The following is a 115,343-nucleotide window of genomic DNA, read 5'->3' as shown; positions in this document are numbered from 1 at the left end:
ACTTAAGCAACTCGGTATAGAGGTGTTTGATTCTAATGAAGTGGATGGATTAGATGTCTATGTCGATGGAGCCGATGAAATTAATGCTCAAGGGTCAATGATTAAAGGTGGTGGCGCAGCATTAACACGTGAAAAAATTGTCGCAGCAATGTCTAAAACCTTCGTGTGTATCGTTGATGGCACTAAAGCTGTGGATGTTCTTGGCAAGTTTCCATTGCCCGTTGAAGTCATTCCAATGGCTCGTTCTTACGTTGCTCGTGAGTTAGTAAAACTGGGTGGTATGCCTGAATATCGACAAGGTGTAGTGACCGATAACGGAAATTTAATTTTAGATGTTCATAATCTATCTATTGTCGATCCTAAAGCTTTAGAAGATAAAATTAATGGCCTTGCAGGGGTTGTGACCGTCGGTCTATTTGCTCACCGTGGGGCTGACGTGGTGATCACAGGAACGCCTGAAGGTGCCAAAATAGAAGAATAATATGCTAATAAACACCAATATATGTATTTTTGCTGGTGTATAAGAAAACGGTGCTGAGATGTGCCGTTTTTTTATACTTTATGCTCTAAAAATCTTACCCAAGGTCACATTTTTTTGATATTTTAATGACAGTGTCGCACAAGGAATTACTCACGATCCAAATAATGATCAGCCAGTCATTGATGTGTGCAAGAATCAATATTCTCTATTAAGGACGATGTTACATGCCAAAAGTATCTCTCGGTAAAGACAAAATTAAAATCCTTCTACTTGAAGGGCTTCATCCTTCATCGGTAGAAGTTCTGCAATCTGCTGGCTACACCAATATTGAATATCACAAAGGTTCACTTTCTGAAACTGAATTACTTGAAGCGGTAAAAGATGCCCATTTCATTGGCCTTCGCTCTCGTACCAACTTAACTCAAGAAGTGTTTGATGCCGCTGAAAAATTAGTTGCAGTGGGTTGCTTTTGTATCGGCACCAATCAGGTAAATCTTAGTGCTGCAGCTGCTCGTGGTATTCCAGTATTCAATGCCCCATTCTCAAATACACGTAGTGTTGCTGAGTTGGTCTTAGGTCAAATTTTACTGCTGGTTCGCGGCATCCCTGAAAAAAATGCTCTTGCTCATCGTGGTATTTGGAAAAAAAGTGCCGATGCTTCTTATGAAGCGAGAGGGAAACGTCTCGGGATTATCGGTTATGGCCATATAGGAACTCAACTCAGTATTTTGGCTGAAAACTTAGGGATGCAAGTTTATTACTATGACATTGAAAATAAACTTTCTCTCGGTAATTCTACTCAAGTTGCGACAATGAGTGAATTACTGAATAAGTCAGATGTTATCTCTCTGCATGTCCCAGAAACAAATAGTACAAAAGAAATGATGGGGGCAGCTGAATTTGCTCAAATGAAACCAGGTGCCATTTTTATCAATGCCGCTCGAGGAACTGTAGTCGATATTCCTGCATTATGTGATGCTTTAGAATCCGGTCATTTAGGGGGCGCCGCTATTGACGTGTTCCCAGTAGAACCTAAAACCAATAATGACCCATTTGAATCACCTCTCATGAAGTTCGATAATGTAATTCTTACTCCACACATTGGTGGCTCAACTCAAGAAGCACAAGAAAACATTGGGATCGAAGTGGCGGGTAAGCTTGCTAAATACTCAGATAATGGTTCTACATTATCATGTGTTAACTTCCCCGAGGTTTCACTTCCAGAGCATACTGGGACGTCGCGTCTTTTGCATATCCATGAAAACCGTCCTGGAATATTAACTCAAATTAACAGTATATTTGCGGATGCTGGTATTAATATTGCAGCCCAATATCTACAGACCAATGCTGAAATGGGATATGTGGTGATTGATATTGAAGCGGATCGTTCTGAAGAAGCGCTGGAAAAAATGAAATCCGTTCAAGGTACAATTCGAGCACGTATTCTTCACTAAGATAATAGATATGCAATTAGCAAGCTTAAGGTAACAGTATTCGATTCAAAAATCGGCAACTTATAAAAAACAGCGACTATTCTAGCCGCTGTTTTTTTTATTCTTTCCTAGCAATTAATGCTTGGACCTTAAAAAATTAAGGATTTAAAATCAAAAATACAACATTAACTTGATCACTGATCGTTATCGTTTGATCTTGATAACCTTGATCAGCTGAGCGACCTTCCATCGCCATTGATTTCGCCATAACAAAAGGACGTGATGTGTTACTTCGATATTCAATGGCTGACACTCCATTTAAGCTAACACCAAAACCTTTCGCCAATGACTTAGCTTTATTTTGAGCATCGCTAATCGCTAATTGACGCGCTTTCTCTTTATAGTTAGCTTCATCTTTTACTTTCAGCTGAATACTATCCACACGATTAATACCTGATTGTAAAGCAAGATCAAGGTATTCATTGAGTTTATCTAATTGCTGTACTGTAATCGTAATACTACGTGAAGCTTGATACCCAGACAATTGCGCCTTTCCATCTTTCGGATAAATATATTGCGGCATAATCTGTAAATTACTGCTCTGAATATCTTTTCTATCAATGCTGACTGAACCTAATGACTTCATTAACTTTTCGACCACTCTATCAACCGCTATTTTTGCTTGTTTTGCTTGACTACGATCAGCTTGAATAGCAACTGAAAACTCCGCCATATCAGGCTTAGCCACCACTTCACCATAACCTGTGGTAGATAATGTTGATGCATTAGCGCCCTCGGCGGCATAGGTATTAAAACTTAAAATAAATACCGCGGTACATAAAACATGTTTAAAAAACACCTTCATAATAACCTCTTTTAAAAAGATAAATACTGGCTGATTATAGCAATAAAAAAGGCGCACTCGGCGCCTTTTAGAAATTTGTAACACAAAGCTGACGAAGTAAAATTATCCTTCGAGCTTGTTTAAATGTACATCCATTTGTGGGAATGGAATTTCAATGCCTTCTTTATCAAGCTCTTCTTTAATAGCTTGTAGCAAATCAAAGTATACCGCCCAGTAATCAGCTGTTTTCACCCATGGGCGAACAACAAAATTCACTGAAGAGTCCGCTAACGCCACAACACCAACCGTAGGTGCTGGTGTTTTTAATAAACGCTCTTCTGACTCTAAAACACGCATAATGACTTCTTTAGTTTTCTTTAAGTCCGCTTTATAAGAAACACCAATCACATAATCCATACGACGCGTTGCATGGCGAGAGTAGTTAACAATAGGGCTACCTATAACACTACCATTTGGAACAACAATCATTTTATTATCAGGTGTCGTCAATACTGTTTGAAATATTTGGATAGATTCGACGCTACCAGCAACACCAGAAACTTCAACATAATCGCCGGCTTTAAATGGACGGAAAGCGACAATTAAAACACCCGCAGCAAAGTTTGCTAATGAGCCTTGAAGCGCTAAACCAATAGCTAAGCCTGCCGCACCAATAACGGCAACAACAGAAGCTGTCTGTACGCCGACTTTACCTAACGCTGCAATTAAAACAATAACAAATAATACATAACGAACTAATGAGCTAATAAAATGGACAACTGCTTGATCCATTTGTTTCTTTTCAAGAAGTTTAGCTACACTATTACTGATCGTTTTTACAATAATGTTACCAATAAAAAGAATGATCAATGCTGATATGATGTTCACACCATATTGAATTAGCAAATCTGAATTATCATTCAACCAGTGCTCCATTTTAGGAACAACCGATGCGACTTGTCCTACTTTTTCTTGTACTACGTCTTCTGCAGCCATCGTTACTTCCTTTACTAATCATTAAATATTGATAGTTAAATAAATCAATAGGTATTGCTAATGCAACTAAAATCCACCTAAAAAAAACAAGCTATTATAAAAAAGTGATTTTTAGGCAACACCTTGGGACAATATATATTTTTTTAATGCGACTGGAAACTATTTGTAATCAACAAACACAACAATTTACCAACAACAAGGTAATCAGCCTCCATTACAGTAGTATAAATTATAACTGCACTCCTTTATTGATACCAATAATAAGAGTAGACAATAAAATACTTATTTACCGATAAAAAAAGCCTCGCATATATGCGAGGCTTTTTTAAAGCACAATTAACGAGTAATTAAAGTACGTCGATTGCGTTAAGGTCTGCAAATGCTTTTTCAAGACGTGCAACCATAGATGCTTGACCGGCACGTAACCATACACGTGGATCATAATATTTTTTATTTGGTGCAGATTCACCCGTTGGGTTACCGATTTGACCTTGTAGATAATCGTGGTTCTCAGCTTCGTATTGACGAACGCCATCCCATGTTGCCCACTGTGTATCAGTATCAATGTTCATTTTAATAACACCGTAACCGATAGACTCTTGGATTTCTGCTTCAGAAGAACCAGAACCACCGTGGAATACGAAGTTTAGAGAGTTAGCTGGAAGGCCAAATTTCTCAGAAACGTACGCTTGAGAATCACGTAGGATAGTTGGAGTAAGAACAACGTTACCCGCTTGGTAAACACCGTGTACGTTACCAAAAGATGCTGCAATCGTGAAACGAGGGCTTATCGCGATTAGTTTTTCGTAAGCGTAAGCAACATCTTCAGGTGAAGTGTAAAGCTCAGACTCATCCATACCAGAGTTATCAACGCCATCTTCTTCGCCACCAGTACAACCTAGTTCGATTTCGATAGTCATGTTCATTTTAGCCATGCGCTCAAGGTACTTCGCACAAGTTTCAACGTTCTCTTCTAAAGATTCTTCAGAAAGATCTAGCATGTGAGAAGAAAATAGAGGCTTACCAGTTTCAGCGAAATGAGCTTCACCCGCATCTAGTAATCCGTCAATCCAAGGAAGTAATTTTTTCGCAGCATGGTCAGTGTGAAGAATAACTGGAACACCGTAAGCTTCAGCAACAGCATGTACGTATTTAGCACCAGCAACAGCACCAAGGATTTGTGCACCTTGGCCTTCAAGCTTAACACCTTTACCAGCAAAGAAAGCGGCACCGCCGTTAGAAAACTGAACGATAACAGGCGCTTTTACTTTAGCGGCTGCTTCTAATACACCATTAACTGTATCTGTATTAACAACGTTAACAGCAGGTAGTGCAAATTTGTTTTCTTTCGCTACAGCGAAAACTTTCTGTACGTCATCACCAGAGATAACACCAGGTTTTACAAAATCGAAGATCTTAGACATGATTTGAGTCCTATTTTACTGTCGTTTAAATTACAGCTGTTTAAGTTTTCGTTCGTTAAGAACAATGTTAATCATTTAGTAAACGTTTGCTTGATTGACGCGGCACATTGTAGCAATAAAAAGCCATGATTCACATAGTGTGATCTATGCACGTTGCATCAATCGTTGTATTTAAATTTTACTAATGCAAAAAAGGCGAGAGTATTCTCGCCTTTTTACTTATTACGCTTTAGCACGCTCTTCTAGCATTGCTACTGCTGGTAACACTTTACCTTCAACAAACTCAAGGAAAGCACCGCCACCAGTTGAGATGTAAGAAACATCCGCTTTAATACCGAACTTATCGATAGCCGCTAATGTGTCACCACCACCTGCAACAGAGAAGCCAGCTGATTCTGCGATGGCTTTAGAAATTCCAGCGGTACCTGCTTCAAAGTTTTTGAATTCAAATACGCCTACTGGACCGTTCCAAAGAATTGTTTTTGCACCCATAATGATGTCAGCAAGAACTTTCGTTGAGTCAGGACCAAGGTCGAAGATCATGTCGTCGTCTTGAACGTCGGCAACGTTTTTGATTTCCGCTTCTGCGTTCTCATCAAAGGCTTTTGCACAGGCAACATCTGTTGCCACTGGAATAGCACAATCTTTCATTAATTTCTTAGCCGTTTCGACTAAATCAGCTTCATATAAAGATTTACCAACATTGTGGCCTTCGGCAGCAATGAAAGTATTAGCAATACCACCGCCAACAACTAGCTGATCTGCAATTTTAGATAGAGACTCTAAAACCGTTAGTTTGGTTGATACCTTTGAACCACCCACGATAGCCACTAATGGTCGCTCTGGGTTATCCATTGCTTTGCCAAGCGCTTCAAGTTCAGCGGCAAGAAGTGGTCCTGCACACGCGATTGGCGCGTTCATGCCAACACCATGCGTTGATGCTTGAGCACGGTGAGCCGTACCAAATGCATCCATTACGAAGATGTCACATAATGCTGCGTATTTTTTAGAAAGCTCTTCTTCGTTTTTCTTCTCGCCTTTATTAAAGCGAACATTTTCAAGAACAACCAATTCACCAGCGTTTAATTCAAGACCGTTCAGGTAGTCTTTTGCTAGTTTAACGTCACAATCTAATGCGTCATTTAGGTAATTAACAACAGGCTGTAGAGAGAACTCTTCGTTGTATTCACCTTCTGTTGGACGACCTAAGTGAGAAGTTACCATCACCTTAGCGCCCGCTTCTAGGCAAGTTTTAATCGTAGGTAAAGACGCTAAGATACGAGCATCTGAAGTTACTTTACCGTCTTTTACTGGCACGTTTAGGTCAGCACGAATGAATACACGTTTACCTGCAAGATCCAGGTCAGTCATCTTGATTACAGACATTATTTGTCCTCTCAATGTTAGTGAAATTAAAAATATTTAAACCATTATCATCCGGCATACAGCCCAATGATTAAATCTTTTTGTCTAGCTTAACCCGCTAGAACACTTCTTGTTAACCAAACAAGGGAAATCACTTATTCTACTCAGTATACTGGGGGCGGCAATTTATTATTTCAAGGTGAAAAATAATAAAACGACTATTTATTCACCGCGATTTTTTAGTTATTCAATCTTATTTCGATTGAATCATTGAACCCATCACGCTCGTGGTATCGAGCATTCGGTTAGCAAATCCCCATTCGTTATCACACCATATCAGCATTTTCACCAAACGATGGTTACTCACGCGAGTCTGAGAACCATCGACAATTGCACTATGTGGGTCATGATTAAAGTCAATCGACACTAACGGAGCTTCGGTGTAATCCAATATACCATCCAATGTACAACGAGATGCTTCAACGATTGATTGATTTACGTCATCAACTTTCACATTTTTGTGAACTGTGACACTTAAATCCATCGCGGTGACATTAATTGTAGGCACTCGAACTGAAATTGCTTCAAATTTATCCGCAAATTTTGGATAAATTCTTGCTATGCCGAGATGAAGCTTAGTATCAACGGGAATGATAGATTGACTAGCGGCACGAGAACGGCGTAAATCTGAGTGATAAGCATCGATAACTTGTTGATCGTTCATGGATGAGTGAATGGTTGTAATCGTTCCCGATTCAATCCCAAAACTATCATCAAGCGCTTTAATAACGGGAATAATACAGTTAGTCGTACAAGAGCCATTCGAGACCACATGATGCTCAGCGGTAAGCGTTTCATGATTCACACCGTAGATAACCGTATTATCAACATCATTCGCACCAGGATGGGAAAACAGTACACGTTTTGCTCCAGCTTGAATATGCAGTTGACCATCGGCCTGAGAACCAAACTTACCAGTACAATCTAAAACGATATCGACATTTAAGTCTTTCCAAGGCAAAAGTTTGACATCGGTTAAGTGTAAAATACGGATGGAATCAAAACCCGGCTCGACCTTATCTGCATGATGTATAAAGAGGTGCTCTTGATCGTGGGAGATTTTTTTAAAGAAACGACCATGGCTGGAGTCGTATTGGAGTAGATGTGCGACCCCTTCTGGCTCAGCCAATTCATTAATTGCCACCACTTGAATCGACTGATTTTTGCCACTTTCATATAAAGCGCGCAGTACGCTGCGTCCAATTCGACCAAATCCATTAATAGCAATTCTGAGCATAATCATTCCGTGGCATCCATTAAAGTGTCTGTATGTTACCTCATCGCCTTTTAACGCGCATTAAAAAAGCCGAGCATAATGCCCGGCTTTCATCTTTCAACTACTTAAACAGTAAAGAATTAAGCGATTAATTCTTTTGCAGTCTCAAGTACGTTTTCAACGGTAAAACCGAACATTTTAAATAGCTCACCTGCAGGTGCAGACTCACCAAATGTGGTCATACCAATGATGCGACCGTCTAGGCCAACGTACTTGAACCAGTAATCAGCAATACCCGCTTCAATCGCAATACGAGCCGTTACGTCAGATGGAAGTACAGACTCACGGTAAGCTGCGTCTTGCTTGTCGAATGCATCGGTCGATGGCATTGAAACCACACGTACTTGTTTGCCTTCCGCGATAAGTTGCGCAGCCGCTTCAACCGCTAGCTCAACTTCAGAACCAGTAGCAATTAAGATTAGCTCAGGCTTACCTGCGCAATCTTTAAGAATGTAAGCACCTTTAGCAATATTTGATACTTGCTCAGCGTTACGCTCTTGTTGTGCTAGGTTTTGACGTGAGAAGATAAGCGCAGATGGCGCATCTTTACGTTCAATCGCCAGTTTCCAAGCTACCGCAGATTCAACTTGATCACATGGACGCCATGTGCTCATGTTTGGTGTCATGCGAAGTGATGCCATTTGCTCAACCGGTTGGTGAGTTGGGCCATCTTCGCCAAGACCAATTGAATCATGCGTATACACTTGGATGTTTTGAATTTTCATCAACGCAGCCATACGCATTGCGTTACGAGCGTATTCCATAAACATTAGGAAGGTTGCGCCGTAAGGAATGAAACCGCCATGTAGTGCGATACCATTGATGATAGCTGTCATTGCAAACTCACGTACACCGTAGTGAATGTAGTTGCCAGAAGCATCATCAGCAGTTAGCGCTTTAGAACCAGACCACATAGTCAAGTTAGAAGGCGCAAGATCAGCTGAGCCGCCCATGAATTCAGGTAGCATTTGACCAAACGCTTCTAGAGCATTTTGTGATGCTTTACGTGAAGCGATATTCGCTGGGTTTGCTTGAAGATCGGCAATGATTGCACTTGCTTTTGCTTCCCAATCACTTGGTAAGTCACCCGCGGTACGACGTTTAAATTCAGCTGCTAGTTCAGGATAAGCAGTTGCGTATGCTGCAAACTTCTCATTCCATGCTGCTTCTTTTGCTGCGCCTGCTTCTTTTGCATCCCACTGAGCATAAATGTCAGAAGGGATTTCGAAAGGACCGTGTGCCCAACCAAGTTGCGCTTTAGTTGCAACAATTTCATCAGCGCCAAGTGGTGCGCCGTGACAATCGTGTGTACCTGCTTTATTTGGAGAACCAAAACCAATAACCGTTTTAGTACAAATTAGCGTTGGACGAGGATCCGCTTTTGCTGCTTGAATGGCAGCTTCAATCGCATCTGAATCGTGGCCATCAACACCAGGAATAACATGCCAACCATAAGCTTCAAAACGCTTAGGCGTATCGTCTGCAAACCAACCTTCTACGTGACCATCGATAGAAATACCGTTGTCATCCCAGAACGCAACCAATTTACCTAGACCTAGCACACCCGCTAAAGAAGCCGCTTCGTGTGAAATACCTTCCATCAAACAACCATCGCCTAGGAATGTATAAGTAAAGTGATCAACGATGTCGTGACCTTCTTTATTAAACTGTGCTGCAAGAGACTTTTCAGCCAACGCCATACCAACGGCATTCGTAATACCTTGGCCCAGTGGGCCTGTTGTGGTCTCTATCCCCGGAGCATAACCGTATTCAGGGTGGCCTGGTGTTTTTGAATGCAATTGACGGAAATTTTTCAATTCCTCAATTGGCAACGCGTAACCAGAAAGATGAAGAAGAGAATAAATCAGCATAGAGCCATGACCATTTGAAAGAATAAAACGGTCACGATCCGCCCACTCAGGGTTCTGTGGGTTGTGGTTTAAATGGTTACGCCAAAGAACTTCAGCGATATCGGCCATCCCCATTGGGGCGCCCGGGTGACCCGAATTGGCTTGTTGAACACCATCCATGCTTAAAGCGCGGATTGCATTTGCTAAATCTTTACGAGACGTCATGTCTGCTCCTGAGTGCATAAGCGGTTTTATTTAAGGTTGGATAAAGTGTACTAAATTCATTTAACCCACTTTGTGGACGGTATTGTCGCAAAGCACCGTAATGACTGCAAACATTAAGGCACGTATATTTTCGTTTTTGTGATTCTTTGTCGCCTTTTTTTACCTCGCCCACACTTCCCTACATTTAACTGGAATCTAAAGAAAATATAGGGTTAGCAACGCAAACGATACCGTACAAAGGATCACTTACGCTTCAAAAATTAAAATAAAAAAATTATCTCTTTTTATCGGTAAGCAATCGTTTTCCTGTGAACCAACTAAAAAAAGGCTTGTAATTCGACCAATGAAAACTAAAATAGACGTCTAGATGTAGAAACACCTACAATATGAACTGTTTTTAAAGAAGGCGCGATTCATAGCAAAAGCTATATAAGAACGCGTCTTTTCTAACTCAATTTAATTCATTATCAAACAATGAATTTGCGTGATTCAAAGTGGAGCACTCACACATGGCTAAGCATTTATTTACTTCAGAATCTGTATCTGAAGGTCATCCAGACAAAATTGCCGATCAAATTTCAGATGCCGTCTTGGATGCCATCCTAGAGCAAGATCCAAAAGCACGTGTGGCGTGTGAAACTTACGTTAAAACCGGCATGGTAATGGTTGGTGGTGAAGTCACCACTTCAGCATGGGTTGATATCGAAGAAATCACACGTGAAACCGTTCGTGAAATCGGTTATGTCCATTCAGATATGGGTTTTGATGCAAATTCTTGTGCTGTATTAAACACTATTGGTAAGCAATCCCCAGACATTAATCAAGGCGTTGATAAAGCCGATCCTAAAGATCAAGGCGCTGGTGACCAAGGTATCATGTTTGGTTATGCTTGCAATGAAACCGAAGTGTTAATGCCTGCACCTATTACTTACTCTCATTTACTTGTGCAAAAACAAGCAGAAGTACGTAAAAGTGGCAAACTGGATTTCTTACGTCCAGATGCAAAATCTCAAGTAACCTTCCAATACGATCAAGGAAAAATTGTCGGTATTGATGCTGTGGTTCTTTCGACTCAACATTGTGATTCAATCTCAACACCTGAACTACGTGAAGCGGTAATGGAAGAGATCATCAAACCAGTTCTTCCTTCTGAGTGGTTAAATAAAGAAACCAAATTCTTCATTAACCCAACCGGTCGTTTTGTTATCGGTGGTCCAATGGGTGACTGTGGTCTTACTGGTCGTAAAATCATCGTTGATACTTACGGTGGCGCAGCTCGTCATGGTGGCGGTGCATTCTCAGGTAAAGATCCATCAAAAGTTGACCGTTCAGCGGCTTACGCTGCGCGTTATGTAGCGAAAAACATTGTAGCAGCAGGTCTTGCCGATCGTTGTGAGATTCAACTTTCTTACGCTATCGGTGTAGCCGATCCAACATCTATCATGGTGGAAACCTTTGGTACTGAAAAAGTGCCTTCAGACATCATCGTAGAAGCGGTACGTCAACACTTTGATCTGCGCCCATATGGGTTACAAGAAATGCTGAATTTACTTCAACCTATCTACAAGAAAACAGCCGCTTATGGTCACTTTGGTCGTGAAGAGTTCCCTTGGGAAGCCACAGACAAAGCTGAATCCCTACGTGCTTTTGCTAATCTATAATTCTATATTCTTGCTTTAACTTGTTAATCGCATAAAACACTGAACAGTAAAGCTCTTTCCTTTTGGTCAGAGCTTTTCTTTTATCCTACCTCGCACTATCCCCCTTTTTATTTACCTTTTATAGCGCCCATTTTTTTATCATAAAATTTGTATTTATCGATATCTAAGATAATAGTTATAAATAACTAGGCAGGAAAATCGGATCTTAATATCAAGTAACGTTTATTTTTCTGCTTAGACATAAGTAGGTCAGCAAAGCAAAAGGATTTGCAACCTACGGCGTTGTTCTTTCATGAACCACAAGGGGGATTTATGCCTCGCACCGCGAAAAGCTCAGATTTTAAAACACCCGATCACGAGTACGCACGAACAATACCCTGTGAAACACTTTCGATCCTTGCTCCATTTCAATGGGTAAAAATGGGGTTTCGAGATCTCTTTAAAGCCCCATTTATCAGTTTATTTTATGGGTTATGTTTTGCTGTCGCCTCTGCAGCCATTGAATGGCTTGTTTATATGCAAGGCTCACATCTTATCATCTTTCCTAGTTTGATCGTTTATATGCTGATAGGGCCATTTTTAGCCTTAGGGTTATATGACGCCAGTTGGCAAATAGAAAAAAATCACAAACCGAAACTTCTTCACTCCATTAAAGCAATTCGTCGTAATGGGGTATCGCAATGGAGCTTTGCTTTATTACTTTGTGTTGCAATGATCTTTTGGATGAGAATTGCCGCTTTATTACATGCTCTTTACCCCGAAATGCAAGGCGCATCACTAGAAGCATTCCTTCCATTTTTAGTGACAGGTTCAGTGGTTGGTATCCTATTTTCTTGTATTATTTTTGCTATATCGGCCTTTTCCATCCCACTAATGATGGAAAGAAAAGTCGATATGATGACTGCAGTATTCACAAGCTACAATGCCGTAAAGACCAATCTTGGTGCGATGGCGGTTTGGGCTACAATCATTATATTCGGTATCACTCTTGGTTTTTTAACTGCAGGAATAGGAATGTTAATTACCATGCCCATTTTAGGCTATGCAACTTGGCACGGTTATCGCAGCACTATCCGACGCAAGCATTAACGTATTTATCTTTAGAATAAAAGATAGATTCCCCGTCACCTCTTCGTTACCATACTAACGTTACTTACGGGAAGTAACGTTAGTATGGTAACGAAGAGACGAACGCGTGCAATTACCCTCAATTTCATCGGCCCTTCAAGAAGCTATCCAAAACAGCATTCAATATTATCTGAATAAGGCAATAAGTGCTTTTAATTACGAATACACTTCCCCTGATTACAATTTCAACGTAAGAGGAAAGGTAGCAGGGAAAGCCTATTTAACATTATGGCAGATTCGCTTAAATCCTATTTTATTTCTTGAAAATCAAGATGAATTTTTACAACACGTTATCCCTCATGAATTGGCACACTTAATCGCTTACCATCAATTTGGTCGAGTTAAACCTCATGGTAAAGAATGGCAATATATTATGATCGAAGTTTTTGGTATCTCAGCCCAAACTCGTCACAGCTTTGATATTTCATCAGTACAAGGAAAAACCTTTTTATATCAATGCCAATGCCGAGAACATGAATTGACTATTCGTCGTCATAATAAGATACAACGTCATCAGAGCTACTATCACTGTACCGTATGTGAATCACAACTCATTAAAAAATAAGAGATAAACATCATAAAAACCTGATTCGTTGGTAACTTTCACTATCATTGTCCATGAATCCACACTATGATTCTGCCTTAACAAAAGGACAGTTAATCTCGCTATGAATGAATTTAAAAACATTCTGGATATGCATCCCAACCCATGTGTTGTGCACGTTCACTTTAAACCTCTTTATGCTAATGATGCATTCGCTAGTTTCAGCGGTTTAGGATGTGTAGAAGAAATTCTGAAAATGAAATCTCTGATGGTGTTAATCAACCCTGAAGAGCGAGAAGATGCCATTGCCCGTTATCAACAAGCCTTAGTTGATGATAAAACCCCAGCAAAAGTCATTGCTCACACTGATTTAACCGGTAATCCTGTATTGGTCGAAATAACCGACAAACCGGTTATCTGGCAAGGCCAGCAAGCCCTCTGTACTTTTATCAGTATCGTAACGGACACCATTAAAAAACAACAAGATTTAAAGCAACTCTCAGAGCAGGATCCTCTTACGCTTATCCATAATCGTCGATATATACATAATGTTTTAAACGATCTGCGTAAAAATAAAAACACAGAAAGTTACCTTCAAGCGATTATAGATATTGATTACTTTAAGCAAATCAATGATCAATACGGTCATCTTGCTGGGGATAAAGTTTTACAACAATTGACGCAGATATTAAAACATTTCACTCAACCAGGAGACCACTTAGCCAGACTTGGCGGTGAAGAGTTCATTCTACTGATCCAATCAAATTCTCAAGATCTGGTTATGGCGCGTTTAGAGGACATTCGATCGACCATAGAAAAAAATAACTTTACCATTATCTGTAATGATACTGGCGATAATACTCCGGTTCATTGCACTGTATCTATTGGTGTAAGTGCTATTAATTTAGATAAAAATGTCGATTTAAGTTATGGGCAGTCCGATAAGGCATTATATATAGCGAAACAGCAAGGTCGTAATAGAATTATCTCTCTCAACTCCGTATGACTGAAAAACACACCAACGAAAAAACAACCAATCTTCACTTCATAGAAGAATTGGAACCATCACATTCAATTTAAATCTTGAGTTCCCTAATCAACCCCTTGTTTTTTACCTTAAAAACATCCATGTTATGAAAAGTGCTTTTGCTTACACAGGTTACATAATGAGAATTCCAAGAATCTATCACCCTGAAGCCATTTCTACTTTAGGGAATATTCCGTTATCTGAAGATGCCGCAGGCCATATAGGACGAGTGCTCCGAATGACCGAGGGGCAAGAAGTTTTACTATTTGATGGCTCTGGCGCTGAGTTTCCAGCGACTATTTCAGCTGTCTCGAAAAAGAACGTCAGCGTCACATTACAAGAACGCATTGAACACAGTGTTGAATCACCTTTAAACTTACATCTAGGCCAAGTCATTTCTCGTGGTGACAAAATGGAATTCACCATTCAAAAAGCAGTAGAGCTTGGTGTAAATACCATTACCCCGCTAATTTCTGAACGCTGTGGTGTAAAACTCAATACCGAACGTTTTGATAAAAAATTGCAGCAATGGCAAAAGATTGCGATTGCTGCTTGTGAGCAATGCGGGCGCAATACCATTCCTCAAATTCGCCCATTGATGCAATTAGAACAATGGTGTGCAGAAGACTATGATGGCTTAAAGCTCAACTTACACCCTAGAGCTAAATATTCGATCAATACATTACCGAAGCCAGTAAGCAAAGTACGTTTATTAATAGGCCCAGAAGGCGGCTTATCCGATGAAGAGATCAAAATGACCGAACAATACCAGTTCGAAGAAACCTTATTAGGGCCACGAGTTCTGCGAACCGAAACCGCAGGTCTTTCCGCCATTACCGCGCTACAAGTTCGTTTCGGCGATCTTGGATAAAGTCAGCGGCTATTTTATATCAGCAGGAGAAACACATGAAAATCGGCATCGTAATGGATCCAATCTCATCCATTAATATCAAAAAAGATTCAAGTTTTGCCATGATGTTAGAAGCTCAGCGTCGCGGCTGGGAGATCCATTACATGGAAATGGCTGATCTACACCTAGAGCAAGGTGTTGCCATTGCAGATACAAAAACACTGACCCTTATCGAAGATCCCGCCAAATGGTATGAATTTAATTCAGAGCAAACCATCGAGTTGTCTGATCTTGATGCCGTATTGATGCGTAAAGATCCTCCATTTGATACTGAGTTTATTTATGCGACTTATATTCTTGAACGCGCAGAAGAACAAGGCACTTTGATCGTCAACAAGCCGCAAAGCTTGCGTGATTGCAATGAGAAACTGTTTACCGCTTGGTTCCCAGAATTAACGCCAACGACTCTAGTCACACGTAAAGCAGAAAAAATTAAAGCTTTCCGTGAGCAACATGGCGATGTCATTTTAAAACCGCTCGATGGCATGGGCGGAGCCTCTATTTTCCGCGTCAAACAAGACGATCCAAACGTTTCCGTGATCATCGAAACATTAACCAACCACGGTCAAAATTACGCGATGGCGCAAACCTTTGTACCTGACATCAGCAATGGTGATAAACGTATTTTAGTCGTCGATGGTGAACCGATGCCTTACTGCTTAGCTCGCATCCCAGCAAAAGGGGAAACACGAGGTAACTTGGCGGCAGGAGGTCGTGGTGAAGCGCGTCCATTAAGTGAAACCGATCTTAAAATTGCTCAAGCGGTGGCACCAACACTGAAAGAAAAAGGCCTGATTTTTGTCGGTCTTGATGTTATCGGTGATAAGCTAACCGAAATAAACGTGACTAGCCCAACCTGTATCAAAGAAATTGAGGCAGCTTTTGATATTTCGATTACAGGAAAGCTAATGGATGCTATTGAGCGTCGAGTAAACGCGGCTAAGTAATCAAATCCCAAAGTTGGATATACTAGGGTTAAATATACTCATCAAAGGTTCAGTTTTGACTTCATATCCTCGTCATGCTGAATCCTTCTTAATGGAGAACAGGATGAATCTAACTAATCACTTTTTGATTGCCATGCCAAGCATGACTGATTCGAGTTTTGCCCGCAGTGTTATTTATATCTGTGAACACAATGACGATGGTGCTATGGGCTTAGTAATCAATGATGCGGTTGGGATCGATGTCGGTAATATGCTCAAAAAAATCGATGTTCAACCTGTTCATCCTCAAGTATGCACTCAAAGCTTATCAACCCCAGTTATGAATGGCGGCCCTGTCGCTAATGACAGGGGATTTATTTTGCATACACCAAAAGATACCTATCAATCTAGCATTGAAGTGACCTCCGATCTTAATGTCACGACGTCAAAAGATATTTTAACAGTCTTAGGTACCGAAGCTGAACCTAAACATTATTTGGTTACGTTGGGCTATTCGGGTTGGGATGCCGGTCAACTAGAACAAGAACTATTAAACAACTCTTGGCTAACTACCCCCGCGGATCTGGATATCATCTTCCATACCCCAGTTCACGCTCGTTGGAAAAAAGCCGTGCAATCTCTTGGGATCAGTGTCGCGCAATTATCCGGTCAATCTGGTCACGCTTAATTTTTTCCTTTTAATCCAAAAATCCTACTCTAACTTGAGAAATACGATGTCAAACCAAACCATCATGGCTTTCGATTACGGTACAAAAAGCATTGGCAGTGCTATAGGTCAAACCATTACAGGCACCGCCTCTCCTCTTAAAGCTTTTAAGGCTATAGATGGCATACCTATATGGGAAGAAATCGAAAAACAACTCAAGGAATGGCAACCAGATCTTGTGGTCGTGGGACTTCCAACGGATATGCAAGGTAAAGATCTTACCGACATTACCTCTCGTGCAAAGAAATTTGCTAACCGTCTCTATGGACGTTTTGGGGTAAAAGTTGAACTGCATGATGAGCGTTTGTCGACTCAAGAAGCACGATCCGAATTATTCTCAATGGGCGGTTACAAAGCGCTAAGCAAAGGCAATGTAGATTGCCAATCTGCAGTCATCATTCTTGAAAGTTGGTTTGAAAATCAGCACTAACTAACAGATTTATGACGAAAGTTATCGCGAAATTTTGCGGGCGATACACCTTTATACTTTTTAAATAGCCGATTAAAGTTAGATTGATTGTGGAAACCACTTTCTTCTGCGATAAAAGTAATCGGCTTTTGACTCCGAATTAATCGTTGGCAAGCATGCCCTAGCCTAATCTGAGTTAAATACTGATTAAAACTCTGCTTCATATGTCTTTTAAAAAACCGCACAAACGTACTCACACTCATATTGGCACGTTTTGCCATCGCCTCTAGTGTTAATGACTGGCTGAAATTCTGATGCACGTGAAATAAAATAAGATTCAGCACATCTTGATGATCATTTTCGACAACGTCAGTTTGAAAGTGATTCGAAGCAAGTTGATGCATAGGCTGCCCTAGCAACCCACCTAAAATAGACAATAAAAGGATTAAACGATCACGCGTGTTAGCTTTAGAAAGAGATTGAAAGTGCTCTATCAAACTTATCGCCAGTTCCTGGCTGAACTTAACCCCACGATGAGACTTTTGAAGCAATTCAGGTAATTCAACATATTCAGGAAACTGCATGACTAATTGATCAGCCCACTGCTGACTAAACCATAAAACAAATACCACGAGTTTTTGTTCTGGCTGGTCAAGTAAAGCTGAATACCTTGGCAGAGAATGATCAATACCGGATGGCGAAGATTGCCATGTATGAGGTAGGTTAGGCCCAACTAACACTAAATCAGCTTGAGTATAGCGTTCAATTGAATCCCCAACATAACGTTCTCCTGTATCATTCAGTGTAAGAGTGAGTTCATATTCAGGATGAAAATGCCATTCAAATGGAATCGCATCAATATCCCTTAATAAGAAGCACCATGATCCCCCTTCAGGTAAGACTATTTTTTCCAATTGCGCTTTCACACATCCCCTTTATCACTAGACACACAAGTTTAATTTAATACATAAATACACTAATTATGAGCAAATAGTATTATTTATTGCTCATATTTCATCACATGACAGCCAAATTCCCTTTCATAATACAGCGACCTTAACGTGCTACATAAACTCCACACCACAATAAAAAGGAGATAATCATGAAGAATCGCTATGGATTTGGTGACAATGCACCGGGAAATAATAGTGTTTCCAACTTGCATGATGTGCAATTAAAAGACATCGTAAAAACATTGTCTTTTAAAGAGTTAACTCAAGAACAATTTTCCAGTTGGCAGCATAATGGGTACATCGTGATCAAAAATGCGGTTGACACTCACGCCGTCAAAGCGACACAAAACCTGTTGTGGGAATTTCAAGAAATGGACGCAAACGATCCAGACTCTTGGTACAAACCTCAGCTCAAAGACCATGCAATGACCGAGCTAAACAACTCTGGCATGGTTGAATGTTATAATCATCAAGTACTTTGGAATAATCGACAATCAACAAAAATATATAACGCTTTTGTCGATATATGGGATCGTGAAGATTTATGGGTCACTATTGATCGCGCTAATTTAAACCCACCAAATCGGAATGGGCGTCAATTTGATGGCTTTATTCATTGGGATGCCAATACGTCGTTATCACCACTGCCAGTTAATGTTCAAGGGGTACTTGCACTGTCAAATACCACACCAGAGACAGGTGGTTTCCAATGCGTTCCTGCGTTATATCGTGATTTGGAAACATGGCGTGAAACCCAACCAAATGACCGAGACCCTTACGTCCCAAATTTGAATGGCTATGCTCCCGAATTCATTACAATGGAAGAAGGCGATTTGCTCATTTTTAACAGTTTACTGCCGCACGGTATTCGCGCAAACCGTTCAGAGCAAGTTCGTATGGCACAATACATATCAATGGTACCTGCCGAACCGGAAAATCAATCAATTAAAGATTGGCGAGTACAATCTTGGGATAAACGATTACCACCAGAAGGTTTTGCTTTCCCAGGTGATCCGAGAAATTGGGAACAGACTCGTTATTCACGAGCGCAATTAACGCAACTGGGTGAAAAACTGCTTGGTAAATCTGATTGGTAATCCCAAAACAAAATAGCGGTATATAAAAAGTGGAATAAATATTAAATTATTCCACTTTATCATTTCTATGGTTGTTATCTACCCCTAATATTAACCATTACATATCAATCTTAATACCTTTTAGCTTGTTGCTTTCAAAGGATGAATCCCCCGTCGACTTAAGCATTAAACGTAAATCATTAGCAGAATCAGCACTGTGCATCGCATCATCCAATGAAATTTTATCAGCTTTGAGTAAATCAAATAATGCTTGATCAAAGGTTTGCATACCCGACTCTTTTGAACGCATCATTGTTGGTTTTAACTCATGTAAATCACCTCGACGAATCAAATCTGAAACGCGAGGAGTATTAAGCAAAACTTCAAACACACCATGGCGACCATGACCATTTTTGTCACGAACCAATTGTTGGGCTACGACCCCTTTTAGGTTCATAGATAAATCAAATAAAAACTGCTCTTTTTGATCTTTCGGAACCAAGTGCAATATGCGCTCTAATGCTTGGTTGGCATTATTGGCATGCAGAGTAGCCATGCACAAATGCCCAGTTTCGGCAAAGGTCATGGCATATTCCATGGTATCGCGGCTACGAATTTCACCAATCAAAATCATATCCGGTGCTTGGCGAAGCGAGTTCTTTAATGCCACTTCATAACTTTCTGTATCTAAACCCACTTCACGTTGAGTAACAATGCACTTTTTATGCTCATGCACAAATTCAATCGGGTCTTCTACGGTAAGAATATGCCCAGTTTGGTTCAGATTTCGATATCCAGTCATGGCTGCCATTGATGTCGATTTACCCGAACCTGTCGCCCCAACCACCAGCACCAAACCGCGCTTTGAGGTCGCTAACTCTTTTAACACTTCAGGTAAGTGCAATTCATCCATACTTGGAATACGGGTTTCGATACGTCGAATCACCGCACCTGGAAGCTCCCGTTGGAAAAAAGCGCTCACCCTAAACCGCCCACTTGGGCGCATAATTGCAAAGTTAGCTTCATGTTGGTTTTGAAATTCAGTGAGACGGTCGGCGTCCATCATTTCAAACAACAGGGCTTCGACTCCACCTTTATCGAGTTTTTCACCATGTGCTTTCAGTTCACCGTTAATACGAAATAAACAAGGCGCATCCACGGTAAGATAAATATCCGACGCTTTTGATGACACCATGATTTCTAAAACTTGAGAGAGTTGCATTCACGCATTTCCTTTTGTCTTATCTCAATTAATATGGCGATGCCAACGTTTCAATTTTTTGCTGCACTTCTTCTTGATCAACCAAACCTTGCATCAATAACTGGCGAGCCGCTTGCTCCATCGTTTGCATTCCGGTCGCTGAGCCGGTTTGGATCATAGATAACATTTGCGCGACTTTATCTTCACGAATCAAGTTACGGATAGCTGGTGTCGCAATCATCACTTCATGACAAGCGACTCGACCGCCACCATTACGCTTCAACAATTTTTGTGCAATAACAGCCCGTAGAGACTCAGACATCATTGAACGCACCATATCTTTATCTGCGCCAGGAAAAACATCAATAATACGATCGATGGTTTTTGCTGCTGAACTGGTGTGCAAAGTGCCAAATACCAAGTGCCCAGTCTCGGCTGCAGTCAATGCAAGACTAATGGTTTCTTTATCACGCAGTTCTCCAACCAGAATTACATCAGGATCTTCACGTAAAGCCGAACGTAATGATGCTTCAAAACTATGCGTATCACGATGTACTTCACGTTGGTTGACCAAACACTTTTTATTTGGGTGGGTAAACTCTATTGGATCTTCAATGGTGAGAATGTGCTTTTTATGGTTACGATTTATGTAGTCAACCATAGCAGCCAAAGTCGTCGATTTCCCTGAACCGGTCGGCCCTGTTACTAATACTAACCCTTTTTCATAGTTAGAAATTTTTTCAAATATTTCAGGCGCTGAAATGTCCTCAAATGACGGGATGGTCATCGGGATGGTTCGAAACACCGCTGCGCACCCGCGAGACTGGTTAAATGCATTAACACGAAATCGCCCAACATTCGGTAATTCAAAGGAAAAATCGATTTCTAGCTTTTCTTCATATTCACTGCGCTGAGCATCGTTCATAATATCAAAAATCAATGCATGCACCTCAGCATGATTAAATGCATCCATTTCTAACTTTCTCATATCTCCATCAATGCGTAACATTGGTGGAACGCCAGCAGAAAGATGTAGATCTGAGGCATTATGCTTTACACTAAAATCTAATAATTCAGCGATATCCATTTAAATTCCTTACTGAAGAAAAACTATGACTTGTTCTCATCAAACAATTATTCAAAAAAACATTGAGCAAATCAGCCAGCAAATTCATGAGGCTGAATTGCGTTATTCTCGTGAGCCACATTCGGTACAACTGCTTGCCGTCAGTAAAACCAAACCCATTGAAGCTCTACAAGCCGCGATCGATGCTGGCCAAAGACGCTTTGGTGAAAACTATGTGCAAGAAGGCGTCGATAAAATACAACACTTTGAGCAACACTATAGCCAGTGTAAGCTCGAATGGCACTTCATTGGTCCAATTCAATCGAATAAAACTCGACTGATCGCAGAAAACTTTGATTGGGTACACTCGGTTGATCGTGAAAAAATCGCCCAACGCCTCAATGATCAACGAGGAGAACGTAACCAAAATGGTGAAAAAAATCCCTTACAAGTACTCATTCAAGTGAACACCAGTGGTGAAACATCGAAATCAGGCACCAATCACGATCAAGTATTTGCCCTTGCTGAGTTGATAAATGCCCTTCCAAACCTCACATTAAGAGGATTGATGTCGATCCCTGAACATGTGCCCGATTACGCTTCACAACTAGCCGCTTTTGAAAAATTAGCGCAATTGAAGACTCAGTTACAAGCACGGTACCCTCAAGTGGATACCTTATCGATGGGCATGAGTGGCGATATACAAGCCGCTATTGAGGCGGGCAGTACAATGGTTCGAATTGGAACGGCCATTTTCGGACAACGCGATTATCAGAATAAGTAACGTTAATCGCTGATAAAAGTAGTAAATAGACAATCACGCTGCATCAAATAAATTATAGGTCATAATGGTTCAGCAGATTAGATATCCCCTTCTTAATTGAAGTTTCAGCTTAAAGTAAGAAGAGTATAAACATCAATAATGCTCGTTATGGACAACACCTAACCACATAGGATGGCTTAATATGGAACAACGTAAAATCAGTTTTATTGGCTCTGGTAACATGGCTCGTTCAATTTTTGCAGGTATGTTATCTAGTGGCTATAAGGCCAATAACATTACAGCAACGGGACGTGATGAAGCAAAACTTAAAAATTTAACTGATTGCTACGGTATTCACACCACCACCGATAACGTTGCGGCGGTGAAACAAGCGGATGTGGTTATTTTATCCGTCAAGCCTCAAATGATGGAAGCTGTGTGCGCTGATTTTCAATCAATTGATCTTAGTAATAAACTGATTGTTTCAATTGCCGCTGGTGTATCGGCGAAGCGATTAAATGAAATGTTGAACCAAGAAGTGAATTTGATTCGAGTCATGCCAAACACCCCATCTTTGGTTGGTAAAGGAATGAGTGGCTTATTTGCTACCGTGAATGTGTCTGAAAAGGATAAACACTTTTCTGGTGATCTCATGTCGGCGGTCGGTGAAATCTGTTGGGTAAAAAACGAAGCAGGCATCAACAATATTATTGCAGCGGCAGGTAGCGCTCCGGCTTACTTCTTCTTATTTATGGAGGCAATGCAAAAAGAAGCCATCGCACAAGGTTTTGACCAAGACACCGCTCGTCTTCTGGTTCAACAAGCGGCATTAGGTGCAGCAGAAATGGTTGTTGCTAATCCAGAGCTTGAACTTTCGACACTGCGCGAGCAAGTCACCTCTAAAGGTGGAACAACGGCAGAAGCATTACGTACTTTTAATGAACACCATCTTTCGGACATTGTCTCAAAAGCAATGCAAGCAGCAGTACAGCGTGCGGAAGAAATGGAAAAACTAATTTAACGGGGAACTTCCCCATCACCTAACATTAATCAACAACAAGGCTTTCGTGAATGAACTCTTTGAATTTTTTAGTCTCAACGGTATTCGACCTATACATCATGGTCGTGATTTTGCGCGTTTGGCTACAAATCGCTCGCGCTGATTTTTATAATCCATTTTCACAATTTGTAGTAAAAGCAACTCAACCTATTGTGGGGCCATTGCGCCGTATTATTCCATCTGTGGGTAATGTTGATCTAGCCACGATACTTTTTGCCTATGTGCTAAGCGTACTAAAATTCATCGCCCTCATTCTTATTTCAAATGGTCAGCTTGTATTTGATATGACCTTTTTAGTTTGGGGAGGATTATCACTCTTAAAAGCCATTGGTGGACTTCTATTCTGGGTATTATTACTTCGCGCCATTTTAAGCTGGGTCAGCCAAGGCCGTAGCCCTGTCGAATATGTCATGGTGCAGTTAACTGAACCTATGCTCGCGCCAATTCGCAATATATTACCGGCAATGGGCGGTTTTGATTTAAGTGTGCTGGTTTTATTCTTAATTTTGCAATTTGCGAATTACTTAATTGGCGATTTAGTTGGGCCTATCTGGTTCCAATTATAATCATGGACACTTATGTAACCGTGATGCTTCGTCGATAATGGCACAAGCGGTGCAACTCGTCGGAGACGATATTGTTCTACGAGTCTATATTCAACCAAAAGCAAGCCGAGATAACCTCATCGGCTTGCATGGTGACGAACTGAAGATAGCCATCACTGCACCACCAGTTGATGGCAAAGCAAATGCTCATCTTGCCAAATATTTAGCCAAACAATTCAAAGTAGCCAAAAGCGGTGTTTGCATAGAAAAAGGCGAATTGGGTCGTCATAAAACAATTCGAATTACCTCACCTGCGCAAATACCCAGTGAAATACAAACGCTACTTTCCAACTAACTTCATCAAATCCAATTAACATCTAAGGAGATGATAATGAAAAAAGCACTCATCGCATTATTATCCATCATGGTAACGATGCCGACTTACGCTGAACAATTTAAAACAATAAAAAACAGTGAAATCCATTATTCTGCGTTCAACTCAACCATGATTACCCCTGAAGTTGCAACACAATATAAGTTAAAACGCAATGGCTATTCCGCCATTCTAAACATTAGCGTTCTGGATAAAAGCCAACTAGGTAAACCGGCAATTAATGCTAACATTACTGGCACCACTAGGAACTTAATAGGCCAAACTCGTCAACTTAAATTCAAACCAATTAAAGAAGGCAATGCGATTTATTACCTTACTGAATTTCCAGTTAGTAATGAAGAAAGTCTAACCTTTAATATTAATGTGGATGCGGGCAATACTGGCAGTGGCCCAATTAGCTTTACTCAAAAATTTTATACCGAAGAATAACGCCTTTTTAGGTCATAGGATAAATAATGAAAAAACTCGTTCTTGCTACTGGCAACCAAGGCAAAGTAAAAGAAATGGCAGACTTACTGTCTGACTTTGGCTTTGATGTCGAAGCGCAAAGCCAATATAACGTTTCAGAAGTAGCTGAAACGGGTACGACTTTTATTGAAAATGCCATCATCAAAGCCCGTCATGCCGCCAAAGAAACGGGTTTACCAGCCATTGCTGACGATTCCGGTTTAGAAGTTGATTACCTTAAAGGCGCTCCGGGAGTTTATTCTGCTCGTTATGCTGGAGAAAAAGCGAGCGACCAACAAAACCTAGATAAACTATTAGAAACCATGAAAGGCGTTCCAGCAGCCAAACGAAGCGCAAGATTTCATTGCGTATTGGTTTTAATGAAACATGAAAATGATCCAACACCTATCGTTTGTCATGGGCAGTGGGAAGGTAAGATATTAAATGAGGCGTTAGGCGACAATGGCTTTGGCTACGATCCTATATTTTGGGTACCGGAAAATGAATGCTCATCGGCTCAATTGGATCCCATTCGTAAAAAAGAATTATCACACCGTGGTAAAGCACTAAAAAAATTGTTTGCCACCTTGGCTGATTCACCACAATTTATCCAATAAGGCCATCGCTTGATTATCCCACCACCACTTAGCTTGTACGTACACATCCCTTGGTGCGTACAAAAATGTCCTTATTGTGACTTCAATTCTCACGCTCAAAAAGGCACCATTCCAGAAATAGAATATATTGATGCCTTACTGGAAGATTTATCGACTGATATCTCAAAGTATCAATTACAAAATACCCCACGAAAACTGCATTCTATTTTTATTGGTGGTGGTACGCCGAGCCTTATTTCACCAGAACAAATTGGCCGCTTGCTACGAGGTATTGAAGCGAAACTTCCTTTTGAAGATAACATTGAAATTACCATGGAAGCGAACCCTGGTACCATTGAAGCAGAACGTTTTGCCGAGTTCCAACGACAAGGTGTCAATCGTATCTCCATCGGGGTGCAAAGTTTTGAAGATGAGAAACTAGCGGCTTTAGGTCGAATCCATGGTAAAGAAGAAGCGATAAATGCCGCTCATCTTGCCCATAAAATAGGTTTGAACAGCTTTAATTTGGATTTGATGCACGGTTTACCCAATCAAAGCCAAGAACAAGCACTGGCGGATTTAGACAAAGCAATTGAACTCAATCCTTACCACTTATCTTGGTATCAGCTCACGATTGAACCTAATACCTTATTTTACTCAAAACCTCCCGTTTTACCTGACGATGATGATTTGTGGGATATTTTCGAACAAGGCCACCAGCGATTAACCGATGCAGGTTACGTACAATATGAAATATCAGGCTACAGCAAGCCTGGTTATCAATGTCGACATAATCTTAACTATTGGCATTTTGGTGACTACCTAGGAATAGGCTGTGGCTCACATGGAAAACTAAGCTTTCATGATGGGCGAATCATTCGCACCACAAAAGTTAAGCACCCAAAAGGGTATTTAGCCGCCTATCAAAACTTAGTGAAACTGTATTTAGACGCCGAAACATTGGTGGAAGCCGAAGAGCGCCCATTTGAATATTTCATGAATCGATTTCGCTTAATTGAAGATTGCCCAAAAGTAGAATTCACTGAACGTACTGGTTTAATGTTAACCGATATTCAGAACGAAATAGACTGGGCATTAGATCAAGGCTACCTAACGGATAGAGTATCGCATTGGAAAATCACTGAAAAAGGGAAGCTTTTCTTCAATGATTTGATTGCAGGATTTATGTTAGATACAGAATAACGCATCTGAACATTAGTTGATAAAAAATGCCCAAGTACCTTTCGGCGCTTGGGCATTTGCATAACTTATGAACAATACAATTCGGATTAAAACATCACAGTATTAAGGCATAACCCTAGAAAAAAAGTTAATGTCGATCAATAAAGCTCTACCGAATAATTATTAATTGAGATAGCGCTTTATCGTTTAGGTTTTAATTTTCTAAAAAATAGAACGCCCTAATTCGGTCGACAACAATTCAAGCGCCGCCGTCCCGGCCAATGAGTTGCCCGTTTGATCCAACTCTGGCGACCATACAGTAATGCTCATTTCCCCCGGTATCACTGCCACAATCCCCCCACCAACGCCCGATTTACCTGGCATGCCGACTTTAAATGCAAACTCGCCCGCCCCATTGTATAAACCACACGTAGCCATTAATGCATTTAAACGTTTGGTTTGATTAGGTGTGACGATTTGTTTTTTCGTTTGTACTGATTGGCCTTGATTAGCGAGATAACTAAACGTTTTCGCTAAATCCACACAGCTCATTTTTAATGCGCAAGCATGGAAGTAATTATTCAGCACAGGAATCACTTCATTATCAAAGTTTCCAAAAGATCGCATTAAGTAAGCAATCGCGGCATTTCTATCACTGTGTTGCATTTCAGAAGCGGCCACTATCTTGTCATAAACTATATGAGTATCACCAGATAATTGACGAGCAAATTCCAATAAACGGTGCCTAGGCGCCGACAAGCGTGTTTGTAGCATATCGGCTACCACTATCGCCCCGGCATTGATGAATGGATTACGTGGTATGCCTTGTTCAACCTCAAGCTGAATTAAAGAGTTAAATGCCTGTCCTGAAGGTTCCTTTCCTACTCGAGACCAAATTTCTTCTGGGTCATAAATTTGCATTGCTAAGGTTAAGCTTAATACTTTGGAAATCGATTGAACTGAAAAAGCTTCATCAGCATCGCCAGCTTTAATCACTTCTCCATCATTGGTATAAATAGCAATCGCCAGCTTATCATTAGGAATGCACGCTAACGCAGGAATGTAATTAGCAACCTTACCTTTACCAATTAAAGGTCGAACTTGTTCCAGTATATCGGCTAATAACTCTTTCGTGGCTTGTGGCATACCATCTCCTTTAGGGAAAAAAAGCCAGCGGCATCAGCGACTGGCTTTTGGTGTTAGTTCAAAAGCGGGGGAATAAAACCTCTCGCTTACATCATCCTACTGAATATTAATAACTACACAGTACGGCGGTATTTTATATCCCACACACCATGACCTAAACGATGACCACGCGCTTCAAATTTAGTTAGCGGACGCTCATCTGGACGGGGAATAAAGTCACCATCAGTAGCAATATTTTCAAAGCCCGGCGCTTCATTCATCACTTCAACCATATGCTCAGCATAATTTTCCCAATCCGTCGCCATATGGAAAAGGCCTTCATTCAAAATAAGCTTGTTGCGGATCATCTCAGCAAAACCTAACTGTACAATACGTCGCTTATGGTGGCGTTTTTTATGCCAAGGGTCAGGGAAGAACAGTTGTAATGTTACTAGACTGTTATCTGGGATCATATGCTCAAAGACTTCAACTGCATCATGACACATTACTCGTAAGTTGGTCACACCCGCTTCTTGTGCTGAGGCTAAACAAGCACCCACACCAGGACTATGAACTTCAATACCTAGAAAGTTTTTTTCTGGTGCATTTTGAGCCATTTCGACTAAAGACGCGCCCATGCCAAAACCAATCTCGAGCACAACAGGGTTGTCATTACCAAACACGTCATTCCAATCAAGCCGTTGCTCAATGAAATCAATCCCCATACTCGGCCAACAATCATTGATCGCGTTTTCTTGACCTTTGGTTAAGCGTCCTTCACGGCGAACAAAACTGCGAATTCGTCTTACAATTTTACCATCTTCGGTTAATTGTGGTTTGGTTACTTCTGTCATGATTTTGCCTGAAGGTTTAAATTTAAAAGAAAATATAAGCGGGAATTATCCAAAGATACGCCCAAGGTGCAAGCTTTTATCGTTAATATTACCACTTTATTCCAGACCAATAACTTCAATAAACCAAAGAAAGAACAGACTGACATGGTTTACTTCACGTGACAGCTATGATGCAATCTGATCTAACTAAAATTACAATAAAGAGCAATCCGTGACCGCATTTTCTGATGCCATTTTAAAATGGTATGAAAACTTTGGCCGTAAAACCCTGCCGTGGCAACAAAACAAAACCGCTTATACCGTTTGGTTATCTGAAATTATGTTGCAACAAACACAGGTAACAACGGTTATTCCTTATTTTCATCGCTTTTTAGAACGTTTTCCAACCGTAACCGAGCTGGCGAATGCACATCAAGATGAAGTACTCCATTTATGGACAGGCCTTGGTTATTACGCTCGCGCGAGAAATTTACATAAAACCGCACAAATTGTAGCTCAAGAGTATCACGGTAAATTTCCGACCAATATTGAACAAATGAATGCGTTACCCGGAATAGGGCGATCTACGGCAGCGGCAATATTATCTTCCGTGTATAAGCAACCTCATGCCATTTTAGATGGCAATGTAAAACGCACACTAGCCCGCAGCTTTGCAATTGAAGGCTGGCCAGGACAAAAAACGGTCGAAAATACCCTATGGGAAATCGCTGAAAAAAACACGCCTAAAAACGATGTTGATAAGTACAACCAAGCCATGATGGACATGGGCGCAATAGTTTGTACTCGCAGTAAACCTAAATGTGACTTATGCCCCGTCAGTGAGTATTGCCAAGCAAAAGCGCAACAACGGCAATTAGAATTTCCCGGCAAAAAAACGAAAAAAGAAAAACCGGTCAAAGAAACCTGGTTTGTCATGCTCCATCACGATAATCAAATCTGGTTAGAACAACGTCCACAAAGTGGTATTTGGGGCGGATTATTCTGTTTTCCTCAACACGAAAACGATGCAATAGAATATCAGCTCAATCTTCGTGTCATCCATGAGGACACAATAAAAAGAAAACAAACGTTAAACACATTTCGACACACGTTCAGCCATTATCATTTAGATATCACCCCAATTTTAATCGAGTTAACCAAAAAGCCCAACGTAATCATGGAAGATAACATTGGGCTTTGGTATGACTTATCCGATCCAAAAAAAATCGGTTTAGCGGCGCCAGTAAAACAATTATTACAAAGCTTGCCTTATGAACTTAAATATATTCAAGGGAACCATTACTGAAGAATAACTATTTAATATGCTAATTCATTAAATAAGTCATCTAACACAAAGTGATGATGGAAGCTAAGCGCTTACTTTGATATAACTTGTCCCAACCTAAAAAGTCAGCTCAACTGCTTTATCTTGTAATAATGAAGAACCTGACTTTTTGTACTCAAAGATTAATTAAAAACTCGCAAGGAGCTCCTATGAGCCGCACCGTTTATTGTTCTTTCTTAAAAAAAGACGCTGAAGGTTTAGACTTTCAACTTTACCCTGGCGATTTAGGTAAACGTATTTTTAATAACATTAGCAAAGAAGCGTGGGGACAATGGCAACACAAACAAACCATGCTGATTAATGAAAAAAAACTCAACATGATGGATCCTGAACACCGTAAACTTTTGGAAACAGAGATGGTCAATTACCTTTTTGAAGGTAAAGATGTGATCATTGATGGTTATACCCCTCCAAGTGAATAATCAGGTATAGTTACCCACATAAATTTTATGGCAGGCATTGCAAGGTAAACATGGCAATGCCTGTTTTATTTTGTGGCTAATTTATTGTGAAAGATTCCTAACAGTAAACACGCTTGCAACCGTCCTATAGCTTGTTGTATTGAATTCAAATAAAATGAACAGAAAAAAATACCTCTTTATTCTTACCGTGTTACTTTTATCTGGCTGTAGCCGTGAATTTATTGAAAGCGTTTATGACGTGAATTACACACCGTCTAATCGCTTTGCAAAAAACCTCGCCCCACTTCCCGGACAATTTGCTAAAGATATCGATGCGCTTGATAGCTTAATGAATCAATTTTCAGGGCAAGTGGCTAATAAATGGGGTAAAGGTAATATTAAAATGGCAGGGGCAAAAACCTACGTAAAATACACTGATGGTTATCTAAACCGAGCTGATGTGGATTTTGATAATGGCACCGTGACGATCGAAACTATCGCTTCAACAGAGCCTAAAGCCCACTTAAAACACGCCATCGTTACCACTTTATTGACCCCTAATAACCCAGCAAATGTTGATCTGTTTTCTTCCAAAGAAATTGCGATGGGCGGTAAACCTTTTTTATCCGATCAAGTCGTGGATCAAAATGGTCAATCAGTCCAATGGTCTTGGCGAGCCAATCAGTTTGCCGATTATTTAATCGAAAACAAATTGAAAACTCGTGAAATAGACTTTAAAAAATCTTACTACGTTACTATTCCCATGGTAAAAAATCACGTGAAACTTCGCAGCTACCAATATGCGGAGATTGTGCGTAATGCTTCAAAAAAATATGGAATTCCTGAAGATTTGATTTACGCAATCATCAAGACAGAAAGTAGTTTTAATCCTTATGCAGTCAGTTGGGCAAATGCTTATGGCCTGATGCAAATTGTGCCAAAAACCGCAGGACATGATGTATTTAATTTAGTAAAAGGGCGATCCGGTATCCCAACACCAGAGTACCTGTATAACCCCACCAATAACATTGATACCGGAACGGCATATTTCTACATATTAAAGACGCGTTATTTAAAAGCGGTGAAAAACCCCACATCTAAAGAATACAGTATGATTTCAGCGTATAACGGAGGCACTGGAGGGGTATTAAATACGTTCGATTCGAACCGTAATCAAGCCATGCGTGAATTGAATAATTTATCACCAAATCAAGTTTATTGGGCGCTAACCAAAAAACACCCTAATGCAGAATCCAGACGATACTTAGAAAAAGTCACCGCTTATCAAAAGGAGTTTAACTCACAAAAATAAGTTGAAATTTATTTAGTGAAAAATAGAAATATTCTAACAAAAATCAGAGAAATTATTTTTTTTGCTCAAATTCACAGCAAACAAACGTTTTTTTCGCTTTTTTTACAAAAACCTGTTGACGGTTAGGCATAAAATCCGTTTAATAGCGCTCCGTTGCCCGGATAGCTCAGTCGGTAGAGCAGAGGATTGAAAATCCTCGTGTCGGTGGTTCGATTCCGCCTCCGGGCACCACAATTTTATATTGTTGGTGTTCTATTTTCATTTAATGAAATAACAAACAGCAGCAAAAGTAAAAAGTAAAAGATATAGTGTGCCGACTTAGCTCAGTAGGTAGAGCAACTGACTTGTAATCAGTAGGTCACCAGTTCGATTCCGGTAGTCGGCACCATCTTTTGCCTCGATAGCTCAGTCGGTAGAGCAGAGGATTGAAAATCCTCGTGTCGGTGGTTCGATTCCGCCTCGAGGCACCATATTTTGAATACTCACATTGGTGAGTATTGTAAAAGAGCAATTCCCCTTTAGTTCAGTTGGTAGAACGGCGGACTGTTAATCCGTATGTCGCAAGTTCAAGTCTTGCAAGGGGAGCCACTTTAAAAGCCTCATCACTTGATGAGGCTTTTTTCATATCTACCTTTCCCAACCGTCCTTTACGTCATTGCTTCCTAATTTATAGAAACAACCTTCACAAAACCTCATAGATCCAAATATTTCAATATTGTGTTATTTTTCTGTCAATCCAGACATATTTAGAATTCACTCCTCAATTTATTCCCCAAATATGAAACATGCCTAATAAAAATTGGAATGACCATTCAAACTAACAAATCTTAATTCTGCATTTTCTCAATCCCCGACCACACTCGCTTCCGTTTATCATTTTTAAATGGAGATGAATATGAAACGTTCCCCTTTTTCCTTAAGTGTTACACCAAGTTTAATTGGTCTTGCTTTACTTGCTAGCGAAGTACAAGCCCATGGTTATATGGATTACCCTGCTGCTAGACAACAACTATGCGATATTGATGGTGGCTATTGGGATTCAGTCGATGGAAGCACCATACCTAATGCAGCCTGTCGCACTGCATTTTTAGCATCTAGCTGGACACCTTTTGTTCAAAAGCCTGAATTTTCAACCTTGGTATCAAACTATAATAGCCAAGCCGCTGTCGAAGTCGCCATTCCCGATGGCCAGTTATGTTCAGCTGGAGATCAAGCCAAGCAAGGAATAAACATCCCTTCTCCGGATTGGAAAAAAACAAACATCGATTTAAGTAATCAAGGAAAAATAACACTTCAATATAGAGCTAATACGCCTCATAACCCTAGCTTTTGGAAGATCTATCTAAGCAAAGCAAATTACGATTCATCGACGATGCCACTTGCTTGGTCTGATTTAGATCTGATTGCAGAATTTGGGAATATCCCAACGGTTGAATTAAATGGTCATAAATATTACCAAATGGAAGTAATGCTACCCACAGATCGAACTGGCAATGCAGTTATTTATAGCCGTTGGCAGCGTCAAGATCCGGCTGGTGAAGGTTTTTATAACTGCAGTGATATCCGTTTTAACAACCCAGATGATAGTGGCAATCCTGATAACTATCTTGAACAATGGATAAGTAGCGGTAACTATCTTGCATCAACAGCCAATGCAATAGTCGGTGATACGGTGTGGTTTAGGGTGTTTGATGAAAATGGTAACGAGATCGTTTTCGAAAAATTCCCCATTACGAACGAAACTGAAAGCATTTGGGCTGAAGACTTGGCCAAACTTGTTAATCAAGAGTACCCACAACAAGTTCAAATTGGATTGAAGAATTCAGCCTCAGAATCCATCGATTACCAAGTTCAAGACCTCTATAGTAATTTGGTTTACTTAACCAATACCCATTACACCCATAGGCTTGAAGTAAAAAGCGGCAATAATGCTCCGGTGATCACGGCACCTTCAACATTAAACGTAAGCGGCGGTGAAAGTATAACCTTTGATGTGTCAGCAAATGATGTTGATGGTGATCCACTCATCTTTAGTATCGATAAAGGCGATATTATTGCGAAAACCGACAGCAGTATTACCATTAACTACCAAGCAGCAGAAACCACATCCGACTTAAGTGACGTTCTCACTGTCTCTGTTGGCGATCCAATATCAACAAGCAAAGCATCCATCACTATAGCTATTACAGCCACCAGCGATAATACAGCTGAAACAACATGGAAAAGTGATGTCGCGTATAACCTCGGTGACACAGTTGTGTTTTCAGGGATAGCTTATACTGCAAAATGGTGGACAAAAGGAGATGAACCAGGTGTATCAAGTGCATGGGAAGGTTCACAAGCCTCTACCAATACAGAATGGAAAGATAATACTATTTACACATCAGGCGATATCGTTCTCTTCCAAGAATCGAGTTATAAAGCGCAATGGTGGAATCAAGGTGAGCAACCTGATAGCAGCGCCGCTTGGGTCATTCAATTAGCGGATCAACGCCCTTTATAAACGCTTCCTAGAGACAACGTTTTTCGTTGTCTCTTTTTTCCTATTAACCAACCCCATTTGGAGTATTCTCCCCCAGTTTAGCCTTTCTTTTTTGCTTACAAACAAAGAAATCACCACCAAAGCCTTTATTCATGATCACTTCCCCTGTATTTAATTCACTTTATCAGTCGAATACTCGCGGTATAACTTGAATAAAAATAAGACTTTTCATCCTCAAAGTGCGAATAAATACACAATAGCGACTATAAAGTGTTCAAACGAACGTTTTTTTATATTTTAGTATTGACCTTACCCTCGAAAAACCGTTTAATACCCCCCGTTGCCCGGATAGCTCAGTCGGTAGAGCAGAGGATTGAAAATCCTCGTGTCGGTGGTTCGATTCCGCCTCCGGGCACCACTATTTATAGTTTGGTGTCTTGATTAAAAGACATCAGATATTTAAAAAATACAGTGTGCCGACTTAGCTCAGTAGGTAGAGCAACTGACTTGTAATCAGTAGGTCACCAGTTCGATTCCGGTAGTCGGCACCATTCTTTTAATTATTATTGATTAAAAGAAATAAAAGAATAATTCCCCTTTAGTTCAGTTGGTAGAACGGCGGACTGTTAATCCGTATGTCGCAAGTTCAAGTCTTGCAAGGGGAGCCAAATTACAGTTATTTGAATAAAATATTTAAATAATCATTGGGCCGACTTAGCTCAGTAGGTAGAGCAACTGACTTGTAATCAGTAGGTCACCAGTTCGATTCCGGTAGTCGGCACCATTCTTTTAACTACTATTGATTAAAAGAAATAAAAAATAATTCCCCTTTAGTTCAGTTGGTAGAACGGCGGACTGTTAATCCGTATGTCGCAAGTTCAAGTCTTGCAAGGGGAGCCATTTTGAAAGCCTCATCATTCGATGAGGCTTTTTTATGCTCTGCGTATTGTAAATTTCGGAATTATGAACAACATTCTTTAACTCCACTCACACTAGCAAGAGAATCGAATTACAAACGATCCTCTTATTCATCGAGTGACACCTTTAAGCATTGAGTGGTTTACAAGTTATCTTTCCAACCCACCAATACACACATATTTTGTTTCTAGGTATTCTTCTAGGCCTTCTTTCGCACCTTCACGACCATTCCCCGATTGTTTCACTCCACCAAATGGCGCCACTTCAGTTGAGATAACCCCCTCATTGACACCTACCATGCCGTATTCAAGACGATGAGCAACACGCCAAATTCGATTCATATCTTGGCTATAGAAATAGGACGCTAGTCCATAGATGGTATCATTTGCCATATCAATCATGGTTTCTTCATCATGAAAGCGAATGATAGGGAGAACTGGACCAAATATTTCACCTTGAACAAGCGGTCTATCATGCTCGACATCAACCAAAACAGTTGGAGCAACAAACTGACCACCTAACTTTTGCTCTCGGTTAACTTGCTTCGCACCTCTTCCTTTTGCCTCTTCAATCAAATCTAAAACGCGTTGTTTCGCCTCCATACTAATTAGAGGGCCAATATTGGTGTCTTCATCCAAACCATTTCCGACCTTAAGCTTATCAACGGCAATCACCAGCTTTTCAACAAATTCATCGTACACCGCATCTTGAACATAAAAACGATTGGCACACACACAAGTTTGCCCGGCATTACGAAACTTACTGGCCATCGCTCCTTCTATTGCGCTATCAATATCAGCATCATCAAAAACAATAAAAGGAGCATTTCCGCCTAACTCCATTGAAGTACGCTTAATAGTTGAAGCACATTGCATTTGTAATTTTCTGCCAACCAACGTTGAACCAGTAAAAGAAAACTTACGAACAGAAGAATGATAAGTAAATACTTCTCCGACATCATGTGCATTTTCGCCCATTACCATGCGTAGAACATCTTTAGGAATACCAGCTTGATAGGCGAGTTCTGTAACAGCAAAAGCGGTCAAAGGCGTTGATTCCGAAGGTTTACAGATAAAGCTACAACCAGCAGCCAAAGCAGGTGCCGCTTTACGCGTGATCATCGCCAGTGGAAAATTCCATGGAGTAATCGCCGCCGCGACTCCAATCGCTTGTTTAACGGTTAATAACGTTCTGTCATTACTCGGTGAGGGTATGGTTGAACCATAAGCTCTGCGCCCCTCTTCAGCAAACCACTCAATAAACGAAGCGCCATACCTAACTTCACCTAATGCTTCTTTTAAAGGCTTTCCACCTTCAAGAGTAATCAAACGGGCTAAATCATCTTCATTTTCTAAAATTAATTGGTTCCATTTTTTTAATAAATGGCAACGTTCAGCTGCAGGCATTTTCTGCCATACTTTTTGCCCAATGTCTAAATCAAGAACATCTTGTTCAACCCTTGACTGACAAGAAACGGGAATGGTTGCAATTAAGCTATTATCAAATGGGTTGAATACTTGCAGCCCTTTTCCATCGGTTAAGACTGAGGCCAGTAATGTTTTATTTTTTATTTGCTTCATACTCATCCCTTTTTTTGCTCTCGTTAAATAACACGTTATAGATTTAACATCATGCGCTCTATAACTCAAATAATCTAGGTTTCGGCATAGGCAAAATAACAAAAGCCCCCACAGATTCAGGTGGAGGCTTTAGTGAAATGAAAAATGCTTAATCAATATAAATAAACAGTACATCCTCTTCTTTTTTAATAGTAGCTACACCACGAATCGTATCATGAGAGGCTTTCACCATTTCAATTTTAGATCTCGGCCAACCTTGCTTATAAAGATATGGTTGAATAAAGTGATACCGTAAATTAGATAAGGTCTTAAATGCATTCGAACCTGTTACTTGATGCATATAATCACTGGTTTTAACCTGATCAACACTGACGACTACTTTCTTAAACTGATTAGGCTGCTTTAAATAGCCTTGGGAATCATTTTTTTCTAAGATAGAAGCCATCGTCGTTCTACTGCTAGTGTAACCAGAGTTATAATCATGCATCTGATAAGCAAATGAAATAAACAATAAAAGTAAAGTAACAATTCGCCAAACCTTATTACTCACAAGTAAAAGCATCATACTTAAACCAATCGGTAAAGTAATGCCGGAGCGCAATGGAACCGTTACGCCCATTGCAATCACACTTGCGTAAATTGAAATAACCACTAGAAACACAATAATTGTATATTTTACATGATTCTTTAATGCCCAAAGTGATGTCAATAAAATCGGGAAATAAAGCCATGGACTTAAATTTGAAATATACAGAGCATTACGCTCAAAATTTCCTGAGCTTTTTTTTACATTCTCGGCCAACCCGGCGAGACTATTTAAAGGTTCAGCGCGACGCCAAGAGGCGAACTCAATGAAGCTACCATGATCTAAAAAGAAATAAGTGTAGGAGTACACAAGCCCATTTGCGACGATATAACCAAAAATGTACCCAAGAGCCCATACACATAAGAACTTGAATATATCAAAATACGATGAACGGCTTAAACTTGAAAGAAACAACAAAGGCATTAAAAAATAGAATGCAGGATATGTTGCGAACAACAAGATACCAGAAACAATTAATAAGGTGTATGAATTAACCTTATCTTTAATATTAGCGAATAAAGCAAGCATCAAGCAACCTGGGATTAAGGTCATTGGCCACTTAAACAACATGGTAAAATAAGGTACGTTAACGATCAATAAACCAAAACACAGTGCCAACCAAGTATCTTTTCTAACACCTAATGCCAATCGATAGCCAAAATAAAAGATAAAAGAATCACATAAAATAACAGCAATAGGCGAAGGTACCGCTCGTAACGTATAAAACAAGGCAAAATTTATCCAACGCCCTTCCGACACAAACTTATCGCTGTAACCTTCCATATAAGGTAAAGCATCATGAGCAATATTAGAAACCACTGACATTTGAACATTAAATAATGTCACAGCAGCCAAGACAATAAATAAGCCCCACTTGGCTACTTTCTGCCAATCTATTCGATTATTGTCACAGTATAAAAAGGGAGCAATTAATTGCATAGAAACACCATTGGTAAATACTTTTTGGTAACCAAGGTAATTAATCACCATGGACGAACACACAGCTAATGCTTGCGCGAGATAAACCATGACCCCGCCATAATGCACGATCAAATACAAAACAGCCGTTGAGCAACCAAGTGAAGTAAGATTCACAATACAAAAAGGTAAAAACTGCCCTTTTTTAACGTCACTATTAAACACAAAGCGGCGATTCAAAGTATAACTGACCAACATACCAACAAAGTATGAAAGTACTGAAGATAGAATATATTGGCCGGAAACCTGATATAAAACCACAAACGCCATATAAGCAGCCACGGTATTAATCGCACCAACCAAGCCAAAGCGAACCTTTTGTTTAAAGTCAGTATAAATTAGATTATTCAATCGTTTCATCGACTTTTGCCGCATCAAGCACTCTGTTCTTCTTAATAATGTATAACGGACGATCTTTAGATTCGTTGTAAATACGTGCAATGTATTCACCCAAAATTCCAATAGAGATCAGTTGTACTCCTCCCATAAAAAATATAGAGACGAGAATCGAAGTCCAACCGGATTCCCAATGTTCCGTCATCAAACGAACATAAACAGAATACAGTAACATCAGCAATGCAATGCCTGAACAAGCAAAGCCCATCATTATCGAAAGCTTAAGTGGTTTAACCGAGAAAGATAAAATACCATCAATGCCAAACTTCAGCATTTTAACGAGTGGGTATTTAGATTCACCCGCGAAACGAGCAGAACGCTCATAATGAATCGAGGTTTGATTAAAACCAATCCAACTTACCATTCCACGGATAAAACGAGATTTCTCAGGCATAGCCACAAGATGATCAACAACTTGACGATCCATTAAACGAAAATCCCCCGTATCTAATGGGATCGGTACTTCTGATAAATAATTCAACGTACGGTAAAAGCATTTCGCCGAAGCTAACTTGAATTTTGACTCACCTTGACGGGTTGAACGAGTACCATAAACCACATCAAAACCATCTTCCCACTTTACGATCATATCCGCTATCAACTTAGGCGGATCTTGCAGATCAGCATCAATCAACACCACGGCATCACCCGAACTGACGTCCAGTCCAGCACTTACTGCTTGTTGATGCCCAAAGTTACGAGAAAAAGAGATAATACGAATATTGTCATATTGCTGACTATAGGACAGTAATTTCGTTTCAGTATTATCAGAGCTTCCATCATTCACAAAAATTATCTCAAATTGATAATTCTCAATACTCCTTGTCACTGATAGCAACTCAGCAACCGTTGTATCAATAACTTCACTTTCATTAAAACAAGGTACGACTATTGAAACTGTTTTCATAATTTCCCCGAGTTATTTACAAGCATCAAAACTGACTGAAAGCCAATTTATAAGGTCGTATTACGCTTTCAAAAGCAGTATAAAAGGAGATAACAGAGTAAACGACAGGCTGGAATTCATTACCATAAATGTAACAATCTGTATCTAAGATAGTTGAATTTAAAAATAATTCATTCATTAAGAACGGTTTTGTCAAAGTCCTCACAAAACAGCTTACAACTTGACCTTAGCCTGACTATCGTAAGAAAGGCATGAAAATATTTTTATATCAAATCATTCACACAACCTTCTGATCGTGCAAAGAAAAGATCACCTATATAGACAGAATTCGATAGTTTTAATCTTTCACGTCATTAAATGAAGAAAAATAATGAATCCCAACTATTTAGTCAAAATCGAAGTCGTGAGGTAATCACAAATGAAAGGCAATAAACTTAGTTTACGAAGGCATAAAAGGAATTAAAAGTTTCCAATAAAGCGGAAGATATCAGTTTACTAAGTTTCTGGGAGGGAACAAAAACGGTAATAATAGACAGAAAAACACAGGCATAAAAAAAGACGCCCTAGGACGTCTTAATTCTTAAATCTGGTAGCGGTAGGCGGACTTGAACCGCCACGCCCGAAGGCAACGGATTTTGAATCCGTCGTGTATACCAATTTCACCATACCGCCATTTTATGTTCCCAAGCAATATGAAAAACAACCTTCATGATTATTGCTCAGGAATGTGTGGAATTATACGTATGGAACATGACTGTGCAAGTGTTAAATTTTGAATTTGATTCAATCGCTGATAATTTCACCATAAATCCTTATTAGATACACTTTAGTCCTTTAAATACCGAAAACAAATAGCTATTCTGCTTACAAATTTGTTAACTAAAAGTATTATGAATCCAACTCATTCAATAAAACCTGCTGGTTTATTTCGCCGTTTTGCCGCCATTCTCTATGATGCATTAATTATCATTGCTGTAGAAATGATTGCGGTTGGTATTGTTATTGCGACGATGGAAGCACTGCTCTCTCTGGGCGTAATTAGCTACGGCTCTTATGCTGATGCTAGCGATGTTCTTAATCACCACCCTATTTGGAGTTGGTTTTTTCATGCTTACGTCGCATTTGTATGGGCTGGTTTTTTAAGTTTCTTTTGGATGAAAGGTCAAACTTTGGGAATGCGGGCGTGGAAATTAAGAATTCAAAATGAAGATGGAAGCACTATTTCGTTTATTCAATCTATTATCCGCATAGCAACATCTCTATTTGGATTAGGCAACCTCACGGTTATTTTTGATTCAAGAAAGCGCGCGCTTCAAGATATGTGGGCAAAGTGTGAGGTCATTCATTTGCCGCATGTTCAATAATGTTATCATAACCACTCTCTGAACAATCAGCATAAAAAGGATGCCTAGCCATCCTTTTTATGGCGCTATTTTAGGCCTTTCGCCGCATTAACATAATCGCAATAGCTAAGAAAATGAGACTCGGTGTCAGGGCTCCAATGACAGGCGGTATATTATAAACCAAGCTCATAGGGCCAAAGACTTCACTGGAAATATAGAACGTAAAGCCTGCGATCACACCAGATAATATCCTCGCTCCCATGGTGACACTTCTCAAGGGGCCAAAGACAAACGACAACGCCATTAACATCATGACGGCAATAGATAAAGGCTGAAATACCTTACGCCAAAAAGCCAAATCATAACGTGAAGGATCTTGATCTGAGTCTTTTAAATATTTGACATAACTATATAAACCGGTAAGCGGAAGCTCTTCAGGTTTCACCGTCACAACCGCTAATTTATCTGGAGTGAGTGTAGTTTTCCATTCGTAGTTATCGATTTTGTTTTTTGAAATTTGAATATCATCATTCATTTTAGTTATCTGTACATTTTTCATCATCCAACGATTATCATCTTCATAACGTACGGTTCTTGAAACTAAAATATCATTTAAATTTTTATTTTCATCAAACTGCCAAATGCTGACACCTTGAAGCTCATTATCACCACTGACACGGCCAATATAAATAAAATTATTGCCGTCTCTTGCCCACACGCCATCTCGAACTGACACAATGCTACCACCAGCAATCGCTAATGCACGAGAGTCACGCGCTAGTTTCTGAGCTTGAGGTGATCCCCACTCCCCTAAGATCATCACCATTAACATCAAAGGAATCGCGGTTTTTAATACCGAGACACCAATATTTAACTTAGAGAAGCCTGAAGCTTGCATCACCACTAGCTCAGAACTGGCCGCCAACATACCAAGACCGATCAACGCACCAAGTAACGCAGCCATAGGGAAAAACATCTCGATGTCACGAGGAATGCTCAAGACAACGAAATATAACGCTTCCATCAAATCATAGGTGCCTTTACCTACTTTACGCAGTTGCTCAACATACTTGATGATGGCAGACAAACCGACTAACGTCGCAAGACAAAGAGAAGTGGTCGCAATAATGGTGCGACCAATATACCAATCAAGAATTTTAAACACGGCTTAACTTCCTTTTTCTTAATTTGTCTTTGAAACGACGAACGAACAAACTATCTAAGCTGTTTAAAAGAATACCGGCTAACAAAAGCCCACCATTGATTGACCACATGCCAAAGGCGGCGGGAACGGTGCCATCTTCGACGGCTGATTTCATAGCACTGATTGATAAGAAATAAGCCAAATAAATTAACACTGCCGGCCCTAATTTAGCAAAACGTCCCTGCCTTGGGTTGACGGCCGATAACGGCACAACAACTAAAGTAAGTAGTGGAATACAAACAATAAGTGTAAGGCGCCACTGCAGTTCGGCTTTCGCCTCTAAATTACTTTTACCAATAAGATCTTTCGTCGGCAGCGCTTCCCATTTACGCTGTTTTTTTTGTACTTCGCGCTGTCCAATTAACGCTGAGTATTCATCGTAATCGGTATTCATATAATCAAGCGAATTAGGAATACCCTCATAGCGAACCCCATTATTCAGCGTCAGAATTTGTCGTCCATCAGAAAGCTCTTTAACAACCCCCGAATTGGCATACATGACACTCGGACGGATAGAATCTCTTGGCTCTGCCTGAGCAACAAAAACATTAGTCAGTTTTTTATCTTTTATATCATCAACAAAAACGACAGCACTGCCGTCTGGGGACGATTGAAATTGGCCTTTTTTCAATAAATCAATACTGCTAGTAGTCGACACTTGTTCCATTAATTGAGCGACCTTTTCTTGGCTCCACGGAGATAACCACAATGAGTTAAATCCAGCAATGACGCCTGTTATCAATGCTAAATACAAAGCAGCATGCACTAAAAATTTATTTCCAATCCCAGTGGCATTCATCACCGTGATTTCACTTTCAGCGTACAAACGGCCAAAGGTCAATAGAATCCCAATGTAAAGACTTAAAGGCAATATCAATAAGCCCATTGTCGGCATGTTTAAGCCAACAATAGACAAAATCATACTCGCAGGAATATCACCATCAGAGGCTTCCGCAAGGACACTAATAAATTTTTGGCTCAAAAACACGAGAAAAAGCACAAAGAAAACGGCGAACTGGCTTTTGAGTGTCTCGCGGATCAAATATCTAACAATAATCACGCAGCATTACCTATACAAAACTTGTTTTTTTGACGGAATCACTATAGTTTTCCGATGAGTCTATTATTTTTGATAATTTTTAACTATATTATTTTGTAAGTATCGAGTGAAATAACATCAAAACTCGATTTTTTCTTTTTATCAATTATTTCGTTTTCACCCGATTAAATGTTGTTTGATTAAATTCTAGAACAGTTTTCAAACTGACTAATCGAGAATTTACATTATCCAACATTTAGTCCTATTTGTCTTTAGGATGTAGGAGTACTCATGGAGTTCAGTGTAAAAAGTGGCAGCCCAGAAAAGCAACGCAGCGCCTGTATTGTTGTTGGTGTTTTTGAGCCACGTCGACTCTCTCCAGTCGCCGAGCAGCTAGATAAAATCAGCGACGGCTATATTAGTTCATTATTACGCCGAGGTGACCTAGAAGGTAAACCGGGCCAAATGCTACTGTTACACCAAGTTCCTGGCATTTTATCAGAGCGTGTTTTGCTTGTTGGTTGTGGTAAAGAACGCGAACTGGGCGAACGTCAATACAAAGATATTATCCAAAGAACCATTGGCACATTGAACGATACTGGTTCAATGGAAGCAGTATGCTTCTTAACAGAGCTTCATGTCAAAGGTCGCGATACGTATTGGAAAGTTCGCCAAGCGATCGAGTCGACCAAAGATAGCCTATATACCTTCGATCAATTCAAAAGCAACAAGCCTGAAACTCGCCGTCCATTACGTAAATTGGTGTTTAACGTCCCGACTCGTCGTGAATTAAACCTTGGCGAAAGAGCGATTGCTCATGGCTTAGCCGTTGCTTCTGGCGTAAAAGCATCTAAAGATTTAGGCAACATGCCACCCAATGTAGCCAATCCTGCTTATCTTGCATCTCAAGCTCGCCGTCTCGCAGACGACTTTGACACCATTACGACCAAAATCATTGGTGAAGAAGAAATGGATAAGCTAGGTATGCATTCATACCTAGCGGTTGGTCGAGGATCTCGTAATGAATCGATGATGTCGGTCATTAATTATAAAGGTAACCCCGATCCTGAAGCGAAACCGATTGTTCTCGTGGGTAAAGGCTTAACATTTGATTCAGGCGGTATTTCATTAAAACCTGGCGAAGCTATGGACGAAATGAAGTATGACATGTGTGGTGCTGCATCTGTATTTGGCACCATGAAAGCGCTGGCAAAACTGAATTTACCGATTAACGTCGTCGGTATTTTAGCTGGTTGTGAGAACATGCCAGGCAGTAATGCTTATCGCCCAGGAGATATTCTCACCACAATGTCAGGTCAAACAGTTGAAGTATTAAATACTGATGCTGAAGGCCGTTTAGTACTTTGTGATGCATTAACTTATGTAGAACGTTTCGATCCTGATTGTGTGGTTGATGTGGCTACGTTAACGGGTGCTTGTGTTATTGCATTAGGTCACCACATTAGTGGAGTGATTGCTAACCATAACCCTCTTGCTCATGAAATTGTCAATGCTTCAGAACAAGCAGGTGATCGCGCTTGGCGCTTACCAATGGCCGATGAATACCAAGAACAACTCAGTAGCCCATTTGCCGATATGGCCAATATTGGCGGTCGCCCTGGTGGCACTATCACTGCTGGCTGTTTCTTATCTCGCTTTACTAAAAAATATAATTGGGCGCATCTTGATATTGCAGGCACAGCTTGGAAATCAGGGGCACAAAAAGGCTCAACAGGCCGCCCTGTTTCTTTATTAGTACAATTTTTGATAAATCGTTCATCTGGTTCTCAAATTATTGAAGAGTAGCGATACCATACAATATTTAGCTACAATACTAGGGGCCAATTCGGCCCCTTTTAATTTATATATTGCAAAGAGAGTTTATGGCGATAGCAACTTTCTATCTTATTGAACCCAGTGGCGCACAAGATAGTGTGCAAGGACATATTGATTATGTAATCTACCTTGCTCACTATTTTTCTTCACAAGGTGCCAAGGTATACATTAACGCTCAAGATAGAAGTCAAGCCGAGGCGATAGATGAAGCATTGTGGCAAAAAAATCCAGAACAGTTTCAAGCGCATAACTTAATCGGCGAAGGGCCTCAATATGGCACACCAATTGAAATTGGTTTTAGTAAACTCACGCCTCATCGTAATAGGCAATTAGTCATCAATATGGCGAATGATGATACAAATTTTGCCGAGAGCTTTGCACAAGTGGTAGACTTCGTGCCTTGCGAAGAAAAAGCAAAGCAACAAGCCCGAGAAAGGTATAAAATTTACCGACAAAAAGGGTTTGAGATGCAAACGATTAAAATCGAAAACATCACTAGCTATATCAAAGAACAAAGCACGTAATTCAAAATTAAGAATCAAAACGGGTAAGACTTTATAGGTAAAACAACACGCTGCTTATTTGTTGCTTTACCTATAACGTTTTACGTTTAAAAACTATTATTTTTCACGCTCAAAGTATCGATAAAAGAAGACTATGGAAAAGACATATAACCCAACATCAATCGAACAAGCTCTGTATAAGACTTGGGAAGAGAAAGGCTACTTTAAGCCACACGGTGACACATCAAAAGAAGCATACAGCATCATGATCCCGCCACCGAACGTCACTGGTAGCCTTCACATGGGACATGCCTTCCAAGATACCATCATGGATACCTTGATTCGTTGTGAGCGTATGAAAGGTAAAAATACACTTTGGCAAGTCGGTACCGACCACGCCGGCATCGCAACTCAAATGGTCGTTGAGCGTAAAATCGCAGCAGAAGAGAACAAAACAAAACACGATTACGGTCGTGAAGCGTTCATCGACAAAATTTGGGAATGGAAAGCAGAATCTGGCGGTAACATTACCCAACAACTACGTCGTCTTGGTGCATCCGTAGACTGGGATCGTGAACGCTTTACAATGGATGACGGCTTATCTGCTGCCACTCAAGAAGTATTTGTACGTTTGTATGAAGAAGACTTAATTTACCGTGGAAAACGTCTAGTAAACTGGGATCCAAAACTGCACACGGCCATTTCTGATCTTGAAGTTGAAAACAAAGATAAAAAAGGCCACATGTGGCACTTCCGCTATCCATTAGCCGATGGTGCAATGACCGCAGATGGTAAAGACTACATCGTGGTTGCCACTACTCGTCCAGAAACCGTATTAGGCGATACAGGCGTGGCAGTAAACCCTGAAGATCCTCGTTACAAAGATCTGATTGGTAAAAATATTCTTCTTCCTATCGTTAATCGTTTAATTCCTATTGTGGGCGATGAACACGCTGATATGGAAAAAGGAACAGGTTGTGTAAAAATCACCCCTGCGCACGACTTCAATGACTATGAAGTCGGTAAACGTCATAGCCTACCAATGATTAACATCTTTACGTTCAACGGAGATATTCGTGACGCTGCAGAAGTCTTCACCACTAATGGTGAATCAAGTAATATCTATAGCAGTGATGTTCCAACTCAATACCAAGGTTTAGAACGCTTTGCAGCACGTAAAGCGTTAGTCACTGAAATGGAAACGCTTGGCCTGCTTGAAGAAGTCAAAGATCACGATTTAACTGTGCCTTATGGCGACCGTGGCGGCGTAGTAATTGAACCTATGCTGACTGACCAATGGTATGTGCGTACAGCCCCTCTTGCAGAACCTGCAGTAAAAGCAGTGGAAGATGGACAAATTCAATTCGTTCCGAAGCAGTATGAAAATATGTACTTTGCTTGGATGCGTGACGTTCAAGATTGGTGTATCTCGCGTCAACTATGGTGGGGACATCGTATCCCTGCATGGTATGACAATGAAGGTAACGTTTATGTTGGTCGCACTGAGGAAGAAGTTCGCGCTAAACATAACCTAGCGCCAGTTGTAGTGCTTCGCCAAGACGACGATGTACTGGATACTTGGTTCTCATCAGCGCTTTGGACATTCGGTACACAGGGTTGGCCAGAAAATACAGACGCACTGAAAACCTTCCATCCATCAGAAGTATTGGTATCAGGCTTTGATATCATTTTCTTCTGGGTTGCCCGTATGATCATGATGACCATGCACTTTGTAAAAGACGAAAGTGGCAAACCACAAGTTCCATTTAAAACCGTTTACATGACTGGTCTTATCCGTGATGAAAATGGCGACAAAATGTCAAAGTCTAAAGGAAATGTGCTAGATCCTATTGATATGATTGATGGTATTGATCTTGAATCTTTGGTTGAAAAACGTTGTGGTAACATGATGCAGCCTCAGCTAGCTAAGAAGATCGAAAAAAATACCCGTAAAACATTCGAAAATGGTATCGAACCTTACGGAACCGATGCTCTGCGTTTCACTCTAGCTGCGATGGCTTCAACTGGCCGTGACATCAACTGGGACATGAAGCGTCTTGAAGGTTACCGTAACTTCTGTAACAAACTATGGAATGCTAGCCGCTACGTATTAATGAATACCGAAGATCAAGATTGCGGCTTCACTGCTGGCGCTGATTTAGAATATTCATTAGCAGATAAATGGATTGAATCTCAATTCGAAATTGCCGCGAAAGAATTCAATACTCATATTGAAAACTATCGTCTAGATATGGCATCAAACACCTTATATGAATTCATTTGGAACCAATTCTGTGACTGGTACTTAGAGCTAACTAAACCTGTATTATGGAAAGGTAATGAAGCACAACAACGTGCGACTCGTCGTACGCTTATCACTGTGCTTGAGAAAACACTGCGTTTAGCTCACCCAGTAATCCCATATATCACCGAATCTATCTGGCAAAGTGTTAAGCCTTTGGTTGATGGGGTGGAAGGTGAAACCATCATGACTCAATCTCTACCTCAATTTAATGCAGAGAATTTTGATGAAAAAGCACTAGCCGATATTGAATGGGTAAAAGCCTTTATCACAAGTATCCGTAATTTACGTGCAGAATACGACATCGCACCAAGCCAAGGCTTAGATGTCATGTTTAAAGCGGCAGACGAAACTGATGCTGAACGACTTAAAGCAAACCTAAACGTACTTCAATCACTTGCGAAATTAGATAGTGTTCAAGTACTCAGCCAGGGACAAACGACAGTTGATGGCAAAGAGATCCCAGCTTGTGCAACATCACTGGTTCAAAAGTCTACCTTAATGATCCCAATGGCGGGTCTTATCGATAAAGATGCAGAGCTTGCTCGTCTTGATAAAGAATACGCACGCATTCAAGGCGAAATCAAACGTATTGAAGGTAAGCTAAGCAATCAAGGTTTTGTTGCGAAAGCGCCTGAATCAGTTGTTGCAGCCGAGCGTGCTAAGCTTGAAGGTTACCAAGAAACCTTAGTCAAGCTGGAAGAGCAAAAAGCAACCATTGCAGCTCTATAAGACCAATATCGAATTTTTGGCATACTATTGCTTGTAGTTCAAACTACAAGCCCCCATAAAGGCTGACCGAAAGGTTGGCTTTTTTTATATGAAAATATAAGAGATTGAAAGCTGAAAATGAAACAATCCATAAAGAATTAGCCTTATCAATCGTTTTTATCTATCAAATAAATAATTAAACCCACCCTTTACGAAATGAGAATTATTCGCAATAATGTATATAAAGAAAAACATTACTTCGGAGCTACTATGAAAAAAACATTCACATTCGCCATATTGCATTTTAGCGTTGCCTTCACATTAGCGTATTTATTAACAGGCGATATAATCATTGGTAGTTTAATTGCCATGACTGAACCCATGGTCAATACAGTTGTATTCTATTTTCATGAAAAAGTGTGGCAGCGCCCAAAATTGAATCGTATGGCACTTCTCTCACCAAGTAAAAAGACGGCAAGTTTCGCTGTATTGCATTTTAGCGTAGCGTTCTTAGTCACTTATCTCTTAACTGGTGATGCCCTTATTGGTGGATTAATGGCAACTATTGAACCGAGTATTAATACTATTGTGTTCTATTTTCATGAACGTTTTTGGCAGCGTAATGAAAAAGCAAAAATCACATTACATTGCCACCATCACAACTTGCACCAGCATGGATGTGAGATTTCAGAAGCGCCTAAATCTAATTTGCCAACAAAAGTGTATTAACCGATTCAAATTCATGGCGAACGTAGCATAGATTCAATGTTTTAAATATTTTTCAACCACGCTCACTTCATCATGAAAGTGAGCGTTTTAATCTCCCAATCCAAGTCACAAATATAACATTCATACTTAATAAAACAATAACTTAAGAAGGATATCAATATACATATCAATACTAGTTAGGTATAAAGAAAAACACATTCTGATTTGGTTTCACATTTTATGTCACTTCACATCCGCCCAATACAAGCACAAGACAATCCTCATATCGCTCAAGTAATTCGCGATGTTTCCGCAGAGTTTGGTTTAACCGCAGATAAAGGCTATAGCGTAGCTGATCCAACTTTAGATGCCCTATTTGAAGTCTATGATTCAGAAAAATCTCAATATTGGATATTAACCGACTCCAATGAAAATATTGTCGGTGGCGCTGGCATTGCGCCATTAGCAGGAAAACCAGAGGTATGCGAATTGCAAAAAATGTACATTTTACCGCAAGGACGAGGCCAAGGTTTTGCTCAAGAATTAATGACAACTTGTTTAAAACAAGCGAAAGCCCTTGGGTTTCATTACTGTTATTTAGAATCAACGGTTGAATTAAAAGCTGCATTAAAGCTTTATAAAAACCTTGGCTTTGAGCACCTCAACGCGCCTTGGGGAAATACTGGGCACCATGATTGTGAAATCGTCATGGCAAAAAAGTTATAATTACTTGCATTTAATGGACTTAATTAATAATCGTCAATAACAAAGACTTCACATTTTAGCAATGCCTATAACGGATAATGACTCACTCTTTGGCTGTCAGAAAGCGCAACATCAAAATAAAAGTGATACCCATCTAAATGAACATAAAGCTGAGTTGTCCCTTCTAAAGTATCGATAGAGCCTTGCTTAATCGTGGCTTTCTTTGGTGCTTCCACTTGAAAAGTAGCACTGACATAATCACTCCTAACATCTAAAGGTATGGTATACATCATGCCTTCATATTTAATGCTTGCTGACACTAAACCTGCCTTTAAAGTGGTGTAATACACATCTACTTTTAATTCACAGCCACCACCATGATGCCAAATTTGTTCAGTAACGACATGATGCAAACGAACGTTTCGAACTAACCGTAAAAAAGGAACTCGAGCGATCCCAACAGCGGTCATTTTGTTATTGTGCTGCGGTATTCCTAAGTGACAAATATTGGCTTCATCATCAATCAAAAAATCATCTTCTGGCTCTAAAAATAAAACCTCAATTCGATTTTTACCTAAATTTAAATACTCTTTAATATCTTTTTGATAGCGATATTGACTACCATCACAGTCAAAAACCGCGACTCCACCAACTCGCACTTCAGCATAATGGCTTATTCCTTCAATCACCAAATCGATTGCTGCGAGCCCAAGCATTGAATCATCGACCTCGATGTCATGCATCAAATGCCATTCTTGCTGCTCTATATCTTGTTCAGACAAATAATTAGGTAATGCCGAACTAAGCTGAGCCGGAAAGACAATGTCTGCTTGTGGAATGGTTAAATCTGTCAAGGGTGATATTTGCCATAATCCATTTAGTGTAAAGTGCATAATTATCCTAACCTGATGATGCCAAATATATTCATTGGTATAGTAAAGGTAAAAACCAGATATAAAAATACCAGCGTTTAAGCTGGTATTTTCATATTACAAAGAAACTGATTTATTCGTTATCGTCGTCTTCATCTTCATAAATGGCATCCTCTCCTTCATAGAAGGTACCCCAACCATCGTAAATGATGTCGTATTTTTCCGCTAAATTAACCAGTTTTTCAACTTGTTCATCAATCAGATTAGGATCAAGAGCCGATTGCATAATGGCGTCACAGCACAATACTTTCTCACCATCTTCATCTTCCGTTTCTTCAGCTTCTAATACTTCAAAACCCATTTTAAATGCTTCAATAACGGCTTTTTCCAATGTTTCGAAATCTTCAGCGAAAAGATGATGTTCAATATCATATAGGGCTTCTGGATCACTGCCATCTTCGATCAATGCTGCGATGATGTCGCGAGTTTCTTCTTTTTGAAATTCAATCAGCTCTTCAACTGATAGGTAATCGTCTTGCATAGATTGATCATTATTAGACATAATCAGTGCTCCAATGTGGGCTAAATTTTAGAAGGCGTATTTTGCCATGAAATCATAGTCTAAGTAAGTGAAAATCAACCTACTGATAATAAAAATAGCCCAATGAACGAAAGGCTGCACTTATTTCAATGACAACAAATAATGCAATGAAACGGATTAATAGAGAAAATTATAAAGTGAACATGGTATATCACGCATCAAAAAAATAAATAACAATTCACTTTATTGGCATTTTTATGTATAACTATTTTTTATCGTTTGTATAACAAGGATCCCGCTATGGCTTTCAACCTTCGTAACCGTAATTTCCTCAAGCTGCTTGATTTCACACCAAAAGAAATTCAATTTCTATTGACGTTATCGAAGGATTTAAAGAAAGCCAAATATGCGGGCTGCGAACGAAAAACCTTAGTTGGAAAAAATATTGCATTAATCTTCGAAAAATCCTCCACTCGTACTCGTTGCGCATTTGAAGTTGCTGCATTTGATCAAGGCGCTCAAGTCTCCTACCTAGGCCCTTCTGGCTCACAAATTGGCCATAAAGAATCCATGAAGGATACCGCGCGAGTTTTAGGGCGTATGTACGATGGCATTGAATATCGTGGTTATGGGCAAGCGATAGTCGAAGAACTAGGGCTACATGCAGGCGTTCCGGTTTGGAATGGATTAACGGATGAGTTTCATCCCACTCAAATTCTTGCCGATTTTCTAACAATGCAAGAACACTGCAAAGACAAACTGCTTCATAACATCACCTTTGCGTATCTTGGTGATGCTCGTAATAACATGGGCAATTCACTCATGGTCGGCGCGGCAAAAATGGGCATGGATATTCGCCTTATTGCCCCAAAATCTTTCTGGCCTGAAGAGGCGCTTATTGCTCAATGCCAAGAAATAGCTCAACAAACAGGTGCCAAAATCACTTTAACTGAAGATGTTACCGCTGGTGTTAAAGGGTGTGATTACCTTTATACTGATGTTTGGGTCTCCATGGGGGAAGCCGCTGAAGCTTGGGATGAGCGCGTCGCCTTAATGACCCCATACCAAATCAATATGAATGTGATTAAAGCGACACAAAATCCTCAAGTGAAATTTATGCATTGCTTACCCGCATTCCACAACGATGAAACGACCGTTGGAAAAGAAATTTCAGAAAAATACGGAATGAAAGGATTGGAAGTCACTGAAGAAATATTTGAATCCGATTACTCGATCGTTTTTGATCAAGCTGAAAACCGTATGCACACGATTAAAGCCATCATGGTTGCAACACTTGGTGATTAGTAATAAAAGAAAATAAAACCCATACCGCAATCGCTTGCGCTCATCATAATTGGGAGTATAATTTCGACCAATTATCGAAAGGAGTCAGTAATGCGACAATTGAGTCAAAACACCGAATTTTGCGTTACGCAAATGAACTTGTTTGATTCTGTTATTGTTTTTATTCCTCCACAAAAAAGCCTCCTTATTTAGGGAGGCTTTTTTGTATCTAACGATAAATCATTGACGGTATTCCCAAAATATTTAAACGACAGTTTTAAGTAAAGCGGGTTTATTACAATATCTAGAGAATGCGTAAACTAAGGATAAATCATGGCGAACTCGCTCTATCAAAAACACATCATTTCGATACCTGAACTGTCTCGTGAAGAACTTGAATTAATCATTCAAACTGCGGCACAAATAAAAGCAGAGCCTCAACCCGATCTGATCAAAGGTAAAGTCGTCGCCAGTTGTTTTTTCGAGCCCTCGACTCGTACTCGCCTTTCTTTTGAAACCGCAATCCAACGCATTGGTGGCAGCGTAATTGGGTTTGATAACCCAGGAAATACTTCTCATGCTAAAAAAGGGGAGACACTCGCCGATTCAATTCGAATCATTTCCTCTTATGTAGATGCTTTTGTCATGCGCCACCCACAAGAAGGTGCAGCGCGCCTAGCGTCTGAGTTTTCAAATAACACCCCCATAATAAATGCAGGCGATGGTTCGAATCAGCATCCTACTCAAACCTTACTCGATTTATACAGTATTTATGAAACTCAAGGCTCATTAGATAACCTTCATATCGCCTTTGTCGGAGATTTGAAATACGGCCGTACGGTTCACTCTTTAACGCAAGCATTGGCTAAATTCAATAACGTGCGTTTTTACTTTGTCGCGCCAGAAGCATTAGCCATGCCTGATTATATTTGTGAAGAGCTAGACGATGCGGGCATCCAATATAGTTTGCACAATGAAATTGAAGACGTCATCCCTGAACTTGATATCTTGTACATGACACGAGTACAAAAAGAACGCTTTGATGAATCAGAATATGCCCATATCAAGTCAGCTTTTGTACTGACTGCCGCGTCATTAAGAAAAGCAAAAAATAATCTAAAAGTACTACACCCTCTTCCACGAGTAGACGAAATCACTGTTGATGTGGATAAAACCCCTTATGCTTATTATTTCGAGCAAGCCGAAAATGGAGTGTACGCACGTACCGCATTGCTTGCTTTAGTTCTGAATAAAAACCTTTAGTCACGGAGACCTTATCATGTCGAAACAAAACCAGTTACAAGTTGAAGCCATCAAAAATGGTACCGTGATCGACCATATCCCAGCTCATATCGGGATCAAAGTACTGAAGCTATTCAAAATGGATAACGCCAATGAAAGAGTCACAGTGGGGTTGAACTTGCCCTCATCAGCGTTAGGCGCTAAAGACCTTTTAAAGATTGAAAATACATTCATTAGTGAAGAACAAGCTCAAAAATTGGCTCTGTACGCCCCGCACGCCACCGTCAATCAAATTGAAAATTACACCGTGGTGAAGAAATTGGCCTTAACATTGCCTAAACAAGTCACCGATGTTTTTAATTGCGCTAACAGCAATTGTATTACTCATAATGAACCAGTTGCCAGTAGCTTCAGCGTGGTAGAGAAGAAGGGAGAGATTCGTTTGAAGTGTAAATACTGCGAAAAAAGCTTTTCTCGTGAGATCATGACAGAGAAATAAATACCCAGTAGTTTTACACCTGATGTAAATTCGTTACTATCAACAAATACGACATTGAATCAATAACCGACTAAACAATGGAAAATAAATCATGACTAAAGTTCTTCATACTGAATCTGCTCCTGCTGCAATCGGCCCATATGTACAAGGTGTTGATCTAGGTAATATGGTGATGACTTCAGGCCAAATACCAGTTAACCCAACAACAGGTGAAGTGCCAACGGAAATTACCGCTCAAGCACGTCAATCTCTTGATAACGTAAAAGCCGTTGTTGAATCCTCAGGATTAACCGTAAGCGATATCGTTAAAATGACGGTATTTGTGAAAGACTTAGGGGATTTCGCGGCCGTAAATGAAGTGTACGGTGCCTTTTTTGATGAACATAATGTCGCAAATTACCCTGCGCGTTCATGTGTTGAAGTAGCTCGTTTACCAAAAGATGTTGGCATTGAAATTGAAGCCATTGCGGTTCGTCGATAATCGTTACAGCATCAGTTTAACGATCATATAGACAACAAACAAAGCAACAAGCTCAATATCAACAATATTTACTGATACCTAAAAAAATTTCGGTATATAATAATTAGCTCAAGTTACAGGTTTGTTCCTTGAGTTAATTAATATCTCATACTTAAATAAAAGATGGGTAATTAGGAGTATGTATACCTAAATGATTTATCCTCGGGACTTTTTAGGCAAAGAGTCCATACGCAAATCCTTTAAGTATGCAAACAATAAGGTTTGGTTATGAATATAAAATTACTCATTTCAATTTTGATTACCTTAGTGAGTGCTTTTTCCCCCTCTCAGTTTTTGCAGAATCACGAGTACTTCTTACGTTAACTGACAATCATGGATTCACCAAAACCTTCACGCGAGAAGCACTACAAGCCTTGCCTCAATCTGAATTAACTACAGAGACGCCTTGGACCAAAGGAAATAACATTTATCAAGGCCCACAACTCAGCACTATTTTAGATTTTGCTCCAAATGGATTTTCTACATTTAGAGTCTATGCACTCAATGAGTATTCTTATGAAATCACTAAGGCCGATTTAAAAAAATATCAGTTTATTTTAGCCATAAAAGAAAATGGAAAGGCCATACGAATTCGGGATAAAGGCCCATTATGGATTTTAATCCCCTTCTCAAAATATCCTGAAATTAAAACAGGTGATGAAATATTGAATCAGCTCGTATGGCAACTAAACAGAATTGAGATAATCTAATGCTCCACTTCTCTAAAAGCTTGCGACTCACGGTTGTTGTTATTACGTTATTAACCGTCTTTACAATCAGCTTTTTTGGTAGCATCTACCTTCAAAAAAGAAATGAAACCAATATCATTCATTTCTATCGCTCAACCAGTTGGTATGCAAACCGACTTCCATACCAATCTGAACGCTTTCTTTATAATCAAAAACTCTATCAGTTAAATGCCGTCTCTTATGATGAATTTTATGAAGCATATGAGGTGCTCTGGAGTCGAATTGATGTTTTCTTAACAACCAGTGAAACTAAAATATTACGAGACAATCACCCTCTCGTGGTGGAAAAAGTACAAGAATTATTTTCAGATATAAAATCCATGGATAGCGACTTTCAGCATCCAGCGCAACTTCATACCGCAGCGTTTCAAAAAAAAATAAACTCCGCATTACAACACTCAAAAGAATTACGTTTTAAACTGAGCGATGTCCTAAATGGTAAAGTCACTCAAGCTATACATAAAGCCAATGATTACATTGAATTATGGCAGCTTATTATGTTTATTATCTGCATTTTACTTTCCGCTAACTTATTACGATTTATGCAGCGTTTCTCTGCGTTATCAAAGGTGGATCCTTTAACACAGATAGGCAATCGTCGAGGGCTATTTGACTATTTAAAATACCGTTTAAATCAAAATGAATTTTTCGCTATTGTTTTTATGGATCTTAAACGCTTTAAATTGATAAATGATGAAATTGGCTATGAAGTGGGTGACCAAGTTTTAAAAATGTTTGCTAATAAAATAAAAAAAAGCCAAAACTGTGAAGTTTTTCGCTTTGGTGGTGATGAGTTTGTTTTAGTCGCCGACTTTAAAAAAAATTCACCGCAAAAAGAAGATGTCATAACTTGGATGAAAGCCTTACAGCAAAGGTTAAATTTTGAATATTCATCTAAAGAATACACATTTCCAGTAATGGTTCGTTTCGGCGCAGCTTGCCGTCAGAGCAATCAAGAGATCACAACGGAAAGATTAATAAATAATGGTATCCATGCTTTAAATGAAGCGAAAAAAGCTCAAGATAGCGATTGTGTTTTATATCAAGACACCATCATCCAGACTCAAACTAATAAACACAAAAAGTCACTTATTCAACAATGGCTAAGCGAAGGTGAAGTGCTGCCTTTCAATATTAATCTCATCCCACTTTATCAAAAAAATAAAGACGAACTCATCGCATTACAATTTGAATTACTTTGGAAACATAATCAAGAAGTGTGTTCTCATGAATGGCTCACCGACCACCGATTATATTTATCCATTCTTCCCTACATTCTAAGGCAAGTAAGCAAACAAAATACTAAGCCAATTTTGGTTAAACTTACCCATTTATACCAACTAGAAAGGCTGTTAAAAACGGATGTTAGCGATCTTTTCAATACCCAAAAAGCCGCTATATCTCTGCCCAAACTACCGGATTTAGCGCATTATGAGCTGGAATTTCTACATAATAACAATATCATTTTAGCCATTGAAGAAATCACAACTCATACTTATCAACAAGCAAAACACTTAAAACATTTACGCTATTGGGTTCCAAGCTCACTACCTGAATCACCAACACATAAGAACGTATTATTTGAACTGGCTGATTCTTTAAAAATGGACACCTTACTCAATGAGTCTTTAAAAGGAAAAGTGACATCTGTATCCCCCAAGCACAGAATAATCCTTGTATAAAAAAGCCGTAAACTTCTATTTACTGCTTTTCTTTTAAAGTTCATTTTATAGACTGATACTCGACGTTAATGACCACCAGCCGCTACTGCACCACCACCTGATTTGATAAAAGGTCCTTTAGTAAACCAAATAAACCCTATTAAAATGAAGAATAACCATCCAAGCATGTAGAAATAGTCGATGGTCGACATCATATAAGATTGAGTGGTGATCATATGATCAATCGAAGCAAAATTAACTTGGGTTTGTCCTCCCATTTTATGCAAATAATCAACAGCGGCGGGTTCATAATTACTCACATGTTCAGTGAGTGTCGCATGATGGAAATCAGCACGGCGGCTCCATATCCAAGTGGTCAGTGATGATGCGAAACTCCCACCAAGAACCCGTAAAAATGTCGTTAAGCCAGAGCCTTCTGCAATATCGTGTCCATGTAAATTAGACATAAAAATGGTGGTCAATGGCATGAACATAAAAGCAATACCAATCCCCATGAATAACTGCACTTGCGCAATAGAAGCAAAGTCTACAAAAGTATTAAAGTTTGCTCGTAAGAAACAAGATGTGCCAATCACAACAAAAGAAATACTCGCTAAAATTCTCAAATCCGTTTTATGTGCATACTTACCGATAAATGGTGTGAATAATAAAGGCAATATCCCCATAGGCGCAGAGGCTAGTCCTGCCCAAATAGAGGTGTATCCCATATAGATTTGTAGCCATTGAGGTAAAATAATATTAATAGCAAAGAAAGCGGCATAACTTAACACTAAAGCAATAGTGCCAAAGGTATAATTTCTGTCTCTGAATAAGTACAAATTAACAATTGGGTGCTTCTCTGTTAATTCCCAAATAACAAAAGAAATTAATGCAATAACTGAAATAGATGCCATAACGACAATGTTAGTTGACTCAAACCAATCCGCATCGTTACCTAAATCAAGAACGACTTGCAGCAAACCAACGCCTAACACTAGCAATGCTATACCAATGTAATCAATTGGCATTTTCGCCGTGACATCCACTCGGCCTTTTAATTGTTGCCATACCACAGTACAACAAAAAATGCCGATAGGAACATTAATAAAAAAGATCCAAGGCCACGAATAGTTATCCGTAATCCATCCCCCCGTAATGGGCCCAACAATCGGTGCAACGACCGTCACCATCGAAATTAAGGCTAATGCCGCCCCTCGTTTCACGCTTGGGAAAATCGCCAATAATAACGTCTGGCACATTGGAAACATTGGCCCAGCAAAGAACCCTTGAAAAGCTCGAAATACAATCAACTCTGGCATGCTAGTGGCAATACCACACAAGAAAGATGCAAAAGTAAATAATGCAACCGACAGTATAAATAATCTAAGCTGACCTATACGACGAGAAAACCACCCAGTCAAAGGCAACGCTATCGCATTACAGACAGCAAAAGAGGTAATAACCCAAGTACTTTGTTCCGAGCTTACGCCTAAATTACCCGCGATCGTTGGTAAGGCAACGTTAGCAATCGTACTATCAAGCACTTGCATAAATGTTGCCAATGCCAATGCGATCGTCGCTAACACCATACTCGGTGGGGTATAAGTTTGATCGTTCATGGATGCCTCGTTACTGAACAGTCGCAGTGATGCCTACATTCTCATGTACAATTTTAGCCACTAACTTATCAGCCTCAGCTAAATTACTTTGGTACACATCGGTACTGTAACGAGCTTCCGTTTTCGATTCTTTGGCCAATACTTTTCCACTCGTGTCTTTAATGTTCACATTCGCTAACATAGACAACCCGATACGTAATGGATACTTGTCTTGATTTTGATCCTCTAAACGAATTTTAACCGGTAAACGCTGGACAATTTTTATCCAATTACCACTGGCATTTTGAGCCGGTAATAATGAAAAGGCACTCCCCGTACCAATACCTAGGCTTTCAACAATGCCTTTGTATTCAACATCATCACCATATAGGTCAGAGGTTAATATCACTGACTGCCCAATACGCATATCTTTTAGCTGGCTTTCCTTAAAATTGGCATCTACCCATACTTGATGAAGTGGCACAATAGCCATTAATTGACTGCCTGGTTGTACTTGAGTGCCTAATTGAACCGCTCGTTTTGCAACATAACCACTCACAGGAGAAACAATTTTTGTCCGTAAATTCGCTAAATAAGCTTGGCGTAAATTGGCAACCGCGGATTTAACTCCAGGGTGAGTGTTTATAACGGTGTTATCGACCAAAGCAACCGTCATTTGAAGTGACTGCTCTGCCGATTGCAATTGACTTTTAGCGGCTTCAAAATTATCACGATAATGAATGAGGTCTTCTTTAGAAATAGCACCTGATTTGACTAAATTTTTACGACGATTGTAATCATTTAATGCTTGGCGATACTCCACCTTGCTCGTTTCCACTTTCGCTTTAAAGTTATCCGCTTCTGCGTACATACTGCGCACTTCACGAATCTTACTGGCTAATTTAGCTTCTGATAGTTGCAGAGCTATTTGGGTATCGTTCGAGTCTAACATCACCAGAACTTGCCCCTTTTCAACATAATCCCCTTCATCAGGAACAACTTGGCTGACGGTACCAACAATTTGCGGAGACAATACAACTAAGTCTCCATTAACATAGGCATCATCCGTTTCTTCATAATATTTTGAATATAATTCGTAATAAGCAATGTACCCACCAGCAATCACTAACAAAAGAATAAATAAAATGAAAAAAGAGGCTTTACGCTTATTCTTTGGTGTGCTGCTATCTTCAATGTTTTTCTGTTTATTTTCCATGATTCAACCATTTGATCATCAATATAGAATTTAATCGTTATCGCTCAAGTTACTGCAATGGCAATAAACGCTTTAATAACTGGCTCAACTGATCCACTTCTTTTTGGGACAGATCGCCAACGAGTAACGGAGAGACTTGGTCTTCAATTACATCCACGCATTGTTCTAATAACGATTGGCCCGTAGTGGTTAGGCTCAATACCACACCGCGTTTATCGTCTGGATTCGGATATTTTTCGATAAGTGATTTTTTAACTAACCTTTCAACCATTCTCGTCATAGAGCCGCAATCAATGGAGAGAGCTTTACTGATCTCAGCTGGAGAGTTCACACCGTCAAAAGCAATGACAGCCAGCACTTTAAATTGTGCCGCTGTCATATCTAAAGGCATTAAATATTGATGAAGTAAACGTTCTTTATGTTGGTTTACCAAACCAATGAGTTTTCCTAAAGGGATTCCCGAAGAATTAGTATTTGAAATAATCGCCATTCATTGATCTCCGAGCTTTTTCATTAAATAATCCCATTCAAACTTCCTGCCTAGGCAGGTAAAGTGTTCAAATGTTACTGCTTAGGCAAGCATTTTGTCAATAAACATTTCAATATGTAAGTAAATATTCCAATCATTGCATTCAGATGCATTCTAATACGCTCTGTCCCCAAAGTAATTGAAGTTGCAGTCAGGTGACAAGTGAATGAAGCCATTATCATAAGTAGCCTTGTGACTGAGGTGAATAAAAGCGGTCAACAAAACTTCATCTTCAAATACGAGGAGTATAAAATAAAAGATAAAGGCTATTGCTTGTTGCAGCGTATTCAATGAATATTCATCAAACTTACCAAAGAGGTATTCATATATGCGGTTCTTTAAAATAAATAATGGCTTAATTAAAGAAATGAGCTACGACGATTCGTCTAAAAAATCGGAATTGATTGAACAAGCGGATTGGATTGATGCTCATGAGATAAGCGAAGATGAAAGAGGATTACTTTCTAGCCTATTAAATATCGAATTACCCGGATCTGACGATGTAGAAGAAATTGAAGCTTCTGCACGTTATTTTGTCGATCAAGCCGGATTACATGTCCACTCATTGTTCTTATCTCCCACTGAAGGTCGACATACCACTGTCAATGTCGCCTCTATTTTGCAGAAAAACAGGCTTATTACCATTCGAGAAGGCAGTATTGCAGACTTTCGATTATTACGTCTTCGAGCCAGACGAGGTCAAGTAAGTAGTAATGATGTCCAATCGTTATTTATTACTATATTAGAACAAAAAGTCGAAAACCACGCCGACACCGTGGAAGATATTCATCATCAACTAGAAAAAATCAGCTATACCGTATTAGAAGATGAAGACGCAGATTGGGAAGATTGCATTAGCCGGTTAGCCCGATTAGAAGACAGTAACGGTAAAATACGCTTATGTTTAATGGATACTCAACGCGTGATTTCTTTTTTGCTAAGGCATTTAAAATCAACCCCTGAGCAACTAGAGACATTACGAGAAATAGTACGAGATATTGAAACCTTAATGTCCCATACTACATTTTTGTTTGAAAAAATTAATTTTTTAATGGATTCAACTCAAGGTTTTATCAATATTGAACAAAATAAAATCATCAAAATATTTTCCATCGCCTCGGTCGTTTTTTTACCTCCAACGGTGATCGCAAGTGTTTACGGTATGAACTTTGAAATAATGCCTGAACTCAATTGGGATTTCGGTTATCCATTTGCCATACTATTGATGATCACGTCAGGCTTTGCTCCTTATTTTTACTTCAGACGAAAGGGCTGGCTTTAATACAAGTATCTCCTTATAAAACAAACATAAAAAAGCCAATGTAATGCCGAATATTACATTGGCTTTTTAGTCATCGTTTATTATTTTTTATTTAATTCAATAACTTCTAAATCAATTTTTTCTAGCTTTGCTTTCATTTGATTACGACATTCTTTCAGTAAGTGCCGCACATCCTCTTTACTATAACCTTCAACACAGATCGGAGGAAGCATTTCAACAATCACATGACCATTGTCCCAACGATTGAGTTTAATCTTATCGGTACTGCTACAAACTATCGGTACTATCGGCACTTGGGCAGCAATCGCGGCATGAAAAGCTCCGGTTTTAAAAGGCAATAAACCACGTCCACGAGATCGTGTTCCTTCAGGAAACATCCATACAGAAACTTTATTTTTCTTAATTTGTTCAGCAACTTGGCTGATAGTATCCATCGCTTTGCTTCGATTAGCACGATCAATCAAAATATTGCCAGTCAACCAGTACAACTGACCAAACAAAGGAATCCATACTAAGCTTTTTTTGCCAACCGTTACTACATTAGGAGTAAGAGCGGAAGAAATCGTAAATAAATCCCAGTTATTTTGGTGATTCCCTAAATAAATATGCTGACTACGATGATAAGCCTCATCTGGTACTCGAACGATAAGTTTGATACCAAACACTTTAGACATACGACCGAACATACGACCGAAAGTAAAAACATGACGAGGATTTCTTGGGCTAAATAAGCAATACCCACACCCAAAAACAAACATGAATACAGCAAATATCGCTACCGCAATAATGCGTAATAAAGCAATCATTCCATTCTCCAATCACGTACAGCGTTAAAACACAAATCGCAGTACACAATAAAAAAGCCGAAACCACAAGGCTCCAGCTTTAATATCAGCATCAACCTTACCTAAAATTTATAGGTAAATTAACCCTGTTGTTATTGAAAACGCTCGATATTTGCACCAAGCGCATTTAATTTATTTTCAATACGATCATAACCACGATCAATATGATAAATACGATCAACGATCGTTTCACCTTTTGCAATACAACCTGCAATCACAAGACTTGCTGAAGCACGAAGGTCCGTAGCCATGACTTGGGCTCCTGTTAATCCTTTGGTGTCACCACAAATAACCGTATTGCCTTCGATTTCAGCTTTGGCTCCCATACGCAATAATTCGGGTACGTGCATAAAGCGATTTTCAAAAATCGTTTCTGTGATCACACCACTTCCTGTGGCCATCATATTCAATAAAGTAAACTGAGCTTGCATGTCGGTCGGAAAACCGGGGTGCGGTGCGGTACGGATATTGACGGCTTTAAGTTTACGGCCGGTCATATCAAGGCTAATCCAATCCTCACCAGATTCAACGCTCGCACCAGCTTCTTCCAGCTTAGCCAACACCGCTTCAAGTAATGAGGCTTTAGTATTACGGCAAATAACATGACCACCTGAAACAGCAGCTGCAACAAGGAAAGTTCCCGTTTCGATACGATCAGCAACCACGGTGTGTTTACCACCAGCAAGACGCTCAACGCCTTCAATAATTATGGTTCCAGAACCTGCGCCCGTAATTTTGGCTCCAATACTATTTAAAAATGCTGCCGTGTCTTCGATCTCAGGTTCACGTGCTGCATTTTCTAATACTGTTTTACCTTCTGCTAACGTTGCTGCACACATAATAGTAATGGTTGCGCCTACAGACACTTTATCCATCACGATATGTGCGCCTTTTAAACGCCCTGCAACTTCTGCTTTAACATAACCATCTTCGAGTGTAATCGTCGCACCGAGCTGCTCAAGACCATGAATATGAAGGTCAACAGGACGAGCACCAATAGCACAACCACCAGGTAAAGAAACTTGGCCTTTACCAAAACGCGCCACCAATGGACCAAGAGCCCAAATCGATGCTCGCATGGTTTTCACCAAATCATATGGAGCGCAATATTCATGAATAGGCCCAGAATCAACATGAATGCTTTGACCTTCTCGAGAAACCTCTGCACCAAGGCGTTTAAGCAGTTCCATCGACGTATCGATATCACGCAGCGCTGGAACATTTGCCACTTCTACCGGACCTTCAGATAAAATTGCAGCAAATAAAATAGGTAAGGCTGCATTTTTTGCACCAGAAATGGTCACTTCGCCTTGCAATGGGCCGGAGCCGTGTACTTTAAACTTTTCCATTAAAAACCTTGCTTTAACTAAGCTCTTGCTTTTTTGATAAACGCTATAGCGACATTAATTTTTTATCGCGCGCCCATTCATCAGGCGTGTACGCTTTTATTGAGACCGCATGAATATCATTTCTTTGAATGTATTCCATCAGCGGAGCGTAAATTAATTGCTGTTTTTTAACTCGACTCATACCATCAAAAGCAGGATCGACTGCAATCACTTCGTAGTGACTGCCTTCCCCTTTGACATGAATTTCTTGTAGTGACAATGCGTCATCTAATATTTTTTTTACTTGGATAATGTCCACGTAACCCTCTATATCTCAGTTGATTGAATATGATCGAGAAAAACCTCATCAATATTGCTGAGTTTGAATAATGTTTTTAGCTGATCTGGTATAAAGGTCAGCATTATATGGCAATTTCTATTTTTTGCATGCTGTAATAGATGAATGAGCATCACCATACCCGCAGAATCAACACGCTCAACTTGCTGTAAGCTTACTTCAAATTGATCTGTCTTAGGGTTCCAATGCTGTAATTGCCCCCAAAGGGTGGGTACAGTATCACGAGTTAATTGCCCAATGATAGAGGCAAGATTTTCAGAATCATCTCGCCACGTCACTCCGACCATTATTTTTTCCCTTCAAATACAATATCTTTACGCGCAAGCTCTTTTAGCTCTTTGGTTACTGAAGGAATGCCATCTTGACGAATTTTAGTATTCCATTCTGATTGCTTACTTGATAACAAACTAATCCCTTCAGCGACCATATCATACGCTTTCCACTCACCCGTTTTGCTATTTTTCAATAATGTGAAATCTAACTTCACATTTGGTCTGCTTTTATCAACAATTTCAACAGGGATCGAAACCACTCGCCGATCATCGGGAATCGATTTTTCTGGTGAAAACTGAATTTTTTGATCCGAGTATTGAGTTAATACCTGAGCATAAGAGGTAATTAAGTAACCACGAAACTCATCAATAAAAGCCGAGACTTCTTTTTTATCCGCACCACGTAAATTAGGGCCCAATAACTTTAATGCCGCATATTGATAATTAACATAAGGCATCATTTCCTCATCAACGACGGTTTTTAAATAGTTTGGATCGCTTTTTATTTTTGTCTGCTCAGATTTCAAACGATCAAACGTTTTATCTGCCACCGCGTGCATCATTTGATATGGATTGCGACTATCAATTTCATTGGCTTGCGCGGTAAAAGCGGCACCAACAAAGACAATAATGGTGATTAACTTTTTAAATAATGACATTTTCTACTCCTTAGATGAAGATGCACCTGAATCTTTACTGCTATATAAAAACTGGCCGATCAGATCTTCTAATACTAATGCAGATTTGGTGTCTTCGATATAGTCACCATTGTCAAGCATTGCCACTTCATCCATAACAAAACCAGGAACCAAGCTAATATATTGCTCGCCAATTAAACCTGACGTTAATATTTGCGCGCTAGACGTTTCTGGGTATTCACCAAATTGACGACCAATAGCCATGCTAACAACAGGCACATAGTCTTGTGTATCGAGATGAATATTCGTTACCTGCCCGACTACGACACCACCAACTTTAACCGGTGAACGTACTTTAAGGTTACCAATATTGTCAAAGCGGGCCTTCAGTGTGTAATTATCACTTGGCCCTATACTGGTAACATTGGCAACTTTAAACATCATGATCAAAATGGCAATCACTCCTGCTAATACAAAGCTGCCTACCATAAATTCTAAACGACGATTTGTTTGCATGATTCCGTTTCCAAAATAGTTTTCATTTAATGTTGGGTTTCAATCATTAACTTAATGACCAAACATTAAAGCAGTAAGAATGAAGTCAATTCCCAAAACCGCTAGCGAAGAATGCACGACGGTTCTTGTCGTCGCCTGACTGATGCCTTCAGAAGTCGGAACACAGTCATAACCATTAAATAAAGCAATCCAAATAATAGTTATGGCAAAAACCAAACTTTTGATGACACTATTACCGATGTCATACCCTAAGCTCACAGAAGATTGCATCGCCGACCAATAACTTCCAGCATCAATCCCTTTCCATTCAACGCCAACAATTTGGCCTCCCCAAATCCCCACTGCCATAAAAATCATAGCAAGTAATGGCATTGAAATAACACCAGCCCAAAATCGAGGTGAAATGACTCGGCGCAAAGGGTCAATGGCCATCATCTCTAGACTGGATAATTGCTCGGTTGCCTTCATTAAACCAATTTCTGCGGTTAAAGCCGAACCGGCGCGACCTGCAAACAATAATGCAGTAACCACAGGACCTAGCTCTCTTAGTAAAGACAGCGCCACCATTTGACCTAAACTGCCCTCCGCGCCGTAATCAACTAAGATAATATAGCCTTGCAGGCTAAGTACCATGCCTATAAACAACCCTGAAACGATAATTATCGCTAAAGACTGCACTCCAACGGTATAAAGTTGCTTTACTAATAGTGGGAAATTCTTCTTGAACTGTGGCTTACCAACTAATGCGCCAAAAAGCATAAATGAGGCTCGCCCCCACGCTTCACACACTCCAATCGTTCTAGAGCCAAGTTTCGCGATCCATTCAAATTTCAATTTTGATGCCTGACGTTGATCATTCACAATCCAATAAATCCTTCTCTAATGGTCGCGCGGGGAAATGAAACGGAACGGGCCCATCCTCTTTTCCCGTTAAGAATTGTTGAACCCTCTCATCTTGCATCTGCTCTAATTCTGAGGGAGTTCCCTGACCAATGACTTTGCCATCAGAAAGCAAATAAACATAATCAGCAATACTCATCACCTCAGGCACATCATGCGACACAACCACAGAAGTTACACCGAGAGCATGATTTAAGCTTTTAATTAACTCAACCAACACCCCCATGGTAATGGGATCTTGCCCAACAAAAGGTTCGTCATACATGATGAGTTCAGGATCTAAGGCTATTGCTCTAGCCAATGCTGCTCGACGAGCCATGCCACCCGATAATTCACTTGGCATTAAATCGGCAGCACCACGTAAACCAACCGCTTCCAACTTTAGCTTAACTAAAGTATCAATAAAGGAATCAGATAAATCCGTATGCTCTCTTAATGGGAATGCCACATTATCGAACACATTCATATCAGTAAATAAAGCACCCGACTGAAATAACATGCTCATTTTTTTTCTTACTTGATATAATTTTTTCCGATTTAACGCTGGAATGTTGTCACCATCAAACCAAATTTCACCACTTTCAGGTTGTATCTGACCACCAATCAAACGAAGTAATGTCGTTTTACCAATTCCCGAAGGCCCCATAATAGCGGTTATCTTGCCTTTTGGGATCGAAAGATCAATGCCATCAAAAATGGCTCTTTGATTTCGACGGAAAGTCAACGATTTAACAGATATCAATTCCGGTGACATACAAGTCCCTTATGGAAAGTAATGAAATACAAACACATCGGTATGATAAGCACATTACCTCTATAGTTCAAAAATAATGAATGTAATATTCTTTTAAACATTATTCATCTCCATCACAATAACTGACGTGATTAACGAGGATATCACGGCTTAATCTCGACAAATTATTAATAAATATGTGCAAGCTCTTCCATTTTGGCAATTGAGACGTCAAAATTGCCCTCAGACTCAAGCCATGACACATTGCTAGCTCACTATATGCCTTTTGTGGTAATGGTTGAGAGCAATTTGGTTCGATTAATTTTATCCATTATATAATTAAAGCAGGAATTCTCATGTTACTCGCGGTTGTTTTACTTGTTATTGGCCTAGCCTTACTCGTTTGGAGTGCAGACAAACTGGTATATGGCTCAGCAGCCGTCGCTAAAAATATGGGCATTTCACCACTAGTGATTGGTATGACCATTCTGGCGATGGGGTCGTCTGCCCCTGAAATGATGGTATCAGCTACCGCCGCTTTAGAAGGAAAAACCGATACCGCTATTGGTAATGTTTTGGGATCCAACATTGCTAATATCGCATTAATTCTAGGTATCACGGCAATGGTCAAGCCATTATCTATTAGCTCATCTATTTTGCGTCGTGAATTACCATTGATGATTATTGTCACGGTTATTGCTGGCGCTTTATTATGGGATAATTACCTCGGCTTTAACGAAGGTTTACTATTAATTGCTTTATTCGTTGCCTTTATTTTTGTGATGCTCAGAATCAGTAAGCAAGAAAAAAATAACCAAGATGTTTTAATTGAACAACAAGAATCGGAAATCCCTGATGGCGTAAGCAATAAAAAAGCCATCTTCTGGGTTATTGTCGGCTTAATTTTATTACCTGTCGCCGCCGATTTATTAGTTGATAACGCCGTTATTATCGCCAAATACTTTGGCATGAGCGATTTGGTTATTGGTTTGACTATTATCGCTATCGGCACCAGTTTACCTGAACTCGCCGCTTCACTGGCAGGTGTTTTAAAAGGTGAAGATGACATGGCTGTGGGGAATATCATTGGTTCTAACATCTTCAATATTTTAGCCGTAATGGGTATTCCAGCCTTGTTGCACCCCTCATTATTAAGCGAAGATGCAATGAATCGAGATTTCTGGGTAATGCTAGGAATATCCCTCCTTTTAGTCATCATGGCACTCGGTAAATCACGTATTATAAACCGCATAGAAGGTGGGGCATTATTCCTATGTTTCTTATCCTACATCGGTTATCTGTTTTATAATATTAGTGCTTAATTACCCATTCATAAATATCATATGGGTGACAATAACGTCGCCCTTTTGCTTTAATATACAAGTCATTCTTGTCTTAAAACATTAGGAATATTGTTAATGCCGATTACATTTGATTACTGTGCTGCTGCAAACGATGTACTTGCGATTGAAATGCAAGGCTTAAAACAATTAGCACAATACTTTGATGACAACTTTACCCAAGCATGTGAGCTGGTTTTAAACAACCAAGGCAAAGTGGTTGTGATGGGGATGGGTAAATCAGGACACATAGGTAAAAAAATTGCGGCCACATTAGCAAGTACAGGAACTTCTGCATTTTTTGTTCACCCTGGTGAGGCTAGCCATGGCGATCTTGGCATGATCGAATCGGGTGATATCGTACTTGCCATTTCAAATTCGGGCGAGTCTTCTGAAATTTTATCGCTTTATCCTGTTCTGAAACGCCGCCAAATCTGCATCATCAGTATGACGGGGAAGCCTGAGTCAAACATGGCAAAACTGGCCAATGTTCATTTACAAATAACCGTACCAGAAGAAGCGTGCCCCCTAGATCTTGCTCCAACGTCAAGCACCACTGCAACATTAGTCATGGGTGATGCTTTTGCTGTTGCACTAATGAAAGCACGTGGTTTTACCGCAGAAGACTTTGCTCTTTCTCATCCTGGGGGCGCTTTAGGTCGCAAGCTACTATTAAAGTTATCCGATATCATGCATTCCGGAGAAGCTCTTCCAACGGTTTATCAGGATGCCTTAATTCGAGATGCCCTTTTAGAAGTATCACAAAAAGGCCTCGGTATGACCGCTGTCATCGACCATGACATGACTCTGCTTGGCATTTTTACCGATGGCGATTTACGTCGATTACTCGACCAACGAATTGATGTCCATACCACACCTATTAGCCAAGTGATGACGAAAAACCCTACCGTTGCTGCCCCTAATTTGCTTGCGGTTGAAGGTTTGAATATTATGCAAGAAAAAAGTATCAATGGCTTAATGCTATGCCAAGATGGTAAATTAGTCGGAGCATTGAACATGCACGATTTATTGAAAGCCGGAGTAATGTAATGAGCAGAATGACACCGACCCCATACGGACAAGCGCCAACCGCTATTTTAAAAATAGCAAAGAACATCAAATTATTGATTTGTGATGTCGATGGCGTATTTTCGGACGGATTGGTGTACATGGGGAACCAAGGTGAAGAATTAAAAACCTTCCACACTCGTGACGGCTATGGAATAAAATCACTAATGAAAGCCGGCATTGACGTTGCCATCATCACCGGTCGTCAATCCAAAATAGTTGAAAACAGGATGAAAGCACTGGGTATTACTTTAATTTATCAAGGCCAAGACAATAAACTGCTTGCTTATGAAGATATTTTGAAGCGACTAAACGTTCCCCCTGAACAAGTCGGTTATATTGGCGATGATTTAATTGATTGGCCTGTTATGGAAAAGGTATCTCTAAAAGTCAGTGTCGCAGATGGGCATCCTCTATTAGTACAACGAGCGAATTACGTGACTCATATTAAAGGTGGCCATGGTGCTGTACGTGAAGTCTGTGATTTAATATTACAGGCAAGGGATGAGCTTGAGGCCTACCAAGGATTAAGCATATGAGTCTATCTAAACTCATTTATTTATTGCTCATTTTTGTCGCTTCATGGTCGGCTTATTATTTATATGAGCAATCAGCAACCGATTCAGAGCAAATATTACCGAGCGCTGAAGCCCCTATGTTTACTGGCACTAACTTATACAATACCAGTTACGATATTAATGGATTAAGAAACTACAAAATACATTCGACATCACTAGAGCACTACGCTCAAACAGGGAAGACCGTATTTCATCAGCCAAAGCTCATAGTGTATCGTGAAGGCAATGTTGATGAATGGATAATCACTTCCGATACTGGTGTCCTAAATAAAGATCATGAACTCACACTTAATGGTCATGTAGTGGCAAGAAATACATTGGAAGGGTCAAGTTTTGATAAACTGACTACTGAGATGATGCTACTTAACTTAAAGACCAAAGATTTCTCAAGTGATGAAGAAATCACCATGATTGGTCCACAATTTATTAATATCGGCAACGCAATTAAAGGCAATTTTGACGCCAATGTTGCGACGCTGTTTAACCAAGTTCAGGGTAAATATGAAACTCTTACACCTTAGTTTATTTCTTTGTTTACTTACACCTTCAGCATCTTGGGCATTATCGAGCGATACCAAGCAACCTGTTTATATCGACTCCGATCAACAAACCCTCGATATGAAAAGTAATAAGGTGACATTTACTGGTAATGTCACACTCAAACAAGGCAGCATCAGAATAATCGCTGATGAATTGATCGTGTTTCGTGATGCAAAAACAGGTGAGCTAACAGAGTTACAAGGTTATGGTAAACCAGCTCATTTCACACAAAAAACCGATGAAGGTAAAACCTTAAAAGGCCAAGCTAATACGCTAGTATATAATGTAAAAAAAGATACGTTAGTGATGACAACTAACGCAGAATTGCATCAAGACGACAGTGTGATTCGCGGCAAAGTCATTACTTACCATATATCTAGCCAGAATTTGAAAGCCGATGGTGGTAAAGGGGAGCGTGTCTCTACGGTTATCCAGCCTTCGCAATTGGAACAAAAATAATATGGCAACGCTAAAAGCTGAAAAACTAGCCAAAACGTATGGCACAAGAAAGGTAGTAAGCGATGTGGGCTTGGAAGTTAAATCAGGCCAAATTGTCGGCCTACTCGGCCCAAATGGCGCAGGAAAAACAACCTCATTTTACATGATAGTGGGCTTGGTCAGCCGTGATGAAGGCACTATTAGCATTGATGATGAAGATATTAGTATTCTTCCTATGCATCAACGTTCTCGTATGGGAATTGGGTACTTACCGCAAGAAGCCTCTATCTTTCGAAAGCTATCGGTAGAAGATAACATCATGGCCGTCCTGCAAACTCGTGATGAATTAACTAAAGCAGATAAACAAGATCGCCTAGAAGAACTGCTGGATGAGTTTCATATCCAACATATTCGGAAAAGCAACGGTATGGCGTTGTCGGGTGGTGAACGTCGACGTGTCGAAATTGCGAGAGCACTGGCGGCAAATCCAAAATTTATTTTGCTCGACGAACCATTTGCAGGGGTTGACCCAATTTCAGTTATCGACATCAAAAAAATTATAGAACATTTAAGAGACCGCGGTCTGGGTGTACTCATCACAGATCATAACGTACGTGAAACCTTGGATGTGTGTGAACATGCTTATATCGTAAGCCAAGGCCATTTAATTGCAAACGGAACACCTGAGGAAGTTCTCAATAATGAACAAGTCAAAAAAGTTTATTTAGGTGAGCAATTTCGCTTATAGCTCGTTTTAGCCAACTTTAATTTTGGCCGATGAAGGACTCATCAAACGCCAGTTTAAAGCAATATGAATAGGGATATACCAAGGCATGAGTATTGAATGAAGTCATCACTACAACTTAAATTTGGTCAACACCTTTCCATGACCCCTCAGCTGCAACAGGCTATTCGTCTTTTGCAGCTTTCTACCTTGGACTTACAACAAGAGATCCAAGAAGCACTCGACTCCAATCCACTACTAGAGCTCGATGAATCGGCCGATGAGACCACCGCGCAAGAAAGCAACGGATCGCCAAAGCTAGAATCAGAAGACTCGTCGCTATCTGATCACTCAGAACAAGATATCACGGACAGTTCAGAACACATTGAACAATCCACCATCAGTGATGAGCTCTCTATCGATGCTAGCTGGGAAGATGTATACAGCGCCAATACCGGTAGTACTGGTATTAGTATTGATGCAGAACTGCCTATCTATCAAGGTGAAACGACCCAAAACCTGCACGATTACCTTGAATGGCAACTTGAACTGACGCCATTTTCAGAAACAGACAAAACCATTGCCCACGCAATTTTAGACGCGCTTGATCAACATGGTTATTTAACAGAATCACTCGAAGACATTCAACTTAGCATGGGGAATGATGAGGTCGAGCTCGACGAAGTAGAAGCGGTATTAAAACGCATTCAGCACTTTGATCCGCTTGGGGTGGCTTCGCGAAACCTGCAAGAATGCCTGCTCTTACAATTAGCCATTTATCCTGACAATACGCCATGGCTGAGCGAAGCAAAAACCATTCTACAGCATCATATCGATCAACTTGGCAATCGTGATTACAAAATTATTTGTAAAGAAACCAAGCTTAAAGAAGATGAATTAAAACAAGTTTTATCTTTAATTCAACAACTTGATCCTCGTCCCGGTAACAATGTCAATGTTGATGATATTGAATATGTGGTACCAGACGTATCGGTATTTAAAGATAAAGGTAAATGGACAGTTGCCATAAATCCAGACAGTGTGCCACGCTTAAAAGTAAATCAACAATATGCAGCATTAGGGAAAGGAAACAGCGCAGATAGCCAATATATTCGTAGCCATGTTCAAGAAGCTAAATGGTTAATTAAAAGCCTAGAAAGCAGGAATGAGACCTTACTCAAAGTTGCTCGATGTATAGTTGAACATCAACAAGATTTCTTTGAATATGGTGAAGAAGCTATGAAACCTATGGTGTTAAATGATATTGCTCTAGATGTTGATATGCATGAATCAACCATTTCAAGAGTGACTACTCAAAAATTCATGCATACTCCAAAAGGCATTTTTGAGTTGAAATATTTCTTCTCAAGCCATGTAAATACCGATGCAGGTGGCGAATGCTCTTCCACCGCAATTCGAGCATTAATCAAAAAACTGGTGGCGGCTGAAAATAGCAAGAAACCACTCAGTGATAGTAAAATTGCAGCACTTTTAGTTGAACAAGGTATACAGGTCGCCAGACGCACGATAGCCAAATATCGTGAATCACTCGGCATCGCACCTTCGAGTCAACGTAAACGCCTACTTTAATCCAGTAGCCACAAAAAGAGGAAAGTCTATGCAAATTAATATTACAGGGCATCATGTTGATCTAACCGATGCACTTAATGAGTATGTAAATACTAAATTTCAAAAGCTAGAACGTTTCTTTGAACACATCAACAACACGCACGTGGTACTACGCGTGGAAAAATTACAGCAAGTTGCGGAAGCAACATTGCATGTCAATCACGGGGAAATACATGCCTCCTCGCAAAATGAGAATATGTATGCTTCAATTGATGACCTGGTCGATAAGCTGGCCCGTCAATTAAGCAAACACAAAGAAAAATTAAGTAGCCATTAACTATGTATTTAAATGAAGTATTATCACTGGACTGCACAAAGACAGCAGTTCAGTGTACGAGCAAAAAACGCGCACTAGAAATTATTAGTGAAATTGCCGCCCAACATAGTGGTATAAATTCAAACAAACTCTTTGAATGCATGTTAAACCGTGAAAAAGTCGGGACAACAGGTATTGGTAACGGTATTGCTATTCCTCATGGCCGTATGATGGACAGTGATAAAGCGATTGCGGTTTTGCTTCAATGTGAACACCCTGTGGATTTTGATTCCATCGATAGCCGCCCAGTCGATATTATGTTTGCCCTTTTGGTGCCTGATGAGCAATGTAAACTCCACTTAAAAACCTTATCTCTGATGGCTGAAAAACTGAACGATAAAGCAACATTAAAGCAGCTTCGTCACGCAACATCAGATCAAGAACTCTATGACATCATGGTCAACAACTAATGACACCTATCGATTCAGATAAAATGCGTATTATTGTGGTCAGCGGTCAATCTGGCGCAGGAAAAAGTGTTGCGCTTCGAGTATTAGAAGATCTCAGCTATTACTGTGTTGATAACCTACCCGTCAATTTATTGGATGACTTTGTCTCTTCCGTTCGTAGCATTAGACAAAATGTTGCGGTCAGTATTGATATACGGAACCTTCCGCAAGATCCGACTGCGATTTCAACCACACTGCAAAACTTGAAACAAAACTATGATGTCAATGTTCTGTTTTTAGATGCGGATGAGAGCACGTTACTTAAACGTTATAGTGAAACTCGACGCCTTCATCCTCTCTCGAGGTCAAAAGATAAACTGTCTCTTGAGCAAGCGATTGAACTTGAAAAAAACCTTCTATTAAACCTAAAAGAAGAAGCTGATTTAGTACTCGACAGTAGTAACTTATCTTTGCATGAATTAAGTGAAACGGTCCGGATTCGAGTACAAGGTAGAGAGTCAAAAGATTTAGTGATGGTATTTGAATCCTTTGGCTTTAAATATGGTCTACCTAATGATGCCGACTATGTGTTTGATGTACGCTTTTTACCCAATCCACATTGGGTACCAGAATTGCGCCCATTAACTGGCCTTGATCAACCGATTGTTGATTTTCTTGATACTCAGCCAGAGGTCATCGAACTTAATCACAGCATCCAAGGTTTTATTTCTAAATGGCTGCCTTTGCTTGAAAAGAATAACCGAAGCTATCTAACCGTTGCGATTGGTTGTACTGGTGGGAAGCATCGCTCAGTTTACTTAACTCAAAAACTTGGTGAATACTTCAAAGCAGAAGGCCATCAAGTCCAAATTCGACATACTAGCCTAGAGAAGAATATGTAATGACTCAATGTAATCAAACCATTTTAATTCAAAATCGTTTAGGGTTACATGCTCGCGCAGCCATAAAGTTAGTTGAATTAGCTCAAAGTTTTGATGCCGTGGTAACCATCAGCAATGGTGAGAAAGAAGTAACAGCCGATAGTGTTATGGGTCTATTACTGCTTGAATCCTCTCAAGGCCAACATATTGATGTGAGTGCACAAGGTGCTCAGGCCGAACAAGCACTCTTTGCAATTTGTGCATTAATAGAACAAAAATTCGACGAAGAAGAATAACCTATCTAAATTTCTTTTTCTGCTCCTAGTAAACAAATGACATTTCGCCTTAAATTAGGCTAGTATTCATGCCTAAAATATTTATTAGGAGGAGAGTATGGCTGAACAACTAGAGTTTGAACTCACCCATCAAACCCTCCAAGAAGTCAGCGAAGCCATTGAAGATGGCCGCTTTGTCCATGTCCGCAGACAATTGCAGGATATGGAACCAGAAGATATCGCTCATCTTTTAGAAGCATCTCCCCATAAAAGTCGTGATGTCCTTTGGCAGCTTACCGATCCTGAAGATTACGGTGAAATTCTTGATGAGCTCTCCGAAGACATCAAAGATAGCATCGTGTCCAAAATGGCACCGGAAAAACTGGCTGAAGCAACAGAAGGCATGGACACCGATGATGTAGCCTATGTCCTGCGTAGCTTACCGGATGATGTCTCTCGTGAAGTTCTTGATCAAATGGGGTCTGAAGATCGTGAACGAGTAGAAACTGCACTTTCTTATTCTGAGGACAGTGCCGGTGGTTTAATGAACACCGATGTGATCACGATTCGCAGTGATGTCGATGTGGATGTTGTCTTACGTTATTTACGCATGAAAGGCAAACTACCCGAAGCAACTGATGCACTCTATGTTATTGATACTGAAGATAAGCTCATTGGCCACTTATCATTAACCAATCTAATTACCGCACAACCTGATGTCTCTGTTGCCGATTTAATGGATGATGCAGATGAAGCGATTTCCGTAGACACCAGTGCTACGGATGTCGCCAACTTATTTGAACGTCGTAACTGGGTTTCAGCACCGGTAGTGAATCATGAAGGTCAATTAGTAGGTCGTATCACCATCGATGACGTGGTGGATGTTATCCGTGAAGATGCGGAACACTCAATGATGAGTATGGCGGGTCTCGTCGATGATGAAGATACTTTTGCTCCTGTCGTAAAATCAGTACGTCGTCGTAGTGTCTGGCTTGGTGCCAATGTACTTGCCGCTTTAGCAGCTGCTTCGGTATCCAATATGTTTGAAGGTACGCTCGCCCAAATGGCGTCGGTTGCTGTATTAATGACTATCGTACCGTCAATGGGAGGTGTCGCTGGCAATCAAACGGTGGCACTGGTTATTCGTGGTTTGGCGCTTGGTCATATTGGTAATACCAACCAACGCTCACTGCTATTAAAAGAAGCTTCCATTGGATTATTAAATGGAATCATGTGGGCATTAATCATTGGCGGTATTGTTGTCTTGTGGAAAGACAGCCTTATCCTTGGGTTAATTATGTCAGCAGCAATGCTGGCGAACTTATTAGCGGCGGGTATTGCAGGTGTCACCATTCCAATATTCCTGAAGAAAATGAATATTGACCCCGCACTCGCTGGCGGTATGGCACTCACTACGGTTACCGATATGGTCGGCTTATCCGCATTTTTAGGGCTAGCAACATTAATGATTAAGTTACATCTCATTTAAATAAAATCATTATTTTTTTGCAAGATGAATTCTAATGACGTTACTTTGATATTGGATATTAAGCGTAAAAAATGGCAGAAACAATATTCATGCTTTCTGCCATTTTTGTATCTCTAACTAGAAATTATAAATTTATATCGCCTAGCTAAATTTTTATTCACCAGCCACTTTCATCGACTCAATTAAAATAGAACCCGTTTGGATCTGTGAGCGAGTTTCAACATCATCACCAACTGCAACAATATTTTTAAACATAGTTTCCAAATTTCCAGCAATCGTAATTTCAGATACTGGATATTGAATCACGCCATTCTCAACCCAAAAACCGGCTGCACCACGTGAATAGTCACCCGTCACCATATTCACGCCTTGCCCCATTAACTCAGTCACAATTAAACCTGTATTCATTTCTTTGACTAACTGGGAAAAATTTTGTCCGGTTGATTCAACAAACCAGTTATGAATACCACCTGCATGTCCAGTGGGTGTCATGCCCATTTTACGTGCTGCATAGCTTGTTAACAGGTAGGTAGACAAAACACCATCATTAATAATTTGAGCGTCTTTAGTAAATACCCCTTCGCTGTCAAAAGCACCAGAAGCTAAGCCACGTAACACATGAGGCTTCTCGGCAACATTAAACCAATTCGGTAAAACTTGCGTATTCAAACGATCCAATAAAAATGAAGACTTGCGGTATAAACTCCCACCACTAATGGCCATCACTAAATGACCAAGTAAGCCCGTCGCAACGTCTGCTTGAAATAACACCGGAAATTGCCCCGTTTTCACTTGTCGGGCATCAAGGCGATCAATGGTTTTCTTCGCCGCTTCCAGACCAACTCGTTCAGGCGTCCATAAGTCATCTTTATGGCGTGCAACGGTATAGCTGTAATCACGCTCCATCTCACCCGCTTTACCCGCACCAATCACGCTACAACTCAGGCTATGACGGCTCGAAGCATTACTCACAAGTAAACCGTGGCTATTACCATACACTTTAATACCATAATGGCTGTCATAACTTGCGCCATCACTTTGCTTTATTTTATCACTGTATTCTAACGCCGCTTGTTCTGCACGAACGGCCATTTCAGAGGCATAATCGGGGTTCGGCTCATCAGGATGAAATAGATCCAAATCTGGAATATTTTTCACCATCAATTCTTTTGGAGCAGGTCCAGCGTATGGATCAGGAGAAGTGTATCTTGCAATATCCAATGCAGCTGCAACCGCTTTTTGAATAGCCTTATCACTCAAATCAGAGGTTGAGGCACTTCCCTTACACTGACCACGATAAACTGTAATACCTAAAGCACCATCACTATTAAATTCAACATTCTCAACTTCGCAGTCATGTGTGGTTACACTGATGCCCGTTGTTTTCGTGATTGCCACTTCAACAGCGTCCGCACTGACACTCGCGGTCTCCAAAGCTTTGGCGACGGCTGCTTCAAGTTCGATTTTTTGCTGAGCAATTTGCTGTTTTGCGTCCATATCCACTCTTAATTTGGTTTATTTCATCGATATTGCCCTTAGGATAACAAGAATTTCGCTTTCTCCCCATAATTCTTGCTAAAATAGGCCAATAACATTCTCATATTAAGAATAAGTAGACATTATGGCTCGTAAAAATCAAAAAGCCCCTTGGGAAGAAGAAGAAGAGATCATCTGGGTAAGTAAAACTGAGATGAAAGAAGATATGGATGCCTTGCAAAAATTAGGCGAAGAATTAGTTGGTCTCAAATCATCAGCGCTCGATAAATTTCCAATCAGTGATGATTTACGCCAAGCTATCGATAACGCGCAACGTTTTAAAAATGAAGCCAAGCGTCGCCAACTTCAATATATCGGTAAATTGATGCGTCACATCGATCCTGAACCGATCCAAGCTGAACTCGACAAATTACGTAATAAGCACTCTCAAGCCACCGCTGAATTGCACAAACTTGAGCAAATGCGAGATCGTATCATTGTTGATGTGGATCCTGCGATTGAAGAAGTGATGACAACTTACCCAGACGCGGATCGTCAACGCTTACGCCAACTCGCTCGACAAGCTCAAAAAGAAAAAGGCGCGAATAAGCCACCAAAAGCATCGCGTGAAATTTTTCAAATATTAAAAGAGCTTAAAGAACAAAAAGAATCAGAAGAAGAGTAGAAACTGTCTAAGTTCCTACTGATAATGACTTTAATAGGAAAGATCTCCTATTAAAGTCAAGTTTAGACAACTAGAACCATTCAAGTGTATAACACTCTTATCAAAACCTGAGGTTAATCAACGTCGATAGCCGAGATACCATCATGGTTTCACTTATCACTTAACCAAGATAAAACGCTACTTCCCTGATACTTTTGAACGATTCACTGTGCTCTACTGCGTACCACCCACCGTAATTGAATCTAGCTTTAACGTTGGCTGGCCTACGCCTACAGGAACGCTCTGCCCTGCTTTACCACACACACCTACACCTTTATCAATCGATAAGTCATTACCGACCATTGAAACTTGCTGCATCGCTTCAATACCAGAACCAACCAACGTCGCCCCTTTAACTGGGCGGGTAATTTTACCATCTTCAATCAAATAAGCTTCTGATGCCGAGAACACAAATTTACCCGACGTAATATCAACCTGACCACCACCAAAATTTGGTGCGTATAGGCCCTTCTTAATGGTTGAAATGATTTCTTCAGGCATGTGTTCGCCAGGCAGCATATACGTGTTGGTCATGCGTGGCATTGGTAAATGAGCATACGACTCACGGCGACCATTACCGGTTGGCGCAACGCCCATTAAACCCGCATTATGCTTATCTTGCATATACCCTTTTAATACACCATTTTCAATCAATGTATTGTATTGGCCTTCGACACCTTCATCATCAATATTTAATGAACCACGTAGATCTTTTAACGTGCCATCATCAACAATTGTACATAAATCCGAGGTGACTTTTTGACCCAGTTTGCCAGAGAACACAGAGGACTCTTTACGGTTAAAGTCCCCTTCCAAACCATGCCCTACCGCTTCATGCAGTAATACACCTGGCCAACCTGAACCCAATACCACTGGCATGGTGCCTGCTGGTGCTTCATCGGCTTCCAAATTAACAAGGGCTTGACGAATCGCTTCATCGGCAAAGTGGATAGCTTGAGTTTTACCATCCTCTAACGTTTGCATAAAGGCCTGATAGCCATAACGGCCACCACCACCCGCGCTGCCACGTTCCCGGCGATCGCCACGTTGCACTAAGACGCTTATAGATAAACGAACTAATGGGCGTATATCTCCGGCATAAGTACCATCGGTCGCTGCTACAAGAATTTGTTCATATACGCCACTAATACTCACGGACACTTCTTGAATTAAAGGTTCTTTACTACGAATGTAAGCATCAATTTGTTTAAGCAGTTCAATTTTTTGCTGCTTATCTAAGCTTTCTAAAGGATTGATCGCTTGGTAAGTCTGAGGGGTGACTTTACGAGTGAACGATTTTACTGTGGCATTTTGTCCTTGTTGAGCAATCCCACGTGCCGCTATCGCACTTTGTTGTAAACCGTTAATATCAATTTGATCGGAATAAGCAAAGCCAGTTTTTTCACCAGCAATCGCGCGGATCCCAACACCGCGATCAATATTAAAAGAACCGTCTTTAATAATACTGTCTTCTAAGACTAACGACTCGTGCCAGCTAGATTGAAAATAGATATCGGCATAATCAATATGTCTGGTGGCAATACTCGCAAGGGTATTTTGAATATCGCTATCGGTTAGGCCCGATGCCGTTAATAAGTCTTTTTCTACCGTACTAAGTGTCATAGGTACTCTATCAATAATTAAGATTTTAACTGACTAGAAAAACGAGCATGTTGCACAACAGGCATTTTTTCTCGGATTTCGTGGTTAATATTAGTATCAATGGTAACGATTAAGTGCCCTGCTGTCTCGGATAAACTGTCAATGATTCGTCCCCAAGGGTCAATAACCATAGAATTTCCCCAAGTTTGACGACCGCATGGATGGGTACCGGTTTGTCCCACTGCTACAATCCAGCATTGCGTTTCTATAGCTCGAGCGCGCAACAAAACTTCCCAATGAGCCTGCCCCGTGACATAAGTAAATGCAGCAGGAACCGTAATGACATCAGCGCCCAATTGACGTAATTGGGAGAAAAGCTCAGGAAAGCGCACGTCATAACAAATAGAAAGTCCAAGTTGAGCAAAAGGCGTATCCGCCACAACGATACGGTTTCCAGATAAAAACGTATCCGATTCGCGATAACGTTGATGGCTATCACTGACTTCCACATCAAACATGTGAAGTTTATCGTAGTCAGCCCATAATTCACCTTGAGCCGAAAAAACCAAGCAAGTGGTTTTCACCTCACCCTCACATTTGACGGGAAAAGATCCAACAATGAGCCAAACATTAAAACGAATAGCAAGTTGAGCAAGCTCTGATTGCAGCCGACCTTGATTGAGCTCTTCCGCATAACGATGATAATCACTACGCTGACCAAAAATAATCGCATTTTCAGGCAAAATGACCCAATCGATGCCTTTTTTCTGCATCACTTCAAGTTGTTGCTCGATATAAATTAAATTGGCATCAGGATCCGCCCCTGACGTCATTTGAATTAATCCAACTCTCGACATCATCACTCCTTAATGAAATACCATTTATCGTTAATGACTAGAATCCATTCAACGGATTCATGTGCCTAATTCAACTTATATTCGCCCTTACTTCGCGAGATTTCTTTTACTGAAGGGTCATCAAGCGGCCCTTTTATTTCATATTGAATTTTAGTAAATACATCCACGACCGGAGATAATACTTTGGTAATCGCAAAAACAGCAATGGCGGCCTGTGGTGTCACCGCAAATGCAGCAACTAATGGAATACTGGATGTTAGGTCTGGAATAAATGTCACTTCGGCATCCACTAACTGCGTATTAAGATCCGCTTTACCTCGTAAACTTAGATCCCCTGCCGAGCCATCCATATCCAGATCATTTGTAATGAATACACCTTTACTTATTTTTCCAGTGCCCGAAATAGAATCAAACGTCATACCATTATCAAACACTCCCGTAAAATCGAGTTTCATTTTACGAATAATCGAATCTAAACTAAACAAGCCTAACAAACGTGCAGCACCGTTGACATCTGTGATAACACCATCTTTAAATTTGGTCTTAACATTACCATTCAACGTTTCCGTTTTAACCGACCAAGGTGCACCATCCCAGTTGGAGTTTATCTCAATATCAAAAGAGGCTTTTTGAATTCCAGAATTAATCCCAAATCGCTCCATAACATCCGAATTGTTTTTTCCAGTCAGACTAAAATTAAAATCGGAATGGCTCTTATTACCCGACAATTGCCACCAACCAGTTGCTTTTAAATGATTAGATCCAGTATTAAAATCAAGGTTCTTCCACACCAACTTATCTTTTTCACGCTTCAACTGCATGTCAACTTTTCCGACCTTATAACCTTGCAGCCAAAGATCACCAACTTTCAAAACTAAATTCGGCATATTTTCATGGAACTTTCTATCAAATGAGCTAATTAAAGGCTCTTCTTTTGGCAGATTTCGAATAAGCTTTTCATCTTTGCTTTTTTCCCATTGTGGAACAAAAATATGCACACTGTTTAGGTTTAAATCTAAATCTCGATTATTACGAAAAGAGCCACTACCCACGGCTTCACTACTCGATACTTTCATTTTCCAATCATGGGCTTTATGTACGGCATTAAATTTCACTTTATGCCAATCAAGCTCACCAAGAGTTAACGTTTGAGTATTAACATCAACCACTTCTGGCATCGGTATTGCTGGGAAATGAATCCCCGACCGCGTAGTTTTGTTGTCTACCGCCGTCACTTTTATCCCATCGGTATGAGGAACAAGCTTCACCACTTTAGGATCGTTATCAACTCCTTCAACTTTGACTAAGCGGGTTTCATCCAAAATAAAATCCAGCCAATTGTCTGCATTAAATTTATGCCGATTGACAGAAACAAAGTGCCCACCAATAGGGCTAACTTTAAAGTCACCACGCCCCACAACAAGGTTGGTTGCCGTTAGCACTGGTGTCGATGGGCGAATATCGATATCGGCTTGGTATTTAACTTCCGGTAATGTCACTCTGGCATTCAGTACTTGTTGGTTTCCTGCTGCTTGTAAACGCGCTTTTACTTTTATTCCCAATGCTTTACCAAGTGGCTCAGGGTAATTACTGGTTAAATATTCCAGATCCGATCCACCATCTATTTGGTAGGTAAAACCGACATCATTTAACTGAATATCAACCCCTAAATTCCAAGGTGCATGTCCAGAAAGAGGGGTTAACCAAGATGAAGGAACCTCCTTTCTTAGTTTCACTAAATCGGCATCTCCCACAACATCAATACTCACACCATAGCCTTTGCTTTGGTTTTGCCCACTAAAATCCAAAGAAATAGGTTGTTTAAGTAAGCTGGCTTTAATTCCAGCTCCTTTCACTACATCATTATCAAATGTAATTTTGCCTGTCGCCTTTTCCAGTTGAATAGGCGGGCTTTGAACTTCGATAGGGTTGTTTTTTAATTTAGCGTATCCCGTCACACTTGCATCATCACCATTAAATGGCACCGTAATGGTAAACTTAGATCCAACAGGGCCAGAGACTTTCACCGCCGTTAATGCGGCGCCAACAGAGTCGACCAAGGGAGTAGCCATCATGTAATCGCGTATAGCAGAACCTTCAGCTTGGGCTTGAGCCGTAATTTCAATATGTCCCCCTTCAGACAAGCTTGGGATCACACCGGAAACGTGCTGAGCTTTCACATCCATTAATGTTGCTGAATCTGAATCTAAATACATAGAGTCGTTATGAAATAAGAGGTTTAACTGTAAATCGGTAATCGGTGGCCACGCGGTATCAAAACTAAATCGACCATCCTGTAGTCCAACCTTCACCTGAAATACGCCCTTATTATTCTGATAAGGAAAGTCGTCTAATGAACCGTACCAAAGAATCTTTGCCGTTTTTGCACTGCCACCTTGTATCGCCGTTGATAAATAATTGGTTAAATCTCTCCCAAGAGCAAGAGTGGGTAAATAACGCCAAGTTTCGCCAGCTTTCTTGGCATCAGCTTCTGCATATATGGCTAAAAATGGAGATTTACCTTTCGGGAAATCCAATTTGAATTCCCCAATAGCTTCAAGATCGGGTGTTTTCACTTGTATTTTATCCGCCCAAATCCTCCAACCTTGATCATCACTCTGCCAAACCAAATTTACTTTACCGTCATTAATAACTAAAGGGGCTTGAAATACATCACCATAAGGAAGCGTGTCGTCTTTTAAGGTCGCCTTAATCGACGCAGTATTTAAATCTCCCGTAATATCTGCCGATAACTTATGAACCTCAGGCAACAATTCCCACTGCTTTATGCCCACATCAACGAGCTTGGCTGAGTACGTGAATTGTTTTAGTTCTTTGGGTAAATCAATGCGAATATCTTGAATGGTTCCAGTTGGTTCAATTTTCTTTATCCAATCCATCGCCGAGTCATCTTTTGAAGATAACCCCACTAGTGGCGTCAAATTACCCACTTGTAATTGAGAAACATTGATCGCTTGATGATCGGGTTGAAAATTGACTGAAAAACGAAATTGGGGCCACTTAATTTGGTTCGTTTCAATATCAAATTGCTGCCCCTGAATAAACCAACCTTTATCTTTTGGTTTTAATTTAACCACTCCATGAAGAATATTCAGCTGATGAGGTTGCTTCTCATCTCCCCAAATGAGATGTGATGGTAATAATTCGACTAAAGCATCCGTTGGTTTACCTTGTTTTAAACTAAACCAACTGTTTAAACTGACACGGCCAGAGTGGATTGTCGTAGAATCTTTAAGGTAGGCTGTCATCCAAGGTGTCACGCGGATATTTTGCCCTGAAACAAAAAAGTCCCCATCAATAAAACGTAGGTCACCTTTTTCACGAAAATTCGCGATCACAGAAATTTTATTAAGATTTCCACCAGCAATACTAACGACACCTTCGGCTTTATGATTATGACCATCATTTTGCCAACGGAGGCGATCAATATCTAAACGGCGTACCTCACCATTCAGTGCCAAATATTGGACACTTGAATCCACTAGTGAAAACTCACCTAACTGTTTAAGGAAGACATTTTGTATATTTTTTATTGAATCCAATGTATCAGCTTCGGGAGCTTGCGGCTCACTGTCATCTGGAAGCAAAGGCCATCGACTAACATCAGCATTTAAACCTTGAATTTCGACATTGGCTAGTTTAGGTTTCAAATGAATCAAGGAAGACAGAAGATCCAATTCGCCATCAACTCGGCTAACCGTGAGAATCGGTTTATTTTCATTTGGCAGCAAAATTTGTAAGTTTTTTAAAGCGAGCGAAGGGCTAATATTTCCCCAATAGCCTTTTATATCCTGAACTTTAAAATGCAAGCCCGTTGTTTCAAGTAGTTGAGCTTCAATATCACTACGGTACTGATTTAAGTTAGGTAGGAATAACCGTAGCGCCGTTACCGTAACGGCTAACAACACCGCGACGGTTAACACCATCCATAATAAAGATCGCCAAAGGCGTGTGGCAAGAGTCACTAGCTTACTCCATTACATCATGACGACATCAAATTGCTCTTGTACATACAAGGGCTCAGCATGAATTTTCACTTGTTTTCCAATGAAAAGCTCTAATTCAGCTAAAGCGTGAGACTCTTCTCCTTGCAAGGTGTCTGCCACGGCCGCTGAGGCATACACTACAAACCTATCTGCATCATAAGCTCTGTTCACTCGTGTAATCTCACGTAATATTTCATAGCATACGGTTTCAACCGTTTTAACTGAACCTCGCCCCTTACAAGTTGGACACCCAGAACACAGAACATGTTCAATACTTTCTCGTGTCCTTTTACGTGTCATCTCAATGAGTCCCAATTGAGTAAAACCGTTAATATTGGTTTTGACGCGATCTTTCGATAAAGCCATATCCAGTGATTGAATCACTCGACGACGGTGCTCATCTTCTAGCATATCAATAAAATCAATAATGATAATACCGCCTAAATTACGTAAACGCAGTTGACGAGCGATGGCTTGAGTCGCTTCAATATTGGTATTAAAAATCGTTTCTTCTAAATTACGACGTCCAACAAATGCCCCTGTATTAATGTCAACCGTGGTCATAGCTTCCGTTTGGTCGATAATCAAGTAGCCACCTGATTTCAATTCAACTTTACGATCCAAAGATCGTTGAATCTCATTTTCGGTATCGTACATATCAAAAATAGGCTTATCACCATGATATAATTCTAATCGCTCAGTTAACTCAGGTACAAACTCGGAAGTGAACTCTAAAAGAGTCTCGAACGCCAAACGAGAATCGACCTGAATTCGGCTAATCTCAGTTCCAACAAAATCACGTAAAATACGTTGTGCCAAACCAATCTCACCATAGAGCATAGACTTAGTTTTATATTTACCGCGACGTTCATTAATTTTATTCCATAAACGCTTTAAGAAGGCAGCATCTTGCGCCAACTCTGCACTATCCGCCCCCTCCGCAGCAGTACGAATAATAAAACCGCCATTTTCATCGCAATACGGTAATACCGTTTGCTTTAAGCGTTCGCGCTCCGATTCATCATCAATACGCTGAGAAACACCAACATGGGCCGCTCCCGGCATAAAAACTAAATAACGCGATGGCAATGTAATATCGGTTGTTAGACGAGCACCTTTCGTACCAAGTGGATCTTTGACGACTTGTACAACTAAATCTTGACCTTGACGTACTAATTCTGCGATATCACGTACTTGAAATTGCTTCTTTTCATTTTCGGCGACACATTCAGTATGAGGAACGATATCGGAAGCGTGAAGAAACGCCGCTTTATCCAATCCAATATCCACAAAAGCCGCTTGCATACCTGGTAATACTCGGCTGACCTTACCTTTATAAATATTGCCGACAATGCCACGACGAGACTCTCGCTCAATATGAATTTCTTGTAATAAGCCAGCCTCGATCATAGCAACTCGAGTTTCACTTGGCGTAACGTTAATCAGTAATTCTGCACTCATAATGTGCCCCATAAATTTTGTCTATTGATTAGATAGGAATGCATTTAACAACAAATCCGTTTCCATTAATGGCAATCCCATCACTGCATGAAAGCTTCCTTCAATTCGGGAAACAAATCGCCCACCAATGCCTTGAATGCCATAACTACCCGCTTTATCACATGGTTCACCCGTCTGCCAATAGGCTTCTATTTCTTGTTCGGTTAACGGTTTAAACCATACATCGGTAATAACAGTTTTAGTTTGATATTCAGTGGAAGTTGCAACAGTGACCGAAGTCATGACTTGATGTTTTCGATTCGATAAAGACTGCAACATACGCTTGCAATCTAAATAATTGATTGGTTTTTCTAATACATGGTTATCAACTACCACAATGGTGTCTGAACCTAAAACAGGTAACGTTTGTTGACCATAAATTTTTAATGCTAGCTCTACACCCGCTTGAGCTTTTTCACGTGACAAGCGTTCAACGTAATGACTAGGGCACTCATCAACTTGTTGTTGTTCTTCAATATTAGGGACGACAATATCAAACTGGTATCCTAATTGAGTCAGTAATTCTTTACGACGAGGAGAGCCTGAAGCTAAGAAAAAGGTAGGTTTTGGTGACTGGTTTGATGACATTGACATAAAGCACCACTTATTTGAGAAATACCTGTTTGTAACCTACAAGAGAATCAAAAACAGGTATAAGAATTTAACGCATCTGCCAGCGTCGTCTGACCCTTCTTAATAGCAAAAACATCCAAGGCCACAAAATACAGTTTACCGCACCCGCCCAAAGTAAATGCGGGTTAAATTCAACATCTTTTAGTATAAATTCGCCAAAAAACTCTAAAAACTCCCCCAATATACTGATCAGGCCAATTAATACCGCTTGCTGCCAAAGTGCCATATTACGAAGCATCTGGAAATTCAGTGCCACAATATAGGCAACCACCGACATCACTATACCGTGAACTCCTAAGGTGGTTCCAATGACTAAATCCCACATTAAGCCAAGAATGAGAGCTGACCCCACATTCACTCGATGTGGCAAAGCTAAAATCCAATAACAAGTGATCAGAATAGTCCATGTCGGGCGCATCATCTCTAATGGTCCTGGCCACGGAACCGCTTGTAAAATCAAGGCAATAATAAACGAGATCCAAATGATCAGTTTAGTGCGAAATATATTATTTCTCATGGCTGAACCACCTGCTGATTTTCTGCTTGCTCAACCGTCTGTGCCTGTTTTTGCCTTTCTTGGTCTGGCCATACCAAGAGCAGGTAACGTAAACGTTCAAACTCAACTACAGGTTTGGCTTCAATTTCAGAAAAAGGGCGACGATTATCATTTTTAACACTCGTCACATAAGCAACAGGATAACCTTCAGGATAACGCCCACCTAAGCCAGAAGTCACCAGCAAATCACCAGTACGGATATCGGTACTCGTTGGAATATGTTCAAGTTGAATGGCGTCGGTATCACCATTTCCTGCGGCGATAACACGAATGTCATTACGCAAGACTTGGACTGGAATTGAATTATTGCTGTCAGTTAGAAGCAGCACTCGGCTGTTGTGTGCAGAGACATTCACCACTTGCCCAACAATGCCTTTTTCATTAATTACGGGTTGGCCTTCATAAACACCATCAGTATGACCTTTATCGATCACAACTTCGTGACGATAAGGTGATGAATCAACCGCCATCACTTCCGTTACTACTTTACGTTCATCTCGAATATAAGGAGAACCGAGTAATTGACGAAGACGGTTATTTTCTTCTTTATATTGCTCCAATAACAACAAATTACTTTTTAAGATTAATACTTCATTTTTCAATGCATTATTGTTATCAACTAACGTTTTCATATTATTGAAGCGTTCATACATTCCATCAAACATACTACGAGGCAAATTGGCCGCATATTGCAAAGGAGCAACTGAACTATTGAGTAAATATCGGACGTTTGAAAAAGTATCTAAACGACTATCAGCTAGCATTAAGCTAGCCGATAAAATTAAAGCGAAAAATAAACGCAGTTGTAGGGATGGGCCTTGGCCAAAAATCAATTTCATGCGAAAAAATCGTAGTCTTTATCTATAAACCCAATGTAATTGAAGTAGCAGTGAGGAAGAAAGTGAATGAGACTCCCAGCTCCCCATTTATCAAAAAGAAGGGGCTTGTCTCGGCCTTTTCTTATATAAAGAGAGCGGCGAATAAACGCCGCCAATAAAGCTGCAGCTTCAAGTGCGAAGGATTTATTCTTCACTAAAAAGATCACCACCGTGCATATCAATCATTTCTAACGCTTTACCACCACCTAACGCAACACACGTTAGTGGTTCATCGGCCACAACCACAGGAATCCCCGTTTCTTCAGTTAAAAGACGATCGATATCTTTTAGCAATGCGCCACCGCCAGTCAACACCATGCCATTTTCTGAAATATCAGACGCTAATTCAGGTGGGCATTGCTCAAGAGCAACCATCACAGCAGAAACAATACCAGACAGAGGCTCTTGAAGTGCTTCTAAAATTTCATTTGAATTTAATGTGAAGCTACGAGGAACACCTTCTGCAAGGTTACGACCACGAACTTCCATTTCCATGACCTCATCGCCAGGATACGCTGAACCAATTTCATGCTTGATTTTTTCAGCTGTTGCTTCACCAATTAAGCTGCCGTAGTTACGACGAACATAGTTAATGATTGCTTCATCAAAACGGTCACCACCAATACGCACAGAAGAAGAGTAAACCACACCGTTTAATGAAATAACGGCAACTTCAGTTGTACCACCACCAATGTCAACAACCATTGACCCTGTAGGCTCTGATACTCGAAGCCCTGCACCAATCGCAGCTGCCATTGGTTCATCAATCAAATACACTTCACGAGCACCAGCACCTAGTGCTGATTCACGAATGGCACGGCGCTCAACTTGTGTAGAACCACAAGGTACACACACTAATACTCGAGGGCTTGGTTTTAAGACACTGTTGTCATGCACTTGCTTGATAAAGTGTTGCAACATTTTTTCCGTAACATAAAAATCAGCAATCACACCATCTTTCATCGGACGAATAGCGGAAATATTGCCTGGAGTACGGCCTAACATTTGTTTAGCTTCATGACCAACAGCGGCAACACTTTTCGCCGTACCTGTACGATCTTGACGAATAGCTACGACAGAAGGTTCATCAAGGACAATGCCTTGGCCTTTTACATAAATAAGAGTGTTGGCTGTACCTAGATCGATTGAAAGATCATTTGAAAACATACCACGAAGTTTCTTGAACATATTCTTCGTTATCCTAAGAGCGATAGAAGGAAATAAAATTGTGCTAAATGTACCAATGCACTGGGCTGTCGGCAAGCTTTAACCTACAACCATATAACAATAGTGCTTATTCTTACACAAAGTTAACTCAAGTAGAGGTATATTTCATTATTGCTCTGTATATATGTGCGATTAATGCGAAACCAAATTCGGCTCACCTCGATAGATAATTCGATCATTACCTCGGTAAGCACCAAAAATGATCACAGCTGAAGGATCTTCGTCTCCAAAATCTCGCCAATTAAATTGAAGCCATGGTTGAGTTCCATTTGGCCAACTACACATTGTTCCCTCTGGTTGTGTAATACCTTGTCTTAAAAACAAGCGTACAAACTCTCTTTGAGACGTCGTTTGAGCGGCTCGAACAATATCGGATTTCCCTAAATTCACCGCTTGCTTCCCATTCGTATTCACGGTGTCAGTCAAATACGCATCGCTATTGCTCAAATTGCTAAGACCACAATACTCTTTAGTTATAAACTGACTACCATTATCATCTGAATTCGAAATGTAACTTTCTCCATCCCAAAACTCTGTACGCAGTGGCACTTGGATAGGCCCTCCAATAGAACCACTGACACTGTCTAATGTCATACGTCCATATCGAAAGTCAGGTTGAAGGGTAAACTTTAAACCAATATCAACAGTACCATCACCATCCGCATCTAGCGTAATCTTGTCACTAGCATCAAGACCAGTAAAATCAAAATCCACATCGTCGACTTTTTTGATAACCGCAATACCAAACTTCGCATTGGTCGAATCATAAGGGCCATCTGGCGTTGAAGTATATTCAGAATTATGAACATTCGTTATTTCTTGTTTATAAAATTGAAAGTCGTCATCTTGCACATCATATTGAGCATTACGCTGAGTGACCTCACCACCGTTCAAGGTTTCATACCATCCATACAGTGGCTGATCGTTTAAGGGTAAACGACTTAATAAGCTTTGCCCATTGATGCTATTTATCGCCGTTAATGCCAACTTATCTTGTAAACTTTGGGCAAACAAACCGTAATTCCAAGTCGCCAAGTCATCAGCACTTTGTGCCTCTATTGTATAATTCATACCAATAGGTTGATTCATGTAAGCAAAACCATCATGACCTGCCGCATAATCCCAATCATTAGAGACGTAGACTAAGTGATGAGGATAAAAGCGGCCAATATTTCTATAACCAAGGTTAATATCCATATCCAAATAATTGGCAAGTGTGCCTGCGGTTGCTTTTATACTGCCCACTTCTTGCCACTTTAGACTTCCATAGCGGTAATATTTATCACCATTATTCGCGACACCATCATGCGCTCGGTCTAGGCCATCTTCCGATATTAACCCTGAACTTAAGCGGCCATTTTCTGGGGTGGCTAATTCACTACCCACTTCAACCGTTGCCGTCGGCGCCTCTGTAATGAAGAAGTTTTGTGTCACCGCTGCATTACAAAAATTGCTCACCTCAATATCACCAGTTAAAGCCCCTCCGGTTTGCCACACAATTGGTTTCACTTGTAAACCAAATAACTCACCCGCAGGCATAAACGCTGCGCCAATATCTGAAGTCCCATTCATATCCCGACCAGTTGGCTCACAAATGGCAAACGTCCACGGACGTACATCCACATTGGCGAGACCTTGTAAGGTGGTGACATTTTCTTTCGTTTGATCATCATTGGTGATTTCACAGCCATCGTAATCAGCCGGACACACAAAGTTAGGGTCGGTCAATAGGAAGTTTAACGAACCGGATTCTTGGTACGTTAAATATCCAGTCGCTTTCGCATCCTCAGAAAACTCGAGCGTGACATCCGTATCGCTATAGTTATTACTTTCGGTCGCGCTAACTTTTAAGTCACCGTTGATAGCACCTTGAGCCATGGTTGGTGTAGCTAAGTTGACCTTCGAAACCGTTAACTTTTTATTGCCACGGTAACCTTTCACGGGAGTTACTTTATCGTTTTTACAAGCAAGAACTTGCACATTAAATGCAGTGGGATGCGCCGCTACTGCTTTCACGAGCTCAACATCAAATTGATAAGGGCCAAATAAAACATTACCTGAGTCAGTCACACCAGAATCATCAGTTAATTGCGCTTTCACTGTGTATTCTGCCAGTGCCTCAGATTTAACAGGAACCTTAACAATACCTTGATTGGGTGTATAAATATAATCACTGTTTTTGCTCCCTACCGTCGGTTCGGATGGTGTTAAACCGGAAGGATAACTTGCTGTAATGGTGCCGGAATAGCCAGTCGCCACCCTGCCATCTTCATCATAAACCGTATAGATTAATTCTGGTGCTTGGCATAATAGTGCGAACTGGTAATCAGGCGTGACATCCAAGGTATAGCTAGTATCAGGCGTTGGATTGAAACATTTTCCTGATGAAATAATATGAGAATTGGCTGTATCCATTTGAAGCTTATTCGCTGAAATCGCACCATAAATAGTAATGTCATTACTTAAAATAAGATTTTTCGCCAAAATATAACCATAAAAAGCCATATTAGGATTTGTTATCCTGATAGTTGCTTCAGGTCCATACAATAAACTACTTTGAGCACCGCTTGCATAGCTAAATGCAACACTATTATTTAATTGCCAACTAGTTTGTATTTTAATTTGAACATTATCTTCAAAAGTAATACTTGGAGCCTGTGTAAATGACGCCGTATCAACCGTTGTTACACTATTGGCTTTGAATACAACATCAACATTATTAGAGTTAACCTGTAGGTTTTTTATCGTATGTACACCATCAATGATAATCGTGTAATGCTCTCCATTATAACTCGCCACTGATAATTTACTGATGTCACCATCAATCGTTACCGTTGTACCTGTATTATCGGTTGTACGAGTACACAATTCAGAGGTATCGCACATTTCATACCCCCCACCGGAATTATAAGGTGGGCTAATATCAACATCAGCACTACCATTGGCTGGAAAGCTAACATTAAGCAGTGGTGGTGGTGCTATTTTTCTTGTATCGACATCTGCTCCACCGGTATCACAAGGAGCTGTATCACAGGTGCCGGGAGCATGCAGGTTACTCTGGTCAGTAGTTTCATCAAATCCAATTTTTAGGACATCTATCGTGCCGTATTCACCATCTGAGTAACCATTTTTAATATAATTATCTTCAATATAACTTTCTGTCCAGCCAACAATATCTTGTCCGTTCTTACCATTATTCATAATAAGCTGACTAGGAGGATAACTTGAGTAATCACTGCTTCCTGCAGTAACCCAACTTTGAGCTGGCTCAGGGAAGTACTCGCAAAAATCATTAGGTGTAGGGTCGGGAGGCTTGCTCTCATCATCACCACAACCACCAGCACCATTAATCACATTATTCCTTCCAGAAATGGAGATAGCATTACCAGTAAACCCGCCATTAAATGAGTTATTCTCTCCTCCTAAATTCAACCCTTGCGACGTTGTGTTATCAACATAAAAATGCGCATAAGCAACAATTGATGCTGTTTTATCACTGGTCGTAATACTTGCTGTAGAACCATGCCCAATGAAAAGTAAGCTCTTACTATCCCCACCATCATTGATGTGAATCTTATCCCCTACTTTTGTTGAAGATAAATCGAATGTTTTATAGTGAATAACAACGGTGCCATCTATTGATAATTGACTCCCACTACCAAATTTAATTGTGTTATACCAATATTCGCCAGAAGATAATGTGTGAGTGGTACCCGGTACAATATCAAGTGAATTACCGGTAAATTTATCTTGTAAATCTAAGGGATAGCCTTCTGTATGCAAGGAAGTATTAAGCTTACATTTTTGGGGGCCTGTAGCTGAAGGGTAGTAACAATAATCAGCTCCTGCGCTAAAAAATGACATTAACGAATCATCTTTAGGCAAGATAACTTTATTCTCTTCACCTGCATTTGCGATAGCTATTGATAGGTTACCGTAAGGTGCACCATCATCACCATTGGTAAAGTAATTTGTCTGCAAAGTATTTGGGACATAGGTACAAATATCCGGTACAGGTATGGGCTCTACGGGTGTCTCTGGCATCCCGGCTTGACAAGATAGTCCATCACCATTAAAACTAATTTCGGTGTTATTTCCCGAATGAAAGGTTGAGGTTTTTGTTTCAACTAATTCCCAATTAGAACTGCCTTTTAATTTACGGTAATAACTTAATTGACCTGTAATATCGTTACCTCTTTTACCGGTCATCTCAAAGTTAAAACGTAAATCGTATGAAGAACTTGCCTTTAAAGTTGAATCGACAATATAAGCAGAAGAGGATCTATTTGACCACATTAAAATGGATTCATTGGCTTTTTTAGCATAAATATTATATGTATCAGAGGCATCATAGTTATCAATATTAGCGGACACACTAAAATCATTTGAGGGGTTAACCTTACACTGTTCAGCAGCATAAGTTCCCAAAGAAACCAACAACGTGAAAATGGCAACAAAAGCCCGAAAAAATGCCATCACTTAATCCCTTTCACAACGACTTGCTGAGCACGCTCGACTTGATACAACCCTTCTCCACCACAACTCGCTACAGACTCAACCGTGTAGTAACGATATTTTTCATACTCTTCTGGAATATTCTGATAAGAACAAGTAACCGATGTGATCTTGCAATGGCCGCTGCTTGTTAATGTCGGCGTGTAGGATTCCCAGTTTCCATTAATCGCATCACAACGCGGTTTTAGGTGACTACTCGCAGCTGACTCACCTAAAGGATAGAGTTCCGTTAATGCCCACTCGTTAGAGGAATGCGCCATAAACCAAGCTTGTGTCCCTAATAATTCACGAGTTTGCGTATCTTGATTCGACCACTCTAAACGCGCCATCACACCTGCGAGTAACCCCATCACGACAATCACAAAGATTACCACGATCAAAACACTACCAGACTGTTTGATTGGTAACTGGTTATATTGGTTAGACCTAATATTTATGGCGCTCATTTTCATCGCGATTATTCACTCAAATCTAAGGTACGTTAAGCACTTGAATATCATCATCATACTGACTTTTCTCATCACCACGTTGAAATAAAAGGGTCATATGAATCAAACCACTACGAGAAAGTGAAACACCGTCACTGCCAGACCCATCATTAAACGAACCAGAAGTGATATTTTGGCCTATTTGGTCAGGTTTTTCGTCATTTTCTTGACGCGTAATCGTTGTTGAAGAAATACAGTATTGAACTTTTTCATTATAAAGATACAAACGATTACCCACCGAGTTATTAACGTTGCCAGCATCAAAGTCTGACTCGGTCTGTGTGCTGTAAATCGGCGTGTCATTGCCCTCACTATCCTTTAGCTTTACCACGCCACTTAAAAAAATGCTTTTACTGCTAGCGGTATTTAGATCATCAGGCCTATTCGGATTAACCACGAGCTTCAACCCATTTAAATCGTCAGAATTGGGTTCAGCACTGACCACAACAAAACGAAATGGATTTCCTCCCGAAACAGGCAGCACGACATAAGCACCCGCGTACTTTATAGGGTAAAAAGAAACGCATTTCCCTCCTTCGGTCACAGCAAAACTATTCGGAACCGAGTGACGTATTTCTCTAGTCATTTTTTCAACCACGAAACGAGCTTGATTCTGTAAGGCTTGTCTATCAACGGTATCTGCATAACCTTTTGTGCCAAGTTCAATAAACCCCGCAATTCCCATAACCATGATCCCCATGACCACCATGGTAACGATGAGCTCAATAAGGGTGAAACCTTGTTGCTGGCTTCGCTTCAACCGGCTCATTAGTAGTTGCCTCTATAAGCCGTTAATTTGAAGGCTTCAAATTGGCTTGCAGAAATGTTTAGTTTAATTTTACGCATAACGTGCGGTGCGGTACTTTGCATATTGGTCACAGTGACATCAACGACAAAATTGGGGTACTGGGTGGCAATATCTTTACCTAATATATCAGTCAGCGGTTTTTCTGGTAGCGATGAACATAATGCTTTACTGGATGCGCTGGTGTACCAACACCCGATATAATCATCCACATCATTGAAAAAACTGGCATCGGTTTCACCTTTATCCGTCTCTGCGCCTAATTTAGTCGTACACGGATTGGGTTGATTATTCACATCATTTTCATCACAGCGATAAATTCCGCCACTAGGATCACTATTATCATCAAAGCCGCGAGACAATATCGTATTCATCATACTTTGCCCCAAAGCAGATGCTCGAACTTGGTATTGAGGAATACCAGAATTCTCAACACGAGGAAAAAAAAGTGAAAACAATACGGTCATGGCAAGCCCCATAATAACCATGGCAACAATGCTTTCAATTAAAGTAAACCCCGTTTGTCGGCAAGTCACTGAAACGAAAGGGGACCGATATTTACTTGTCACAAATATCTCTCCCTAAATCCGGTTGATAAACAAATCCTTGAGAATTAATACAAATAAAAGTACTTTCAACAGTATTGGTAATGTCTTTAATCGTGATTTTATATTGGCCTGCACAGTTGCTCCCATTGGCATCACAAAGCCCTTCAGGACGGCCCAGCAGATCAAAAGTGATCATAGAGGTATCTGCTGTAACAGGTGCTTCGACTTGAAAGTTCATTTGTTGATTATCAAATTCAACCTTACTGCTAAATCCAATGCCTTGATCTGGCTGATTATCGCAAGCAGGTTTAGAGCCTAAGCAATCACGACTAACCGATAAAATATAGTTAACATTGCTGGCTCCAGATTGAATATTAGATTGCATACGGGCAAGCTGAATTTGACGAATAACTGAAATGGTTTGCGCTTGTGCGGCATAAGGGGAAAAAGAAGATGGCCCTTGAAAACGACTGGCTGCATACACCGATAAAATACCGATAATAATAATCACAACAATAAGTTCAACGAGAGTAAACCCTCGCTGCTCTTTAAACTTATGAGGCATACACTAACCTTAAAAAAATAACCGCCACATAAGATATAGGGGTTAATTTCCGTATTATTAATTGATCAATTTGTCGACGAGAACAAAGTACAATGATCAATGACATCGCCATATTTAGTATCATTTTCGATAGTCACAATAGCTGGTTGGTTTTCTGTTGCTTGGCTGTACTTTACGACACAAGCAAAATTATTATAACCATAGGTCACGGTCCCCGAACTAGTCGAAATACCAAAAACTTCTGTTACTCCGGTATCGAGCACAACCCAATCAGAACTTAGCCCATCCACTGCCGCTTCTAAGTCTGACGGTGTTGCCGCCGGATAACCATAAACAATATTAATGGAAGAACTCCCCATCGATACTGTTGAACTCTCTAAATGTTCAATACCTGCAATCGCGGATTTACCATACACAATACTCGCCGCCCCTTTCATGGCACCCGCCAGTCCTTTTAGCGTACTCACTCTTGCGTCATCTTGTAAGTTTAAAAATTTAGGCGCTGCAGTCACAGCAAGAATCCCTAAGATAACGATGACAACGACCAATTCTATGAGGGTAAACCCATTTATTTTTCTCATCATCGACCTACCTTGGGAATATGAATAACCACCAAGGTATTGGTAATTAATTCAAGTTATTATGACTATAATTTATGGTTAATATTTACCATAAATTATTATTATAAGTTGCGCTATTAAAACCAGCTAAAAATGTTGAGATGACTCAATATAAAATAAGACATCTCAACACTTACACTAATAGGGTATTAGTTACCTGTAGCGGTACTTAATGAACAATTTGAAATATTGTCATCAGTAGTGCTCACCGTTACCGTTGCTGGTGTATAAGCATCTAATGCTTGTGTATAAGTAGCAACACAACCAAAACCTTGGTAGCCATAAGAGATACTATTTGTTGCTGCAGAAGGTGGGTTTGATACTTTAACCCAATCTGTATCTAAACCATCCACTACTTTCGCAATACCAGAATCTGTTGCTGTTGGATATCCATAAATGATCTGAACTCCCCCAGACACACTTGGAATAGAAAGGCTTGTTGCAGAAGAAACACTATCAAGCCCAGCAATAGCTGCCTTACCATAAGTGATACCTGCAGCACCTTTCATTGCTCCAGCAAGACCTTTCACCGCACTGACTTTTGCATCGTCTTGAAGGTTCAAAAATTTAGGGGCAGCGGTTACTGCTAAAATACCTAGGATGACAATTACAACCACTAATTCAATTAGGGTGAAACCGTTTTGTTTTTTCATAGTATTATCTCTCTATGTGTTTAAAGTTTATCAAACAACAAGTTATTGTTGTAAGTTCACGGTCACACGACCAGTTTTCATTTCATATAGGAAAGAGTGTTTAGCGCCTTCCTGTTGAAAATATACACAAGAATTAGAGTGTGCTTTTGCTAAATAACGCACATCGGATTTCTTGTCTTCCTCTGCTACATCCACGCTTTGTGTTACTGGTGGATTTTGTAACAAACCCTCCATCAATAATACACAATCTTTATTAGAAATAGAGACAATGTATCGCTGAGAACCTTCGCTAACCGACATAGGATAGCCTTCAATATAATCACTTAACCCTGGAGCCGTTCGATCTGTTAACCATAAATGAGAACCATCAAGATCAATATAATTATATTGATCTTGTCCTGATTTCCTCTTAGGTTTTCTCGCCACTTCCCATTGAGCGCGAGCTGAAACGACACTGGCACTGTAAGCTGCCGCCACACCTTTAATACTGCTTTTTTTCGCTTCCTCTACAATTTGAATATATTTAGGTAAAGCGATAATGGCAATTAAGCTAATCACCACGATAACAATGATTAATTCTAACAAAGAAAAGCCATATTGCTTCTTCATCGCTCTTGCCTATATTCTGAATTAATCAGTACAATATTATACATATCTTGTTGTTTCACTGTGTATTAAAGTTAAGAAAAACCGATAGTTACTTAATATTCATTTCAACCATGAATGAGTCATTGGTCAACGTTAATATCATCACTTGCCCAGGAGGAAATCCATACTCACAGCCTATTACACCTAAACTTTGATTAAGCATCTTAACGCTATAGTTTTCACCAAATATTTGTTTATCCGGCCACAATAAGGCGAGCCATTTATCACAATCAAGACGACTATTTGATATCGTTATAGGCCAACCTTTTCGAGTAAATTGAATACTTCTCCCATCAATATTCATCATAGAGGGCTGCTGATTAAGCATCCAATGTTGTCGATAAACGTTGGCATTACTCAATATTTGACGCTTGGCAACTATAAAAGCCGCTCTCTCTGCTTCAGGCTTCGTTTTTACATCCCATACATACAGCCAAGTCGCTATAATGCTCAAAATCAAGATACACCAAACAAAAAAACGTAAACGCTTTCGTATCCTCATCACTATGCGGAACCTTTGATCACATCTAGCATATTCCACATCGGTAAGAAAATACCCAGAGCCAACACCAGCACCATGCCAGCAACAACCACTAATAGGATAGGCTCAATACGGGCCGTTAATGTTTTAAGATCGTAATCAACTTCTCGTTCATAAAAATCAGCGACTTCAATTAATAATTCATCTATCCGCCCCGTTTCTTCACCAACCGCGATCATTTGTATCACCAATGGTGTAAAAACATCGATATTGATCGCGGCGTTAGAAATACTGCCCCCCGCTTCTATTGAGGCTTTCATCTCTAATAACCTCACTTCAAGATATCGATTACCTAATGCCTCTGCTGATAATGCTAATGACTGATTAATCGGAACGCCCGCGCGAAGCATTAATGAAAAAGTTCGAGAAAAACGTGCCATTTGAGCTCGATTGACAATACTGCCAACTAACGGCATATGCAGACGAAATTTATCCCATTTTTCGCGCCCTGCCGAGCGACTTACCCAAGCTTTAAAAGCAAATAACACGGCAAAAGCAATGGCAATGAGCAGCATCCAATAATCAACAAAGAAATTAGAAGTGGCGATTAACATTCGAGTCGGCAAAGGTAGATCAACACCAAAACGTGCAAACATAGAAGCAAACTTAGGGATAACCATGGTATTTAGTATCACCATTGCAATACTAATAAATCCAATCACAAACATCGGATAGCGCATTGCTTCTTTAATACGTTTACGTGTCTCAAGCTCTTTTTCGTAATAGTGTGCTAATTGCAATAAAGCTTCATCTAAACGGCCCGTATTCTCACCAACATTAATCATCGAAACAAATAGCGGGCTAAAGACATTTGGATACAATTGCAATGATGCCGATAAGCTCCGGCCATTAGTTAACTCCGCACTCACATCTTCTAATGCTTGCTTTAATTGCTTATTAGTACAATTTTGGATTAACCCTTTAATTGCTCGAAGTAAAGGAACCCCAGCTTTGGTTAAACTGAATAGCTGGCGACAGAATATAACCAAAACTTCAAGTGGAATGGCAGGCGTAAACCAGTCCGATAAATCAAACTCTTTCGCGTTCTTTCCTGAGCCACGAATAATAGACGTAGGAATAACACCTTTAGAAAACAAGGATTCCGCTGCCAGCTCTTCAGTTGGTGCATCGACCTTCCCGTTTACTTGGCTACCTTGTGCATTTCTACCTTGATATTGATAAGTCGGCATTTAGTCTCCTCACATCAAAATCGGTTCAACGCTGGAAGATAAATCACCTTCACCTAGCGCCATTACTTCATCAAGGCTAACCGTTCCTGTTAGTGCAAGCTCCATTGCCGATGCTAACAACGGTTTATACCCTTCCGCTTGGCGCGCTTTCGTTGCAAAACCAACGGCGTCATTACACCGAAGAGCATCCATCATCGGCTGATTCAGTTCTAAAAACTCAAACACACCAATGCGCCCCCGATAACCGGTTAAATTACAGTTCTGACAACCTAAGCCTTTTTTAAAAGAAGCATTAGCTTGGTTTGGGAAGCGACTCACGAGCCATTGCTTGGTGGCATCATCAATGTGATGGTCATCACCACAATCTGGGCATATTTTCCGAATCAAGCGCTGAGCTAATACAGCACGAACCGCGCTCGCCACTAAATAACCCGGAGCTCCCATATCCATCATACGCAATGCACTATCAACCGCATCGTTAGTGTGCAAGGTGGATAATACAAGATGCCCGGTGAGTGACGCCCGTAAGCCTATTTCAACGGTTTCCTGATCGCGCATTTCTCCCACAAGAATAATATCGGGGTCTTGTCGTAAAAAGGTTCTTAATATCGTTGAAAACTCCAAGTTGATCTTTGAATTAACTTGTACCTGATTAACCCGCGGTAAACGATATTCGACCGGATCCTCGGCTGTAATGATTTTTTTACCAGGTTCGTTTAGCTCAGCCAAAGCACCATACAAGGTGGTGGTTTTACCTGACCCTGTAGGCCCTGTGACCAAGATCATGCCATGAGGTCGGTGTAATTGTTTACGAAATCGAGTTAAAAGCTCTGGTGATAATCCAGATTCATCTAATGATTGAATCCCTGCCGACTGATTAAGTAAACGCATAACCACTGACTCACCATATTGAACAGGCATCGTAGATATACGCACATCAATCGAATTCCCACGAATTCGAACATTAAAACGGCCATCTTGTGGTAAGCGTTTTTCTGAAATATCCATATTGGACATCAATTTCAAACGTAACACCAAAGCAGACGCTACATTAACTTCATTCAGTAAGGTCTCGTGTAACACTCCATCAATACGTTGGCGTAAGCGTAAAACATCAGAATCTGGTTCAATATGAATATCCGACGCCCCCACTTGAATTGCATCTTCAAATAAAGAGTTGATGAGTTTTACCACCGTCACTTCATCACTGTCTTCATCTTGAAAAGCAAAATCAAAAGCGTTAGTACCTTGGTGCTCTGCATGCAATTGCTCAGCAAACGAGGCAATTTCTTTTGTGCGACGATAGAAACGATCAAAACAACTGATTAGCTGCTTTTCTGAAGCGACAACAAACTCTAAGCTGTAATTATTTAACTGAGTCAATAGCGATTCTTGAGCAGCCAGATCCGCTGGATCACTCATAGCAATACGCAATATATTACCATTTCGGCCGATCACTAATGCTCGTAGACGACGAGCATGAACTTCAGGAAGCACTTGAACGGCTTCAATATCAATTTGTGCTCGGCTCAAATCAATAAGAGGTAAGCCAAGTTGCTGTGATAAGAACGTCAGCATTTTTTGTTCAGTCAAAAAGCCAAGACGAATGAGCGTATCTCCCAGCTTTCGACCTGTATTTTTTTGACTACCAAGTGCCGTATCAAGCTGCTCTTGAGAAATCACGCTTTCTTCGACTAATAAGTCCCCTAGACGTTTGCGTAACTTAACTTGAGACATAGTTATTCCACTCCCTGTTCAAGAGATTTCAATAACGCAACACGATCACGTACGAAAGACTGAGACTGCGAAGATAGCCCTACCATGGTGAGCGCTTTATTATACGACTCAAGTGCTTCGTTGGATTGTGCTGCACGCTCTTGTTGAATGCCAAGCCCTAACCACCAACGCGCATTTTCAGGATCTCGTTTAGTTAACATTTGATAACTCTGCAGTGCCCAGTCGTTATTCTTAAGTTGCTGCGATAAAGCCGCACGCATAGCAAGGTACTTCTCTGAAACATTATCGGGTATATAGCTAAGTGCGCTTAATGCCGCTTCTGGCTGTTCTTCTTTGATTAAAATGGTCGCAAGTGACATTCGAAGATCATTGCTATTTTTATTCAGTTTAATACCCGATTCTAGTAATTCTGCCGACTTACGAACTTGACGATTACCATAATATAAAGCGGCTAATTTACGTCTTGTGACTTCATCTGTAGGCACGTAACGTAAAGCATCTTGGTATTCTGTACTTGCCGCTTCAAAATCATTTATTTCCAATGCTTTGCTCGCTCGGTCAATCGACTTATCCGCCATTTGACGACGCGTTAATTCAACTTGCTGTACATTCATCGATGATTCATTCATGACCGCACGACTTGCAGACGACGCCTTTTTATCTTGTGTCGATAATGCTTTAGGCTGACTATTATTAGTCGAAACCAATTGGATAGGTACGGGATTTACATTGACTTCGTTTGTCTGAATTAGCTGTTTTTTACTGGAAGGGGAAGCAACGACAACTGATTTTCCAGTGTTCTGCATGTCGTAAGTTAGCTCTTCATTGACAACTTTAGGGTCAACATAAATCGTCGCATAAGATTGATTAATCACCTTATTAGTATTGCTTTGTGCAGCAACTAAAGAAGGTTGCACAGCAACACCAACAGTTGATGATTGAACAATTGATGTTTGGACAGGAACTGGAGAACTGTTAACCGCCCAAGCCCCAATCCCTAGACTTAAAGTAAAACCACCTATAGCCCATACAAAACGAGATGATTTGACTGGCGACACATTCGCTCTGACTAATTTCCCTTGCTTACCATCTATCGGAGATTGCTGCTCTGCTAACGTTGATAGCGCATTATTAATCGTACTCATGTTCAACTCCAACCCCATAAATAAGGGGTCTTATATTTAGGCTTCTTAACATCAAACGTATCATGCAATGCGCTAAACACATGCTGGGTTTGTATCTGCTGTTTTTGCTCCATAAAGGCCATCAATAGCGATTTATGACACACTTGGTTGATCATTCGTGGAATACCTTGTGTCGCTTTCCATATTGATTTTTTTAATCGCAAATTAAAAATAGCAGCAGCACCACCACTTTGCGTTATACGATGATCAATATAAGCAACTGTTTCATCTAACGTTAATGGTCTTAACTTTGCACTAAAAGTAATTCTTTGGCGAAACTGCCTCAAATTATGTTGAGACAATCTCTCATCCAATTCCGGCTGTCCTAGAATCACCATTTGTAATAATTTACGATGCTCGGTTTCTAAATTGCCAAATAAACGCAATGTTTCTACCGCTTCATCACTCAAAGCTTGAGCTTCGTCGATTAACGCTACAACCGTCTGGCCGTTTTGATGAATCTCAAGCAGTCGAGCATGAATAGCATCAACCAAATTCACAGAGTCGATAGCCGATTGTAATGACAATTCGCGTGCAACAGATTGCTTTAACTCCAATCCATTTAAAATAGGATTAGGTAGATACACTAAGTGAACGCTATCTTTTAAGTGATTAATTAACATACGACATACTAGAGTTTTTCCAGTACCGACCTCACCCGTTACTTTCACAATCCCTTCGCCCATATTAATCGCACTCAGCACGGTTTGTATCGCCTCAAAATGAGGTTCAAGGCCATGAAAAAGTGCCGTTGTAGGAGTCAGGTTAAAAGGAGCCTGACTCAAGCCAAAGTAAGATTGATAAACCATTATTTAGAGTCTGGGAACCATTCCTGTAATAAATCACGAGACTTTTCAACTTCTTGTGACCAAGTATTAACACCAACAACTGTCGGTTTTAATAAAATCACCAGTTCCGTTTTCCTGGTAAGCTTATTGGTATTACGGAATAAGTGCCCTACGCCAGGGATATCACCTAAGAAGGGTACTTTCGTGGTTTGATCGATACTGCTGCTACTCATTAAGCCACCAATAACAACGACATCGCCATCTTTTGCTCGAACAACAGAATCAGATTCACGAATAGAACTTTTCGCTAATGGTAAAGTTAATACCCCCCCGGTATCACCAAGATCAATAACACGGTTATCCGTTGTCACATCAATAACCGCAGGGTGAACATGAAGCATCACATTCCCTTTATCATCAATTTGAGGCGTCACATCTAATGATATTCCTGAGAAGAATGGGGTGAGTTCAACATTTTGAGCCACATTTGCGTTGTCGCCACTGCCCACCTCCCCATCCACACCGGTGACATAATATTGATCCTCACCGACCTTAATCACTGCTTTTTGGTTATTTGCCGCAGTGACACGAGGACTCGACAAGACATTTAAATCGCCTTGTGTCGCCATAAAACTCATCACGGCACTAAAATTACCATCACTGATCACCATGTTCGTACCGCCACCAAGTAAATCACCGATAGTATTTAAGCCTGGGATGATCCCACCACCAGAAGTCCCACCTGTAATTGTCGTTCCACCAATAGAGCCACTTAAATTCGACCAATTGATACCTTGTTGATATCCATCACTTAATGTCACTTCCATAATCTTGGCTTCAAGAACAACTTGACGATGTAAGCGTTTTTCAGAAATTCCTAAAAACGCTTTAATTTCACGAAGTTCATTAGGGTAAGCGCGAACCGTAATAACACCAGCTTGTGGAGAGACAATCACACTTCGGCCACTACCATCCCCAATCATTGATTTAACGGCTTTTTGCAACTGAGGCCAGAAATCACTTTTATTGGTCGTTTCTATGCGTGTCCCACCTGTCGCAGTTGTTTCTGTTGATGTACTATCGCCACTATCGTTTCCATTCGAACTACTCGAATTAGAACTACCATTATCGTTGTTATTATCATACTCAGATGTCACAGATCCTGTTGTTATGGTCGTTAATGACAAGCCTTTACGCTTAAATTGCAAATAATCAACAGCTAGCGTTTCCGTTCTTAAACCTGACGGGTACACTTGGATCACTTTGCCTGTTTTAAGAATGTCATAACCATAAATATCACTAACAGAATCAAGTGCTTCATCTAAAGTAACATCCGAAAGGTTTAAGGTAACTTGTCCAGCAACATCAGGATGTACAATCACGCTATAATCTGTGCCTTGTACCAAACTTGCAAAAAATACCTTAGCATTCACGGCCTGTGCTTGAATTCGAAAACGCTTAACAGAAGAATGACTACCTTCTTTTGAACCATCCACATCGGGCATTAAATCTGCTTGAACGGAATCAGGTAAATCATCAACAGAGCTCATGCTATTATCGTTAGCCGCTTCATTTAAAGCTCGCTTAATTTCAACAGGATCTCGGTGCCCCATAGAGCAGCCCATCAATGAGGCAATCATGATACTTAAGATTATTTTGCGCATATTAACCTTGAAACCTTAGTTTTTTTTGACTTGAGAAAAGAGTTCTAAATTCCATGTTTTAGAACCTCGAGCTAAAGCAACTTGTTGACGATTAATATCCGTCACCTTATACCCATTAACGACTTGCCCTTTGCTCACTATTTTATTATCCACCACAGCTCGACACTCAGTGTTATCCTCACAAACGATGCTTTGCAAAGTAGGTACTTTGTAATAAATTTTCTTGTTTAATTTTGCAGATTTACCTGACATCCAATCTAAGGGAGCTGTAGGGTCTTGCTCAGCCAAAACACCGTTAGAAAATACGATAAGAAAACCGAGTAATAAAGCTTTAGCCACCGATAAACTCCTCTTTAGCACCAAGTGTATACACCACAAGCACCAATTGTGCTTGTGGGTAATCTTGCACCTCATAATGAAAACTACGCCAATAATATTTCACTGGCATTTGTTCTAATTGAGATAAATAGGCTTCAATATCGAAATAATTACCAGTCAATACAATTTTCACAGGATGAATGTAATAACCAATGTTTTCTGATGATTCTTCTAAAGTAATCGGTTCACTTGGCATCGAAACTAAGGACACCAATTTCAGCTTATGCGTTTGATCAAGAACCTTTTCGAGTAATGTCGCCATTGCTGTAGGGGTAACCAAACTATCGACAACTTTCGATAAACGCAAAGATAAATCCTGACTAGTTTGCCGTAATAGCTTGTATTCTTTATCTATATCTTTATTCGGATCTTGTTTCAGCTTATGCGTAATCTCGGCAATTTTTCCATGCAACTCACCAGCCTGCCCTTTCAATGAGGACAATTGAACTTTCTGTGCATTGTTTTTTATCTGAGCCGGCTCAACCACAAAGCTAAAAAGTAAAAAGTAAAAAGTAAAAAGTAAAAAGATCACCGCAATCCATCCAGCGATGGTTGTCAACCATTTTTCTCTCTCAGATAAATGAGAAAACTTCCCGCTCAATATCGTCCACTGTTTCTTCAGCTCATCCATTACTTATCTCCCGATCGAGAACGTAAGGAAAACATAACCACATCATTTTCATCACGGCCAATAGATAAGCTTTCAAAAGTACGGCCAACTAAATTCATTTCTGTTTTAAAATTTTGAACCCAATTAGGTACAACCGCCGGTGATTTAGCTAAACCTTGAACATTCATTTTATCGTTATCAATTTGAATATGAGTTAACGAGATATCATTGCGACCAATGGTAGAAAGACCATGCATAATACCGGAGTACCCCACTTGAAGACTGGCATCGAAACTATTAATAACTTTCAGTGAATCTTGTTTCGTTTTTACATCTTCTTTTAAACGATCAACGGCAGCAACTTTGGCAGGTAAGGGTTGATGTAAATCCAATTTTTTCTGTAACTCTGTCACCTGTGAAGATAATAGTTGCACTTGTTTTTTTTCTACCGCAACTTGCTTGCTTGCAATATTATTTTTATAGCTATAAAAACCATAAATACTCAACATGATCGCCGTAATAATAATCCAACTGCTTACCACCAGTTCTAAAGTGAACACTTCTTTTTTAGGTTGAAGGTGATTGGGATACAGGTTAACGCCTTGCAAACCAATCTGATAAGATTCAATAGCCAAAACATGGCCACTTTTTTGCGCTTCAGCACCTTGAAGTAAGGGCTCAACAGAAACATTCAACCTTTCTTGAAGTGCCTGCTTTAATTCATTTTCATCCTCTGCATCGCAACACAAAAATAATTTGTTAATCTGAACTTGCTTTAATTGCGAAGACAAATAGTCCATCGAACGTTGTAATTCCAACGCTAAACCATCTAACTGTATTGTATTTGAATATTCCGCAGTAACTGGTGGCGCGATTCCTCGAACCGTTCTTTGAAAGACAGATCTTTGTTCGACAAAAGCCCCTATTTTAAATTCACTATTATGTGAACGATGTAAAAGCATGTAGGCAGGTATATCGGATCGAGTATGTGACCATACTTGGTCTTCAGGAAAAATATGTAAAAGATGTATATTATTCTTATCTAAAATATCTCGAATTTGTTCAACCAAACGTTTAGTAACCACGTATGCTTGTATTTTCGTACTATGAGGAACTTCCACACCATCAGCGACAATCTCCGCCGCTCGTTCTGTAATAAGATCTTTTAGCAAAAAGGGCAATGCTAAAGGCCATTCTTCTTTTGGGATTACTGGCTTTTCTATTTGATAACTTTGGTAGAAATGAGAGCCCAAAGTCACCGTTGCATTGACATTATTACAAGCCTCCAGATCCAAGGCAGCTTGAAGTACAAAGTCCCAAGAGCTCTCTTTCAATTCATGAAAAGTGGCAGCCTGAATCTGTGATTCACCATCCACTTTAGATAAATAAATCCCATCACTTAATATAACGATACTAAGTGCTGATTTAGCTGGACCTTTAGAGGTCAGTCTTTGTATTAATGAGTTCATACTCATGGATTAAATACTTTCCTTTATTTACGCCAACGATTTCTACGGCCAGGTTTAATCAATACTGTTGTTCCCACATTAGGTAATAGTTGTTTTTCTTCTTCAAAATAGCGACCTTGCCCACCACGAACCCCCAAATGAGCTAAAACATCCCATTCATTTTTTGTCTCCACACCAACAGCAATCACAGTAGTAGCACTGTCCACACAAGCACCCAGTAAGCTACGAATAAATAATTGATTCTCACTTCGTCTATCGATTTGTTTTACTAAACTACGATGAAGTTTTAAATACAAAATAGGCAAATCTTTAATATAATGAGTACTCACAATTGTCCGACCAACTTGGTTGACAATAACGTTACACCCTAAACCTGATAACATTTTTATGACTGGCTTCATGAAATCCAAGTCATTAATTAAACTACCTTCTATAAACTCGAAACTTAACTTACGTCTCAATTCTTTAGGCAATTGTAGTAGTTCATCACGAAGCCAACGTAAATATTCTTTCTTTTTAAAAGGAGTGGTAAACAAATTAACTGAATAACAATCTTTTTGTTGATTACATTTTAAATGATCAAATACCATTTTAAGCGTAACTTGATCCATTTTTCTTTCATAACCAACTTGTTGTATTGCTGTTAAAAACCGTGATGCTTTAACAATAGCACCGACTTCATCTTTAATTCTGCTAAATAGTTCAAAGTGTTCGTTTATTTTGATCTCGCCATCAATTAAATAACAAGGTTGAGCGTAAATAAATAGATTTTGATCATTTAATGTTAAGTCAAATAAATTCCGCCACCGAACCCCACCACGAAATTCAACCCTAGTGTCCACTTTCTTTTTATATTTAGCCCAATTATTAACATACTCTAATGTTGCGGTTTTAAGCGCAGATTCAGCTTCATCAATAATTCGCCCTAAACTCTCACCTTGAGAGAAATTACTTAGCCCTAAATGACACCAATTACCCTTCTCAAGTGGTTGTGGTGGATCCAATTTCTCTAATTGGTTAATACATTGATGAGCAAATTGAGATATTTCCTTCTCTGACTGATGAGGGATCATCAATGCAAACTGTGAATCATAATAGCGAGCAAATACAGCGTTTGGATACTTCTGAATTAGATTATTTAAAACCTGCCCAACAGACACTAAGAATGGCTCATAAATAGATTTATCGACTTTTTCTGTCAACACCTCCCAACCATTAATATCAACTAGCAGCACCCCACCAGATGCTCCCGCTTCTTGCAAAGCAGACTCTAATCGGCTATCAAATAATACTCGGTTTGCAGCACCTGTAAGCTGATCAAGAAAAGTATGGGTGCGAATAAACGTATCAAAACGGCTTCTTTCTTGTCTAGCGTCATTAAGCTCTTCAATTAAGCGATCCAACGCTTCACTAGCCGTGTATGGCCATTCTCTTTCATCACCTTTTGCAAATTTTTCGACTTGACCTGCGAGAAGCATTCGGCCCCTCTCTTCTAATAGCTCCGAACCATATAACTGCTCTCTTAGCCAATGCAAACCTTTAAGTAAACAAAAAACAACCAATAAAACGGCGAGAGTCAGGGAAAAGAAAGCTTCAAAAGAATAACTATTATTGGTGTACGGTGGGATAACTTGAAACTCAGCAGAATAATTAGCATTTTTCTGTAAGGCGTAAACTTTTTTATACAATAAAAGAGTGTCTTTCTGCTGATCTAATATTTTATCTCGAAACGAATAAATAACGCCTGAGGGTGATGATAATGTTAGTTCGACAACATGGCTGGTTTGCAACAATTTAGGTAGCCAACGCCTAATGACATCAAAATCTTGAGGCTTAGCTAGCTCATTATCAATAATCGAAGTGATACGAATAAGATTTTGATCAACATACTCACCGCCCATTTTTTTGAAGGTAAAAACGCCCCCCACAAATAGGATAAACATAGCGCTAACTACAATCATCGTCACAAAAGAAACTAATCGAGTGCTCAGTTTAAGTGTCGGGGTATATCTCATATAAACCCAATTCCATTTAGTTAATTTACTCAGATAAGAGTAATTATCGTCCAAAATGACATCAATATAGATTTTAGTAATAAGTTCTTATTATTTGTGGGCATAGTAACAACAAAAGTCGCAATAAACATGCGACTTTTAATATATGTTACAAAAGGTTAAGGTTTTTAGAACGGAATATCGTCGTCAAAATCCATTGGTGGTTCATTGTATTGAGGTGCTTGCTGTTGAGGCGATTGTTGTTGTGGAGCGCGAGAAGCTGGTTGTTGCGAAGCTTGGGGTTGTTGAGGTTGCCCCCAATTACCACCTTGATTGCCAGCAGGAGCTTGAGCGCCACCTTGAGCACGACCACCAAGCATTTGCATTACGCCATTAAACCCTTGAACAACCACTTCGGTAGTGAAACGATCTTGGCCACTTTGGTCTTGCCATTTACGTGTTTGCAGCTGGCCTTCAATGTAAACTTGAGAACCTTTGCGTAAATATTCACCAGCTACTTCGGCCAACTTACCAAACAATGACACACGGTGCCATTCTGTTTTTTCACGTTGTTCTCCAGTGGCTTTATCTCTCCAAGAATCCGACGTTGCAATGGTAATATTTGCCACCGCACCACCGCTAGGTAAATAACGAATTTCCGGATCGTTACCAAGATTTCCAACTAATATTACTTTGTTTATTCCGCGGCTAGCCATGCTCTGCTCCGTCTCAATACGTTTATAAATAGCAATGGATGATACCATGCTTTATCACGACATAGGAATCAATGTTCTCCAATAAACATTGCTCAATGTCACTCACCGGATAACAAATTCACAAGCCATAATTCATTATTACGTATATTGGATGAAGTCATTCTCAAAGATAAGACATTGACATGAAAGATTAAAAATAAACCTACCATGACAATATAAAGTTCAATAAAGTCCGTCAATTAAGTAAACCAAGTTCAATCCACTAAACATTTCCCATGGACTTCTCAACCGATATTTAATGTAAATGAATCAGGGTAAAAACATGATCAATAACCATCAAGGCATCATCGTTTATTTTTTGTCCCCTCATGTATCGGACAGCACCTCCCTATTTTCATATTTACAAGATGAGTTAAGTATAGAAATTCAATCAATCGCCCTCGAAACACTTGGTTTCGTCGAGTCTCAATCCCAGCAATATATCGTATTGGTCGATACACAATTCTCTGAAAGTAAATTATTTGAATTGCAAACTCACCCTTTTTTAAAGCAAGCCATTGCTACCGCTTTATTTAATGCTCCTACACATCCTAACTTAACCTTGCTTACTCAATGGTATCAACTGTCTGGTTATTTCTATCAACATGAATGCTTTTCTGAAATTTCAAATGGAATCAAAGCCATTCTAAACGGGCATAATTGCCTTCCAAAGCCATTATTAGTGACATTGTTCCAACATTGGCAAGTCATTAGTCGTCAGAATAATAATATAGTTGTAAAGGCAAAATTATCCCTAACGCATCGAGAATTAGAAATTCTTAACCATTTGCAAGTTGGCCAATCAAATCTTGATATCGCTGATAACCTTTTTGTTAGTGAACACACGATAAAATCGCATTTATACCGAATTTTCAAAAAAATAAATGTCGACAATCGCAGACAAGCTATCAATTGGGCTCAATTATACCTTTAACATTCCCATTTAACGTAAAGATGAGATAACCCTAAATTTTAGCGGAGTGTCATAAAAACGACGCTTAAAGCTGCGATATTTGTGTTTCTCCCGTGAAAAATGCTATTTTATCAATATCAATCATTTAATTATCAAATCAGGTCTTATTCATGATCAAAAAATGTCTTTTCCCTGCTGCTGGTTATGGCACTCGCTTTCTTCCTGCCACAAAATCAATGCCAAAAGAGATGATGCCTATCGTCAATAAACCACTTATTGAATATGGTGTTGAAGAAGCCATTGAAGCTGGTATGAACGGTATGTGTATCGTAACCGGCCGTGGCAAGCACTCTCTGACTGACCATTTCGATAAAAATTACGAACTTGAACACCAAATTAGCGGCACCAATAAAGAAGATTTACTGGTTAATATTCGCGACATCATTGACAGTGCTAACTTTACTTACATTCGACAACGTGAAATGAAAGGTTTAGGGCATGCCATTTTAACCGGACGTGAGCTTGTTGGGGATGAACCGTTTGCAGTCGTTTTGGCGGATGATTTATGCGTCAACCCTGATCAGGGGGTTCTATCTCAAATGGTTGCATTGTATAAGCAATTCCGTTGTTCAATCGTCGCGGTTCAAGAAGTACCTCGTGAAGACGTTCACAAATACGGGGTTATCTCTGGTGAAATGATTAAAGATGATCTTTATCGTGTCGACGACATGGTAGAAAAACCAGAAAAAGGTACAGAACCAAGTAATCTTGCAATTATTGGTCGTTATATTTTAACACCTGATATTTTTGAATTAATAGAGCAAACTGAACCGGGTAAAGGCGGTGAAATTCAAATTACCGATGCGTTATTAAAGCAAGCAAAAGCCGGTTGCGTTTTAGCTTATAAATTTAAAGGCAAACGTTTTGACTGTGGAAGTGTTGAAGGCTATATAGAAGCAACCAACTATTGTTATGAAAACGTCTATTTAAAATCTCAAGATACTAAAACAAACAAAAAATAACCGATTTTTTATTCCAAAAGCTCAAACCGCAATAGATATTTTTATTGCGGTTTTTCTTTTTTCGGTAGCTATTAACTGTTTTTTTATACAGTAAGCTATTCTCACTTTTTGCTACCTATGTAATACTTAAGGCTTGTTTGCTTTGATGGATTCAATCTCTAATCAAGCCGAAAACACCCTAAGCCCCCTTCTTAATAATGAGAGCGTGAAACATGGAAACCATCGAAGTTCGCGGTGCCAGAACCCATAATCTAAAGAATATTAATCTCACTATCCCAAGAGATAAGTTGATTGTTATTACGGGATTATCTGGCTCAGGAAAATCCTCATTGGCTTTTGATACATTGTACGCAGAAGGACAACGTCGTTATGTGGAATCTTTATCGGCTTATGCTCGTCAGTTTTTATCTTTAATGGAAAAGCCAGATGTTGATCATATTGAGGGTTTATCACCAGCCATTTCAATTGAACAGAAATCGACGTCACACAATCCACGCTCAACAGTAGGCACCATTACCGAAATCTACGACTATTTGCGGTTATTATACGCTCGAGTTGGTGAGCCTCGTTGCCCAGATCACAACACACCTCTTGCGGCTCAGACGATCTCACAGATGGTCGATAAAGTTGTAGAAATGACAGAAAACAGCAAATTAATGTTGCTTGCTCCGATCATTAAAGAACGAAAAGGTGAGCATGTTAAAACTCTACAAAACCTTGCAGCACAAGGATTTATTCGTGCGAGAATTGATGGGGAAACCTGTGATCTTTCCGATCCACCAACATTAGAGCTTCATAAAAAGCACACCATTGAGGTGGTTGTCGACCGATTTAAAGTTCGTGATGGTATTCAACAACGATTAGCCGAATCATTCGAAACAGCATTAGAACTTTCGGGTGGAACGGCAACTATTACTTGGATGGATGATGAAAGCCAAGAAGATATTGTATTCTCCGCTAACTTTGCTTGCTCCCATTGTGGCTATAGCGTACGAGAACTCGAGCCTCGTTTATTTTCGTTCAATAACCCTGCTGGAGCTTGTGAAACTTGCGATGGATTGGGTGTTCAGCAATTTTTTGACGCTGAACGAGTCATTCAAGATGAAAGCCTTAGCCTCGCAAATGGTGCTATCAGAGGTTGGGATAAAAAGAACTTTTACTATTTTCAAATGCTCACTGCTTTAGCTGAACATTATCATTTCGATTTACAGCAGCCGTTCAATAAACTCCCTAAAAAAGTACGAGATATCGTTCTAAATGGATCAAAGCGTGACGAAATTGAATTTAAGTATGTGAATGACCGTGGCGATATGCGAGTAAAACGCCATACCTTCGAAGGCATTCTCAATAACTTAAATCGTCGCTACCATGAAACCGATTCTAATTCCGTTCGTGAAGAGCTGTCTAAATACATCTCTAACAAATGTTGCTCAAGCTGTGGTGGTGCTCGATTAAAAACCGAAGCTCGCCACGTTTTCATCAACGACACATCATTACCAGAAATCGTTGAAATGAGTATTTTTGGAACCATGGCGTTCTTTCAATCCTTAAACTTAACAGGTCAACGTGCACAAATTGCCGAAAAAATCTTAAAAGAAATTGGGGATAGATTAAATTTCTTAATTAACGTGGGCTTGAACTATTTAAACCTTTCTCGTAGCGCTGAAACGCTGTCGGGTGGTGAAGCTCAACGCATTCGTCTGGCTAGTCAAATTGGTGCTGGACTTGTCGGAGTGATGTATGTGCTGGATGAACCTTCTATT

Annotated in this window: 108 protein-coding genes and 10 tRNA genes (2 of these 118 only partly in view); 60 read left to right on the top strand and 58 right to left on the bottom strand. The window is 40.0% G+C overall.

Features of this window, described 5'->3' with window-relative positions:
* Together rpiA and serA are read left to right on the top strand one after the other, a co-directional pair.
* Positions 1-481, top strand: the 3' portion of a protein-coding gene (gene rpiA, locus VCASEI_RS03110; RefSeq protein WP_089110554.1) for a ribose-5-phosphate isomerase RpiA. The gene continues 176 nt to the left of window position 1, outside the view; the window shows 481 of its 657 coding nt (coding positions 177-657); the start codon falls outside the window, past its left edge; its stop codon occupies positions 479-481.
* A 224-nt stretch (positions 482-705) separates the two neighbouring features.
* On the top strand, positions 706-1,935 hold the full coding sequence (gene serA, locus VCASEI_RS03105) for a phosphoglycerate dehydrogenase (protein WP_086961644.1): 1,230 nt from the start codon (positions 706-708) through the stop codon (positions 1,933-1,935).
* A gap of 136 nt (positions 1,936-2,071) precedes the next feature.
* Here serA and VCASEI_RS03100 read toward each other — a convergent pair whose 3' ends face one another.
* From VCASEI_RS03100 to tkt, 6 genes are all read right to left on the bottom strand, one after another.
* Positions 2,072-2,779, bottom strand: a complete 708-nt coding sequence (locus tag VCASEI_RS03100; protein ID WP_086961646.1) for an oxidative stress defense protein — start codon at positions 2,777-2,779, stop codon at positions 2,072-2,074.
* Between the two features lie 102 nt (positions 2,780-2,881).
* Positions 2,882-3,694: a small-conductance mechanosensitive channel MscS gene (gene mscS / locus VCASEI_RS03095; RefSeq protein WP_226983341.1), complete on the bottom strand. Its 813-nt coding sequence runs from the start codon at positions 3,692-3,694 to the stop codon at positions 2,882-2,884.
* A 407-nt stretch (positions 3,695-4,101) separates the two neighbouring features.
* Positions 4,102-5,178 (bottom strand): class II fructose-bisphosphate aldolase, encoded by a 1,077-nt coding sequence (fbaA, locus tag VCASEI_RS03090; protein WP_086961650.1) that lies wholly within the window; start codon positions 5,176-5,178, stop codon positions 4,102-4,104.
* Between the two features lie 222 nt (positions 5,179-5,400).
* Positions 5,401-6,564: a phosphoglycerate kinase gene (locus VCASEI_RS03085; protein WP_086961651.1), complete on the bottom strand. Its 1,164-nt coding sequence runs from the start codon at positions 6,562-6,564 to the stop codon at positions 5,401-5,403.
* Positions 6,565-6,796: 232 nt separating this feature from the next.
* Positions 6,797-7,840: an erythrose-4-phosphate dehydrogenase gene (epd, locus tag VCASEI_RS03080; RefSeq protein ID WP_089110592.1), complete on the bottom strand. Its 1,044-nt coding sequence runs from the start codon at positions 7,838-7,840 to the stop codon at positions 6,797-6,799.
* Between the two features lie 119 nt (positions 7,841-7,959).
* Positions 7,960-9,954, bottom strand: coding sequence for a transketolase (gene tkt / locus VCASEI_RS03075; RefSeq protein WP_089110555.1), 1,995 nt, complete (start codon positions 9,952-9,954; stop codon positions 7,960-7,962).
* Between the two features lie 509 nt (positions 9,955-10,463).
* Between tkt and metK the strand changes: the two genes are divergently transcribed.
* The 8 genes from metK to ruvX all read left to right on the top strand — a co-directional run bounded on the left by metK (position 10,464) and on the right by ruvX (position 17,307).
* Positions 10,464-11,615 (top strand): methionine adenosyltransferase, encoded by a 1,152-nt coding sequence (gene metK, locus VCASEI_RS03070; RefSeq protein ID WP_086961657.1) that lies wholly within the window; start codon positions 10,464-10,466, stop codon positions 11,613-11,615.
* Between the two features lie 312 nt (positions 11,616-11,927).
* Positions 11,928-12,704, top strand: coding sequence for a DUF2189 domain-containing protein (locus VCASEI_RS03065; protein WP_086961659.1), 777 nt, complete (start codon positions 11,928-11,930; stop codon positions 12,702-12,704).
* 106 nt (positions 12,705-12,810) lie between these two features.
* A complete protein-coding gene (locus tag VCASEI_RS03060) occupies positions 12,811-13,308 on the top strand; it encodes a SprT family zinc-dependent metalloprotease (RefSeq protein ID WP_238321386.1) in 498 nt (165 codons plus the stop codon).
* A 103-nt stretch (positions 13,309-13,411) separates the two neighbouring features.
* The gene (locus VCASEI_RS03055) at positions 13,412-14,293 is read left to right on the top strand and encodes a sensor domain-containing diguanylate cyclase (protein ID WP_086961661.1); all 882 of its coding nucleotides are present in this window, start codon (positions 13,412-13,414) and stop codon (positions 14,291-14,293) included.
* Between the two features lie 160 nt (positions 14,294-14,453).
* Positions 14,454-15,185 (top strand): 16S rRNA (uracil(1498)-N(3))-methyltransferase, encoded by a 732-nt coding sequence (gene rsmE, locus VCASEI_RS03050; protein WP_086961663.1) that lies wholly within the window; start codon positions 14,454-14,456, stop codon positions 15,183-15,185.
* A 35-nt stretch (positions 15,186-15,220) separates the two neighbouring features.
* The gene (gshB, locus tag VCASEI_RS03045) at positions 15,221-16,171 is read left to right on the top strand and encodes a glutathione synthase (protein WP_086961665.1); all 951 of its coding nucleotides are present in this window, start codon (positions 15,221-15,223) and stop codon (positions 16,169-16,171) included.
* A 103-nt stretch (positions 16,172-16,274) separates the two neighbouring features.
* A complete protein-coding gene (locus VCASEI_RS03040; RefSeq protein ID WP_086961667.1) occupies positions 16,275-16,838 on the top strand; it encodes a YqgE/AlgH family protein in 564 nt (187 codons plus the stop codon).
* 46 nt (positions 16,839-16,884) lie between these two features.
* A complete protein-coding gene (ruvX, locus tag VCASEI_RS03035) occupies positions 16,885-17,307 on the top strand; it encodes a Holliday junction resolvase RuvX (RefSeq protein ID WP_086961669.1) in 423 nt (140 codons plus the stop codon).
* Here ruvX and VCASEI_RS03030 read toward each other — a convergent pair.
* Complete coding sequence (locus tag VCASEI_RS03030) at positions 17,304-18,212, bottom strand: AraC family transcriptional regulator (protein WP_086961671.1); 909 nt, start codon at positions 18,210-18,212, stop codon at positions 17,304-17,306. The genes ruvX and VCASEI_RS03030 overlap by 4 nt on opposite strands.
* Positions 18,213-18,388: 176 nt before the next feature.
* Here VCASEI_RS03030 and VCASEI_RS03025 point away from each other — a divergent pair, with 176 nt between their 5' ends.
* The gene (locus tag VCASEI_RS03025; protein WP_086961673.1) at positions 18,389-19,336 is read left to right on the top strand and encodes a phytanoyl-CoA dioxygenase family protein; all 948 of its coding nucleotides are present in this window, start codon (positions 18,389-18,391) and stop codon (positions 19,334-19,336) included.
* Positions 19,337-19,433: 97 nt separating this feature from the next.
* Here the strand turns inward: VCASEI_RS03025 and VCASEI_RS03020 are convergent, their stop codons facing one another.
* Together VCASEI_RS03020 and VCASEI_RS03015 are read right to left on the bottom strand one after the other, a co-directional pair.
* Positions 19,434-20,537 (bottom strand): PilT/PilU family type 4a pilus ATPase, encoded by a 1,104-nt coding sequence (locus VCASEI_RS03020; protein ID WP_086961674.1) that lies wholly within the window; start codon positions 20,535-20,537, stop codon positions 19,434-19,436.
* Positions 20,538-20,565: 28 nt separating this feature from the next.
* Positions 20,566-21,603 (bottom strand): type IV pilus twitching motility protein PilT, encoded by a 1,038-nt coding sequence (locus tag VCASEI_RS03015; RefSeq protein ID WP_086961676.1) that lies wholly within the window; start codon positions 21,601-21,603, stop codon positions 20,566-20,568.
* 25 nt (positions 21,604-21,628) lie between these two features.
* Between VCASEI_RS03015 and VCASEI_RS03010 the strand changes: the two genes are divergently transcribed.
* From VCASEI_RS03010 to hemW, 7 genes are all read left to right on the top strand, one after another.
* A complete protein-coding gene (locus tag VCASEI_RS03010) occupies positions 21,629-22,366 on the top strand; it encodes a YggS family pyridoxal phosphate-dependent enzyme (protein WP_086961679.1) in 738 nt (245 codons plus the stop codon).
* Positions 22,367-22,547: 181 nt separating this feature from the next.
* Positions 22,548-23,366 (top strand): pyrroline-5-carboxylate reductase, encoded by an 819-nt coding sequence (gene proC, locus VCASEI_RS03005; RefSeq protein ID WP_086961681.1) that lies wholly within the window; start codon positions 22,548-22,550, stop codon positions 23,364-23,366.
* A gap of 50 nt (positions 23,367-23,416) precedes the next feature.
* Positions 23,417-23,971, top strand: coding sequence for a YggT family protein (locus VCASEI_RS03000; RefSeq protein ID WP_086961683.1), 555 nt, complete (start codon positions 23,417-23,419; stop codon positions 23,969-23,971).
* Between the two features lie 37 nt (positions 23,972-24,008).
* On the top strand, positions 24,009-24,305 hold the full coding sequence (yggU, locus tag VCASEI_RS02995; RefSeq protein ID WP_086961685.1) for a DUF167 family protein YggU: 297 nt from the start codon (positions 24,009-24,011) through the stop codon (positions 24,303-24,305).
* A 36-nt stretch (positions 24,306-24,341) separates the two neighbouring features.
* On the top strand, positions 24,342-24,773 hold the full coding sequence (locus tag VCASEI_RS02990; protein WP_086961687.1) for a DUF4426 domain-containing protein: 432 nt from the start codon (positions 24,342-24,344) through the stop codon (positions 24,771-24,773).
* A gap of 26 nt (positions 24,774-24,799) precedes the next feature.
* Positions 24,800-25,408, top strand: a complete 609-nt coding sequence (locus tag VCASEI_RS02985; protein WP_086961689.1) for an XTP/dITP diphosphatase — start codon at positions 24,800-24,802, stop codon at positions 25,406-25,408.
* Positions 25,409-25,417: 9 nt separating this feature from the next.
* The gene (hemW, locus tag VCASEI_RS02980; RefSeq protein WP_086961691.1) at positions 25,418-26,590 is read left to right on the top strand and encodes a radical SAM family heme chaperone HemW; all 1,173 of its coding nucleotides are present in this window, start codon (positions 25,418-25,420) and stop codon (positions 26,588-26,590) included.
* A 201-nt stretch (positions 26,591-26,791) separates the two neighbouring features.
* Here hemW and glsB read toward each other — a convergent pair whose 3' ends face one another.
* Both glsB and trmB read right to left on the bottom strand, forming a co-directional pair.
* On the bottom strand, positions 26,792-27,715 hold the full coding sequence (gene glsB, locus VCASEI_RS02975; RefSeq protein WP_086961693.1) for a glutaminase B: 924 nt from the start codon (positions 27,713-27,715) through the stop codon (positions 26,792-26,794).
* Between the two features lie 113 nt (positions 27,716-27,828).
* Positions 27,829-28,548 carry a tRNA (guanosine(46)-N7)-methyltransferase TrmB gene (gene trmB / locus VCASEI_RS02970; RefSeq protein ID WP_086961695.1) on the bottom strand — a complete coding sequence of 240 codons (720 nt, stop codon included), beginning with the start codon at positions 28,546-28,548 and terminating at the stop codon, positions 27,829-27,831.
* A gap of 211 nt (positions 28,549-28,759) precedes the next feature.
* On the opposite strand from trmB, the gene mutY reads away from it, so the two are divergent.
* The 13 genes from mutY (at position 28,760) to VCASEI_RS02905 (ending at position 34,967) form a co-directional block, all read left to right on the top strand.
* A complete protein-coding gene (gene mutY, locus VCASEI_RS02965) occupies positions 28,760-29,833 on the top strand; it encodes an A/G-specific adenine glycosylase (RefSeq protein ID WP_089110556.1) in 1,074 nt (357 codons plus the stop codon).
* Between the two features lie 188 nt (positions 29,834-30,021).
* A complete protein-coding gene (locus tag VCASEI_RS02960; protein ID WP_086961699.1) occupies positions 30,022-30,294 on the top strand; it encodes an oxidative damage protection protein in 273 nt (90 codons plus the stop codon).
* Positions 30,295-30,448: 154 nt separating this feature from the next.
* On the top strand, positions 30,449-31,585 hold the full coding sequence (mltC, locus tag VCASEI_RS02955) for a membrane-bound lytic murein transglycosylase MltC (RefSeq protein ID WP_086961701.1): 1,137 nt from the start codon (positions 30,449-30,451) through the stop codon (positions 31,583-31,585).
* Positions 31,586-31,740: 155 nt separating this feature from the next.
* A tRNA-Phe gene (locus tag VCASEI_RS02950) sits at positions 31,741-31,816 on the top strand.
* 81 nt (positions 31,817-31,897) lie between these two features.
* A tRNA-Thr gene (locus tag VCASEI_RS02945) sits at positions 31,898-31,973 on the top strand.
* A gap of 6 nt (positions 31,974-31,979) precedes the next feature.
* Positions 31,980-32,055: transfer RNA gene (locus tag VCASEI_RS02940), tRNA-Phe, on the top strand.
* Positions 32,056-32,097: 42 nt separating this feature from the next.
* Positions 32,098-32,173, top strand: a tRNA-Asn gene (locus VCASEI_RS02935).
* 307 nt (positions 32,174-32,480) lie between these two features.
* A complete protein-coding gene (locus VCASEI_RS02930) occupies positions 32,481-34,088 on the top strand; it encodes a lytic polysaccharide monooxygenase (protein WP_089110557.1) in 1,608 nt (535 codons plus the stop codon).
* Positions 34,089-34,409: 321 nt separating this feature from the next.
* Positions 34,410-34,485 (top strand) — tRNA-Phe (locus VCASEI_RS02925).
* Between the two features lie 57 nt (positions 34,486-34,542).
* Positions 34,543-34,618: transfer RNA gene (locus VCASEI_RS02920), tRNA-Thr, on the top strand.
* A 41-nt stretch (positions 34,619-34,659) separates the two neighbouring features.
* Positions 34,660-34,735, top strand: a tRNA-Asn gene (locus VCASEI_RS02915).
* A 40-nt stretch (positions 34,736-34,775) separates the two neighbouring features.
* Positions 34,776-34,851 (top strand) — tRNA-Thr (locus tag VCASEI_RS02910).
* Between the two features lie 40 nt (positions 34,852-34,891).
* Positions 34,892-34,967, top strand: a tRNA-Asn gene (locus VCASEI_RS02905).
* A gap of 167 nt (positions 34,968-35,134) precedes the next feature.
* Here VCASEI_RS02905 and VCASEI_RS02900 read toward each other — a convergent pair.
* The 4 genes from VCASEI_RS02900 to VCASEI_RS02885 all read right to left on the bottom strand — a co-directional run bounded on the left by VCASEI_RS02900 (position 35,135) and on the right by VCASEI_RS02885 (position 40,104).
* A complete protein-coding gene (locus VCASEI_RS02900; RefSeq protein WP_086960649.1) occupies positions 35,135-36,565 on the bottom strand; it encodes an NAD-dependent succinate-semialdehyde dehydrogenase in 1,431 nt (476 codons plus the stop codon).
* 148 nt (positions 36,566-36,713) lie between these two features.
* Complete coding sequence (locus tag VCASEI_RS02895) at positions 36,714-38,489, bottom strand: GtrA family protein (protein ID WP_226983380.1); 1,776 nt, start codon at positions 38,487-38,489, stop codon at positions 36,714-36,716.
* Positions 38,473-39,432, bottom strand: coding sequence for a glycosyltransferase family 2 protein (locus VCASEI_RS02890; protein WP_086960653.1), 960 nt, complete (start codon positions 39,430-39,432; stop codon positions 38,473-38,475). The genes VCASEI_RS02895 and VCASEI_RS02890 overlap by 17 nt, the downstream gene beginning before the upstream one ends.
* Before the next feature lie 587 nt (positions 39,433-40,019).
* Positions 40,020-40,104, bottom strand: a tRNA-Leu gene (locus tag VCASEI_RS02885).
* A gap of 218 nt (positions 40,105-40,322) precedes the next feature.
* On the opposite strand from VCASEI_RS02885, the gene VCASEI_RS02880 reads away from it, so the two are divergent.
* Positions 40,323-40,796 (top strand): RDD family protein, encoded by a 474-nt coding sequence (locus VCASEI_RS02880; RefSeq protein ID WP_086960655.1) that lies wholly within the window; start codon positions 40,323-40,325, stop codon positions 40,794-40,796.
* Between the two features lie 70 nt (positions 40,797-40,866).
* On the opposite strand, the gene lptG is transcribed toward VCASEI_RS02880, so the two are convergent.
* Both lptG and lptF read right to left on the bottom strand, forming a co-directional pair.
* Positions 40,867-41,940, bottom strand: coding sequence for an LPS export ABC transporter permease LptG (gene lptG / locus VCASEI_RS02875; RefSeq protein ID WP_086960657.1), 1,074 nt, complete (start codon positions 41,938-41,940; stop codon positions 40,867-40,869).
* Positions 41,933-43,039, bottom strand: a complete 1,107-nt coding sequence (lptF, locus tag VCASEI_RS02870) for an LPS export ABC transporter permease LptF (RefSeq protein ID WP_089110558.1) — start codon at positions 43,037-43,039, stop codon at positions 41,933-41,935. Before lptF ends, lptG begins: the two co-directional genes overlap by 8 nt.
* A gap of 270 nt (positions 43,040-43,309) precedes the next feature.
* On the opposite strand from lptF, the gene pepA reads away from it, so the two are divergent.
* The 5 genes from pepA (at position 43,310) to VCASEI_RS02845 (ending at position 49,804) form a co-directional block, all read left to right on the top strand.
* Positions 43,310-44,824: a leucyl aminopeptidase gene (gene pepA, locus VCASEI_RS02865; protein ID WP_086960663.1), complete on the top strand. Its 1,515-nt coding sequence runs from the start codon at positions 43,310-43,312 to the stop codon at positions 44,822-44,824.
* Positions 44,825-44,901: 77 nt separating this feature from the next.
* Positions 44,902-45,378 carry a DNA polymerase III subunit chi gene (locus tag VCASEI_RS02860; protein WP_086960665.1) on the top strand — a complete coding sequence of 159 codons (477 nt, stop codon included), beginning with the start codon at positions 44,902-44,904 and terminating at the stop codon, positions 45,376-45,378.
* Positions 45,379-45,511: 133 nt separating this feature from the next.
* Complete coding sequence (locus VCASEI_RS02855) at positions 45,512-48,391, top strand: valine--tRNA ligase (protein WP_089110559.1); 2,880 nt, start codon at positions 45,512-45,514, stop codon at positions 48,389-48,391.
* A 249-nt stretch (positions 48,392-48,640) separates the two neighbouring features.
* Positions 48,641-49,099, top strand: a complete 459-nt coding sequence (locus tag VCASEI_RS02850; protein ID WP_089110560.1) for a DUF2061 domain-containing protein — start codon at positions 48,641-48,643, stop codon at positions 49,097-49,099.
* A 219-nt stretch (positions 49,100-49,318) separates the two neighbouring features.
* A complete protein-coding gene (locus tag VCASEI_RS02845; RefSeq protein ID WP_086960671.1) occupies positions 49,319-49,804 on the top strand; it encodes a GNAT family N-acetyltransferase in 486 nt (161 codons plus the stop codon).
* A gap of 65 nt (positions 49,805-49,869) precedes the next feature.
* Here the strand turns inward: VCASEI_RS02845 and VCASEI_RS02840 are convergent, their stop codons facing one another.
* A complete protein-coding gene (locus VCASEI_RS02840) occupies positions 49,870-50,676 on the bottom strand; it encodes a glycosyl hydrolase 2 galactose-binding domain-containing protein (protein WP_086960673.1) in 807 nt (268 codons plus the stop codon).
* Between the two features lie 112 nt (positions 50,677-50,788).
* Positions 50,789-51,217 (bottom strand): ribonuclease E inhibitor RraB, encoded by a 429-nt coding sequence (rraB, locus tag VCASEI_RS02835; RefSeq protein WP_226983381.1) that lies wholly within the window; start codon positions 51,215-51,217, stop codon positions 50,789-50,791.
* A gap of 279 nt (positions 51,218-51,496) precedes the next feature.
* On the opposite strand from rraB, the gene argF reads away from it, so the two are divergent.
* The 6 genes from argF to VCASEI_RS02805 all read left to right on the top strand — a co-directional run bounded on the left by argF (position 51,497) and on the right by VCASEI_RS02805 (position 57,172).
* Entirely contained in the window at positions 51,497-52,501 is a 1,005-nt protein-coding gene (gene argF / locus VCASEI_RS02830; RefSeq protein WP_086960675.1) for an ornithine carbamoyltransferase, read from the top strand.
* A 312-nt stretch (positions 52,502-52,813) separates the two neighbouring features.
* Positions 52,814-53,743 (top strand): aspartate carbamoyltransferase, encoded by a 930-nt coding sequence (gene pyrB / locus VCASEI_RS02825; protein WP_086960677.1) that lies wholly within the window; start codon positions 52,814-52,816, stop codon positions 53,741-53,743.
* 16 nt (positions 53,744-53,759) lie between these two features.
* Complete coding sequence (gene pyrI / locus VCASEI_RS02820; protein ID WP_086960679.1) at positions 53,760-54,221, top strand: aspartate carbamoyltransferase regulatory subunit; 462 nt, start codon at positions 53,760-53,762, stop codon at positions 54,219-54,221.
* A gap of 91 nt (positions 54,222-54,312) precedes the next feature.
* Entirely contained in the window at positions 54,313-54,702 is a 390-nt protein-coding gene (locus tag VCASEI_RS02815) for a RidA family protein (RefSeq protein WP_086960680.1), read from the top strand.
* Between the two features lie 413 nt (positions 54,703-55,115).
* A complete protein-coding gene (locus tag VCASEI_RS02810) occupies positions 55,116-55,451 on the top strand; it encodes a hypothetical protein (protein ID WP_162621010.1) in 336 nt (111 codons plus the stop codon).
* Complete coding sequence (locus VCASEI_RS02805; protein ID WP_086960682.1) at positions 55,451-57,172, top strand: GGDEF domain-containing protein; 1,722 nt, start codon at positions 55,451-55,453, stop codon at positions 57,170-57,172. Before VCASEI_RS02810 ends, VCASEI_RS02805 begins: the two co-directional genes overlap by 1 nt.
* Positions 57,173-57,237: 65 nt before the next feature.
* On the opposite strand, the gene VCASEI_RS02800 is transcribed toward VCASEI_RS02805, so the two are convergent.
* Genes VCASEI_RS02800 through VCASEI_RS02790 form a run of 3 tightly spaced genes read right to left on the bottom strand, consistent with a single transcriptional unit; the run spans position 57,238 to position 60,455 of the window.
* Complete coding sequence (locus VCASEI_RS02800; protein ID WP_086960684.1) at positions 57,238-58,770, bottom strand: DHA2 family efflux MFS transporter permease subunit; 1,533 nt, start codon at positions 58,768-58,770, stop codon at positions 57,238-57,240.
* Between the two features lie 10 nt (positions 58,771-58,780).
* Positions 58,781-59,965, bottom strand: a complete 1,185-nt coding sequence (locus VCASEI_RS02795) for an efflux RND transporter periplasmic adaptor subunit (protein ID WP_086960686.1) — start codon at positions 59,963-59,965, stop codon at positions 58,781-58,783.
* Positions 59,966-60,014: 49 nt separating this feature from the next.
* A complete protein-coding gene (locus VCASEI_RS02790) occupies positions 60,015-60,455 on the bottom strand; it encodes a MarR family transcriptional regulator (RefSeq protein ID WP_089110562.1) in 441 nt (146 codons plus the stop codon).
* Between the two features lie 367 nt (positions 60,456-60,822).
* On the opposite strand from VCASEI_RS02790, the gene corA reads away from it, so the two are divergent.
* Positions 60,823-61,776 (top strand): magnesium/cobalt transporter CorA, encoded by a 954-nt coding sequence (gene corA, locus VCASEI_RS02785; protein ID WP_086960690.1) that lies wholly within the window; start codon positions 60,823-60,825, stop codon positions 61,774-61,776.
* An 80-nt stretch (positions 61,777-61,856) separates the two neighbouring features.
* On the opposite strand, the gene VCASEI_RS02780 is transcribed toward corA, so the two are convergent.
* The 8 genes from VCASEI_RS02780 to mlaF form a co-directional block, all read right to left on the bottom strand.
* Positions 61,857-62,582 carry a 1-acylglycerol-3-phosphate O-acyltransferase gene (locus VCASEI_RS02780; RefSeq protein ID WP_086960692.1) on the bottom strand — a complete coding sequence of 242 codons (726 nt, stop codon included), beginning with the start codon at positions 62,580-62,582 and terminating at the stop codon, positions 61,857-61,859.
* A gap of 131 nt (positions 62,583-62,713) precedes the next feature.
* On the bottom strand, positions 62,714-63,970 hold the full coding sequence (gene murA / locus VCASEI_RS02775) for a UDP-N-acetylglucosamine 1-carboxyvinyltransferase (protein WP_086960694.1): 1,257 nt from the start codon (positions 63,968-63,970) through the stop codon (positions 62,714-62,716).
* A gap of 43 nt (positions 63,971-64,013) precedes the next feature.
* Complete coding sequence (gene ibaG / locus VCASEI_RS02770) at positions 64,014-64,268, bottom strand: BolA family iron metabolism protein IbaG (protein ID WP_086960696.1); 255 nt, start codon at positions 64,266-64,268, stop codon at positions 64,014-64,016.
* Positions 64,269-64,276: 8 nt separating this feature from the next.
* Positions 64,277-64,594, bottom strand: a complete 318-nt coding sequence (locus tag VCASEI_RS02765) for an STAS domain-containing protein (protein WP_089110563.1) — start codon at positions 64,592-64,594, stop codon at positions 64,277-64,279.
* Complete coding sequence (mlaC, locus tag VCASEI_RS02760; RefSeq protein WP_086960700.1) at positions 64,594-65,238, bottom strand: phospholipid-binding protein MlaC; 645 nt, start codon at positions 65,236-65,238, stop codon at positions 64,594-64,596. Before mlaC ends, VCASEI_RS02765 begins: the two co-directional genes overlap by 1 nt.
* 3 nt (positions 65,239-65,241) lie before the next feature.
* Positions 65,242-65,733 (bottom strand): outer membrane lipid asymmetry maintenance protein MlaD, encoded by a 492-nt coding sequence (mlaD, locus tag VCASEI_RS02755; RefSeq protein WP_086960702.1) that lies wholly within the window; start codon positions 65,731-65,733, stop codon positions 65,242-65,244.
* Positions 65,734-65,784: 51 nt separating this feature from the next.
* Positions 65,785-66,567 carry a lipid asymmetry maintenance ABC transporter permease subunit MlaE gene (mlaE, locus tag VCASEI_RS02750; protein ID WP_089110594.1) on the bottom strand — a complete coding sequence of 261 codons (783 nt, stop codon included), beginning with the start codon at positions 66,565-66,567 and terminating at the stop codon, positions 65,785-65,787.
* 19 nt (positions 66,568-66,586) lie between these two features.
* Entirely contained in the window at positions 66,587-67,387 is an 801-nt protein-coding gene (gene mlaF, locus VCASEI_RS02745) for a phospholipid ABC transporter ATP-binding protein MlaF (RefSeq protein ID WP_086960703.1), read from the bottom strand.
* A gap of 335 nt (positions 67,388-67,722) precedes the next feature.
* On the opposite strand from mlaF, the gene VCASEI_RS02740 reads away from it, so the two are divergent.
* From VCASEI_RS02740 to mgtE, 12 genes are all read left to right on the top strand, one after another.
* Positions 67,723-68,688, top strand: coding sequence for a calcium/sodium antiporter (locus VCASEI_RS02740; RefSeq protein ID WP_089110564.1), 966 nt, complete (start codon positions 67,723-67,725; stop codon positions 68,686-68,688).
* A 96-nt stretch (positions 68,689-68,784) separates the two neighbouring features.
* Entirely contained in the window at positions 68,785-69,756 is a 972-nt protein-coding gene (gene kdsD, locus VCASEI_RS02735) for an arabinose-5-phosphate isomerase KdsD (protein WP_086960707.1), read from the top strand.
* Positions 69,756-70,313 carry a 3-deoxy-manno-octulosonate-8-phosphatase KdsC gene (gene kdsC / locus VCASEI_RS02730; RefSeq protein WP_089110565.1) on the top strand — a complete coding sequence of 186 codons (558 nt, stop codon included), beginning with the start codon at positions 69,756-69,758 and terminating at the stop codon, positions 70,311-70,313. The genes kdsD and kdsC overlap by 1 nt, the downstream gene beginning before the upstream one ends.
* Complete coding sequence (lptC, locus tag VCASEI_RS02725; protein WP_086960711.1) at positions 70,310-70,873, top strand: LPS export ABC transporter periplasmic protein LptC; 564 nt, start codon at positions 70,310-70,312, stop codon at positions 70,871-70,873. The genes kdsC and lptC overlap by 4 nt, the downstream gene beginning before the upstream one ends.
* Positions 70,854-71,351 (top strand): lipopolysaccharide transport periplasmic protein LptA, encoded by a 498-nt coding sequence (gene lptA, locus VCASEI_RS02720; protein WP_086960713.1) that lies wholly within the window; start codon positions 70,854-70,856, stop codon positions 71,349-71,351. Before lptC ends, lptA begins: the two co-directional genes overlap by 20 nt.
* A 1-nt stretch (position 71,352) precedes the next feature.
* Entirely contained in the window at positions 71,353-72,078 is a 726-nt protein-coding gene (gene lptB, locus VCASEI_RS02715) for an LPS export ABC transporter ATP-binding protein (protein WP_086960714.1), read from the top strand.
* 96 nt (positions 72,079-72,174) lie between these two features.
* Positions 72,175-73,644 carry an RNA polymerase factor sigma-54 gene (locus VCASEI_RS02710; RefSeq protein ID WP_089110566.1) on the top strand — a complete coding sequence of 490 codons (1,470 nt, stop codon included), beginning with the start codon at positions 72,175-72,177 and terminating at the stop codon, positions 73,642-73,644.
* Between the two features lie 28 nt (positions 73,645-73,672).
* The gene (gene hpf, locus VCASEI_RS02705) at positions 73,673-73,960 is read left to right on the top strand and encodes a ribosome hibernation promoting factor (protein ID WP_086960718.1); all 288 of its coding nucleotides are present in this window, start codon (positions 73,673-73,675) and stop codon (positions 73,958-73,960) included.
* A 2-nt stretch (positions 73,961-73,962) separates the two neighbouring features.
* Positions 73,963-74,409, top strand: a complete 447-nt coding sequence (gene ptsN, locus VCASEI_RS02700) for a PTS IIA-like nitrogen regulatory protein PtsN (protein WP_086960720.1) — start codon at positions 73,963-73,965, stop codon at positions 74,407-74,409.
* Positions 74,410-74,432: 23 nt separating this feature from the next.
* Positions 74,433-75,290, top strand: a complete 858-nt coding sequence (gene rapZ, locus VCASEI_RS02695) for an RNase adapter RapZ (protein ID WP_089110595.1) — start codon at positions 74,433-74,435, stop codon at positions 75,288-75,290.
* Positions 75,290-75,565 carry an HPr family phosphocarrier protein gene (locus VCASEI_RS02690; RefSeq protein WP_086960723.1) on the top strand — a complete coding sequence of 92 codons (276 nt, stop codon included), beginning with the start codon at positions 75,290-75,292 and terminating at the stop codon, positions 75,563-75,565. Before rapZ ends, VCASEI_RS02690 begins: the two co-directional genes overlap by 1 nt.
* Before the next feature lie 97 nt (positions 75,566-75,662).
* Positions 75,663-77,033, top strand: coding sequence for a magnesium transporter (gene mgtE / locus VCASEI_RS02685; RefSeq protein ID WP_086960725.1), 1,371 nt, complete (start codon positions 75,663-75,665; stop codon positions 77,031-77,033).
* Positions 77,034-77,186: 153 nt separating this feature from the next.
* Here mgtE and pmbA read toward each other — a convergent pair whose 3' ends face one another.
* Entirely contained in the window at positions 77,187-78,530 is a 1,344-nt protein-coding gene (gene pmbA / locus VCASEI_RS02680; RefSeq protein WP_086960727.1) for a metalloprotease PmbA, read from the bottom strand.
* Positions 78,531-78,654: 124 nt separating this feature from the next.
* Here pmbA and yjgA point away from each other — a divergent pair, with 124 nt between their 5' ends.
* On the top strand, positions 78,655-79,194 hold the full coding sequence (gene yjgA, locus VCASEI_RS02675; RefSeq protein WP_089110567.1) for a ribosome biogenesis factor YjgA: 540 nt from the start codon (positions 78,655-78,657) through the stop codon (positions 79,192-79,194).
* A gap of 213 nt (positions 79,195-79,407) precedes the next feature.
* On the opposite strand, the gene tldD is transcribed toward yjgA, so the two are convergent.
* The 27 genes from tldD to VCASEI_RS02535 all read right to left on the bottom strand — a co-directional run bounded on the left by tldD (position 79,408) and on the right by VCASEI_RS02535 (position 111,606).
* Positions 79,408-80,856, bottom strand: coding sequence for a metalloprotease TldD (gene tldD, locus VCASEI_RS02670; protein ID WP_089110568.1), 1,449 nt, complete (start codon positions 80,854-80,856; stop codon positions 79,408-79,410).
* 17 nt (positions 80,857-80,873) lie between these two features.
* On the bottom strand, positions 80,874-81,692 hold the full coding sequence (locus VCASEI_RS02665) for a carbon-nitrogen hydrolase family protein (protein ID WP_089110569.1): 819 nt from the start codon (positions 81,690-81,692) through the stop codon (positions 80,874-80,876).
* A gap of 65 nt (positions 81,693-81,757) precedes the next feature.
* Positions 81,758-85,639: a YhdP family protein gene (locus tag VCASEI_RS02660; RefSeq protein WP_162621056.1), complete on the bottom strand. Its 3,882-nt coding sequence runs from the start codon at positions 85,637-85,639 to the stop codon at positions 81,758-81,760.
* 51 nt (positions 85,640-85,690) lie between these two features.
* Positions 85,691-87,160 (bottom strand): ribonuclease G, encoded by a 1,470-nt coding sequence (rng, locus tag VCASEI_RS02655; protein WP_086960738.1) that lies wholly within the window; start codon positions 87,158-87,160, stop codon positions 85,691-85,693.
* 21 nt (positions 87,161-87,181) lie between these two features.
* Positions 87,182-87,787, bottom strand: coding sequence for a Maf family protein (locus tag VCASEI_RS02650; protein ID WP_086960843.1), 606 nt, complete (start codon positions 87,785-87,787; stop codon positions 87,182-87,184).
* 73 nt (positions 87,788-87,860) lie between these two features.
* Complete coding sequence (mreD, locus tag VCASEI_RS02645; protein WP_086960739.1) at positions 87,861-88,349, bottom strand: rod shape-determining protein MreD; 489 nt, start codon at positions 88,347-88,349, stop codon at positions 87,861-87,863.
* Positions 88,346-89,227 (bottom strand): rod shape-determining protein MreC, encoded by an 882-nt coding sequence (gene mreC, locus VCASEI_RS02640; RefSeq protein WP_086960741.1) that lies wholly within the window; start codon positions 89,225-89,227, stop codon positions 88,346-88,348. The genes mreD and mreC overlap by 4 nt, the downstream gene beginning before the upstream one ends.
* A 183-nt stretch (positions 89,228-89,410) precedes the next feature.
* Positions 89,411-90,454 carry a rod shape-determining protein gene (locus tag VCASEI_RS02630; RefSeq protein WP_086960745.1) on the bottom strand — a complete coding sequence of 348 codons (1,044 nt, stop codon included), beginning with the start codon at positions 90,452-90,454 and terminating at the stop codon, positions 89,411-89,413.
* Positions 90,455-90,625: 171 nt separating this feature from the next.
* Positions 90,626-94,969 (bottom strand): DUF6701 domain-containing protein, encoded by a 4,344-nt coding sequence (locus VCASEI_RS02625; protein WP_089110570.1) that lies wholly within the window; start codon positions 94,967-94,969, stop codon positions 90,626-90,628.
* Positions 94,969-95,454, bottom strand: coding sequence for an MSHA biogenesis protein MshP (locus VCASEI_RS02620; protein ID WP_089110596.1), 486 nt, complete (start codon positions 95,452-95,454; stop codon positions 94,969-94,971). The genes VCASEI_RS02625 and VCASEI_RS02620 overlap by 1 nt, the downstream gene beginning before the upstream one ends.
* Before the next feature lie 25 nt (positions 95,455-95,479).
* Positions 95,480-96,265, bottom strand: a complete 786-nt coding sequence (locus VCASEI_RS02615; RefSeq protein ID WP_089110571.1) for a PilW family protein — start codon at positions 96,263-96,265, stop codon at positions 95,480-95,482.
* Positions 96,265-96,870: a type IV pilus modification PilV family protein gene (locus VCASEI_RS02610; RefSeq protein WP_238321385.1), complete on the bottom strand. Its 606-nt coding sequence runs from the start codon at positions 96,868-96,870 to the stop codon at positions 96,265-96,267. Before VCASEI_RS02610 ends, VCASEI_RS02615 begins: the two co-directional genes overlap by 1 nt.
* Positions 96,860-97,414 carry a prepilin-type N-terminal cleavage/methylation domain-containing protein gene (locus VCASEI_RS02605; RefSeq protein WP_089110572.1) on the bottom strand — a complete coding sequence of 185 codons (555 nt, stop codon included), beginning with the start codon at positions 97,412-97,414 and terminating at the stop codon, positions 96,860-96,862. The genes VCASEI_RS02610 and VCASEI_RS02605 overlap by 11 nt, the downstream gene beginning before the upstream one ends.
* Before the next feature lie 65 nt (positions 97,415-97,479).
* A complete protein-coding gene (locus VCASEI_RS02600; RefSeq protein ID WP_394347153.1) occupies positions 97,480-97,998 on the bottom strand; it encodes a type II secretion system protein in 519 nt (172 codons plus the stop codon).
* Between the two features lie 185 nt (positions 97,999-98,183).
* Entirely contained in the window at positions 98,184-98,687 is a 504-nt protein-coding gene (locus VCASEI_RS02595) for a type II secretion system protein (protein ID WP_089110573.1), read from the bottom strand.
* Positions 98,688-98,729: 42 nt separating this feature from the next.
* Positions 98,730-99,296: a prepilin-type N-terminal cleavage/methylation domain-containing protein gene (locus VCASEI_RS02590; RefSeq protein WP_089110574.1), complete on the bottom strand. Its 567-nt coding sequence runs from the start codon at positions 99,294-99,296 to the stop codon at positions 98,730-98,732.
* A gap of 88 nt (positions 99,297-99,384) precedes the next feature.
* On the bottom strand, positions 99,385-99,789 hold the full coding sequence (locus tag VCASEI_RS02585) for a hypothetical protein (protein ID WP_162621009.1): 405 nt from the start codon (positions 99,787-99,789) through the stop codon (positions 99,385-99,387).
* Between the two features lie 50 nt (positions 99,790-99,839).
* Positions 99,840-101,066 carry a type II secretion system F family protein gene (locus VCASEI_RS02580; RefSeq protein WP_089110576.1) on the bottom strand — a complete coding sequence of 409 codons (1,227 nt, stop codon included), beginning with the start codon at positions 101,064-101,066 and terminating at the stop codon, positions 99,840-99,842.
* A gap of 9 nt (positions 101,067-101,075) precedes the next feature.
* On the bottom strand, positions 101,076-102,803 hold the full coding sequence (locus tag VCASEI_RS02575; RefSeq protein ID WP_089110577.1) for a GspE/PulE family protein: 1,728 nt from the start codon (positions 102,801-102,803) through the stop codon (positions 101,076-101,078).
* Positions 102,804-102,805: 2 nt separating this feature from the next.
* Positions 102,806-103,948, bottom strand: coding sequence for a tetratricopeptide repeat protein (locus VCASEI_RS02570; RefSeq protein ID WP_089110578.1), 1,143 nt, complete (start codon positions 103,946-103,948; stop codon positions 102,806-102,808).
* 2 nt (positions 103,949-103,950) lie between these two features.
* Positions 103,951-104,796, bottom strand: coding sequence for an ExeA family protein (locus tag VCASEI_RS02565; RefSeq protein WP_089110579.1), 846 nt, complete (start codon positions 104,794-104,796; stop codon positions 103,951-103,953).
* The gene (gene mshL / locus VCASEI_RS02560; RefSeq protein WP_089110580.1) at positions 104,796-106,439 is read right to left on the bottom strand and encodes a pilus (MSHA type) biogenesis protein MshL; all 1,644 of its coding nucleotides are present in this window, start codon (positions 106,437-106,439) and stop codon (positions 104,796-104,798) included. Before mshL ends, VCASEI_RS02565 begins: the two co-directional genes overlap by 1 nt.
* A gap of 15 nt (positions 106,440-106,454) precedes the next feature.
* A complete protein-coding gene (locus VCASEI_RS02555; RefSeq protein ID WP_089110581.1) occupies positions 106,455-106,778 on the bottom strand; it encodes an MSHA biogenesis protein MshK in 324 nt (107 codons plus the stop codon).
* Complete coding sequence (pilO, locus tag VCASEI_RS02550) at positions 106,771-107,448, bottom strand: type 4a pilus biogenesis protein PilO (protein WP_089110582.1); 678 nt, start codon at positions 107,446-107,448, stop codon at positions 106,771-106,773. Before pilO ends, VCASEI_RS02555 begins: the two co-directional genes overlap by 8 nt.
* Positions 107,448-108,902 carry an MSHA biogenesis protein MshI gene (locus tag VCASEI_RS02545; RefSeq protein WP_089110583.1) on the bottom strand — a complete coding sequence of 485 codons (1,455 nt, stop codon included), beginning with the start codon at positions 108,900-108,902 and terminating at the stop codon, positions 107,448-107,450. The genes pilO and VCASEI_RS02545 overlap by 1 nt, the downstream gene beginning before the upstream one ends.
* A 17-nt stretch (positions 108,903-108,919) precedes the next feature.
* Positions 108,920-110,911 carry an RNase E specificity factor CsrD gene (csrD, locus tag VCASEI_RS02540; protein WP_089110584.1) on the bottom strand — a complete coding sequence of 664 codons (1,992 nt, stop codon included), beginning with the start codon at positions 110,909-110,911 and terminating at the stop codon, positions 108,920-108,922.
* A 167-nt stretch (positions 110,912-111,078) separates the two neighbouring features.
* On the bottom strand, positions 111,079-111,606 hold the full coding sequence (locus tag VCASEI_RS02535; protein WP_086960845.1) for a single-stranded DNA-binding protein: 528 nt from the start codon (positions 111,604-111,606) through the stop codon (positions 111,079-111,081).
* 322 nt (positions 111,607-111,928) lie between these two features.
* On the opposite strand from VCASEI_RS02535, the gene VCASEI_RS02530 reads away from it, so the two are divergent.
* From VCASEI_RS02530 to uvrA, 3 genes are all read left to right on the top strand, one after another.
* A complete protein-coding gene (locus VCASEI_RS02530; protein WP_162621008.1) occupies positions 111,929-112,579 on the top strand; it encodes a LuxR C-terminal-related transcriptional regulator in 651 nt (216 codons plus the stop codon).
* A 149-nt stretch (positions 112,580-112,728) separates the two neighbouring features.
* A complete protein-coding gene (galU, locus tag VCASEI_RS02525; protein ID WP_086960752.1) occupies positions 112,729-113,580 on the top strand; it encodes a UTP--glucose-1-phosphate uridylyltransferase GalU in 852 nt (283 codons plus the stop codon).
* Between the two features lie 212 nt (positions 113,581-113,792).
* Positions 113,793-115,343, top strand: partial view of an excinuclease ABC subunit UvrA gene (gene uvrA / locus VCASEI_RS02520; RefSeq protein WP_089110585.1) — the 5' portion only. Its footprint extends 1,275 nt past the window's final position; the window shows 1,551 of its 2,826 coding nt (coding positions 1-1,551); the start codon lies at positions 113,793-113,795; the stop codon falls past the right edge of the window.

This window comes from Vibrio casei (genome assembly GCF_002218025.2).
In the GTDB taxonomy this organism is placed as follows: domain Bacteria; phylum Pseudomonadota; class Gammaproteobacteria; order Enterobacterales; family Vibrionaceae; genus Vibrio; species Vibrio casei.
This window is presented reverse-complemented; position numbering and strand designations above follow the sequence as displayed.

Excerpts from the sequence above, each read along its gene's own strand:
- serA (WP_086961644.1), top strand. The coding sequence starts at position 706 with ATGCCAAAAGTATCTCTCGGTAAAGACAAAATTAAAATCCTTCTACTT.
- VCASEI_RS03100 (WP_086961646.1), bottom strand. The coding sequence starts at position 2,779 with ATGAAGGTGTTTTTTAAACATGTTTTATGTACCGCGGTATTTATTTTA.
- mscS (WP_226983341.1), bottom strand. The coding sequence starts at position 3,694 with ATGGAGCACTGGTTGAATGATAATTCAGATTTGCTAATTCAATATGGT.
- fbaA (WP_086961650.1), bottom strand. The coding sequence starts at position 5,178 with ATGTCTAAGATCTTCGATTTTGTAAAACCTGGTGTTATCTCTGGTGAT.
- VCASEI_RS03085 (WP_086961651.1), bottom strand. The coding sequence starts at position 6,564 with ATGTCTGTAATCAAGATGACTGACCTGGATCTTGCAGGTAAACGTGTA.
- epd (WP_089110592.1), bottom strand. The coding sequence starts at position 7,840 with ATGCTCAGAATTGCTATTAATGGATTTGGTCGAATTGGACGCAGCGTA.
- tkt (WP_089110555.1), bottom strand. The coding sequence starts at position 9,954 with ATGACGTCTCGTAAAGATTTAGCAAATGCAATCCGCGCTTTAAGCATG.
- metK (WP_086961657.1), top strand. The coding sequence starts at position 10,464 with ATGGCTAAGCATTTATTTACTTCAGAATCTGTATCTGAAGGTCATCCA.
- VCASEI_RS03065 (WP_086961659.1), top strand. The coding sequence starts at position 11,928 with ATGCCTCGCACCGCGAAAAGCTCAGATTTTAAAACACCCGATCACGAG.
- VCASEI_RS03055 (WP_086961661.1), top strand. The coding sequence starts at position 13,412 with ATGAATGAATTTAAAAACATTCTGGATATGCATCCCAACCCATGTGTT.
- rsmE (WP_086961663.1), top strand. The coding sequence starts at position 14,454 with ATGAGAATTCCAAGAATCTATCACCCTGAAGCCATTTCTACTTTAGGG.
- gshB (WP_086961665.1), top strand. The coding sequence starts at position 15,221 with ATGAAAATCGGCATCGTAATGGATCCAATCTCATCCATTAATATCAAA.
- VCASEI_RS03040 (WP_086961667.1), top strand. The coding sequence starts at position 16,275 with ATGAATCTAACTAATCACTTTTTGATTGCCATGCCAAGCATGACTGAT.
- ruvX (WP_086961669.1), top strand. The coding sequence starts at position 16,885 with ATGTCAAACCAAACCATCATGGCTTTCGATTACGGTACAAAAAGCATT.
- VCASEI_RS03025 (WP_086961673.1), top strand. The coding sequence starts at position 18,389 with ATGAAGAATCGCTATGGATTTGGTGACAATGCACCGGGAAATAATAGT.
- VCASEI_RS03020 (WP_086961674.1), bottom strand. The coding sequence starts at position 20,537 with ATGCAACTCTCTCAAGTTTTAGAAATCATGGTGTCATCAAAAGCGTCG.
- VCASEI_RS03015 (WP_086961676.1), bottom strand. The coding sequence starts at position 21,603 with ATGGATATCGCTGAATTATTAGATTTTAGTGTAAAGCATAATGCCTCA.
- VCASEI_RS03010 (WP_086961679.1), top strand. The coding sequence starts at position 21,629 with ATGACTTGTTCTCATCAAACAATTATTCAAAAAAACATTGAGCAAATC.
- proC (WP_086961681.1), top strand. The coding sequence starts at position 22,548 with ATGGAACAACGTAAAATCAGTTTTATTGGCTCTGGTAACATGGCTCGT.
- VCASEI_RS03000 (WP_086961683.1), top strand. The coding sequence starts at position 23,417 with ATGAACTCTTTGAATTTTTTAGTCTCAACGGTATTCGACCTATACATC.
- yggU (WP_086961685.1), top strand. The coding sequence starts at position 24,009 with ATGGCACAAGCGGTGCAACTCGTCGGAGACGATATTGTTCTACGAGTC.
- VCASEI_RS02990 (WP_086961687.1), top strand. The coding sequence starts at position 24,342 with ATGAAAAAAGCACTCATCGCATTATTATCCATCATGGTAACGATGCCG.
- VCASEI_RS02985 (WP_086961689.1), top strand. The coding sequence starts at position 24,800 with ATGAAAAAACTCGTTCTTGCTACTGGCAACCAAGGCAAAGTAAAAGAA.
- glsB (WP_086961693.1), bottom strand. The coding sequence starts at position 27,715 with ATGCCACAAGCCACGAAAGAGTTATTAGCCGATATACTGGAACAAGTT.
- trmB (WP_086961695.1), bottom strand. The coding sequence starts at position 28,548 with ATGACAGAAGTAACCAAACCACAATTAACCGAAGATGGTAAAATTGTA.
- VCASEI_RS02960 (WP_086961699.1), top strand. The coding sequence starts at position 30,022 with ATGAGCCGCACCGTTTATTGTTCTTTCTTAAAAAAAGACGCTGAAGGT.
- mltC (WP_086961701.1), top strand. The coding sequence starts at position 30,449 with ATGAACAGAAAAAAATACCTCTTTATTCTTACCGTGTTACTTTTATCT.
- VCASEI_RS02930 (WP_089110557.1), top strand. The coding sequence starts at position 32,481 with ATGAAACGTTCCCCTTTTTCCTTAAGTGTTACACCAAGTTTAATTGGT.
- VCASEI_RS02900 (WP_086960649.1), bottom strand. The coding sequence starts at position 36,565 with ATGAAGCAAATAAAAAATAAAACATTACTGGCCTCAGTCTTAACCGAT.
- VCASEI_RS02895 (WP_226983380.1), bottom strand. The coding sequence starts at position 38,489 with ATGAAACGATTGAATAATCTAATTTATACTGACTTTAAACAAAAGGTT.
- VCASEI_RS02890 (WP_086960653.1), bottom strand. The coding sequence starts at position 39,432 with ATGAAAACAGTTTCAATAGTCGTACCTTGTTTTAATGAAAGTGAAGTT.
- VCASEI_RS02880 (WP_086960655.1), top strand. The coding sequence starts at position 40,323 with ATGAATCCAACTCATTCAATAAAACCTGCTGGTTTATTTCGCCGTTTT.
- pepA (WP_086960663.1), top strand. The coding sequence starts at position 43,310 with ATGGAGTTCAGTGTAAAAAGTGGCAGCCCAGAAAAGCAACGCAGCGCC.
- VCASEI_RS02860 (WP_086960665.1), top strand. The coding sequence starts at position 44,902 with ATGGCGATAGCAACTTTCTATCTTATTGAACCCAGTGGCGCACAAGAT.
- VCASEI_RS02855 (WP_089110559.1), top strand. The coding sequence starts at position 45,512 with ATGGAAAAGACATATAACCCAACATCAATCGAACAAGCTCTGTATAAG.
- VCASEI_RS02850 (WP_089110560.1), top strand. The coding sequence starts at position 48,641 with ATGAAAAAAACATTCACATTCGCCATATTGCATTTTAGCGTTGCCTTC.
- VCASEI_RS02845 (WP_086960671.1), top strand. The coding sequence starts at position 49,319 with ATGTCACTTCACATCCGCCCAATACAAGCACAAGACAATCCTCATATC.
- VCASEI_RS02840 (WP_086960673.1), bottom strand. The coding sequence starts at position 50,676 with ATGCACTTTACACTAAATGGATTATGGCAAATATCACCCTTGACAGAT.
- rraB (WP_226983381.1), bottom strand. The coding sequence starts at position 51,217 with ATGTCTAATAATGATCAATCTATGCAAGACGATTACCTATCAGTTGAA.
- argF (WP_086960675.1), top strand. The coding sequence starts at position 51,497 with ATGGCTTTCAACCTTCGTAACCGTAATTTCCTCAAGCTGCTTGATTTC.
- pyrB (WP_086960677.1), top strand. The coding sequence starts at position 52,814 with ATGGCGAACTCGCTCTATCAAAAACACATCATTTCGATACCTGAACTG.
- pyrI (WP_086960679.1), top strand. The coding sequence starts at position 53,760 with ATGTCGAAACAAAACCAGTTACAAGTTGAAGCCATCAAAAATGGTACC.
- VCASEI_RS02815 (WP_086960680.1), top strand. The coding sequence starts at position 54,313 with ATGACTAAAGTTCTTCATACTGAATCTGCTCCTGCTGCAATCGGCCCA.
- VCASEI_RS02805 (WP_086960682.1), top strand. The coding sequence starts at position 55,451 with ATGCTCCACTTCTCTAAAAGCTTGCGACTCACGGTTGTTGTTATTACG.
- VCASEI_RS02800 (WP_086960684.1), bottom strand. The coding sequence starts at position 58,770 with ATGAACGATCAAACTTATACCCCACCGAGTATGGTGTTAGCGACGATC.
- VCASEI_RS02795 (WP_086960686.1), bottom strand. The coding sequence starts at position 59,965 with ATGGAAAATAAACAGAAAAACATTGAAGATAGCAGCACACCAAAGAAT.
- VCASEI_RS02790 (WP_089110562.1), bottom strand. The coding sequence starts at position 60,455 with ATGGCGATTATTTCAAATACTAATTCTTCGGGAATCCCTTTAGGAAAA.
- corA (WP_086960690.1), top strand. The coding sequence starts at position 60,823 with ATGCGGTTCTTTAAAATAAATAATGGCTTAATTAAAGAAATGAGCTAC.
- VCASEI_RS02780 (WP_086960692.1), bottom strand. The coding sequence starts at position 62,582 with ATGATTGCTTTATTACGCATTATTGCGGTAGCGATATTTGCTGTATTC.
- murA (WP_086960694.1), bottom strand. The coding sequence starts at position 63,970 with ATGGAAAAGTTTAAAGTACACGGCTCCGGCCCATTGCAAGGCGAAGTG.
- VCASEI_RS02765 (WP_089110563.1), bottom strand. The coding sequence starts at position 64,594 with ATGGTCGGAGTGACGTGGCGAGATGATTCTGAAAATCTTGCCTCTATC.
- mlaC (WP_086960700.1), bottom strand. The coding sequence starts at position 65,238 with ATGTCATTATTTAAAAAGTTAATCACCATTATTGTCTTTGTTGGTGCC.
- mlaD (WP_086960702.1), bottom strand. The coding sequence starts at position 65,733 with ATGCAAACAAATCGTCGTTTAGAATTTATGGTAGGCAGCTTTGTATTA.
- mlaF (WP_086960703.1), bottom strand. The coding sequence starts at position 67,387 with ATGTCACCGGAATTGATATCTGTTAAATCGTTGACTTTCCGTCGAAAT.
- VCASEI_RS02740 (WP_089110564.1), top strand. The coding sequence starts at position 67,723 with ATGTTACTCGCGGTTGTTTTACTTGTTATTGGCCTAGCCTTACTCGTT.
- kdsD (WP_086960707.1), top strand. The coding sequence starts at position 68,785 with ATGCCGATTACATTTGATTACTGTGCTGCTGCAAACGATGTACTTGCG.
- kdsC (WP_089110565.1), top strand. The coding sequence starts at position 69,756 with ATGAGCAGAATGACACCGACCCCATACGGACAAGCGCCAACCGCTATT.
- lptC (WP_086960711.1), top strand. The coding sequence starts at position 70,310 with ATGAGTCTATCTAAACTCATTTATTTATTGCTCATTTTTGTCGCTTCA.
- lptA (WP_086960713.1), top strand. The coding sequence starts at position 70,854 with ATGAAACTCTTACACCTTAGTTTATTTCTTTGTTTACTTACACCTTCA.
- lptB (WP_086960714.1), top strand. The coding sequence starts at position 71,353 with ATGGCAACGCTAAAAGCTGAAAAACTAGCCAAAACGTATGGCACAAGA.
- VCASEI_RS02710 (WP_089110566.1), top strand. The coding sequence starts at position 72,175 with ATGAAGTCATCACTACAACTTAAATTTGGTCAACACCTTTCCATGACC.
- hpf (WP_086960718.1), top strand. The coding sequence starts at position 73,673 with ATGCAAATTAATATTACAGGGCATCATGTTGATCTAACCGATGCACTT.
- ptsN (WP_086960720.1), top strand. The coding sequence starts at position 73,963 with ATGTATTTAAATGAAGTATTATCACTGGACTGCACAAAGACAGCAGTT.
- rapZ (WP_089110595.1), top strand. The coding sequence starts at position 74,433 with ATGCGTATTATTGTGGTCAGCGGTCAATCTGGCGCAGGAAAAAGTGTT.
- VCASEI_RS02690 (WP_086960723.1), top strand. The coding sequence starts at position 75,290 with ATGACTCAATGTAATCAAACCATTTTAATTCAAAATCGTTTAGGGTTA.
- mgtE (WP_086960725.1), top strand. The coding sequence starts at position 75,663 with ATGGCTGAACAACTAGAGTTTGAACTCACCCATCAAACCCTCCAAGAA.
- pmbA (WP_086960727.1), bottom strand. The coding sequence starts at position 78,530 with ATGGACGCAAAACAGCAAATTGCTCAGCAAAAAATCGAACTTGAAGCA.
- yjgA (WP_089110567.1), top strand. The coding sequence starts at position 78,655 with ATGGCTCGTAAAAATCAAAAAGCCCCTTGGGAAGAAGAAGAAGAGATC.
- tldD (WP_089110568.1), bottom strand. The coding sequence starts at position 80,856 with ATGACACTTAGTACGGTAGAAAAAGACTTATTAACGGCATCGGGCCTA.
- VCASEI_RS02665 (WP_089110569.1), bottom strand. The coding sequence starts at position 81,692 with ATGTCGAGAGTTGGATTAATTCAAATGACGTCAGGGGCGGATCCTGAT.
- VCASEI_RS02660 (WP_162621056.1), bottom strand. The coding sequence starts at position 85,639 with ATGGTGTTAACCGTCGCGGTGTTGTTAGCCGTTACGGTAACGGCGCTA.
- rng (WP_086960738.1), bottom strand. The coding sequence starts at position 87,160 with ATGAGTGCAGAATTACTGATTAACGTTACGCCAAGTGAAACTCGAGTT.
- VCASEI_RS02650 (WP_086960843.1), bottom strand. The coding sequence starts at position 87,787 with ATGTCATCAAACCAGTCACCAAAACCTACCTTTTTCTTAGCTTCAGGC.
- mreD (WP_086960739.1), bottom strand. The coding sequence starts at position 88,349 with ATGAGAAATAATATATTTCGCACTAAACTGATCATTTGGATCTCGTTT.
- mreC (WP_086960741.1), bottom strand. The coding sequence starts at position 89,227 with ATGAAATTGATTTTTGGCCAAGGCCCATCCCTACAACTGCGTTTATTT.
- VCASEI_RS02630 (WP_086960745.1), bottom strand. The coding sequence starts at position 90,454 with ATGTTCAAGAAACTTCGTGGTATGTTTTCAAATGATCTTTCAATCGAT.
- VCASEI_RS02625 (WP_089110570.1), bottom strand. The coding sequence starts at position 94,969 with ATGGCATTTTTTCGGGCTTTTGTTGCCATTTTCACGTTGTTGGTTTCT.
- VCASEI_RS02620 (WP_089110596.1), bottom strand. The coding sequence starts at position 95,454 with ATGAGCGCCATAAATATTAGGTCTAACCAATATAACCAGTTACCAATC.
- VCASEI_RS02615 (WP_089110571.1), bottom strand. The coding sequence starts at position 96,265 with ATGAGCCGGTTGAAGCGAAGCCAGCAACAAGGTTTCACCCTTATTGAG.
- VCASEI_RS02605 (WP_089110572.1), bottom strand. The coding sequence starts at position 97,414 with ATGCCTCATAAGTTTAAAGAGCAGCGAGGGTTTACTCTCGTTGAACTT.
- VCASEI_RS02600 (WP_394347153.1), bottom strand. The coding sequence starts at position 97,998 with ATGATGAGAAAAATAAATGGGTTTACCCTCATAGAATTGGTCGTTGTC.
- VCASEI_RS02595 (WP_089110573.1), bottom strand. The coding sequence starts at position 98,687 with ATGAAAAAACAAAACGGTTTCACCCTAATTGAATTAGTGGTTGTAATT.
- VCASEI_RS02590 (WP_089110574.1), bottom strand. The coding sequence starts at position 99,296 with ATGAAGAAGCAATATGGCTTTTCTTTGTTAGAATTAATCATTGTTATC.
- VCASEI_RS02580 (WP_089110576.1), bottom strand. The coding sequence starts at position 101,066 with ATGCCGACTTATCAATATCAAGGTAGAAATGCACAAGGTAGCCAAGTA.
- VCASEI_RS02575 (WP_089110577.1), bottom strand. The coding sequence starts at position 102,803 with ATGTCTCAAGTTAAGTTACGCAAACGTCTAGGGGACTTATTAGTCGAA.
- VCASEI_RS02570 (WP_089110578.1), bottom strand. The coding sequence starts at position 103,948 with ATGAGTACGATTAATAATGCGCTATCAACGTTAGCAGAGCAGCAATCT.
- VCASEI_RS02565 (WP_089110579.1), bottom strand. The coding sequence starts at position 104,796 with ATGGTTTATCAATCTTACTTTGGCTTGAGTCAGGCTCCTTTTAACCTG.
- mshL (WP_089110580.1), bottom strand. The coding sequence starts at position 106,439 with ATGCGCAAAATAATCTTAAGTATCATGATTGCCTCATTGATGGGCTGC.
- pilO (WP_089110582.1), bottom strand. The coding sequence starts at position 107,448 with ATGGATGAGCTGAAGAAACAGTGGACGATATTGAGCGGGAAGTTTTCT.
- VCASEI_RS02545 (WP_089110583.1), bottom strand. The coding sequence starts at position 108,902 with ATGAGTATGAACTCATTAATACAAAGACTGACCTCTAAAGGTCCAGCT.
- csrD (WP_089110584.1), bottom strand. The coding sequence starts at position 110,911 with ATGAGATATACCCCGACACTTAAACTGAGCACTCGATTAGTTTCTTTT.
- VCASEI_RS02535 (WP_086960845.1), bottom strand. The coding sequence starts at position 111,606 with ATGGCTAGCCGCGGAATAAACAAAGTAATATTAGTTGGAAATCTTGGT.
- VCASEI_RS02530 (WP_162621008.1), top strand. The coding sequence starts at position 111,929 with ATGATCAATAACCATCAAGGCATCATCGTTTATTTTTTGTCCCCTCAT.
- galU (WP_086960752.1), top strand. The coding sequence starts at position 112,729 with ATGATCAAAAAATGTCTTTTCCCTGCTGCTGGTTATGGCACTCGCTTT.